The 115,343-nt window shown below is 43.0% G+C and carries 95 protein-coding genes and 4 tRNA genes (1 of these 99 running past the window's edge); 61 read left to right on the top strand and 38 right to left on the bottom strand.

Features of this window, described 5'->3' with window-relative positions:
* The 11 genes from pseB to J5X94_RS08090 all read left to right on the top strand — a co-directional run.
* A protein-coding gene (gene pseB / locus J5X94_RS08140) for a UDP-N-acetylglucosamine 4,6-dehydratase (inverting) (RefSeq protein ID WP_210540905.1) crosses the window boundary here: on the top strand, nucleotides 1–788 show its 3' portion. The gene continues 211 nt to the left of window position 1, outside the view; only the last 788 of its 999 coding nucleotides appear in the window; its start codon lies off the left edge, out of view; the stop codon is at nucleotides 786–788.
* On the top strand, nucleotides 788–1,960 hold the full coding sequence (gene pseC, locus J5X94_RS08135; RefSeq protein ID WP_210540904.1) for a UDP-4-amino-4,6-dideoxy-N-acetyl-beta-L-altrosamine transaminase: 1,173 nt from the start codon (nucleotides 788–790) through the stop codon (nucleotides 1,958–1,960). The genes pseB and pseC overlap by 1 nt, the downstream gene beginning before the upstream one ends.
* The gene (gene pseF, locus J5X94_RS08130) at nucleotides 1,953–2,642 is read left to right on the top strand and encodes a pseudaminic acid cytidylyltransferase (protein ID WP_210540903.1); all 690 of its coding nucleotides are present in this window, start codon (nucleotides 1,953–1,955) and stop codon (nucleotides 2,640–2,642) included. Before pseC ends, pseF begins: the two co-directional genes overlap by 8 nt.
* The gene (gene pseG / locus J5X94_RS08125; RefSeq protein ID WP_210540902.1) at nucleotides 2,639–3,757 is read left to right on the top strand and encodes a UDP-2,4-diacetamido-2,4,6-trideoxy-beta-L-altropyranose hydrolase; all 1,119 of its coding nucleotides are present in this window, start codon (nucleotides 2,639–2,641) and stop codon (nucleotides 3,755–3,757) included. Before pseF ends, pseG begins: the two co-directional genes overlap by 4 nt.
* 58 nt (nucleotides 3,758–3,815) lie before the next feature.
* Entirely contained in the window at nucleotides 3,816–4,724 is a 909-nt protein-coding gene (gene pseH, locus J5X94_RS08120; protein ID WP_210540901.1) for a UDP-4-amino-4,6-dideoxy-N-acetyl-beta-L-altrosamine N-acetyltransferase, read from the top strand.
* A 1-nt stretch (nucleotide 4,725) separates the two neighbouring features.
* Complete coding sequence (gene pseI, locus J5X94_RS08115) at nucleotides 4,726–5,766, top strand: pseudaminic acid synthase (protein ID WP_210540900.1); 1,041 nt, start codon at nucleotides 4,726–4,728, stop codon at nucleotides 5,764–5,766.
* Between the two features lie 20 nt (nucleotides 5,767–5,786).
* Nucleotides 5,787–9,275, top strand: a complete 3,489-nt coding sequence (locus J5X94_RS08110) for a hypothetical protein (protein WP_210540899.1) — start codon at nucleotides 5,787–5,789, stop codon at nucleotides 9,273–9,275.
* Nucleotides 9,268–11,481 (top strand): polysaccharide pyruvyl transferase family protein, encoded by a 2,214-nt coding sequence (locus tag J5X94_RS08105; protein WP_210540898.1) that lies wholly within the window; start codon nucleotides 9,268–9,270, stop codon nucleotides 11,479–11,481. Before J5X94_RS08110 ends, J5X94_RS08105 begins: the two co-directional genes overlap by 8 nt.
* A gap of 378 nt (nucleotides 11,482–11,859) precedes the next feature.
* Entirely contained in the window at nucleotides 11,860–12,732 is an 873-nt protein-coding gene (locus tag J5X94_RS08100; protein WP_210540897.1) for a UTP--glucose-1-phosphate uridylyltransferase, read from the top strand.
* Between the two features lie 3 nt (nucleotides 12,733–12,735).
* Nucleotides 12,736–14,421 (top strand): glucose-6-phosphate isomerase, encoded by a 1,686-nt coding sequence (gene pgi, locus J5X94_RS08095; protein WP_210540896.1) that lies wholly within the window; start codon nucleotides 12,736–12,738, stop codon nucleotides 14,419–14,421.
* Between the two features lie 48 nt (nucleotides 14,422–14,469).
* The gene (locus tag J5X94_RS08090) at nucleotides 14,470–15,816 is read left to right on the top strand and encodes a UDP-glucose/GDP-mannose dehydrogenase family protein (protein WP_210540895.1); all 1,347 of its coding nucleotides are present in this window, start codon (nucleotides 14,470–14,472) and stop codon (nucleotides 15,814–15,816) included.
* 94 nt (nucleotides 15,817–15,910) lie between these two features.
* On the opposite strand, the gene J5X94_RS08085 is transcribed toward J5X94_RS08090, so the two are convergent.
* The gene (locus J5X94_RS08085; RefSeq protein ID WP_228293205.1) at nucleotides 15,911–17,398 is read right to left on the bottom strand and encodes a phosphomannomutase CpsG; all 1,488 of its coding nucleotides are present in this window, start codon (nucleotides 17,396–17,398) and stop codon (nucleotides 15,911–15,913) included.
* 297 nt (nucleotides 17,399–17,695) lie between these two features.
* On the opposite strand from J5X94_RS08085, the gene mazG reads away from it, so the two are divergent.
* The 8 genes from mazG to yjgA all read left to right on the top strand — a co-directional run bounded on the left by mazG (nucleotide 17,696) and on the right by yjgA (nucleotide 25,515).
* Nucleotides 17,696–18,562, top strand: coding sequence for a nucleoside triphosphate pyrophosphohydrolase (mazG, locus tag J5X94_RS08080; protein ID WP_210540894.1), 867 nt, complete (start codon nucleotides 17,696–17,698; stop codon nucleotides 18,560–18,562).
* On the top strand, nucleotides 18,559–18,933 hold the full coding sequence (locus tag J5X94_RS08075; protein WP_210540893.1) for a ComEA family DNA-binding protein: 375 nt from the start codon (nucleotides 18,559–18,561) through the stop codon (nucleotides 18,931–18,933). Before mazG ends, J5X94_RS08075 begins: the two co-directional genes overlap by 4 nt.
* 166 nt (nucleotides 18,934–19,099) lie before the next feature.
* Nucleotides 19,100–21,400, top strand: coding sequence for a polynucleotide adenylyltransferase PcnB (gene pcnB, locus J5X94_RS08070; RefSeq protein WP_210540892.1), 2,301 nt, complete (start codon nucleotides 19,100–19,102; stop codon nucleotides 21,398–21,400).
* Entirely contained in the window at nucleotides 21,393–21,923 is a 531-nt protein-coding gene (gene folK, locus J5X94_RS08065; protein WP_210540891.1) for a 2-amino-4-hydroxy-6-hydroxymethyldihydropteridine diphosphokinase, read from the top strand. The genes pcnB and folK overlap by 8 nt, the downstream gene beginning before the upstream one ends.
* A 73-nt stretch (nucleotides 21,924–21,996) precedes the next feature.
* The gene (panB, locus tag J5X94_RS08060; RefSeq protein WP_210540890.1) at nucleotides 21,997–22,797 is read left to right on the top strand and encodes a 3-methyl-2-oxobutanoate hydroxymethyltransferase; all 801 of its coding nucleotides are present in this window, start codon (nucleotides 21,997–21,999) and stop codon (nucleotides 22,795–22,797) included.
* 64 nt (nucleotides 22,798–22,861) lie between these two features.
* Complete coding sequence (panC, locus tag J5X94_RS08055; protein ID WP_210540889.1) at nucleotides 22,862–23,782, top strand: pantoate--beta-alanine ligase; 921 nt, start codon at nucleotides 22,862–22,864, stop codon at nucleotides 23,780–23,782.
* Nucleotides 23,783–23,832: 50 nt separating this feature from the next.
* On the top strand, nucleotides 23,833–24,792 hold the full coding sequence (rapZ, locus tag J5X94_RS08050; RefSeq protein WP_210540888.1) for an RNase adapter RapZ: 960 nt from the start codon (nucleotides 23,833–23,835) through the stop codon (nucleotides 24,790–24,792).
* A 210-nt stretch (nucleotides 24,793–25,002) separates the two neighbouring features.
* On the top strand, nucleotides 25,003–25,515 hold the full coding sequence (gene yjgA, locus J5X94_RS08045; protein WP_010200860.1) for a ribosome biogenesis factor YjgA: 513 nt from the start codon (nucleotides 25,003–25,005) through the stop codon (nucleotides 25,513–25,515).
* A 177-nt stretch (nucleotides 25,516–25,692) separates the two neighbouring features.
* Here the strand turns inward: yjgA and J5X94_RS08040 are convergent, their stop codons facing one another.
* Nucleotides 25,693–26,313, bottom strand: a complete 621-nt coding sequence (locus J5X94_RS08040) for a thiol:disulfide interchange protein DsbA/DsbL (protein WP_210540887.1) — start codon at nucleotides 26,311–26,313, stop codon at nucleotides 25,693–25,695.
* A 425-nt stretch (nucleotides 26,314–26,738) separates the two neighbouring features.
* On the opposite strand from J5X94_RS08040, the gene ubiG reads away from it, so the two are divergent.
* From ubiG to J5X94_RS08020, 4 genes are all read left to right on the top strand, one after another.
* Nucleotides 26,739–27,620, top strand: coding sequence for a bifunctional 2-polyprenyl-6-hydroxyphenol methylase/3-demethylubiquinol 3-O-methyltransferase UbiG (gene ubiG / locus J5X94_RS08035; protein ID WP_228293204.1), 882 nt, complete (start codon nucleotides 26,739–26,741; stop codon nucleotides 27,618–27,620).
* A 71-nt stretch (nucleotides 27,621–27,691) separates the two neighbouring features.
* The gene (locus tag J5X94_RS08030; RefSeq protein WP_189583430.1) at nucleotides 27,692–28,402 is read left to right on the top strand and encodes an HAD family hydrolase; all 711 of its coding nucleotides are present in this window, start codon (nucleotides 27,692–27,694) and stop codon (nucleotides 28,400–28,402) included.
* A gap of 225 nt (nucleotides 28,403–28,627) precedes the next feature.
* The gene (locus tag J5X94_RS08025) at nucleotides 28,628–29,401 is read left to right on the top strand and encodes a YciK family oxidoreductase (protein ID WP_210541045.1); all 774 of its coding nucleotides are present in this window, start codon (nucleotides 28,628–28,630) and stop codon (nucleotides 29,399–29,401) included.
* Between the two features lie 151 nt (nucleotides 29,402–29,552).
* Nucleotides 29,553–29,819: a DksA/TraR family C4-type zinc finger protein gene (locus J5X94_RS08020; RefSeq protein WP_010200867.1), complete on the top strand. Its 267-nt coding sequence runs from the start codon at nucleotides 29,553–29,555 to the stop codon at nucleotides 29,817–29,819.
* Between the two features lie 108 nt (nucleotides 29,820–29,927).
* On the opposite strand, the gene J5X94_RS08015 is transcribed toward J5X94_RS08020, so the two are convergent.
* On the bottom strand, nucleotides 29,928–31,148 hold the full coding sequence (locus tag J5X94_RS08015; RefSeq protein WP_210540886.1) for a CobW family GTP-binding protein: 1,221 nt from the start codon (nucleotides 31,146–31,148) through the stop codon (nucleotides 29,928–29,930).
* 55 nt (nucleotides 31,149–31,203) lie between these two features.
* Nucleotides 31,204–31,962, bottom strand: coding sequence for a two-component system response regulator OmpR (gene ompR / locus J5X94_RS08010; RefSeq protein WP_025651114.1), 759 nt, complete (start codon nucleotides 31,960–31,962; stop codon nucleotides 31,204–31,206).
* Nucleotides 31,963–32,321: 359 nt separating this feature from the next.
* Here ompR and J5X94_RS08005 point away from each other — a divergent pair, with 359 nt between their 5' ends.
* Complete coding sequence (locus J5X94_RS08005; protein ID WP_210540885.1) at nucleotides 32,322–34,859, top strand: Tex family protein; 2,538 nt, start codon at nucleotides 32,322–32,324, stop codon at nucleotides 34,857–34,859.
* Nucleotides 34,860–35,005: 146 nt separating this feature from the next.
* On the opposite strand, the gene J5X94_RS08000 is transcribed toward J5X94_RS08005, so the two are convergent.
* From J5X94_RS08000 to J5X94_RS07990, 3 genes are all read right to left on the bottom strand, one after another.
* Nucleotides 35,006–35,515 (bottom strand): hypothetical protein, encoded by a 510-nt coding sequence (locus J5X94_RS08000; RefSeq protein ID WP_210540884.1) that lies wholly within the window; start codon nucleotides 35,513–35,515, stop codon nucleotides 35,006–35,008.
* 435 nt (nucleotides 35,516–35,950) lie between these two features.
* Nucleotides 35,951–36,787, bottom strand: a complete 837-nt coding sequence (locus J5X94_RS07995; RefSeq protein WP_210540883.1) for a hypothetical protein — start codon at nucleotides 36,785–36,787, stop codon at nucleotides 35,951–35,953.
* A gap of 440 nt (nucleotides 36,788–37,227) precedes the next feature.
* Entirely contained in the window at nucleotides 37,228–38,532 is a 1,305-nt protein-coding gene (locus J5X94_RS07990) for a saccharopine dehydrogenase family protein (RefSeq protein ID WP_210540882.1), read from the bottom strand.
* 471 nt (nucleotides 38,533–39,003) lie between these two features.
* On the opposite strand from J5X94_RS07990, the gene J5X94_RS07985 reads away from it, so the two are divergent.
* A complete protein-coding gene (locus J5X94_RS07985; RefSeq protein ID WP_010200882.1) occupies nucleotides 39,004–39,159 on the top strand; it encodes a DUF1328 domain-containing protein in 156 nt (51 codons plus the stop codon).
* Between the two features lie 141 nt (nucleotides 39,160–39,300).
* Here the strand turns inward: J5X94_RS07985 and J5X94_RS07980 are convergent, their stop codons facing one another.
* The 4 genes from J5X94_RS07980 to J5X94_RS07965 all read right to left on the bottom strand — a co-directional run bounded on the left by J5X94_RS07980 (nucleotide 39,301) and on the right by J5X94_RS07965 (nucleotide 43,496).
* Nucleotides 39,301–39,594 (bottom strand): 4a-hydroxytetrahydrobiopterin dehydratase, encoded by a 294-nt coding sequence (locus tag J5X94_RS07980; protein ID WP_210540881.1) that lies wholly within the window; start codon nucleotides 39,592–39,594, stop codon nucleotides 39,301–39,303.
* Nucleotides 39,595–39,842: 248 nt separating this feature from the next.
* Nucleotides 39,843–40,136: a GNAT family N-acetyltransferase gene (locus J5X94_RS07975; protein ID WP_210540880.1), complete on the bottom strand. Its 294-nt coding sequence runs from the start codon at nucleotides 40,134–40,136 to the stop codon at nucleotides 39,843–39,845.
* Nucleotides 40,137–40,331: 195 nt separating this feature from the next.
* Nucleotides 40,332–41,666, bottom strand: a complete 1,335-nt coding sequence (locus J5X94_RS07970) for a fatty acid desaturase family protein (protein ID WP_210540879.1) — start codon at nucleotides 41,664–41,666, stop codon at nucleotides 40,332–40,334.
* Between the two features lie 525 nt (nucleotides 41,667–42,191).
* Nucleotides 42,192–43,496 (bottom strand): flavin reductase family protein, encoded by a 1,305-nt coding sequence (locus J5X94_RS07965; protein ID WP_210540878.1) that lies wholly within the window; start codon nucleotides 43,494–43,496, stop codon nucleotides 42,192–42,194.
* 515 nt (nucleotides 43,497–44,011) lie between these two features.
* On the opposite strand from J5X94_RS07965, the gene ettA reads away from it, so the two are divergent.
* The gene (ettA, locus tag J5X94_RS07960) at nucleotides 44,012–45,673 is read left to right on the top strand and encodes an energy-dependent translational throttle protein EttA (RefSeq protein ID WP_010200887.1); all 1,662 of its coding nucleotides are present in this window, start codon (nucleotides 44,012–44,014) and stop codon (nucleotides 45,671–45,673) included.
* A 113-nt stretch (nucleotides 45,674–45,786) separates the two neighbouring features.
* Here the strand turns inward: ettA and plsB are convergent, their stop codons facing one another.
* Nucleotides 45,787–48,564, bottom strand: a complete 2,778-nt coding sequence (gene plsB, locus J5X94_RS07955) for a glycerol-3-phosphate 1-O-acyltransferase PlsB (protein WP_210540877.1) — start codon at nucleotides 48,562–48,564, stop codon at nucleotides 45,787–45,789.
* A 293-nt stretch (nucleotides 48,565–48,857) separates the two neighbouring features.
* On the opposite strand from plsB, the gene ybaK reads away from it, so the two are divergent.
* Both ybaK and J5X94_RS07945 read left to right on the top strand, forming a co-directional pair.
* Nucleotides 48,858–49,346, top strand: a complete 489-nt coding sequence (ybaK, locus tag J5X94_RS07950; protein WP_210540876.1) for a Cys-tRNA(Pro) deacylase — start codon at nucleotides 48,858–48,860, stop codon at nucleotides 49,344–49,346.
* A 70-nt stretch (nucleotides 49,347–49,416) separates the two neighbouring features.
* The gene (locus J5X94_RS07945; protein ID WP_210540875.1) at nucleotides 49,417–49,791 is read left to right on the top strand and encodes a 5-carboxymethyl-2-hydroxymuconate Delta-isomerase; all 375 of its coding nucleotides are present in this window, start codon (nucleotides 49,417–49,419) and stop codon (nucleotides 49,789–49,791) included.
* A 226-nt stretch (nucleotides 49,792–50,017) separates the two neighbouring features.
* On the opposite strand, the gene J5X94_RS07940 is transcribed toward J5X94_RS07945, so the two are convergent.
* Both J5X94_RS07940 and J5X94_RS07935 read right to left on the bottom strand, forming a co-directional pair.
* Nucleotides 50,018–50,494 carry a hypothetical protein gene (locus J5X94_RS07940; RefSeq protein WP_210540874.1) on the bottom strand — a complete coding sequence of 159 codons (477 nt, stop codon included), beginning with the start codon at nucleotides 50,492–50,494 and terminating at the stop codon, nucleotides 50,018–50,020.
* Nucleotides 50,495–50,636: 142 nt separating this feature from the next.
* Complete coding sequence (locus tag J5X94_RS07935; RefSeq protein ID WP_189583358.1) at nucleotides 50,637–52,457, bottom strand: acyl-CoA dehydrogenase C-terminal domain-containing protein; 1,821 nt, start codon at nucleotides 52,455–52,457, stop codon at nucleotides 50,637–50,639.
* A gap of 405 nt (nucleotides 52,458–52,862) precedes the next feature.
* Between J5X94_RS07935 and J5X94_RS07930 the strand changes: the two genes are divergently transcribed.
* Nucleotides 52,863–54,002, top strand: a complete 1,140-nt coding sequence (locus J5X94_RS07930) for an FUSC family protein (protein ID WP_201589564.1) — start codon at nucleotides 52,863–52,865, stop codon at nucleotides 54,000–54,002.
* Between the two features lie 81 nt (nucleotides 54,003–54,083).
* Here the strand turns inward: J5X94_RS07930 and aroE are convergent, their stop codons facing one another.
* Entirely contained in the window at nucleotides 54,084–54,944 is an 861-nt protein-coding gene (gene aroE, locus J5X94_RS07925) for a shikimate dehydrogenase (RefSeq protein WP_210541044.1), read from the bottom strand.
* 376 nt (nucleotides 54,945–55,320) lie between these two features.
* Between aroE and J5X94_RS07920 the strand changes: the two genes are divergently transcribed.
* Nucleotides 55,321–55,995 carry a hypothetical protein gene (locus tag J5X94_RS07920; protein ID WP_210540873.1) on the top strand — a complete coding sequence of 225 codons (675 nt, stop codon included), beginning with the start codon at nucleotides 55,321–55,323 and terminating at the stop codon, nucleotides 55,993–55,995.
* Between the two features lie 15 nt (nucleotides 55,996–56,010).
* Entirely contained in the window at nucleotides 56,011–57,024 is a 1,014-nt protein-coding gene (locus J5X94_RS07915) for an aminotransferase class IV (RefSeq protein ID WP_210540872.1), read from the top strand.
* Nucleotides 57,025–57,180: 156 nt separating this feature from the next.
* Here J5X94_RS07915 and J5X94_RS07905 read toward each other — a convergent pair whose 3' ends face one another.
* Complete coding sequence (locus J5X94_RS07905; protein WP_210540871.1) at nucleotides 57,181–57,945, bottom strand: DpnI domain-containing protein; 765 nt, start codon at nucleotides 57,943–57,945, stop codon at nucleotides 57,181–57,183.
* 169 nt (nucleotides 57,946–58,114) lie between these two features.
* Between J5X94_RS07905 and mltG the strand changes: the two genes are divergently transcribed.
* Both mltG and tmk read left to right on the top strand, forming a co-directional pair.
* Nucleotides 58,115–59,410: an endolytic transglycosylase MltG gene (mltG, locus tag J5X94_RS07900; protein WP_210540870.1), complete on the top strand. Its 1,296-nt coding sequence runs from the start codon at nucleotides 58,115–58,117 to the stop codon at nucleotides 59,408–59,410.
* Nucleotides 59,411–59,497: 87 nt separating this feature from the next.
* Complete coding sequence (gene tmk, locus J5X94_RS07895) at nucleotides 59,498–60,208, top strand: dTMP kinase (protein ID WP_228293203.1); 711 nt, start codon at nucleotides 59,498–59,500, stop codon at nucleotides 60,206–60,208.
* A 301-nt stretch (nucleotides 60,209–60,509) separates the two neighbouring features.
* On the opposite strand, the gene J5X94_RS07890 is transcribed toward tmk, so the two are convergent.
* Nucleotides 60,510–62,741 carry a cation:proton antiporter gene (locus J5X94_RS07890; protein ID WP_210540869.1) on the bottom strand — a complete coding sequence of 744 codons (2,232 nt, stop codon included), beginning with the start codon at nucleotides 62,739–62,741 and terminating at the stop codon, nucleotides 60,510–60,512.
* A 659-nt stretch (nucleotides 62,742–63,400) separates the two neighbouring features.
* Here J5X94_RS07890 and J5X94_RS07885 point away from each other — a divergent pair.
* The 8 genes from J5X94_RS07885 (at nucleotide 63,401) to J5X94_RS07850 (ending at nucleotide 71,413) form a co-directional block, all read left to right on the top strand.
* A complete protein-coding gene (locus J5X94_RS07885; protein WP_210540868.1) occupies nucleotides 63,401–64,855 on the top strand; it encodes a Do family serine endopeptidase in 1,455 nt (484 codons plus the stop codon).
* 245 nt (nucleotides 64,856–65,100) lie between these two features.
* Entirely contained in the window at nucleotides 65,101–66,309 is a 1,209-nt protein-coding gene (locus tag J5X94_RS07880) for a hypothetical protein (protein WP_210540867.1), read from the top strand.
* 433 nt (nucleotides 66,310–66,742) lie between these two features.
* On the top strand, nucleotides 66,743–67,648 hold the full coding sequence (dapA, locus tag J5X94_RS07875; RefSeq protein ID WP_210540866.1) for a 4-hydroxy-tetrahydrodipicolinate synthase: 906 nt from the start codon (nucleotides 66,743–66,745) through the stop codon (nucleotides 67,646–67,648).
* A gap of 147 nt (nucleotides 67,649–67,795) precedes the next feature.
* Nucleotides 67,796–68,116: a hypothetical protein gene (locus tag J5X94_RS07870; RefSeq protein ID WP_227669975.1), complete on the top strand. Its 321-nt coding sequence runs from the start codon at nucleotides 67,796–67,798 to the stop codon at nucleotides 68,114–68,116.
* Between the two features lie 140 nt (nucleotides 68,117–68,256).
* Nucleotides 68,257–68,970, top strand: coding sequence for a phosphoribosylaminoimidazolesuccinocarboxamide synthase (purC, locus tag J5X94_RS07865; protein ID WP_210540865.1), 714 nt, complete (start codon nucleotides 68,257–68,259; stop codon nucleotides 68,968–68,970).
* Between the two features lie 567 nt (nucleotides 68,971–69,537).
* Nucleotides 69,538–69,750: a hypothetical protein gene (locus tag J5X94_RS07860; RefSeq protein WP_210540864.1), complete on the top strand. Its 213-nt coding sequence runs from the start codon at nucleotides 69,538–69,540 to the stop codon at nucleotides 69,748–69,750.
* Nucleotides 69,751–70,384: 634 nt separating this feature from the next.
* Complete coding sequence (locus J5X94_RS07855) at nucleotides 70,385–71,032, top strand: DNA-3-methyladenine glycosylase (protein ID WP_228293202.1); 648 nt, start codon at nucleotides 70,385–70,387, stop codon at nucleotides 71,030–71,032.
* Between the two features lie 69 nt (nucleotides 71,033–71,101).
* Nucleotides 71,102–71,413, top strand: a complete 312-nt coding sequence (locus tag J5X94_RS07850) for an NGG1p interacting factor NIF3 (RefSeq protein WP_210540863.1) — start codon at nucleotides 71,102–71,104, stop codon at nucleotides 71,411–71,413.
* 178 nt (nucleotides 71,414–71,591) lie between these two features.
* Here the strand turns inward: J5X94_RS07850 and J5X94_RS07845 are convergent, their stop codons facing one another.
* The 4 genes from J5X94_RS07845 to J5X94_RS07830 all read right to left on the bottom strand — a co-directional run bounded on the left by J5X94_RS07845 (nucleotide 71,592) and on the right by J5X94_RS07830 (nucleotide 75,681).
* On the bottom strand, nucleotides 71,592–71,954 hold the full coding sequence (locus tag J5X94_RS07845) for a hypothetical protein (protein WP_194620662.1): 363 nt from the start codon (nucleotides 71,952–71,954) through the stop codon (nucleotides 71,592–71,594).
* Between the two features lie 225 nt (nucleotides 71,955–72,179).
* The gene (locus J5X94_RS07840) at nucleotides 72,180–72,659 is read right to left on the bottom strand and encodes a hypothetical protein (RefSeq protein ID WP_210540862.1); all 480 of its coding nucleotides are present in this window, start codon (nucleotides 72,657–72,659) and stop codon (nucleotides 72,180–72,182) included.
* Between the two features lie 1,138 nt (nucleotides 72,660–73,797).
* Nucleotides 73,798–74,001: a CsbD family protein gene (locus J5X94_RS07835; RefSeq protein WP_010196100.1), complete on the bottom strand. Its 204-nt coding sequence runs from the start codon at nucleotides 73,999–74,001 to the stop codon at nucleotides 73,798–73,800.
* A gap of 450 nt (nucleotides 74,002–74,451) precedes the next feature.
* Nucleotides 74,452–75,681, bottom strand: coding sequence for an NADH:flavin oxidoreductase/NADH oxidase family protein (locus J5X94_RS07830; protein ID WP_210540861.1), 1,230 nt, complete (start codon nucleotides 75,679–75,681; stop codon nucleotides 74,452–74,454).
* Between the two features lie 178 nt (nucleotides 75,682–75,859).
* Between J5X94_RS07830 and J5X94_RS07825 the strand changes: the two genes are divergently transcribed.
* Nucleotides 75,860–76,546, top strand: a complete 687-nt coding sequence (locus tag J5X94_RS07825) for a TetR/AcrR family transcriptional regulator (RefSeq protein ID WP_201589645.1) — start codon at nucleotides 75,860–75,862, stop codon at nucleotides 76,544–76,546.
* A gap of 213 nt (nucleotides 76,547–76,759) precedes the next feature.
* The gene (locus J5X94_RS07820; RefSeq protein ID WP_210540860.1) at nucleotides 76,760–78,922 is read left to right on the top strand and encodes a molybdopterin oxidoreductase family protein; all 2,163 of its coding nucleotides are present in this window, start codon (nucleotides 76,760–76,762) and stop codon (nucleotides 78,920–78,922) included.
* 131 nt (nucleotides 78,923–79,053) lie between these two features.
* Here the strand turns inward: J5X94_RS07820 and J5X94_RS07815 are convergent, their stop codons facing one another.
* Together J5X94_RS07815 and J5X94_RS07810 are read right to left on the bottom strand one after the other, a co-directional pair.
* Entirely contained in the window at nucleotides 79,054–80,379 is a 1,326-nt protein-coding gene (locus J5X94_RS07815) for a D-amino acid dehydrogenase (protein WP_210540859.1), read from the bottom strand.
* A 92-nt stretch (nucleotides 80,380–80,471) separates the two neighbouring features.
* Nucleotides 80,472–81,224, bottom strand: a complete 753-nt coding sequence (locus J5X94_RS07810; protein ID WP_210540858.1) for a YgfZ/GcvT domain-containing protein — start codon at nucleotides 81,222–81,224, stop codon at nucleotides 80,472–80,474.
* Between the two features lie 299 nt (nucleotides 81,225–81,523).
* Here J5X94_RS07810 and J5X94_RS07805 point away from each other — a divergent pair, with 299 nt between their 5' ends.
* Both J5X94_RS07805 and hemL read left to right on the top strand, forming a co-directional pair.
* Nucleotides 81,524–81,877, top strand: a complete 354-nt coding sequence (locus J5X94_RS07805; RefSeq protein WP_057758016.1) for a zinc ribbon domain-containing protein YjdM — start codon at nucleotides 81,524–81,526, stop codon at nucleotides 81,875–81,877.
* Between the two features lie 103 nt (nucleotides 81,878–81,980).
* Entirely contained in the window at nucleotides 81,981–83,282 is a 1,302-nt protein-coding gene (gene hemL / locus J5X94_RS07800) for a glutamate-1-semialdehyde 2,1-aminomutase (protein WP_210540857.1), read from the top strand.
* Between the two features lie 96 nt (nucleotides 83,283–83,378).
* Here the strand turns inward: hemL and J5X94_RS07795 are convergent, their stop codons facing one another.
* Nucleotides 83,379–83,768 carry a lysozyme inhibitor LprI family protein gene (locus J5X94_RS07795; protein WP_210540856.1) on the bottom strand — a complete coding sequence of 130 codons (390 nt, stop codon included), beginning with the start codon at nucleotides 83,766–83,768 and terminating at the stop codon, nucleotides 83,379–83,381.
* A 396-nt stretch (nucleotides 83,769–84,164) separates the two neighbouring features.
* Between J5X94_RS07795 and J5X94_RS07790 the strand changes: the two genes are divergently transcribed.
* Complete coding sequence (locus tag J5X94_RS07790; protein WP_210540855.1) at nucleotides 84,165–85,928, top strand: AMP-binding protein; 1,764 nt, start codon at nucleotides 84,165–84,167, stop codon at nucleotides 85,926–85,928.
* 126 nt (nucleotides 85,929–86,054) lie between these two features.
* Here the strand turns inward: J5X94_RS07790 and J5X94_RS07785 are convergent, their stop codons facing one another.
* A complete protein-coding gene (locus J5X94_RS07785) occupies nucleotides 86,055–86,486 on the bottom strand; it encodes a DUF962 domain-containing protein (RefSeq protein ID WP_228293201.1) in 432 nt (143 codons plus the stop codon).
* Nucleotides 86,487–86,876: 390 nt separating this feature from the next.
* Between J5X94_RS07785 and ppx the strand changes: the two genes are divergently transcribed.
* From ppx to tilS, 3 genes are all read left to right on the top strand, one after another.
* Nucleotides 86,877–88,403, top strand: coding sequence for an exopolyphosphatase (gene ppx, locus J5X94_RS07780; protein ID WP_210540854.1), 1,527 nt, complete (start codon nucleotides 86,877–86,879; stop codon nucleotides 88,401–88,403).
* A 198-nt stretch (nucleotides 88,404–88,601) separates the two neighbouring features.
* A complete protein-coding gene (locus J5X94_RS07775; protein WP_189583275.1) occupies nucleotides 88,602–89,405 on the top strand; it encodes an acetyl-CoA carboxylase carboxyltransferase subunit alpha in 804 nt (267 codons plus the stop codon).
* A 363-nt stretch (nucleotides 89,406–89,768) separates the two neighbouring features.
* Entirely contained in the window at nucleotides 89,769–91,343 is a 1,575-nt protein-coding gene (gene tilS, locus J5X94_RS07770) for a tRNA lysidine(34) synthetase TilS (protein ID WP_210540853.1), read from the top strand.
* 30 nt (nucleotides 91,344–91,373) lie between these two features.
* Here tilS and J5X94_RS07765 read toward each other — a convergent pair whose 3' ends face one another.
* The gene (locus J5X94_RS07765; protein WP_210540852.1) at nucleotides 91,374–91,871 is read right to left on the bottom strand and encodes a GNAT family N-acetyltransferase; all 498 of its coding nucleotides are present in this window, start codon (nucleotides 91,869–91,871) and stop codon (nucleotides 91,374–91,376) included.
* Between the two features lie 228 nt (nucleotides 91,872–92,099).
* Here J5X94_RS07765 and proC point away from each other — a divergent pair, with 228 nt between their 5' ends.
* Entirely contained in the window at nucleotides 92,100–92,930 is an 831-nt protein-coding gene (gene proC, locus J5X94_RS07760) for a pyrroline-5-carboxylate reductase (RefSeq protein WP_210540851.1), read from the top strand.
* Nucleotides 92,931–93,062: 132 nt separating this feature from the next.
* Nucleotides 93,063–93,632 (top strand): YggT family protein, encoded by a 570-nt coding sequence (locus J5X94_RS07755; RefSeq protein WP_010196074.1) that lies wholly within the window; start codon nucleotides 93,063–93,065, stop codon nucleotides 93,630–93,632.
* A gap of 81 nt (nucleotides 93,633–93,713) precedes the next feature.
* Here J5X94_RS07755 and J5X94_RS07750 read toward each other — a convergent pair whose 3' ends face one another.
* Nucleotides 93,714–94,520 (bottom strand): hydroxymethylpyrimidine/phosphomethylpyrimidine kinase, encoded by an 807-nt coding sequence (locus J5X94_RS07750; protein WP_210540850.1) that lies wholly within the window; start codon nucleotides 94,518–94,520, stop codon nucleotides 93,714–93,716.
* A gap of 453 nt (nucleotides 94,521–94,973) precedes the next feature.
* Between J5X94_RS07750 and J5X94_RS07745 the strand changes: the two genes are divergently transcribed.
* The 3 genes from J5X94_RS07745 (at nucleotide 94,974) to J5X94_RS07735 (ending at nucleotide 96,232) form a co-directional block, all read left to right on the top strand.
* A tRNA-Ser gene (locus J5X94_RS07745) sits at nucleotides 94,974–95,063 on the top strand.
* 176 nt (nucleotides 95,064–95,239) lie between these two features.
* Nucleotides 95,240–95,316: transfer RNA gene (locus J5X94_RS07740), tRNA-Arg, on the top strand.
* Between the two features lie 262 nt (nucleotides 95,317–95,578).
* On the top strand, nucleotides 95,579–96,232 hold the full coding sequence (locus tag J5X94_RS07735) for an RDD family protein (protein WP_194620678.1): 654 nt from the start codon (nucleotides 95,579–95,581) through the stop codon (nucleotides 96,230–96,232).
* Nucleotides 96,233–96,274: 42 nt separating this feature from the next.
* Here J5X94_RS07735 and J5X94_RS07730 read toward each other — a convergent pair whose 3' ends face one another.
* The 7 genes from J5X94_RS07730 to J5X94_RS07700 all read right to left on the bottom strand — a co-directional run bounded on the left by J5X94_RS07730 (nucleotide 96,275) and on the right by J5X94_RS07700 (nucleotide 101,303).
* On the bottom strand, nucleotides 96,275–97,255 hold the full coding sequence (locus J5X94_RS07730; RefSeq protein ID WP_010196070.1) for a calcium/sodium antiporter: 981 nt from the start codon (nucleotides 97,253–97,255) through the stop codon (nucleotides 96,275–96,277).
* A gap of 210 nt (nucleotides 97,256–97,465) precedes the next feature.
* Nucleotides 97,466–97,846: an aspartate 1-decarboxylase gene (gene panD, locus J5X94_RS07725; RefSeq protein ID WP_010196068.1), complete on the bottom strand. Its 381-nt coding sequence runs from the start codon at nucleotides 97,844–97,846 to the stop codon at nucleotides 97,466–97,468.
* 100 nt (nucleotides 97,847–97,946) lie between these two features.
* The gene (gene pth, locus J5X94_RS07720) at nucleotides 97,947–98,528 is read right to left on the bottom strand and encodes an aminoacyl-tRNA hydrolase (protein WP_201593610.1); all 582 of its coding nucleotides are present in this window, start codon (nucleotides 98,526–98,528) and stop codon (nucleotides 97,947–97,949) included.
* A 205-nt stretch (nucleotides 98,529–98,733) separates the two neighbouring features.
* Nucleotides 98,734–99,423 (bottom strand): 50S ribosomal protein L25/general stress protein Ctc, encoded by a 690-nt coding sequence (locus J5X94_RS07715; protein WP_194620680.1) that lies wholly within the window; start codon nucleotides 99,421–99,423, stop codon nucleotides 98,734–98,736.
* A 428-nt stretch (nucleotides 99,424–99,851) separates the two neighbouring features.
* Complete coding sequence (locus tag J5X94_RS07710; RefSeq protein ID WP_010196062.1) at nucleotides 99,852–100,799, bottom strand: ribose-phosphate pyrophosphokinase; 948 nt, start codon at nucleotides 100,797–100,799, stop codon at nucleotides 99,852–99,854.
* 110 nt (nucleotides 100,800–100,909) lie between these two features.
* Nucleotides 100,910–100,985: transfer RNA gene (locus J5X94_RS07705), tRNA-Gln, on the bottom strand.
* A gap of 242 nt (nucleotides 100,986–101,227) precedes the next feature.
* Nucleotides 101,228–101,303 (bottom strand) — tRNA-Gln (locus J5X94_RS07700).
* Nucleotides 101,304–101,477: 174 nt separating this feature from the next.
* On the opposite strand from J5X94_RS07700, the gene J5X94_RS07695 reads away from it, so the two are divergent.
* Nucleotides 101,478–101,795, top strand: a complete 318-nt coding sequence (locus J5X94_RS07695; RefSeq protein ID WP_210540849.1) for a barstar family protein — start codon at nucleotides 101,478–101,480, stop codon at nucleotides 101,793–101,795.
* Between the two features lie 145 nt (nucleotides 101,796–101,940).
* Here the strand turns inward: J5X94_RS07695 and ispE are convergent, their stop codons facing one another.
* The 3 genes from ispE to J5X94_RS07680 all read right to left on the bottom strand — a co-directional run bounded on the left by ispE (nucleotide 101,941) and on the right by J5X94_RS07680 (nucleotide 105,597).
* Complete coding sequence (gene ispE / locus J5X94_RS07690) at nucleotides 101,941–102,885, bottom strand: 4-(cytidine 5'-diphospho)-2-C-methyl-D-erythritol kinase (protein ID WP_228293200.1); 945 nt, start codon at nucleotides 102,883–102,885, stop codon at nucleotides 101,941–101,943.
* 66 nt (nucleotides 102,886–102,951) lie between these two features.
* Entirely contained in the window at nucleotides 102,952–103,596 is a 645-nt protein-coding gene (gene lolB / locus J5X94_RS07685) for a lipoprotein insertase outer membrane protein LolB (protein ID WP_210540847.1), read from the bottom strand.
* A 180-nt stretch (nucleotides 103,597–103,776) separates the two neighbouring features.
* Nucleotides 103,777–105,597, bottom strand: a complete 1,821-nt coding sequence (locus J5X94_RS07680) for a tetratricopeptide repeat protein (RefSeq protein ID WP_228293199.1) — start codon at nucleotides 105,595–105,597, stop codon at nucleotides 103,777–103,779.
* 537 nt (nucleotides 105,598–106,134) lie between these two features.
* On the opposite strand from J5X94_RS07680, the gene hemA reads away from it, so the two are divergent.
* From hemA to J5X94_RS07660, 4 genes are all read left to right on the top strand, one after another.
* Nucleotides 106,135–107,526, top strand: a complete 1,392-nt coding sequence (gene hemA, locus J5X94_RS07675; RefSeq protein ID WP_210540845.1) for a glutamyl-tRNA reductase — start codon at nucleotides 106,135–106,137, stop codon at nucleotides 107,524–107,526.
* Between the two features lie 413 nt (nucleotides 107,527–107,939).
* Entirely contained in the window at nucleotides 107,940–109,076 is a 1,137-nt protein-coding gene (locus J5X94_RS07670; protein ID WP_210540844.1) for an aminotransferase class V-fold PLP-dependent enzyme, read from the top strand.
* Between the two features lie 320 nt (nucleotides 109,077–109,396).
* Nucleotides 109,397–109,834, top strand: coding sequence for a YeeE/YedE family protein (locus tag J5X94_RS07665; RefSeq protein ID WP_210540843.1), 438 nt, complete (start codon nucleotides 109,397–109,399; stop codon nucleotides 109,832–109,834).
* 72 nt (nucleotides 109,835–109,906) lie between these two features.
* On the top strand, nucleotides 109,907–110,326 hold the full coding sequence (locus tag J5X94_RS07660) for a DUF6691 family protein (RefSeq protein WP_210540842.1): 420 nt from the start codon (nucleotides 109,907–109,909) through the stop codon (nucleotides 110,324–110,326).
* A gap of 146 nt (nucleotides 110,327–110,472) precedes the next feature.
* Here the strand turns inward: J5X94_RS07660 and J5X94_RS07655 are convergent, their stop codons facing one another.
* The gene (locus J5X94_RS07655) at nucleotides 110,473–112,137 is read right to left on the bottom strand and encodes an AMP-binding protein (protein WP_210540841.1); all 1,665 of its coding nucleotides are present in this window, start codon (nucleotides 112,135–112,137) and stop codon (nucleotides 110,473–110,475) included.
* Between the two features lie 290 nt (nucleotides 112,138–112,427).
* Between J5X94_RS07655 and J5X94_RS07650 the strand changes: the two genes are divergently transcribed.
* Nucleotides 112,428–114,563, top strand: a complete 2,136-nt coding sequence (locus J5X94_RS07650; protein WP_210540840.1) for an NADPH-dependent 2,4-dienoyl-CoA reductase — start codon at nucleotides 112,428–112,430, stop codon at nucleotides 114,561–114,563.
* 249 nt (nucleotides 114,564–114,812) lie between these two features.
* On the top strand, nucleotides 114,813–115,145 hold the full coding sequence (locus J5X94_RS07645) for a hypothetical protein (RefSeq protein WP_210540839.1): 333 nt from the start codon (nucleotides 114,813–114,815) through the stop codon (nucleotides 115,143–115,145).
* The last annotated feature ends 198 nt before the right edge of the window (nucleotides 115,146–115,343 follow it).

Here is a 115,343-nt window from a genome sequence, read left to right as displayed (position 1 = left end):
GAGCATTGGATGGTGTTGATTATGTTGTTCATGCAGCAGCAACCAAAATTGTACCTACAGCAGAATATAATCCTTTCGAATGTGTAAAAACAAATGTGCATGGTGCAATGAACTTAATTGATGCTTGTATCGATAAAGGTGTCAAAGGCGTAGTTGCATTATCAACTGACAAAGCAAGTAGTCCTATAAATCTATATGGCGCTACCAAACTAACTTCTGATAAGCTCTTCGTAGCAGGAAACGCTTATAGTGGTCAGCATGTGACCAAATTTTCTGTTGTAAGGTATGGTAACGTAATGGGCTCTAGAGGATCTGTTATTCCCTTCTTCTTGTCAATTAAAGAAAGAGGCGAGCTACCTATTACTGATGATCGTATGACACGCTTCATGATTACTTTAGAAGAAGGTGTTGAATTGGTTTGGCACGCTTTTGAAGATATGGAAGGTGGTGAGATTTATGTCAAAAAAATTCCATCAATGAATATTATGGACGTAGCAAAAGCTGTAGCACCAGAAGCTACAACTAAGGTAGTTGGTATTAGACCAGGTGAAAAACTACATGAGCAAATGATTGGCGCTGAAGACTCTTATTATACCTATGAGTATCCTGAACACTTCAAAATCTTACCAACCATTAACAATTGGGGGCATTCTCCTGAAAGGGTAAAAGACGGTAAATTAGTTCCAGAAGGTTTTGTTTATTCAAGCGATAACAACACAGAATGGATGCCAAGAGAAGAACTTGAGTCTTGGATAAAAGAAAATAAAGATAATATTGGTAAAATATAATGGAATTTATCCCATACGGTCGCCAAAATATTACAGAGCAGGACATTGATGCAGTCGTCAATGTTCTTAAATCTGACTATTTAACGCAAGGTCCTAAAGTACCAGAATTCGAAAATGCAATTAAAGAGCATTGCAATGTCGAATATGCTTTGGCAATGAATAGTGCTACTTCAGCCCTTCATGTTGCATGTTTGGCTTTAGATGTTGGCAAAGATGACATTGTTTGGACGACACCCATTACATTTGTAGCATCTGCAAATTGTGCTTTATATTGTGGTGCTACTGTAGATTTTGTAGATATTGACCCGAAGACTTATAATTTGTCCATTCAAGCGTTGAGAGAGAAGTTACAGGCTGCTAAAATAGAAAGTAAGCTACCAAAAGTGGTTATCCCTGTACACTTATGCGGCCAGCCTTGTGATATGGAGAGTATATATGCGCTTTCTAAGGAGTATGGGTTTTCTATTATTGAAGATGCCTCTCACGCAATAGGTGGCAATTATAAAAATGAACCTATTGGTAGTTGTCAATATTCAGACATCACGATATTTAGTTTTCATCCAGTGAAAATTATCACGACTGCTGAAGGTGGTGTAGCTACCACTAACGGTAAATATCTAGCACAAAAAATGGACTTATTACGTAGCCATGGTATTACTCGCGACTCTGAGTTGATGACACATGAACCTGATGGCCCTTGGTATTATCAACAAGTTGACTTGGGTTATAACTATCGCATGACAGAAATGCAGGCAGCACTTGGGGCCTCGCAAATAAAAAGATTACCAAGTATCACAAAAAGTCGTCATGAAATTGCAAATAGATATGATGTGAAATTAGCCAGTCTTTCCGTGACTGTGCCTTTTCAAATTGAAAAGTCTTATTCTGGACTTCATCTTTATGTAATTAGATTAAAGCTTGGTGATATTAAAGCGACACACTTAGAAGTATTTAATGCTTTACGTGCAGCTAATATTGGGGTCAACCTTCATTACATTCCTGTCCATCTTCAGCCTTATTATCAAAAGCATTTTAATTTCCAAATGGGTGACTTCCCACAAGCGGAACAGTACTATAAAGAAGCTATTAGTTTACCTTTATACCCAGATTTAACTGAAGAGCAACAGGATTATATTGTTGAAACTTTAGAAGGCGTATTAAAAAATGACTAACATAGCAGTAATACCTGCCAGAGGAGGAAGCAAACGGATACCACGGAAAAATATTAAAACGTTCCATGGCAAGCCATTGATCTCTTACTCAATAGAAGCGGCAATGAAAAGTGAGTGCTTCGATAGAATCATTGTTTCTACTGATGACGAAGAAATAGCAGAAATATCTATAAAATTTGGCGCTGAGGTACCGTTTTTTCGTAGCAACGATCTGTCTAATGATTTTGCAGGAACTACTCCAGTGATTCAAGACACTATCTTGCAACTTGATGATAATAATATTGAATATATATGCTGTATCTATGCGACAGCACCTATGTTGTCGTACGAAGATATACGTTCAGGATTGAATTCCATTACATCGGAAAAAGACTGTAACTATGCTTTTAGTATTACTACTTATGATTTCCCGGTTCAACGTTCCTTATTATTGAATCAGCAAAACAAGGTGGCAATGCACAATCCAAACCTATTTAATAGTCGTTCCCAAGATTTAGAAGAATGTTGGCATGATGCAGGGCAATTCTATTGGGGTACTAAAGATGCTTGGGAAAAAGGGTTACCCATCTTTAGCTCAAATGCTATAGGTCTAAAGCTTCCTCGACATCGCGTACAAGATATTGATACTTTAGAAGATTGGCATATGGCGGAAATGCTGTATCAAATTTGGAGCAAGGATTGAGAACGATAGGTTTTAGAGTTGACGTAGCTGAGCATATAGGAACAGGTCACTTACAACGTTGTCTTACATTAGCTCGTGAATTTAGGAAGATTTCCATCTCGAGCATTTTCTTTGTCAGAGAATACGATAAAGAATTGTTGAGTTTAATCACTATTAGTGGTTTTATTTATCATGTCATTGGGTATTCTTCATTGGAAAGTATTTCTGAAGATCATTCATATTGGTTAGGAGTTTCTCAGGAACAAGATGCTCAAGAGTTCATTTATGCTGTTTCTGAGCAACCCATAGATATGATGATCATTGATCATTACTCACTTGATAGCGTTTGGGAAGACATGGTAAAAGATACAGTATCTTTACCTGTAGCAGTAATTGATGACCTGGAAAACCGCAAGCATACTTGCGATTTACTGATTGATCAAAATTACTGGCCCAATCCCAACTCTAGATATGATGGTTTGGTATCTAGCCATTGTTTACGGTTATTGGGCCCAAAGTATGCTCTGCTTAGAGATGAATTCATTTCTTTACGAGAGCCAAAAATGCAAAAATCTTCAAATAAACTTGAGACTGTATTAGTAAACTTTGGAGGCGTTGGTAATCTGCGAGTCTGGAAATCCTTTTTACCTGCTCTAGTTAAATGCCATAAATTTAATTTTCATGTTATCACTGGCAAATTATCTTCAGAAGATTTTCATTACTGTGAAAATATAGTCAAACAGTCCAAGCATATATTTTTAGAAGAGAAAACTGATCAGATGTCATATTTAATGAAAAGTAGTGATTTTGCTTTGGGTGCTTGTGGTTCTACAGTATGGGAACGGTTCTGCTTAGGGCTAAATTCAGCCTTGATCGATGTGGCAGACAATCAAAAAGATTTGGTAAGCTATTTACATGAAAGAAATTTAATAGATTACCTAGGCAGCTTGGATAATATAACGGTAAATTCTATATCCAAATATCTTACTGATCTATCGATGAATAGTTTGAAATATCAAAAGCGTAGAAAAGAGATTATGCAGCTAGTAGATGGTATGGGCGCAGATAGAGTAGCAAAAAATATCATGCTTATTCACTCCAATAAGTATAATGAAAAAGTTTTAGGTACAATTTAGATAGATATAGGTCGGCCATACTGTATATAAATAACTAGAATAGTTAAGGGATCTAAATATGTTTAAAGGTAATTTTCGCAAATTAGTTGATGAAGACATTAATAGACTATATGAGTGGAGAAACAGAGATGAAATCCGATTGAATATGTACAATCACGATATTATAGACTATGAAACTCATGTATCTTGGTTTAATAAAGTGGGGCAGGATAGTACTAATCAATATTTTATTTACGAGCAAGATGGCAATCCTCTAGGATTAGTTTCTTTTACTAATATTGATAGTTCTAATAAAACTGCTTCATGGGCTTTTTATTCCGCAAACGTTTCGATAAGAGGAATCGGTTCTGAAATGGAAAGGTTAGCGCTTGATTATGCCTTTAAACACTTAGAGTTAAATAAGCTTTATTGCGAAGTTCTTGATTTTAACTTCCCTGTAGTTAAGTTTCATCGTAAGCATGGCTTCAAAATTGAAGGTATCAAGAAACAGCATTATTGTAGAGATGGTAAATATTATGATGTATATCAGTTGTCACTATTCAAAAAAGATTATGATAAAATCTCTAAAGACGATTTTAAACCGAGTATCAACAAATACTATAAATGGAATTTTTCGGTAGAATCTTCTAAAATTGACATTTTTGCTGATTTTTCAGGGGATAATAATCCAATTCATATTCAAGATGAGTCTGCAATAGAATTGGGGTTTGAGGGTAGAATTGCTCATGGAGCAATTTTAGTTGCTGAAATTTCACGAGTAGCTGCTTCAGATTATCCTGGACCCAACACTATCTATGTGGGCCAAGATCTAAAATATTATTCACCTGTTTATCCAGATATGGAAATAATTGGTCAAGCAAGTTTACTCACTCAAATAGGTAGATATTGTCTTATTGAATACAAGATGTTTGATAAAGATAACAAGCTATTGATGACAAGCCTTTCTGAATTCTTAATAGGTAAATAATATGAAAATTAATGATAGAAACATTGGTAGAAACTTTTCTCCTTATATTATTGCTGAAATGTCAGCAAATCATAATGGTGATATCGAGAACGCATTTCGAATAATCGAAATGGCTAAGCGTTGTGGAGCTGACGCAGTGAAAATGCAAAGTTATACGGCTGATACTATTACTTTGAACTCTAATAGAGATGAGTTCAAAATTAAAGGCGGTTTGTGGGAAGGCCAAACATTGTATGAGCTGTATCAATCTGCTTATACTCCATGGGAATGGCATAAACCTTTGTTTGATCGAGCCAGATCGATTGGTATTACTATGTTTAGCTCGCCGTTTGATACTACTGCAGTTGATATGCTAGAGGACTTGAATACGCCAGCATACAAAATCGCAAGCTTTGAAGCGATTGACTTACCACTTATTAGGTATGTTGCTCAAACAGGCAAACCTATGATTATATCGACTGGTATGGCAAATAATGAGGAGATAGCGGAAGCCATTGAAGCTGCGCGAAGTGGTGGTTGTGAGCAGCTGGCAATCTTACATTGTGTCAGTGGTTATCCAGCACCATCTAGTGATTATAATCTAAGAACCATAGTAGATATGCAGCAGCGCTTTGGATTATCGACAGGGCTGTCCGATCATACATTGGATAACACTACAGCGATAGCTAGTGTGGCTCTTGGTGCCAATATCATAGAAAAGCATGTAACCTTAGACAGAAGTGGTGGGGGTCCTGATGATAGCTTTTCTTTAGAAGAGTCTGAATTGCAGCACTTATGTGATGCTAGTCGTATATGTTGGGAAGCATTAGGTGAAGTAGATTATGGTCATAAATCGAGTGAGAAAGCCAACGTACAGTTTAGAAGATCATTATACTTTGTAAAACCATTAAAAGCAGGAGATATCATTACTCCTGACTCTATCAGAAGTGTAAGACCAGGTTTTGGGCTACCTCCCAAGATGTTGGAAAATATTATTGGCAAAACAGTATCAGTCGATGTTGATTATGCTACGCCTGTGACATCCGAAGCTATTGCAAAGTAATATAGTAGAGTATATCAAGTATGATAGATAAACAGTCCAAAGCCCATCAGAAATCCGAGTTAGCCGAGTATTTTTCAAAACGTACTCAAAATCATTGGAAAAAAAAAGTACCAACTGGTAAAGACTATCAATTCGTAGTTCATGACCCTTATGAAATATTTGGAGAAGATAGTGGTTTTGAAAAGCTATATTTGGTAGGAAAAAACTGGGTAGAAGGTACAGATAAGCCTATAGCAGTTGCTATAGGTTGTAATGACTGGAAGTTTGGATTCATTGCAGATTATTTAGATGAATTTAGAGTAGCATTTGCACCGCGTAAATTAACAAACTATAAAATGATAGGCGTAATGCAGCGTTTATCTATCAAACCTGAAGTAATAGTAATATGGGGCTACAATGAAAGCACATTTTTAAACAGGTATATAAGCTATAAAAACATAGATATATGGCGTGTAGAAGATGGCTTTATACGTTCAGCCAACCTTGGTGCTAGTGGGGCTACTCCATACTCGCTCGTTTTTGATAAGTCCGGCTTATACTATAATTCTAATAATCCTTCTGACGTTGAAAAAATTCTAAATAGCCATGATTTTAATATTAATAGCAATCTAACAGAAGAAGCGTCCAAGCTTTTACAACTCATTATAGATCTAAAAATATCTAAATATAATCCTCCAGCTATATTTCATGATACTAGTCTTAAATTAAAGAAAAGAGTGCTAGTCATTGGACAAGTAGATAATGATGCATCAATTCGATACGGTAATCCTGAGAAATGGACTATGGAGGATATGGTTCGGCTAGCTAAATATGAGCACCCAGACGCAGAAATACTTTATCGACCTCATCCAGAAATATTCAAAGGGTTTCAAGAATCTAATTTTAAGAACACCAATGTAGAGCTTTTTGCTGAAATATTATCGCCTGATGAGCATATTATTGAACTATTAGAGAGAGTAGATCATGTTTATACTATTACCTCACTGACAGGGTTAGAAGCCTTATTAAGAGGTAAGACAGTAACTGTCTTAGGAAAGCCCTTCTATGCAGGATGGGGTCTGACAGACGATAGATGTATATTCGAATCAGATAGACGTACAAGGCAGCTTACATTGTTGGAATTGTTTGTTGGTGCTTATCTAATATATCCGAGATACATAGTAGGAGTTAAAGAGCAGTCTAATGATAACATATATCCATTATTCACTACTATACACAAAATACGTAGTGAAATATTACAGTTGACCTATCAAGCTGATTACAAAGATATATTAGATGATAGCTTAGAGACTTCTATACAACTTAATGTTCAGCACGCCTTGAGAAATATTTCTACTTGTAATAGTAAATCATATCAAGAAATATTCATTTTTTTTAAGCCTTACATAATAGATGATTTTGTATTGAATTACATTTGGAGTGAATTACCACAAGAGAGCAAGCAGGGTTTTTTGCGTGCTATATTGAATATATGTGATCAAGATATCATTATTGAGTTTTTATATGATATAAAGGATCAGATAGATCACTTGCTCCTAAGTGAACTAATATCCAACTTCTTCCCCAACCATAAAAATATAAGCTTGGGCGAAGTTGAAGAGTTTTTTAAAGAATTTAATGCCTTAGTTAATGAACCTCATTCACAGCAGAAAATCCTTATAGAAGAACAAAACTTAGATGAAAGCTTGAACGAGTCGGATTTTAAAGAGCAAAACTTTATAGAGCAAAATTACAAACTAAGTAAGCTATTAACAAGCCAGCTTAATTTTTTTAGTTCAAGAAATGATTATGTTCAATCACTAGTAATTATCAAAAAGCTCATACGGTTAACAGCTAGTTCAACAGTTAAAATTAATCACCTTAATGTAGCTTCAAGAACTTTATACAATAAGTTTAGCTTCAATCAGTCCTTGGGTGTTAGCTTGTTATCAATGATGGTTGATATAGATAAGAACAATAGGAGAGCACTAAATCAGTTTATCGATAATAAGTTCATAATTGAAAATTATAATATTCCAGCACTTATAGATGAAATATTATTATCTATAAAATTAAATCCAGAGCTAATCTCTAAGTATCGTGTTTTAACTGGTAGGAATTCTGTTTGGTTTGATATTATTGGGTCTAGCGCTTATTTAAGTACTGATAAAACCATATCTAGATTAATGGGGTTAATCGAACATGGGGATTATATTGCTTCTAAAAAACTATTTTTAGAGTTATACAACTCAAAAAATACAAGACCTGATAAATTACTTAAGGTCTATACGGATTTTCTGCATTCTGAAGGACAGGATATAGAAGCTATAAATATACTAGAAAACTATTTAAAGTTCAATACGAGTGAATTTATTATAAAACAGTTAATACGTTTGAACATATTCATCGGTGCTTTTGATAAAGCAGAAGAGTATATAAACTATTGTATTAATATAGGGATGGAACTGAACTCTACATTTAGTATGCCAGTTTTACAACAAAGAGGTAGGATTGGTGAGGCATACGCGTGCTATATCAATGAAAACTTTACCAATGATATTGGTTTTTTATTAGGAAACAAGTTCAGAGAAGCTAACAATATTTCTGATATTGGCGCTAAAGATAATAGTTTGATATTAGCTGTTTACGGGCCTGGTGATGAAATCAGGTTTATGTCTATCTATAACGATTTTGAACAAGCTTATTTATCAAAAGCATTTACTATTTCATGTGATTATAGACTATATAATATTCTTTGTAGGTCTTTTAAAAATATAGATTTTTTACCTATTCGTAGAACAAGAGGCTTTAATAAAAACTACCCAGTATGTGATTATGATCGACTGCCTTCTACTACGCTTACTACTATTTTAGATAATTCTGCATTTGACAAGATAGTTGATTACGATAAAGTATATCTGGTCACAGATTTTGTAGGAAAATTTAGAGAAAGTTACTCAGACTTTACTGGTAAAAAGTATCTTTATGCTGATGTTGATCTAATTGATAAATATAAGCAACGTTTACAATCTTACAAGACATCTGGCAAAAAATTAGTGGGATTAAATTGGAGAAGTAGCTTAACGAATTTTACTCGTATGGAGCATTACCTAGATATAGAACAATTACAGCCTCTTTTTACAAATGATAATATTCAGTTTGTAAACTTGCAATATGATGATTGTACCGAAGAGTTAGTATGGTTGGAACGTAAATTCCCTGGAAAAATGATCAATTTTAGTGATATTGATCAATATGATGATCTGGACGATGTAGCAGCTTTAATGATGTGCCTAGATTTAGTTATTGCACCTGCTACAACAGTCGCAGAATTAGCAGGCGCTTTAGGCGTAAATACTTGGTTGTTTTCTAATTCTTCACAGATTTTATGGAGAAAAATAGATGATAAGGCGACCGATGTATGGCACAACTCAATGACTATTGTAGATGTCCCAGATAAAGGTGATAAAAATGTATTGGTCAGCGAGTTAACAATGAGACTTAATAATTTTGGTTTTTCTGATGAGTAGTATTATTTATCTTAATTACACAGCGATTGACCCTCATATAGGCTGTATTGGAGTATGCTATGCTCATTTAACATCTCTATTTAGTAGAAACATAGTAGTAGAAACCTATAGTAATTCTCAGATCAAGCAGTATTGGAAGGGCGATCGCCCTTCTTCTCTTGAATACATACAAAATAGTGCAATAGCTAATAGACTTTACGCATGTGATGGAATAGTGATAAATGGTGAAGGTACCTTGCATCATAATAGAGGTTTATTTTTGTTGGCTATAGCCGAGTATGCAATAAATATTGGTAAGCCAGTTTTTTTGATCAATGCTACCATACAAGAAATTGACGGTTTTGATGATGTTTTTGGGAGGTTTACTGACTTAGCTGTGAGAGAATTTGCTTCTTATGATTACCTGCGTCGTAAGGGCATTGAATGTCGACTAACGGTTGATAGTATAGTAAACGCGGATTTTAGTAATGACACTAATATGGACTTCAATTCAAAAATAGTAGTTAATGATTGGCATCCTCACGTAGAATCAGTTGTTTATCCTATTGTTAGCAAAGTCCAAGCTGATTATGATGTTTTATATTATCCATTACAAAATAACAAAGCCTATGAAAGCTGGCATCACACTGTTGCTAATTATCAAACAGCAGAGTTGATTATAGCACCTAGATATCATTCAATTTATCTTAGTGGGCTAGCAGGTAAACCTTTCGTAGCGTTACCTTCTAATTCTCATAAAGTGGAAGGTATCATAAAATCATCTGGTCTTCCCTTACCAATATGTTCTCATCCAAGAGATCTTGAAGGTTTTATAAATCAGGCTCTGAAGAGTCGAAGGTTATATGAAGAATTTAAAGAGTTTTTAGAAGAAAGTAAACATAAGGATTTTGAAGTTTTTGATAGTTACTATGGTTTACCTCTTGAAAGCTCTATCCTAAAAAGTACTAGGGTCATTAATCAGTGGCATGAAAAGATTGCTAACCATCATAGTATATCTGAGTCTAATTTCTATAAAGATTTACTAAGAAAAGATATGCTTTTAAGTAAAAATAGCTTAGCAGTTAAAAATGATGTTATAAAAAATCGTCTCTATACTATTTATTATAAAAAATATAGCACTATTTTTATAAAGGATAGTAATTTAATATTTAATTCGGCCCTTGCAGCTTACGGGGTAAGAGACTTTGTTGCTTCTGAAAAACTATTTCAGCTATTGATCGACTTAAATGCCAAACTTGCTTATAAATACTTAGAGTATCTATATATGGATCTAGATCGTTATCCTGAAATATTGGATGCTGCATCTAAAAACATGGATGATTGGAACCAAGCTAAATACATCTACTTACTTCATAGTCATAAAATGCAAGAGGCTTGGGAGCTACTACATTTTCGACCTTTCAGTAAAAATTTGATTGAAAAGGGAAGCCATTATTCCCTTCATTTAGATACTCAGAAAATCACAGTGATAATGGAAGGTGGTATTGGTGATCAAGTTAAGCAATCATTAGTATTCAAACCTCTCAGTGAAAATTTTTTTGAAATAAGTATAGTCTGCGATGCGAGACTAATAGCACCTTTTAAGAGAGTAAATCCCAATTTTAGTTATATAGATCAAAATGATTTTCTGAATGATCACGGTGTGATGGTGCCAGCTCAAGATTTGTTTCGCTATTTCAGGCACGATTTGGAAGATGTTTATTTAACTTTAAAGGTTGATAAAAACTTGAAAGAATATTGGTCCACTTTATTTGATAGTTTTGGGAAGAGTAAAATAATTGGTGTGTGCACAGGTACGGAGATAAGTACTCCCGAGAGAATAGCTAATATATTCTCAGCTAAAAATTATAATAAAATATTTGAAGTGTACAATGATTTTTTGTATGTAAACATTGGTATACCAAAATTTAATAATATCAACGTATATGAACCGAAAATAGATAAAAAAAATGACATTGAAAATGTTTTATCGATAATAGAGTGTTGTGATTTCATAATAACACCTCCGAATAGTTTGCTGGATATCTGCGGCGGTTTAGGAAAAAATGTTATCGCCATTTCTACTGGTAATAAATTTATTTGGCGATTTGATAAAGATTATCATGATATATATCATAAGAACACTAAGTGGGTTGTGACGAAAACGGTGGATAAGAAGACCATAACCATACATAAATGCATCAGTATTATTGAAACGATGTTATGATTGAAAATGTATTGCTTACTAAATTCTTGTATTATTTTGACGTCATTAATTTTCACATTATCGACTAGAAAAGCAATTGCTTAATGATGGTTACCCTCAAAGTAACATGTCATTCGGTAATTCTCCTAAGAATAAGGGAACTTGAAAGTAAAGATTAACTGCTCAGACGTCATTAGCAGGAGATTATCATCAAAAAGTCACGCTTTACTGGTAAAGCTTTGAGCTCAGTATTTATTGTCCTATCAGTGCATTGCTAATGCTCCCTATGAATTAACCGTTCTTTTGCCTTGCAGTTAATACAGCAATCCATTCGCAGTTCAAAACTATATGTATAGCTCTCTTCCATATTTGTTTTATCTTATAATGTAACCTCTTCTTATGAAAAAAATTACTCACGCTGTTATCCCTGTCGCAGGCTTTGGCACTCGTATGTTGCCACTGTCTAAATCTGTGCCAAAAGAGTTATTGCCACTTGGTAATCGTCCAGCTATTCACTATGTTGTCGAAGAGGCAATCGCTGCTGGTATTAAGCATATTGTCTTGGTTGGTCATGCACAAAAAAGTGCGATCGAGAATTACTTCGATATCAATGCTGAGCTGGACAGTCAGCTTAGAGCGAAAGGTAAAGACGCGCTGGCGGATAGCTTAAACTGGTTACCAGAAGATGTGACAGTCTCTATGATACGCCAAGGCAAGGCATTAGGTTTGGGTCATGCGGTACTGGTAGCTCGACCGATCATTGGCGAGCATGACTTTGCCGTATTATTGCCTGATGTCGTGCTCGACCCTTTTACTGGTGATATGGCTGCTGATAATTTAGCGTTTATGATTGATGCCTTTGCCAACGATGCACACTCACAGATATTGGTCGATAAAGTCGCTGATGAAGATGTGCATAAATATGGTATTGCCAAGCTGAGCGATGTCAGTAATATGGATAATCAAGCAAATACTAACGCTAGCTTTAAAGTCGCAGGGTTTGTAGAAAAGCCCAACTTAGCCGATGCACCTTCTAAATTAGCAGTGGTTGGTCGTTATGTCTTTAGCAATCATATTTTTGATTACCTAGCCAATACCAAAGCCTCAGTCGGTGGTGAGATTCAGCTGACGGATGCTATTGATGCCTTGATTAGTGAATACGGAGTAAATGTCACGACGATGCGCGGTAACAGCTATGATGCAGGTGATATGCGCTCGTATATGCAGGCGTTTATCTACTTTGCCGAGCAGCAATTAGCAGATGATGACTAGCTGATGGATGAGATAAAGGGCGATAACGCTTACAACAGTGCTCGAAACTCTACATACTGGCAGCAATTGCAAACGCTTGCTAAGCAGCCATGGTCACTGTCAGCCTTGTTTGCGCAAGATGATAGTCGTGCTGAGCGCTTTAGTATGCAAGCTGGTGCGCTATATATGGACTATAGCAAGCAATGTATCGATGAGCAGGTGCTGGTAAGTTTATTACAGCTAGCAGATAGTTGTGAATTGTCCACACGGATTGATGCACTCATGCAAGGCGCGATGGTGAATACCAGTGAAGAGCGAGCAGCCTTGCATACGGCGCTACGTTTGCCCGAGACGGCAGAGCTGAAAATTGGTGACCAAAATGTCGTTGCTGACGTCCATCATAGTCTTTCACAAGTAGCGCGCTTATCTGAACGTGTCCGCAACGGTACATGGCGTGGATTTTCGGGTCAAGCCATCACGGATGTCGTTAATATTGGCGTCGGTGGCTCTGATCTTGGACCTCTGATGGCGACTACCGCGCTGGATGAGTGGGCAGATACCGAGATTGAGGTACATTTCGTCTCCAACATGGATGGCACCCAGCTTGATAACTTGCTCAAACATCTAAATCCTGAGACAACCTTATTTATTATCTCATCCAAATCCTTTGGTACCGTTGATACTTTATCCAATGCTAAGACGGCATTATCTTGGCTACTTGCCACTGCCAAGCTGCGTGCAGGTACGGAAGACAGTGTGTTACGTCGCCACTTTATTGGCATATCGGCCAATAGTGAAAAAATGAGTGCGTGGGGTATTCATCCAGAACATCAGCTACAGCTTTGGGAATGGGTCGGCGGTCGCTTTTCTTTATGGTCAGCGATTGGTCTTGCTATTGCCATTCGTATCGGTATGGCAGGGTTTAAAGCGTTGTTGGCTGGTGCGCATAGTATGGATGAGCACTTTGCGCAAGCTGATTTTTCAGAGAACCTGCCAGTACTATTAGGGCTGCTTGCTGTTTGGAATAGTACTTTTTTACAGGTGAATGCCCATACGGTATTGCCGTATGATGGTCGTCTCAGCTATTTGCCAAGCTACTTAACTCAGCTGGAGATGGAAAGTAACGGTAAGTCGGTCACCCAACATGGCGATCATATTGACTATGATACTTGCCCGATTCTATGGGGTGAAATTGGCTCCAATGCTCAGCATGCGTTTTATCAGTTGCTACATCAAGGCACACAGCAGGTGTCTTGTGACTTTATTGCTTGTGTGCGTCGTTATAGTGGTCAGATGAAAAACGCGCCATTACAACAGCAGCATGAGCTGTCTTTGGCTAACTGTTTGGCACAAAGTCGGGTGCTGGCGTTTGGCAATGCCGCTGTGACAGATGCTTCTAGTAATAGCGAAGAGGTTTCTGAAACTGCCACCAATGCCGATAAATATAAATACTATCGTGGCAATCAGCCTTCAACCACGCTACTTATCGACGAGCTAACACCGCATAGTTTAGGCGCGCTGGTTGCGCTTTATGAACACAAGGTCTATGTGATGGCCAGTATCTGGGATATTAACCCGTTTGATCAATGGGGCGTTGAGATGGGCAAGCAGATGGCAGAATCTGTACATCAAGCCATGCAGCAAGAGGTAAGCGGTCAATTTGATACCTCTACTGATCAACTGTTAAAGCATATCAAGCGTTGGTCTTAACGTTACTCGTATGCTGATATTAATATAAACATATCGAAAGGTCGTTCTATGTCAGATGAACTGAGTCATAAATGTAAAAAACCATCCGTCTGTGTGCTCGTTGGTCATAGTATTGAGGCCATTACCAGTGCCGTGGTGCTGGCAAGCTTGGGTCAGACTGTTCATTTATATGCAGACTCAGAAATGCTAGAGCAGCAGTTGCAGCAATATAGCTTTGAGCATCACTTGCAAGCGCTGTGGCAAATGTATGAGCAGCAGCAAATTATTCTAAGTAAAGCGTTGCCAGATAGTGCTGATACATTAATAAAAGGCTATGAATCAGTAGGTCATGACGAAGCGGATACTCAGAGCATTGTGGCACTTTATTGGTTGTTTTTAGACAGTATCAAGCCAGTATGGGCAGAAGACAGCTGGATTACCGCATTCAACCACAGTCATCAACAGGCGCTACCTGTGATTATGAGTGGCATTGAGAAACTAAGCATTGTCTCAGTACTCGCTCAGAATTTGCAGCGCGCGTGGGTATATTATGTGCCGTTTGTATTCTTGCAAGACGGTGATGCTTATAGCTCGATGTTGAACCCTGCATTGTGGTTACTCGGTGAAAAAACAGCCAACAGTAGCCAGCATCTAGAGGTATTGAAGCCGTTGATGCAGCATGCGCGTGCCGCTCATCATGCTGATATCGCAACGATAGAGTTTGCCCGTAGCAGTATTATGGCTATGCTGGCGACGCGAGTGAGTTTTATGAATGAGATGTCACGCTTGGCTGACAGTCAGCAGGTTGATATCAAGCAAGTCAGTCGTATTATGGGGCTAGATGAGCGTGTCGGCAGCAGCTACCTGCAAGCAGGCTGGGGCTTTGGAGGCAATACATTACCGACCGAGCTGGCTAAATTACAGCAGTCGAGCGTGAGTCAAAGTTTAGATATGCCGCTGTTGCAGTCAGTCATGCACATCAATGAAGACCAAAAAGAGCTGATATTCCGTAAATTCTGGCAATATTTTGATGGCTTTATTGATAATAAAACGGTGATGATTTGGGGCGGTAGTTATAAATCAGGCTCTGGACGTACTGCAGGCTCAGCCATACACCCATTACTAGCATTGCTGTGGTCTTATAATATTCGTACTTTGGTGTATAGCGATAAAGCACAAGATGAACTTGCCGTGCTTTATCAGCAGCAACCATTACTGCAATTGATTAATACTCCTTATCAGCAGCTAAATGCCGCACAGGCTGTTTTTATCGTTAGTTGGTCGCCACAAGATCCACTAGATATTGCCAAGCTTAATCAACAGGCGATGCCAGTATTTGATGCGCAAAATGTACTGACACGATTGCAGATCGATAGTTTGGTAGGCGACTATTTGGGTATTGGTCGGTCTAAATAGTTCTATTCAAGTTTGTCTATTGCTAAAAAAGCTCGCTGATTATTATTAGCGAGCTTTTTTTGATTTTAAGTAGGGCGTATTAAATCGTATTAATTTACGCTGGTACAGCACCTTGCGCCGCTAGCCACTGTTGAACTTCTTGAGTTTTAATAGCCAGCAGTTCTTTATCACCACGACTTTCGATGTTTAATCTGATAAGCGGTTCGGTATTGGAGGCACGCAGATTAAAGCGCCACTCGCCAAAGTTAAGGCTCAAGCCATCAAGCATTGATTTGGTCGGATTTTCGCTGCTAAATTTTTCCTCAATAGCGCTAATAATCATTGGCGCATCATTTGTTGTGAGACGAAAATTAAGCTCGCCCGAGCTAGGATAAGCTTGAATATAGCCGCTGACCAATTCTGATAGCGTCTTACCGGTGATAGATAATAGCTCAATCGTTAATAACCAAGGAATCATACCGCTGTCGCAATAGAAAAAGTCGCGAAAGTAGTGATGGGCAGACATCTCGCCGCCATAAACAGCGCCAGAATCACGCATGACTTGCTTAATAAATGAATGTCCAGATTTACTGATGACAGCCTTACCGTCATGTTCCTTAATCACTGCTTCAGTATTGTAAATGACACGTGGATCGTAGACGATTGACTCATTTGGATATTTGTTCAAAAACGCTTGGGCAAGCATGCCTACCACATAGCTACCATCGATAAATTCACCATGTTCATCGAACAGAAAACAGCGGTCAAAATCGCCATCAAAGGCAATACCAAGGTCGGCATTGTTTTCCAAAACCGCGTGTTGGGTTGCCACTCTATTGGCTTCAATCATAGGATTGGGGATGCCATTAGGGAAGCTGCCATCCGGTGTATGGTGTAGTTTGATTATTTCAATTGGCGCGCCAGCTTGTGCAAGCTTTTCAATCAATAAATCAACCACGGGTCCCGCACTGCCATTGCCTGAGTTAATCACTAATTTAAGAGGTTTGAGCTTATCGGTATCAATAAAAGTCATGACATGATCGATATAGGCGCTTTTATCAATTAATAACTGCAACGTTCCTGATCGGTTTTTAGTAGTAAATTGCCCAGACTCTGCCAATGCTTGAATCTCTGCCAAACCATCATCAGCACTGATCGGCTTTGAGTGTTCCTTAACCAATTTTAAGCCATTATAATTAATAGGGTTATGACTGGCGGTGACTTCGATGCCACCCAACGCCTGATAATGACTGGTGGCAAAATACACTTCTTCTGTACCGCTCATGCCCAAGTCAATCACGTCGACACCAGCATCTACAATACCTTTGAGGGTCGCTTGTTTTAATTGCTCGCTTGAATGGCGAATGTCACTACCAATAACGATGGTAGGTTTTAGAGTTGCCATATCGTTGTCATGAGCCTCAACCGCCGCACTATAACGCTGAAATAAAATCTGTGCAAAGGCACGACCAATACGATAAGCGATGTCTTCATTTAGATTAACCCCCAGCTCGCCGCGAATATCGTAAGCTTTGAATGAATCAATAATTATAGGGTTGAATTCAGTCGCTGGCTGGTAGCTAGTGGTCGCAGACGTAGACATAATGATAAAATTCCTTATGCTAAAGCAGTGATAAAATAATGAGATGGACAACACAATTATAAGCTAATAAGCGTTCAATGCTACACTAACGAGAAAATCGTTATGAACTTAACTATATTCTATAGTCGATACTAAATAAAATGGGTACACGACATGATGCGTGACTGGCACAAACTTTTCTTGCTTGCTGTGTCTACGCAGACAGAGGCTACGAAAAATTTATACCAGTCATGCTGTCTCTTTTTTATATTGAACTGACTATATCTAATAACAAACGAAAGTGTAAGAGTATCCCTCATGAGCAATCAAGACAACAAAATAGCAGCGCCTGCACCAGTACAAGGAACGCCAACTGCCAGTGGTGAATTAGACGATTTATTGGCTTTGATGGCACGGCTACGTGTTGACTGTCCGTGGGACAAAAAGCAAACCAATCACAGCCTCATTCCTTATGCGATCGAAGAAGCTTACGAGCTAGGCGAAGCGGTACAAAGCGATGATGATGAGGATATCAAAGGCGAGCTTGGTGATGTGCTGCTGCAAGTTGTTTTCCATTGTCAGATGTATGCCGAGCAAGATCGCTTTGATATGAGCGATGTTATCACCACTTTACAAGAAAAGCTCATTCGTCGTCATCCGCATGTATTTGAGGCTGAAACCCTTGAAGATGACGCAGCGGTAAAGGTACGTTGGGATGAGATTAAAATGGAAGAGCAGCAAGCGCGCGAGGCACGAGGTAAACCAAAGCGACGGTTGGATAACACCAAAGCGGGTAGTGCGCTCATGCAGGCACAAGATGTACAAAAGCAAGCTTCAAAGCTAGGGTTTGACTGGGAAGGCGTTAGCGGTGCATTTGATAAGCTGGATGAAGAGATTGCCGAGCTAAAAAATGAGCTGACGGATAAATCTAAAACTGAGGTCAAAACAAATATCAGAGAGGTTGAAAAGGAGCTGGGCGATTGTATGTTTGCCTTAGTCAATGTCGCCCGTAAATTGAACCTTGATGCAGAAGCAGCAACGCTGACGTGTGTGCACAAATTTAAGTCACGTTTTGGCTATATTGAAGCGCAACTGGCAGCAGCTGGCAAGCGTTTAGAAGACAGCGACATAACAGAAATGGATGCATTGTGGGAAGCGGCGAAACAATATGAACGATCGTCATGAACGCTTATCTTAAAGTCTCGTTTACCAGTTTAGTCAAGACTGCTATTTTAGGTTATGTTTTGGCTATTCTGATGCTTAACAATGCTAATGCTGCGCCCTGTTTTGATAATTCTCAAAGTGCTTATGAATATCTCTTATCGCAAGAAAATGCCAACACTCAAGCGCGTGAGCAATATACCGTGAATATCAATCGTGCCAGCGAAGGCGAGCTGGTTTCACTAAATGGTATTGGCAGTAGCAAAGCCCAAGCGATTATTTTATATCGTGAAATGTTCGGTAGTTTTAAGACAGTGGATGAGTTGGTAAAGGTCAAAGGTATTGGTGCAAAAACGGTTGAGAAAAATCGAAGACGTTTAAGTGTGCAGGATTAATGGCCATGTTTTGCATTAATTAACCCTAATATTGACAAAATAGCACGTAAGTACATGTCATAACGCACCCAGCGCGCGCAAAATTTGTTAAACTAGTGAGTACATCCGCCTGATAAACGCTGTGTTCGTCAGGGGTGGTTAAAGAATACCGGCGAGGAGTAGATGCATGGCCGAGCGTGCCGCCAAGCAGTTAGAACTGAATAAATCTGAATTACCCAATTCCATTACTGAAGTAATTGCCACCTTGACCCGAGCTGGGTTTGACGCCTATATCGTCGGTGGCGGCGTGCGCGATACCTTATTGGGTCTGCGCCCCAAAGACTTTGATGCTGTCACTGACGCCAAGCCGCATGAGATTAAAGACGTCTTTGGCAAGCGCTGCCGTATTATCGGTCGCCGCTTTCAGTTGGCGCACGTGTATTCAGGCCGTGAGCTGATTGAGGTCGCTACCTTCCGTGGCCCGCCCACCAGCAGTGGCACCACCAATCAAGATGGTATGATCCTGCGTGATAACGTCTGGGGCGATATCCAGCAAGATTTCTCTCGTCGCGATTTTTCTATCAATGCGCTTTATTATCAGCCACTTAAAGGTGTGGTTCATGATTTTTGCGGTGCGCTTGAAGACATTGATAATAAAATCATTCGTCTCTTAGGTCATGCGCCGGTTCGTATTGAAGAAGATCCAGTACGCTTATTACGGGCTTTACGTTTTAAAGCCAAGCTCGGTTTTGAGTTTGATGACGCATTGTCTGAGCAATTTCATGATGGTAATTGGGCGCTGCTTGAGCAAATATCACCGCATCGTCTCTATGATGAAACGCAGAAAATGTTTACGGGTGGCTATCTGGTGCCATTGTTGCCGTTATTGTTTGAATCGGGTGCGATTGATAGCTTAATTATTTATCCACCATCTGAGCCCAGTCCTTTAGTAAAACAAGTGGCTATCAATACGGATAAACGTATCGCGGCAGGCAAAAGTATCAACCCAGCATTTTTCTACGCAGCCATACTATGGGAAAATTACCTGCATCAGTTAGAAAAAGCCAAAAAGCGCAATATGCCATTTGCTGAAGCGCAGATGCATGCAGCTGGCAAAGTCATCGATCGTCAACGCATCAAGACCGCTATTCCTAAATTTGCAGAGCAGTTTATCCGTGATATTTGGATATTGCAGCCAAAACTAGCGGCTCCGCGTAGTAAACAAATCGTCCAGCTCTCTGAGCACCCACGCTTCCGTGCGGGCTTTGACTTTTTACTATTGCGCGAACAGTGCGGTGATGCTGAGCATCCGCTATCCGAATCGACCAACGATATGGGCGACTGGTGGCAGACGTATCAAACCTTGCCTGAACAAGAGCAAGAGCAAGCGATTGATGATTTCGATGAAAATATTCGTCGCGGTGCCTATAAGAAAGGGCAGCGAGGGCGCGGACGTAATCGCCAAAAGCCAGAGTCAAATATAGTGGATGAATCGATGTCTAATCAAAACAACACTAAGCGTAGCAAAGCCAATGGCAGCACTGAAAATCACAGTACTGAGAAAAATGGTCATGAAAAAGCCGTGGTAAATGATTCGTCAAATATCCCCTCACGCCGTCGCCGCGCTGCCAGCCAATCTACTCCTACCAAGCAGTTTAGTGGTAGTAAAGATAAAAATCATGACTCGCAGCAGGTAAAACAAGACAGTAATGAGCTTGCTCAGCTACAGCAGTTGTCTCTTGCTAATACCAGCAGTCAAACTGCAAATAAACGCCATCACTCTAAACCTGCGCCATTGTTTGTCATCGAGCACGCAAACGTCGTGCCGCCATTACAAAAGCAGCTATCACCTGCTGATAAACCTAAGCATCGTCCAGAGCCTGTGCAGAAAAAGTCAGCTATTAAGAACGCATCAGCTGATAAAGATGGACACAATCAGAATGCAAAAGCTGATAGCAAGGCTGATCGATCAAATAAGGATAAACAGCCAGAGGTTACGTCACCTGCTGCTAATGCCTATCCTACCCGTTCGGTAGCAAGAACGCCTGCGCTCGTCACTATGAACAATGAGCCGATACCACATAAGCGCCGTCGCCGTCAGCCAAGTGTAGACAATACTAATCTTGCCGACAGCACCGAGAAGCAAGTAGCTGCTAATAACGCCGATAAAACTGAAGCGAAGTACACCAAAAAAGCACCTAAGCCAGCAGCTCAATCTACTGGTAAAGCTAAAAAAACAGTAGAACCTGCAGCAACTAAGACGGCAGGGAATAAGACAGAAGCTAATAAAGCGACTGTATCTGCAAAAGCTAAAAAACCAGCCAAAGCAGCAGAGGCTAGGTCTACTAAGAACAGTCAAAATGCTGATAGCAAATCGTTGGCCGGTCAAGTGAGCGACAATCAAATGGGCGACAATAAAATGGGCGACAATAAAGGCCCTGTACCATCGAAACGTCGCCGTCGCCAGCCCAGTACCGATAATGTCTAGTATTGTTGACGATGTGGATAATGTTAATTGGGTAACCTGCTATGTGGGCTTGGGTAGCAATCTAACCAATGAATTGGGTTCACCTACAGAGCATTTGCAGCAGGCATTGCAAGGGTTGCGAGAGCATAAGCAGATACGCGAGGTTAGAGCTTCCTCATTTTATGCGTCAGCGCCTATGGGGCCACAAGATCAGCCTGACTTCGTTAATGCAGTGGCTGGTTTTAAGACGATATTGCCCCCCTTTGAGTTGCTCGCATTTTGTCAGAAGCTAGAAGAGCAGGCTAAGCGGGCGCGCTTACGACGTTGGGGTGAGCGTAGTCTGGACGTCGATATTTTGTTATATGGTGACACGCGAATTACCGAGCCGCAGCTAACCATACCGCATGCTGGACTGCTTGAGCGTAATTTTGTCTTGTTACCGCTGCGAGAGTTAGCCTCAGCGCTCATCATTGATAGTATATCGATAGATGATTATCCATCTAGTAAAGATTGGACAGGGTTAAAATTATTATCAAGCGACTGATAAATTTTGGATCATAGGCGCGATAATAGAAGGTATTTATAACTAAAGGCATTGAAGATTAATCGAGGGTCATATGACGACGTTATCTACTTTAAATAAATTCAAAAAAGATGGCACCAAGTTTACTTGCTTAACGTGCTATGACTCGATGTTTGCACGCATGATGGACAAGGCACAGATTGATACCATTTTGATCGGTGATAGTTTGGGTATGGTGGTACAAGGCCATGATTCCACCTTGCCCGTGACCGTTGATGATATGGCTTATCATACGGCCAATATTGCCCGTAGTAATAAATACGCACTGATACTGGCTGACTTGCCGTTTATGAGTTATGTGACCTTGCCAGAAGCGGTCGCTAACAGCCGTCGATTGATGCAAGCTGGCGCGCATGTGATTAAAATCGAAGGCGGCAGTGAGCTTTGTGAACTGGTGACTACATTGGCGCAAGCAGGTACGCCCACTTGTGTCCATCTTGGCTTGACCCCGCAATCAGTCAATGTATTTGGTGGTTATAAAATCCAAGGTCGCGGTGACGCAGCAGCTGATAAGTTGCTTGCTGATGCCAAAGCAGTGGTTGCCGCAGGTGCCGCACTTTTAGTATTAGAATGCGTACCTGCTGAGCTTGCAAAAGCGGTTACGGAAGCGGTTACAGTACCAGTGATTGGCATTGGCGCTGGCGCAGATACGGATGGCCAAGTGTTGGTCATGCATGACATGCTGGGCATGGCTCATGGCCGAGTACCGCGCTTCGTTCATGACTTTTTGACCGATGAGCGCAATAGTACGCACAGTATCGAAGGCGCCTTTGCCCTTTATCAGCAGTCAGTGCGCGACGGCAGTTTTCCAACCGAGCAGCACCAATTTAGCTAATTTTTTTAGCCAGTCTTAACGAGTCTTTTGGTTTTTACGATTATCAGTAGAAGAATATTTAACGATGCCAATCATTTATCAGCAGATTTCAGAGTTGCGCGCCGCTCTACAGCCTTATCGTGGTCAAAGAAATGATAAACCAGATAACGCTCAGCGTATTGCTTTAGTACCAACGATGGGCAATTTGCATGAAGGTCATCTGGAGCTGGTAAGCATTGCTAAGCAGCATGCCGATATTGTGGTGGTGAGTATCTTTGTCAATCCTACCCAGTTTGGGGAAGGAGAGGATTTCGATAGTTATCCACGCACCTTGGATGAAGATGTCGCTAAGCTAGCAACGGTTGGTGCAGATTATGTTTTTGCACCCAATGTCGATGAGATGTATCCGGTATTGCCACCATCGACCTCAGTTCTTGCTGGTGCCATTACCAATCAACTATGTGGTCAATCACGTCTTGGTCACTTTGATGGTGTTGGTATCGTCGTCTCTAAATTATTCAATATCGTGCAGCCTGATGTGGCGGTATTTGGACAAAAAGACTATCAGCAATTAGCGATTATCAAACAATTAGTACGTGATTTGAGCTATCCCATTGAGATTGTGGGTGCACCTATTGTTCGCGCTGTCGACGGCTTGGCGCTGTCTTCACGCAATCAATACTTGAGCGCCGCTGAACGCAAAACAGCTCCCGTACTTCATATGGAGCTGCAACGCCTAGCACAGAAACTAGCACAGCAGTTAACGAGTAATAAGCAGGGCAGGCAAGGGTTTGACGCATTACTAGCAGAAACGCATCAGCGTATTAGCGATGCTGGCTTCAACATTGACTATCTAGAAATAAAAACTGACCAGCTAGGGACTATTGATACTAGTGATAGTAGTGAAGCAAACGGTAATGGTAAAAGTAGCCATTTAATGATTCTAGTCGCTGCTTGGCTAGGGCGGGCACGATTGTTAGACAACCAATTAGTGACGGTACATTAGCCGTTGTGACGTAGTAATTTGCTGGATGCAATGGACTAGGATGACGGATCATGGATGCAAACAACAGTAAGCAAACAGAACAGGAAGTGGTGGCTGTAACGAACGATGAGCGGCTGAGTATTTTAGTCGTGTCAGGGCGTTCTGGCTCAGGTAAAACGTCAGTATTGAATATACTAGAAGATTTAGGCTATTATTCTATCGATAATTTACCGTTGTCATTGGTGCCTGACGCTGCTAAGAAGCTGGTCAGCGATAGTGGTATCAAACGCATCGCGCTTGGTGTCGATATTCGTACCCCGCGCGCTGACTTGTCTAATTTTGCTGCGACCCATGACATTCTAAAACAGACTTATGGTAAGCAGGCTGTTGAAGTAGTGTATGTGACCGCGCAAGAAAGCACCTTGGTTGCACGCTTTAATGCAACGCGCCGTGTTCATCCGTTGATGTCACAAGATGTCGATAGTGATAATGCTAGGCATATCGCTTTCAATCTACCAGCCGCGATCAAAAAAGAAGTCGAGCTGTTAGAGCCCATTGCCAGCCATGCTGATATCACAATTGATACCAGTATGCTTAATATCCATCAGCTCAAAGACACGTTGCGTGCCTATGTCGGTATTGACAATCAAATTGTCATTAATTTGCTGTCTTTTGGTTTTAAGTACGGCAGCCCAATTGATGCTGATTTTATATTTGATGTTAGAATTTTGCCAAACCCACACTGGAAATCTGAGCTGCGCGCCTTGACTGGTCTTGACTCTGAGGTCGGCGAATTTTTTGCAGATTATCCAGAAGTGGTTGAAATGACCGACGATCTCGAAAGGTTTTTAAGCCGTTGGCTGCCTGACTTTTTACACAATAACCGTCATACCGTGACAGTGGCAGTTGGCTGCACTGGTGGCAAGCACCGCTCAGTATTTATCACTGATAGTTTACAACGTCGTCTTGCCGATGCGATGCCAAGCACTATAAAAGTGTTGGCGAAACATCGTGAAAAAAACCGTTGGTAGTTATTGGTAAACATTAGAATATGTCCTCAATTTAATTGATGGGCTAAAAATGGCTAAATTTTGCCAAACAGCGTCAAATAGTTGGTTAGTATCTCGATATTATCTGCGCTATTTTTCTTGTTTGACTGCAATTTTTCTTATTTTTATTGCCGTTTTTAGAATGAGGACACGCCCTAGTACTTTTATTATTCATTATTTTGGAACGCTTTTATGATTGACTGGTCAGAACATGATATGCGCGTCTCGCGCACAGAACTCAAAAAATCCCATGAGCGCTTACAACAGTTATCGATACCACTTGCCAGCTTGTCGAAAAAACAGCTGAAAAACCTGCCAGCCAGTGATTATTTTATGGCAGAGTTGATGGCTCTTGCGGATATCACTAGTGCCACTGCGCGTATTAGACAGACCAAGCGAGTCGGCAAATTGATCAGCGAAGAAAATCGCCATGAATTGGTAAAAGCCTTATTCGATGCCTTTTTCCCAAAAGAACAAGTCTCTAAAATAGAAAGCTGGTCCGAACGTCTAAATATCAATGATGAAGGCACACTAAAGCAGTTTGTCAAACAGTATAAAATTTCAGAGCGCAACAGTCTGTATCAGTTATTGCTTTGGATCGAATACGCCAAGCACACGCACGATGACGAGCTGATGATGGAGTCTAAAGAAGATTTGGCCAGCTATATTCGCGAAGTGACAATTTTATCGGATTTAAAAGGATAGTTGTCCTACAACAACTAATAGCGCTACAACGGTTATCTGCACAAATACTAATAGATAGACGAAAAAGAAAGTTTATCGAAGTCTGAACACAAAAAAGCCAATCATGAGTGATTGGCTTTTTTAGTGGCGTTAATACAGTCTAATTAAAGACAATTAACGTCATAGACATGCCCGTGTTTATTTTTTCTCAGCACGTGCTTTGTCAACTAAGTAATCGACAACCTTAACTACTTTGGCGTCTTCACCCGTTACCACGTACTTGCCTTGTACCACAACAGCTGGTACGCCCGATAGCTGATAACGCTTGGCGCCTGCTTGTGAGCGACCAATTTTTGTACCAACGGCAAATGAGTTATAAAGGCTGTTGAATTTCTTTTGATCAACACCTTGAGATGCATACCATTTGCTTAATGAAGCTTGGTCAAACAGCTTTTTGCCATCTTTATGAATGGCATCAAATAACGCATCATGGGTTTTGCTTTCATAGCCTAGGAGTTGAGCAGAATAAAAACCACGGGCACTGGCTTCCCAAACAGGGTTAAGCGCTGCTGGCGTTTTGAAGAATGCCACATCTTTGTCTTTGTTTTTTGCCCATTTTTCCATATGTGGATTAAGCGCGTTACAATGCGGGCAACCATACCAAAAGAATTCACGCACAATAATAGCATCACCGGTGATTTTTTCTGGATTGTCTAGCACGCGATAATCTTTTCCGGCGACATAATCGGCTGCTTGTGCGCCCATACTGGCGATTCCAATGGCGAAAGCCAGACCAGTCAATGTAATGACACGTTTCATACTTTTTCCTTGAGAGGTAGAGACTGAGATTTTTAGGAGTTTCTATGGGTTTGAAGGTATAAATGACAAAGTGTCGAGTATAATCAACCTACAGTAGAGTACCGACTATAATAACGTAAAATAGGTGTGGTTGTGAACCCGATTCTTAACTAACGGTTGTAAACCTGTGAGCTATTATTTAAGGTATCTTACTTATCACTATTTGAGTTTCAAAACTGAAACTTTTAATCAGGTAAAGATAGAAACTGCCATTGACGCAATAGTTGCTATAAAGTAAACAGCACACGGTGATGATGATGTTCAAGTATTTGCTAACCTTATTCACAATCCGTGACGATGTACTCACGACAAAACCGCCGCTCGCATGCTAATATTAAGTATATAATCGTGCACTGTATACGATAATAACTCTAAAGGAAAATGCTATGAGCGCAGCTTTATCTTCGCCTTCTGTAAATGATCAAGCGACCAGCCGTTTCGATGATGCTGATACTAATAATACGGTTACAGATGATACTGTGGCTGATAGTACAACGCCTGCCACGATAAATGTGGATCCTAGCGAAGTCGACAAATTCAATAAACTGGCGAGCGAATGGTGGAGTAATACTGGCGCGTTTGCAACTTTGCATGAAATCAATCCACTTCGCTTGAACTGGATAGAAGAAAATATTAAGCGCGGCTATCAAAACAGCGATGATAGTACAAACGCTAATAAGACTGCTGAGATGGGTCTGAGTGGCAAAAGAGTGCTTGATGTTGGTTGTGGCGGCGGTATATTGTCTGAGTCGATGGCACGTCGCGGTGCTGATGTGACCGGTATAGACTTAGGGACTGAAAACCTAAAAGCGGCCACGCTTCATGCCGAGCAAAGCAATTTAGAAAAGACATTGCGTTATCAGCATATCCCAGTAGAACAGCTAGCAAAAACCCATGCGGGTCAGTTCGATGTGGTGACATGCATGGAAATGCTTGAGCATGTGCCTGATCCAAGCTCGATTGTGCAGGCTTGTTTTGAGCTGTTAGCGCCTGGCGGTGTGTGTGTGTTATCGACGATCAACCGTAATCCCAAATCGTATCTGTTTGCTATCGTTGGCGCCGAGTATGTATTGCGCTTGCTTGATCGTGGCACCCATGATTATGCCAAATTTATCATGCCTGCTGAGCTGGACAAAATGGCGGTTACGGCTGGGTTTACACGCCAAGATATCATTGGCCTACATTACAACCCAATAACCAAGCGTTACTGGCTGGCACAAAACGTCGATGTCAATTATATGATAGCCGTACAAAAGCCAAAGGCTTGATAGCTTAAGTCATTGCTTATCGTCCCATCATTAACGCACCAAACACCTCACTAATTAAAAGAGTATGCCTTATGAGCCAATTCGTCAAAGCCGTTTTATTTGACCTTGATGGGACGCTAATCGATACTGCCGCTGACTTCGTACGGATTATCGGTAAAATGAGCCGCGAAAACGATTGGCAAGCCCCGCCTGAAGCGCTTATTCGAGAACAAGTTTCTGCTGGTGCGTCAGCCATGGTCAAGCTTATGCTGCATCAAAATGGGCAAGACAGCGTCAGCGAAGATGATTTACTTGGTTTTCGTCAGCAGTTTTTGGATGATTATGCCGCAGATATTTGTATTGATAGCTGTGTATTTAGCGAGTTAGAAGAAGTGCTGACCACACTTGAGAAAAAAGGCGTACCTTGGGGTATTGTCACCAATAAGCCGCGCTATCTAGCAGAGCTACTGTTACAAAAAATGCAGTTAGATGAACGCTGTGCGGCCTTAGTTTGTCCTGAGGATGTCTCACGTTCCAAGCCTGATCCAGAGCCGATGTATATGGCATTAGAGAAACTCGGTATACCGCGCGGCGCTGCTGGCTGTGTCCTCTATGTCGGCGATCACATACGTGATATTGACGCTGGCAATGCCGCTGGCATGTCGACGATTTTGGCCGCTTATGGCTATATTCCACTTGAAGATCAAAAAAGCCTAAAGAAGTGGGGCGCAGACTATATTACTGACACCCCTGAGCAGTTGAAGAAGCTATTGCTTACTTCAGGTAAATTTGAATATCTATAAACAAACCAATCATCAGTAGAGCCGTGATAGGAACATCAACTATAAGTAAATGACTCATGAATATGTCATCTGCAATAGTTGCCTTTAAGTAAGTCCTTCTAAAAATAAATGCTTTTGAAATTAAATACCTTTGATTATAAATAACAAGCAGTGAGTCATATCATGAGCGACAATGTTAAGCAGTCGGCGACCGAACAGAGCAATCAAGTAGCCACGGGAAATTCTATGCAACCTTTAACGCACGACAATATTCGTCAGTTTGTGCCACCTGTTGATTGCTTAGACGGTAAGACTATCTTGGTAACGGGTGCAGGCGATGGCATTGGACGCGTCGCTGCATTAACCTACGCCCGTTATGGTGCCACGGTTCTACTATTGGGTCGCACGAGTAGCAAGCTTGAATATGTCTATGATGAAATTGAGAGCTTGGGTGGCAAGCAGCCAGCCATGCTACCGATGAATTTAGAAGGTGCAACCTATGCAGACATGCAGAAGTTAGAAAGGCTTATCGACAAAGAAGTGGGTCAGCTTGATGGTATATTACACAACGCTGGTATGCTCGGACAATTGACGCCGCTTGAGATGTATGACATTGATACTTTTGATCAAGTAATGAAGGTCAATTTTACGGCGACTTTTATGCTCACCCAAGCGTTGTTACCGCTGCTAAAAGATGCGAATCATGGTTCCATTGTCTTTACTTCTAGCACGGTCGGTACGCATCCTCGCGCATTTTGGGGTGCTTATGCGCTCTCCAAGCAAGCTGTAGAGGGAATGAGTGATATCTTTACTCAAGAGACGCAGAATACGACGAATCTGCGTTTTAACTGTATCAATCCTGGTGGCACTCGTACCAATATGCGCGCTCACGCTTATCCGGGTGAAAACCCAATGTCTCTTAAGACACCTGACGACATTATGGCGGGCTATGTTTGTTTGATGAGTGACGCCAGTATTGGAATACGCGGACAAGTGGTAGATTTACAACCAAAAGATTAGCAGAGAAAGATGACTGTAAAAACCATAGCGTTATATATGTTTTTTACAGTCGCTGGCGGGTTGTAATTAGGATTAGAAAGCCCCATCTATCTGTTCTTAAAGACTTTTATCTTATAAGATATTAATAATAATAGACAAAAAGGATAAGATTATGGCAGGTGGCTGGTCAAAAGATGGTGCCGAGCACGAACAAATGGATGCGACGGTCAATGATGCACTTGAGCGCGCGAGGCGTGCGCAACCAACGGGTAAGAGTGCAGAATTTTGTGATGAGTGTGGCAACCCGATTCCAGAAGCGCGCCGTATCGCCGTGCCGGGTGTGCAGCACTGCGTCGGTTGTCAAACCGAGCTTGAGCAAGAGGCGAGAGCGGCTGAACTGTTTAATCGTCGCGGCAGTAAAGACAGCCAATTGCGTTAATTAGTACAAGTTAATCAAGAGAAAAAACCAACACTACTATTTTACTTAGTAGTGTTGGTCTTTTTTTTGAGCGTAGTATTTTTTAAAAGGGAGTCTTTTTATAGGTAACTAGGGCGTGTCTTCAATCACCAGTGCCATCAGCTCATTGTCGCAAGCCTGCCAATCTAGTGAAGATAATAATGGTGGTGTATTCTCTACTTCTGCTTTATTAGACACTACACCGTTATCTATAACTGACTGCAAAATCACCTCTAGTCGGCTATCAATTTGGGCGCTCGCCGTGGTGATAGTCAAACTGTCAGGCGTAAAGTTAATCTTTAACCAACCATCAGAGGTGTTAACCAAGCCTTTAATACGTTGCCAGTTAGGCAGTCTTAACAACCATTCTTGTAGACCATCAGCATTAAACACATAATGTGCAGGCAAGCACCAGCCACCTAGCAGCACATCTTGTTGTTGTTCATGATAGCGGTAGGGTAGATCGGTATCTGCCTCTATGTCTCCAAGACTTTGGTCGTTCTTTGTAGCTCGGTTGGACATCAAGCTAGTAAATGGCTGTCTAGTAAGTGGCTTTAAAGAAGTACGAATATGATTAGGCTTGGTTTTATCGGTAGCACGTTGCTGAGAGATGGTATGGCTTGGTTTGGTCAGCTGTGCTATCAGCGTTGACGAGGGGGTATTCAAAGTAGTTGTATTATTTGAGCTATTATCTTCGGTTCGAGAGAGAGACTCTGTCCAAATGACAGCCACCTCAGCATTGAGCATTGCTATCCACTCTTGTAAAGCCTTGAGTTCATCTGCATCCAGTTGCGTATAGCGATTGACCACTAAGACATCAGCATCACGGACATGCGCTTGAAAACCATCGTGCGAGCGATACTTTTGTTGTTGCCATTGCACGCCGCTTAGCACTGTAATCACTGCTTGCATATTGAGCGCTGTCTGCCAATGTGGCGCGCTCAGCTGTTGTATCAACTCGCGCGGATGTGCCAATCCAGTAGGTTCGATAATAAGACGCTGCGGATGATGGTCACTAAGCAGGCGAGTAATCGCAATTTGTAGGGGTAGTTGACTGGTACAACAAATACAGCCACCACTAACTTCACGAATGGCAATGTTACCTGCATCAGCATTGTCGTCTTGCGCACTTGCTAGCAGCGCACCATCAATGCCAATACGCCCAAACTCGTTAATCAATAGCGCCCAGCGCTCATCGGTAGGCTTGCTAGAGAGTAGCTGGTTGATGACGGTGGTTTTACCCGCGCCCAAAAACCCTGTCACCAAAGTGCAGGGTATGTTTTGAATCATAGTAGATGTGGTCAAAGCCATTGTTGTCTAAACCATCGTCGTAAGTGGTTATAAAGCAGCAATTATAAAGTAAATACTATTCACTTTTTGCCGTTTCAACTTCGGCTTCGTCAGGAACGAACACGTAGCCTACGCCCCAAACGGTTTGAATATAGCGGGCTTGCGAAGGATTGTCCTCAATGAGGCGGCGCAGACGTGAGACTTGTACATCGATAGAACGCTCCATCGCACCCCATTCACGACCACGGGCTAGATTCATCAGCTTATCGCGAGTTAACGGCTCACGGGGATGCTGAACCAAAGCTTTTAGTACTGAAAATTCACCAGTCGTTAAGGTAACGACATTGCCATCACGTTTGAGCGTACGAGTCGATAAATCAAGTGTCCAAGGTCCAAACTCAACCACTTCAAGCTGATGACTTGGCGCACCCGGCAGCTCGCGATTTTGACGACGCAGTACCGCTTTGATACGAGCAAGCAGCTCTTTTGGGTTAAAGGGCTTAGGTAGATAATCATCTGCACCCGCTTCAAGACCAGCGATACGATCAGCATCACCGCCTTTTGCAGTTAGCATGATGATTGGAATATCGCCATTGTCTTCACGCAGACGCTTACAAATACTAATGCCATCTTCACCCGGTAGCATCAAGTCCAATACCACCAAAGAAAAAAGCTCACGTTGCATCAACTTGTCCATTTGACTGCCATCATGGGCAGTACGAACGACGAAGCCATCATCTTCTAGGAAGCGTTGTAATAAAGAACGCAGACGGGCATCATCATCGACCACTAAGATACGCTGAGTCAAAGTATCGGGGCTGTTATTATCAGGCATACAGGCATCCTCTTATAAAAATTATTATTAGTAGAAATTATCAGCAAAAACACTGTCGTTATTTTATGGTTGAGCCATTTATTATAGAAATTGCATATAAATAAAAAACTTTTGTTCAATTCGTCAGTGCGTATCAATATTTGCGCTATTGGTACTTTAGTGTATAAGATTGCACCGCCAATTGCATCACCTGTAGGCATAAATGCTGTATGCGTTTGTTTAACAAGGCTACAGAACTTAGGATAGCAACCGAATTAAGCTATAAAATCACAGATAAATAAGGAAAAGATAAAAAGGATTTTTATTCATGCAGCTTTTGCTATAATGCCAAACACCATTTATCAACGATTGATACGTCTATGAGTAGCACTGATACCTTAACGCCATCTCAAACCTCGACAAATGCACAGGTTTTGGATGCAACCACACACGCGAATATTCACGACAAGCTTGCTCGCGCGCTTGGCATTAAGACTGCTCAAGTCAATGCGTTTGTCAAACTTTATGATGAAGGCGCGACCGTTCCATTTATCGCGCGTTACCGTAAAGAAAAAACGCAGAATCTTGACGATGCGCAGCTGCGAGCTTTAGAGAAGTCGCTCAATTATGAGCGCGACATGGCAACGCGTCGCCTTAAAATTACTGAGCTGCTTAGTACGCAAGGCAATTTGACCGACGAGCTACAGACGCGTATTGATAACGCGACGTCTAAACTTGAGCTTGAAGACATCTACTTGCCTTATCGTCCGCGTCGCCGTTCACCAGCGGCCAAAGCACGCGCTGCCGGTCTCGATGTGGCTGCTCAAGCAGTCTTAATACAAGAGATTACCCCAACAGAGGCACTGGCTGACTATCAAGCGCCATCTAGTATCTCTGACGATAGCGGTAATGAGATTGAGGTCGACTTTAGCGATATCGACAAGCAGTTGGCTGGCGTACAAGCCATCATCGTTGATGAATGGACGCAGGCATTAGATCTGCTGGATAACTTACGCAGTGGTTTTGCCAAAACGGCCAGCATCGTCTCGGCAGTTGCCAGTGATGATAAGCGAGAAGTCGGCGAGAAGTTTAAAGACTATTTTGAGCACAGTGAAAGCCTTGCTCGTCTACCGAATCATCGCCTATTAGCGATGCTACGTGGTCGCCAAGAAAACGTTTTGGGTCTCAAAATTGAAGGCGAAGATACTCCTTTTATCGAAAAGATTATTGCTCATTTTGATATCGATGCCAAGGCACCTGCTGCCCGTCGTGAGTTTTTAGCAGAAGCGGCGAGTAGCTTGTGGAAAGAAAAATGGCGTCCGCATATCGAGCATCGTTTATTGACTGAAAAACGTTTGACCGCTGAAGCAGATGCGATTGATGTGTTTGCCAATAATTTACAGCACCTATTGATGTCAGCACCTGCTGGTCGTAAGGTTATCTTAGGCGTTGATCCTGGTATTCGTCATGGCGTAAAAATGTCCATCGTTGATGCCCAAGGTCATGTCATGTTGGATAACGAAGACAAGCCAGTTGTCGCTACCGTGTATCCGTTTGCCCCTGATAATAAAATGGATGCAGCTAAAAAAGTCATCGATGAGCTGTTAAGCACTTACAACGTTGATTTAGTAGCTATCGGTAACGGTACGGCGAGCCGCGAAACAGATGCGATGATTAAAGAAATTTTGGCGGCCAATTCTGAGCTAAAAGCCAAAGCCGTCATCGTCAATGAATCTGGCGCCTCTGTTTATTCGGCGAGTGAGCTTGCCAGTGATGAGCTTGCCAATTTAGATGTCTCTGTACGCGGTGCGGTTTCTATCGCGCGTCGCTTGCAAGATCCATTATCAGAGCTTGTTAAAGTTGATCCAAAAGCAATTGGCGTTGGTCAATATCAGCATGACGTCAATCAAAACCAGCTTGCAGACAGTCTGGATAAAGTAACCCAAGACAGCGTGAATGCCGTGGGTGTGGATGTAAATACAGCCAGCCCAGCTATATTGGCACACATTGCTGGTTTGAATAAAAACGTCGCCCAGCAAATCGTCACTTATCGTAAAGAGCACGGTGCGTTTGATAGCCGTGAGGCGCTCAAAAACGTTCCGCGCTTAGGTGCTAAGACATTTGAGCAGGCAGCAGGCTTCTTACGCATACACGACGGTAGCAATCCACTTGATGCGACTGGTGTGCATCCAGAAAGCTATGCGCTGGTTGATAGCTTACTTGCGCAAACCGGTAAAGCATTGCCGGAAGTATTGGGGAATGATGGTGTACTAAACACGATCGACACTACTGCGCTTGCTGCAAATGATGACAATATCAGTGTAAAAGCCATCATCGAAGAGCTTGCCAAACCAGCACGTGATCCACGTCCTGAGTTCAAAACGGCTAATTTCCGTGATGATGTCAATAGCATTAAAGATCTGAGCGAAGGGATGACGTTAGAAGGCGTGGTTACCAATGTGACGGCTTTTGGTTGCTTTATTGACGTTGGTGTCCATCAAGATGGCTTGGTGCATATCTCACAGATGGCCAATGATTTCGTTGCCGATCCAATGAACCGCGTCAAGCCGGGTGATATCGTGTCAGTACGTGTTATTTCTATTGATGAAAAACGTGGCCGTATCGGGTTTAGCATGAAGCCTGAATCTGAGAAACCTGCACGCCCAGCAGCAAAACCTACTGCGAGAGATGCTGGTTCTGATGAGAAGGGTAATCGCTCGCGTAGTGACCGTCCAACTAGCAGTCGCCCAGCTGCTGATAAACGTCCGTCTAAGCCACGTGGTAAGCGTCAGGATAAAGACAACGCGAGCAACAATCGTAGCAAAGCGCCAAGGGCTGATAAAACAGAAGTGCCGAGCAAAATGGGTACGTTGGGTGCATTGCTGCAAGAAGCAGGTGTGACTAAAACTAAAAAATAAGTGGCTTTATGGGTTTCTTAAGTCGTTTCTAAATAATTAACAGCAATAATCAATAAAAAAGGCAGCCATTAGGCTGCCTTTTTTATTGGGAATATATTTTGAGACATATGTTACTAGAAGTGCTTTAGCATGGCTAATAACTCAGCTTATTGGTCGTCTTGTTCCGACTCTAATAAATCCTCTTCATCTAGCATGTCTTCTTGTGGATCTTCTTGTAGCATCTCTTGTTGTTGCATTGCTTCTTCTGGATCTTGCATCGCTTGTTGTTCAGCTTGCTGCATGGCTTGTTTTTTGGCTTGCATAGCCTGTTGTTGTGCTTGCATAGCTTGTTGCTGTGCTTGCTGCATAGCTTGTTGTTGTACTTGCATATCTTGATCTTGTTGTTGTGCTTGAAGCTTAGGAGCCATTTGCTGTTGATTAGCGTTGCTATTCACGCTTGCTCTTGAGATGCGCTGAGTTTCGCTGATCTGAATCGAATTAGATTGATTTGGTACTGATTGATTATCAGCATTTACAGCTTCAGTCTCGAGTGTGGTAGCGGTAGTAGTGTTTTGCATATTTGCTTGTGCAGTCTCAGCAGGTGCTGCCATGGCCAAGCTTGGGATAGTAAGTGCGGCACCAATAAGTAACGATAAAGGCAGGGTACGGTTTTTCATCAGTTGATTCCTCAGTTTGCATTCTTATAGTGTCAGCTTAAAGTATTTCAAACTTGACGCTTATTTACATGCTTTCGTTTATCATAAATTAATTTAGTATTTTGAATATATATATTTAGTATATCTAACATTTAATGTGTAGATAAAATAAAATCATGACAACCGTACAGCGATTATCATGACCAATTTGAACGAAAAGCTTTATAAAATCATCTAATAAAACTCTAAGCAAGAGAATACCAACTAAGCCATTATTATTTCAGTAGTACATAGATTAAAAATCTAACAGACAAGCGCTCGCAGGTGACTTTGTGCAACTATTGTATTCTTATTGTCAGGTAAGAATATGAGTGCCGCCACCTTATCTTTAGGTATGTCAGCTACTAAATAAGCGCATGACCTACTGAGAGTCAAGCCTTTATCCTGTAGAAAAAACTATTCGACGATGACATCTCTACCAGTCGTAGGGTCGATAACGCGCTGCTGTAAGTCATTATCAGGGACACGGATAACTGGGAAAGTCTGGCTAATTTCTGTACTATCAATTACCTCGGCATCTGCTGCTTCGCCAACGACGACGGTACGTCCAGCTTCTTCTACAGCAATGGCAGTACCGTTAGCCGTGTTGACACGTTTGATTTGATCCACGGGGGCGACGATTACTTCTTTTACCCGATACTTAGCGGGTCGAATAACACGAGTGGTTTCGATAATGACTGGCTCTACACTGCGCTCTTCAGTAATCGCAAGTTGTGCTTCTGGCGCTTCAGTTTCAGTGACTTCAGCCATAATCGGTGTCGGGAATTTGGTGCTAAAATGATTGTCACACTGTTGCATACTTAGACGGACAGGATTGCCGTTTTTGTCCATATAAACGTTGACTGGCATATTAGCAGCGATGGGAACGTATTTTCCGACCAAGGCACCCGATACCCCGTAGCGACCATTCGATTGTCCAACGCCTAAATCACAAGCGCCTGCTGTATAGTCGCTAGTATTCAAGTTATTGCTGTCAACGACATTCTGTGGAATCATAACATCAGATAAGCGCATCTTTTTGACAGAGGTTTCACCAGCTTGGCGTTTGGGATTTTGATACGTATAAGGGGTATAAAATTTGGCTGAGCCATCTTTGACAGCGGTGACGCACTCGTCGTAACTGTCGTAGCCTACGTTGCCGTGAGTATCGGTCGTCATCCCAGCATTTGCATTACTGCCAATCATTGCCAGACCTGAGGTGATGACAGCGGCGGTCAATATATTCAATTTCATAGTTACTTCCTTTTAATTATAAATAGATGTGTTGTAGTCAGAATGGTGGCTTGCTTGTATGGCTTATTTTTATACTGAATCATTAGTGAAAGTCATTAGTGAAGTAATTCCTTACTTAATAAAATCACTTACTTAATAAATAACGTCATAACGTCATAGTTTCTAATTCAATGTTTTTGCCTTAGTGTTTCTTTACTTTAACGTTTTTAATGCTACGTCAGTTGCTAATAGATGGCTGTGACATCAGGCTAAGAATGTGTAGCATAATGTATAAAAAAAGCGAAAACTGGCAACATTGTTCACCAAAAATGTACGTTATTATTATTTATTAACATCTGCTCAAAAGTCATGGAAAATTTCACCTATTAAAAAACCGTACCCTGTTACCAAGATACGGTCAGTAAAATTTAAGGCTTTATCGTTCTATAATCTATAAAAGTCTAACCCTCGACTATTTCGAAGCTAAGACCTGCATGCGTTTCTAGGCGCGTTAGCAGTTTGTTGCCCATTGCAGATGCTGGCGTCCAAAACCCACCACAGACATCGTCTTTGCCAATATCTTGCGCTAAACACAAGGCCGCTTGTGCCAGCATGCGTGATGTACTGCCATAGCCAGGATCTTTGTCGCCCGTTACTTTGGTATTGATGGTGTCTTTATTGGCAGTTTGGCCAAAGAGACGAATATCGTAGTAACCATTATCTTGGTCAGACTTCGACGGGCCAGAGCCAGCTTTTGGTAAGACGTGCTTGGACAGTAGCTCGCGGCTTGGCTTAATCATCATCGCGGTGGCAAATCCTAACAGCCCAGCGCTCAGTGCATAGCTCGACAGCTTACCTTTTATGCCATCTGTCATCCACATGGCTTCGTCATATTTAAAATCACGTCCATATTCATAGCCGAGTAATTGGTTACTGCGATGCACGATACGGGTATTGATGCTTGCCATCACAAAAGGAGCCAACCAGCGTTTGTGCTCACTGTCATATTCTGGCTTGCTGATATTGGCTTGGCGCACGCTAGGCACGTCTTTATCATCATTAAGCAGATAAGGGTTTGCCACTTGCTTACGACGTGATTTATCTTGTCCCACTTCTTCAAAGATGGTCGCCATCGAGGCAATCGTACCACCAGATAAACCCCCTTTTGCCGCTTTTACGCGCATGTGGATCACATCACAAGTGCTATCGAACTGAGATTCTGCCTGCTGCTGGGTAAAATAAACGCCCAAATCTGACGGGATAGAGTCGAAGCCACAGGAGTTGACGATACGAGCACCGCTTTCTTTGGCAGTTTCTTGATATTTATCCATCATGTCTTTGATAAAGATAGCTTCACCGGTGAGATCGACATAGTCTGTACCATTTTCGGCGCAAGACTTGATCAATGGCTCACCATATTTTAGGTAAGGGCCGACGGTTGAGATAATGACTTGTGTTTGTTTGGTCATCTTATCAAGACTGGCAGCGTCCTTACTGTTGGCTATAATGATGTCTACTTTGTTCTCAAGCTTGGACTGTAATTCGTTAAGCTTGTCCTCGTCACGACCCGCTATCGCCCACGTGACGCTATCACCATTTTTATTTTTGGCATCAGACAAAAAGCTTGTTAAATAATGGGCGGTGATTTGCCCAACGAAACTTGTCGCACCATATAAAACGATGGTGTAAGGACGCTGCTCGCTACCGGTCGGCTTATTATCATCCGCTGCATTGATAGTCTTTGAAGTATCCGTATTTGTAGCCATATTTATTATCCTTAATAAGTGTTTTTTATATATGATCTCATACTGAATGGTAGAAATAAAAAATCATTTTTTATATGCCATTGACTCTATTCTAAGACATGTTGGCCGTAAGTAGAAACCCGTTAGTGTGAACTGTGATGGTTTATAGCAGACTATAAGAGGGAAATGCTAGGGATTAAGGGGTGTTTTGCTATCTCTACATATAAATCTCGAAAAGCCAAGAAAAAATATCAGCATATTAAGATTTGCTACAAAGGTTACATAACCTACCGATATTATTACCAAAATGAACGTTTATCGGTGCGAAATATTGCTAATCTATGTTTGTAAGCAGTTATAGACAGTATTAAAAAAAACAACAACTTAAAATGGATATTGGATGAGGTAAGGCAAATATTAGTAACGGTCGTTTATAAGGTCTGTTATATGTGTCTTAGCATCTGATTTTTGATAATTATTGAGGAGAAATCTATGTTTCGCTGGGCTATTATTTTTGCGGTAATCGCACTTATCGCAAGTTTCCTAGGGTTTGGCGGTGTCGCTGGACTGTCTGCAAACTTCGCATACATTTTACTAGCATTGGCTGTGATCTTGTTCATCGTCGCGTTTGTTAGTCGTAAAATGTAATGATAAGTTGAATAAAATAAACGTTACTCAGTAATAAGAAAAAGTCCTCGATTGAGGACTTTTTTTATGGGAATTTTTTACTAAAGGTATTGCTTGAGGTATTAAATACGTCTCTATATATAAAAGAGGCGGGTTAAATAATTATAAATGTTTGGGCTGAATAATATGTTCCATGCGTTTGGCCAAACGAATATCAAGACTGGTAATACCACCCGTATCATGGGTCGTTAGACGCACATCTACGACGTTATAAGTATTGTGCCATTCAGGATGATGTTCGAGTGCTTCGGCATGAAATGCAGCTTGGTTCATAAAGCTTATGGCTTCGATAAAGTCGTTAAATTTATAGCTCTTGGTAATACCGTTGCCATCGCGTTGCCAGCCAGCCAAGTCTTCTAGCTGTAGATCAATTTGTTTGTCAGATAAACTACTCATAGCGGTCTCCTTTATTATTATGTTGGATTTACTGGTCGAGTATTCGCTAGCTTTTGGTTATTGGTAGACTTCTCCATTTTAGTAAATGCTATATGGGTTTTATGATTAAAATAGGGCAAAAAACCCACCTACGTTTGATATCTTGTCACATATTTAACGATAAATATATGATTGTAGATAGCAAACAAATAGGAGGGTAGTGTGGCATCAATTGTTGGATTTTAATAGAGCTAAAGGATGGTATTCGACTATACCAAATCTTGATACCCAGGGTGTTTGCTGATGTAAGAGGCGACAAACGAGCACTGTGGCACGACTTTTTTATCCTGTTCGCGCGCATAGTCTAGCGCATGTTTGACTAGACCTGAACCGACACCGCGCCCACCCAATTCTTGCGGTACGATAGTATGGTCATAGACGAGTTTTCCGTCGCGTTCTTGATAGCTGATATAGCCAGTGTGACCATTGATTGAGGTCTCAAAACGTTTGGCTTGTTCATCATGGACAATATCTAAGTGTTTTTTGTCAATATTATCGTTCATATAGCACTCCATTTTTTATAGGTTTTCGCATTATTAATGTTTGTATGAAATGACTTGTTTTTATAATTAGTTATTTCTTTATGTGAGTCATTGCCAATCTTTATTATGAGTCATTGCTCATAGATATAATATATACTTACGAATGCTTATGGTAAATACAGATAGGCGAAATGTTACCGCTCATTCTTATAACATTTACTTGGCATAAAATAAGGCGTTTTGCACCACAGGCGGTAGATATTTACTTAAGCCGCGCATGAGCGGTTCATCTTTTGGTTCGACAACATTATTTGTATGTGCTGGTAGATTGGATTGCGCTTGCAAGTGTGCCTGCCATTCTTCTACACTTGGTTTGCTAAAATGCTTGATACGACCTATTACTTGTTTGAATTGGCGACCAAACCGACCAGTGTTATAAGACAAGCCATACTTTTGGCAGATTGCCTGTACTTGTGGCGCGATACGCGCGTAATGGCGAGCGGGCATATCAGGGAAGATATGGTGCTCGATCTGATGTGACAAATTACCCGTTAAAAGATGAAACCATTTGCTACCTTGAATATTACTAGAGCCAAGGATTTGACGGACATACCAGTCCCCTTTGCTTTCGTTAGCATCGAGATGGGTGTAGATATGCGCCTGTTCGGTAAAATGACCACAGAATATCACTGCCCACGTCCAGATATTGCGAGCAATATTGGCAGTGAGATTGCCGCTTAATGTACTTATGCCGCTACGGCGCCCCAACGTTACTGCTGCTAAGGCTGGCAGGGCGATATAGTCTTTGCCCACTTGCCGACCGATTTTAGCAAATAAAGCACGAGATTTTTGCTGCATGATGTTATGCAGATCAGGAGAGTCCGCATACTCATCGGTACTGATTTGAATATCATGAAAAGCAACTGCCCACTCAAATCCAAGTGCCAGTCCTGCGGTACTAAGCAAGTTGTAGCGATCTTCTGGCACCCAAGGCTGCTCATCAGTCACTCGAATCAAATGGTAACCCACATCATGATCGCGACCAACGATATTGGTATAAGTATGGTGCAAATAATTGTGTGAATGCTGCCAGAGCGGCGCTGGACAAACGATGTCCCAATCAAACTGCTTGCTATTCAGATGTGGATGCTGCATCCAGTCATATTGACCATGCATGACATTATGACCAAGCTCCATATTGTTTAAGATTTTGCTAAAACTTAATAGGGAAGTACCCAATAACCAAGTCGCCACTATACGTCGTCGTGATGACAGTCGACCTGCTACAGCCAGCAGACCACGCGCCAGCACTTCACTATAGACGACGGTAGTATAAACGCGCTGAATGTAGCGAGCATCCTCAGCACCAAGTGAGTCCATCACGCTCTGATACAACGTGTTTAGCTCAGCAGCCAAGGCTTCTGTACGCGCTTTTGACAATTGCGAGCCGCTCAAGGTTGGATATAAACCTTGCTTTGGCGGTACAGTCGTTAATCCAGAAAATGTAGGCACGGCAGACTGTGCGGTGAACATAGAGGGTAATAAGCGCATAGATAGTCCTTAACCGAGACTGCTTAGGGTGTCAGACGACAGCGTCGGTCCAATGATTCTAGTGAGTTTTAGCATATAATATGCTAAAGAGTTAATCTATCGAAATCTGGTACAAGTTGCGGTATTTTAGTTAGTTTACCTAGGGCATGTCATCAATTAGCACATTGATACATTTAGTGGTCTTAAAATGGCTAATAGTGGTCTTAAAATGGCTAAATTTTGCCAAACATCGTCAGCAATCTTGTCAATATGTTCATATTTACGGCAATTTCTTCCTTGTTTGGCTGCAATTTTTCTCATTTTAAGCCTCACAATCTAAATGATGACACGCCCTAGGGCAGGTCTTAATCAAACAGTAATAATGATAAGAATAATTAATGAGTGAGCGGGGCTTTATTTTTGGTTCACAAAATATTTCAAACGCTTTAAAACCGTTAATAAGGCGGTATAAACACTTCGAGTCTATCTATAAAAAATATCTATGAGTCTCTATTAAAAATAGCCGCTTAATAGAAGCAACAGGCTTTATACATCTAAAATAACTTCTGTCATTGGTATATTGATACAGGTCTGAATAGATTCATAACCATTGCTGCTCACTTTGCCCGTTTGGATATTTTTGACGACCCCGCTTATTTTTTGGCAGCGACACAGCTGGCATATTCCTTGTCTACAACCATAGCTCAGCCGTATGCCTGCTTGCTCAGCCCCTAAAAGCAACGTGGTGCGACTACTAAACTGCTGCTGTCGCCCGCGTAAATATACCGTTTGCGCTGCTATATCTGCCGTTTTGCTCGACTCATCTGTGCCAACGTTCATATCAGCATCGGTCAATGCCGTACCAAAATGTTCGATAATCACGTTGTCTCGTAGAGAGTGCTTGTTAATTAAGCTCTCCTCATCTGTTGGCGGGCTTAGTGTGTCAAGGGCGCGGTAAAGTCCTGATAATAATGAGGATGAGCCGCAAGCGAATATCGTCGACTCTGCTAATGATAATGGTAGCAGTGATAAAGTTGCTGCGTCTAAGTGTCGCGTGCCTGCTAGCTGGCTACTGTGGTTACTTGGATCAGTGGTATTAACCATATAATAAGCAAAGTTGGGATAGGTGGTAGCTAGTCGTTGCCAGTACGCTTGAAAAGGCGCTCTTGCCAATGTCGAACGATAATAATATAGCAAAGTAACGTGACGTCGTTGTGTCAATGCTTGAGTAATCAACCCTAACATTGGGGTAATACCGCTACCACCAGCGATAAATAAGAGGGGCGACTGCTCAGAGTGTGGCAGTCCACTTTTTTGTTTGGCTAATTTTTCTGATGTATCCGCTAAGGTAAAGTCACCGCTCGGAACGCTACTATTAAAGATCGAACCAAGTGGCGCTTGTCTGGTCAGATAGTCCGAAACCAGCCCTTGCGATTTGATAGCAATAGTGACGGTAGCATGTAGAGTGTTGCTAGCGCGATCCTCAGTATTATTGTCAGCGTTATTAGCAACGCTATTGTCTACAAGGTTCTTAGTGAAAATAGCATCATGTAAATTTTTTGGCTGAGGAAACAGCCCAACCAGCGAGTAACTGCGCTGGTGATTGATGCCATCGATAGGTACGGTCAAATGAATATATTGACCACCTTGCCAGCTATCATTGACCGAAAATGCCTGTCGTTTGAACGCCTGATTGACTTCAAATTGCAGCGCAATCAATTCTTCGTTGAGCACCTGCCGTGCCACAAGGCGAAGTTTGGGTGTGGTCAATGACCAAAACGGATGCAGGCGTGACCCAATAAAATCAACGAACGCGCGTTGGATAATCTCAGGGCGGTAGCCGGTCGTCATAGAATACCTTTTATCATATGCTTTTCAATCATTGTAAAGTCGTGCATTTGACTGCTCGCTTAACTGCTTTTGCCGTCGCTTTTATCAGCATTTATACATATTAGAACAGACAAAAGAACTCTACAATTATTGAAATATTTTATTAAGAATATCTAATATCTTAACGGCTATTCATTAATTTTGCGAAAAATTTGCTGCAACTTTTTGTGGGGTTTATAAAACAGAAGCGTATCAGGGTGATATGATTACTGTTCAAACTAGGGCTTATACTGACTATTATAGGCTGCATTTAAGCAAATAATCTTGTGCTGATAGGTGCAAAAACTCGCGCTTATAGGTGCAAAAATACGAAATCAATGCCAAAGAGTGCTAAAGCCATCTACTAGCTTGCAGGGTATGCGCCACAATGCGATAATGGCCTATAATTTGTAACCCTGATTTTGAGGTGCAGCACGCTTGGCATCATTGCTAAGTATGATTTGCTTGCCTCTTCTATGCAGTCTATCGGAGTGTTAATGGCTCAATATATTTACACGATGAACAACGTGTCAAAACTTGTTCCACCTAAGCGTGAAATCCTAAAAAATATCAACCTATCGTTTTTTCCGGGTGCCAAAATCGGTGTACTCGGTATCAACGGCTCAGGTAAATCAACCCTGCTACGCATCATGGCAGGCGTGGATACAGAGTTTAGTGGCGAAGCACGCGCGCAAACGGGCACCAAAATCGGCTATTTGCCGCAGGAACCACAGCTTGATGACAGCAAAGACGTACGTGGTAACGTCGAAGACGGCATGCGCGAAGCGTTAGATGCGCTCGCTCGTTTAGATGCTATCTATGCTGAATACGCTGAACCTGATGCAGATTTCGATAAACTTGCTGAAGAGCAAGGCAAAATGGAAGACATCATCCAAACATGGGATGCCCATAACTTAAGCACTCAGTTAGAAAAAGCCGCTGATGCCTTACGTCTGCCGCCATGGGATGCAGATGTTAGTAAACTGTCAGGTGGTGAAAAACGCCGTGTGGCGCTATGTCGTTTGCTATTATCACGCCCTGATATGCTATTACTTGACGAACCGACCAACCATTTGGACGCCGAATCTGTCGCATGGCTTGAGCAGTTCTTGCAGAACTACAGCGGTACTATCGTTGCTATTACCCATGATCGCTATTTCTTGGATAATGTCGCGCAGTGGATTTTGGAGCTTGACCGTGGCCATGGCTATCCGTATGAAGGCAACTATACTGAGTGGCTAGAGCAAAAGAATACGCGTCTAGAGCAGCAGAATAAGCAAGAAGAATCTTTTGCTAAAGCACTGAAAAAAGAGCTTGAGTGGATTCGTAAAAATCAAAAAGGCCAACAAGCCAAGTCTAAATCTCGTGTACAGCGTTTTGAAGAGTTGAACTCAACAGAGTTCCAACAGCGTAATGAGACGGCTGAGATTTATATTCCACCTGGTCCACGTTTGGGTAACAAGGTTATTGAGATTAATGACATCTCTAAATCATTTGGCGATCGTTTGCTCTATGAAAACCTAAGTTTTAACGTCCCAGCAGGTGCTATCGTCGGTATCATTGGTCCAAATGGTGCGGGTAAAACCACGCTATTTAACATGATTACTGAACGTGATACGCCAGATACTGGAACCGTTGATTTGGGTGAAAGTGTCAAAGTCGCTTATGTTGGTCAGGTACGTGACAACTTAGACGATAGCAAAACCGTTTGGGAAGAAGTGTCTGACGGCCTCGACATCATCACTGTTGGTGAATATACCACGCCAAGTCGTGCTTATATCGGTCGCTTTAACTTTAAAGGTTCAGACCAGCAGAAGCATGTCGGGCAGTTATCTGGTGGTGAGCGTAACCGCTTGCAACTGGCGAAGACGCTAAAGCAGGGTGCGAACGTCTTGCTCCTCGATGAACCATCAAACGATTTGGATATCGAAACCTTGCGTGCGCTAGAGGATGCGATTCAAGTATTCCCAGGTACCGTCATGGTCGTGTCGCATGATCGCTGGTTCCTTGACCGTATCGCCACCCATATCTTGGCGTTCGAAGAAGAAGGCCCTGTTTGGTTCGATGGTAACTACTCTGAGTTTGAGACCTACCGTAAAAAGACCATGGGTGATGCTGCCACTCCTAAGCGTATGAAGTATAAGAAGATTACGAACTAATACGGCTGTTTAGTATATTGCAATCCAATAAAAAAGACCTCTAATCGTTAGAGGTCTTTTTTTGTGCTTCATTTACTTAAGATAACTGGTTATAAATCAATTCCAGCTAGAGATTAGCGCTTGCGCCCAAATTTACGCTGCTTTTTATTACTAATCTCAGTAATCGCATGGGTAATTTCCTCTTCGTCTAAGCTGGCGACTTGCTGCAAGATTTGCATCATGTCAGGCGTTAGCACGTATTTGGCATGATGCGCAATGTCATGAATACGGTGATCAAAGGTCAGTATGCCCGTTTCATCATCTTTTTGTAGATAGTCAAGGCGAGTCAAGGCGCTAATAAAGCTAGTAAATAAGGCGCGGTCAAAGAAGTCAGGAATGTCATCCGCATACAGCACAGACAAGCGCTGACCGAGCAAGTGGCACAGATCAACGACTTCGTTTTCAGTCAAGTTGCCAGAACCTTGTTGAGCAAGGAGGGCAAGCGTCATAAAGTAACGTTCAAGGCTTTGCTCGACTGGCGTCGCAAGTACTTGTAGCTGCTGATAGCATTTGCTATTGGACTCGGGGACGCTAAGTACGCCATCACCCAACTCGACGATCAGTCCATGACTGAGCAGATTATCTACTTTTTTGTTGAGCGTTTCGGCTAAGCCATGTGCTGGATAATATAAAAACAGCTCACTTTGTAAAAATGGATATAACTGCTCGGCAATATTATCCAAACGACTGCGTTCGATACGTCCATTGCGCGCGACTAAAGCGGCTAGGAATGATAGCAGAATAAAGACATGTAAAATGTTATTACGGAAGTAGCTAAGCAGTGCTGCTTGCTTGTCTGCGACCTGAATGATGTCGCCTAAAATATGCGGAATACGTTCGATCAGTTTGAGCTTGACCCCGTAATCGATAATCTGCTGCGGGCTCATATCAGTGATGACCGTATCCTCTGAATAAGCCAGCTGCTGAGCAAGACCTTGATAGAGCGCGATTTGCTCACGGCAAATATCTTCATCTAGTGCTGCTTTGGGAGCAGACAGAAGCACTAATGATAGTAACGATACGGGATTGACCACCGCAGCTTTATTGATATGCTGCATGATTTTTACACCGATGTTGTCGACCATGGCGCTGGTTTTGACATCGAGTGGGGTATCAGTGCGATCAGTCGGTAAGCTATTGGCTGCCACATCGAACTTTGTCATAAAGTCGCTAAGGTGAAGCGGTTTGCCAAAACTTAGATGGACATTGCCAAAGATGCGCTCAATTTTACGACCAACTTTGAGTAAGCCGATTAAAGATTCAGACTCTTTTGGCTTGCCTTTTAGTTCGCCCACATAAGTACCGCCTTCCATAATCCGCTCATAGCCGATGTAAGTTGGAATGAATACCACTGGCTTATTGGTTTGGCGTAACTGGCTGTGTACAGTCATCGCCAGCATGCCCATCTTTGGTGGTAGCAGACGACCTGAGCGTGAGCGACCGCCCTCGATGAAGTATTCGATTGGCGTATTACGAGTAATAAGCGTATGCATATATTCGCGCAACACAGCGGTATAAAGCGCATTACCACGGAAGCTACGACGAATATAAAACGCCACCGCTCCGCGTAATAGTGGACCTAAGACGGGCACATCTAAGTTATCACCTGCTGCAACGTAAGGGATGCTCAGACCACGCTTGTAGATAACGTAAGACAGTAGCAGATAGTCGACATGACTACGATGACAAGGCACGTAGATGATTTCGTGATCTGTTGCCAGCTCGCGCACTCGCTCAAAATGATGGACTTCTACACCGTCATAAAGCTGTGTCCATAACCACGTCAAAAATCGATCAAAGACACGAATAATCGGGTAGGAGTAGTCATTCACCATTTCATTGGCATAGCCCTTCGCGAGGCTACGGGCGTCACGAACATTGATCCCCGATGCTTCGGCCTCAGCTTCTATCGCATGCTTAATCGCTGGTGAATAGACCAGCTTATCGACCAAGTTGCGTCGATCTGATAAATCAGGACCGAGCATACTGGCGCGCTGCTTGTCTAGGTAGATTTTGAGCTGTTGTTGCAGCATGCGCACCATCTCACGATTGCCATCGGCAGCCGCGACCAACGCATAACTTGGTACGGTATCCGCCTCATTGGTGCCATCAGTAGTAGAATTGACTGAATCAGTGGCAACAGAATCAAAGACAGCTGGACCTTCTACGTGTCCTTTAAGATTGTCATTAATAAGGGCACGCAAGTCTTGCGGTGGATGGAACTGGACAAAGGTATCGCGTCCCATCACCCCAATATTAAATAACTGCTTGGTAATGCTGGGATCTTCCCAGTTATCAGCCGTTAAAAGCTTAAAGAGGGAATCTTCTTTCTCAGGTGCGCGTCCCCACAGTATAGATACAGGCACCAGACGCACTTTTAGCTCTGGATACTGTAAAACAGCAGACACCAAACGAGAAAGGCGCGGCGATAGCTGACTGTCTTTGGCATGGGGATGATGCAAAAATATGATGGCCGCATTTTCTTTAACATTATGGGCGACGTCATTTACCCCAACCAATGCTGGTGGCAGATTGTGCTCTTGCGTCTGCAAATCGATCAAAATACTGTTGGAGCGCGAATAATCTTGCAGCACATAAAACCTTAGCGTCTGATCGTCAGTATCAAACTCTGGCAACTCACCCAACAGCTTCGGCTTAACAGCGATATCGAGCAGTTGACCTGATACCTTGCGATATAGCTGATTGATGGGCGCATTCGAGTAAGGCTTAGTCGCAATTGCAGCGTCATCGGTTACTGCATCGCTGCCTGTCGCTGACTGGCTATCGGTCGCGACTGGCGCTTTAAAAATCCGTTTTTTTAGGAACTTATTCTTTAAGAAACTGGGTATCATAATGGATATCAAAATTAGTAAATTGTATTGCCCTCATGATGCCATAAAAGCCATCAAAGCGATATATTGTGTCTGTATATACTGCTAATATTAATACGATTTGGTGACCATTTCGAGAGTTAAATACTGGGTGAGATGCTTAGTTATTTGAAGTATAAAGGCTTTAGCGCAATGATATAGTGGCGTAAACTACTACTAAATATCAAACTTTAGATCGCTATCGGTTGAATTGAGGACACGCCCTAATCTTTACTCTCACTTATTTCAATTAAATAACCATAAGTTAAATACCTATGACTCCTGCTATCAAACTTGCCAAACAGCGCGGCCTTGATTATCAGCTGCACGAATATACTCACGACAGTAATGCCGCTTCTTATGGATTGGAGGCTGCCGAAAAACTGGGCATTCCAGTAGCTCAAGTGTTTAAGACTTTGGTGGTGTCCACTGACAATGGCTCACTGGCAGTGGCTATTTTGCCAGTGGACAAAATGCTGAGCTTTAAAAAAATGGCCAAAGCCTTATCGGCTCATAAATTGATGACCTGCAAAAAAGTACAAATGGCAGACCCTAAGCAAGTCGAACGTAGTACAGGTTATGTACTGGGCGGGGTCAGCCCCCTTGGACAAAAGAAGCGCTTGACGACCGTCATCGATATGTCAGCTGAACAGCAGCCAACCATTTATGTGAGCGGCGGTCGCCGTGGGTTAGAGATTGAATTACCACCGACACAATTGTCTACCACTCTTGAGGCCTGTTTTGCTGATATTACCGATGACTAATGGTTAAAGTCAGGCTTGATATGGACACTAAATTTTCACTCATTATTCACACTTCTTTAAGGATAGACTCATGCCGCATTTAACCATTCAAGTGACGCCTAACGTCAGTATTGCTCATGAAGAATCATTGCTCAAGTCTCTCAATAAAGTGCTATGGGACAGTGGTCAGTTCAAACAACAAACTGATATCAAAGCACGCATCCTACCCATCCAAACATTTCTGGTGGGTGTGGAAGATGATGAGCAGGCCAATGGATTTATTTACGCGCATCTAAAAATGATGACAGGACGCGATATTGCCGTTCGCAATCAGTTGGCAGAGCTATTGGTCGCAACGATAGAAGATCAGTTGAGCGCCGCGCAATCGGGACGTTCAGCATTGCAGATATGCGTGGAAATTGAAGAGATTAGTGTGGTCTATCATAAAAAAATGCTTGGTGACTAGGGCGTGTCATCAATTAGCACATGAATACATTTAGTGGTCTTAAAATGGCTAAATTTAGCCAAACATCGTCAGAAATCTTGTCAATATGTTCATATTTACTGCAATTTCTTCCTTGTTTGGCTGCAATTTTCCTTATTTTAAGTCTCACAATCTAAATGATGACACGCCCTAGTATTAGTAATCAATGTTTGCCGTGCGCCTTACCGTTACTCGTATTTTAATAAATCTACAAATACTCGCACAGTGACTCGCTGGCATACTTAGGTAAGACAATCACTTCAACGCTATAACCTGCCGTTCGACCTTGGGTGGCCATTAGATTACGAGCAATGCGCAATCGATAAGTCCCCGTGACAGGCAAGCAGCCTTGATAAATGATACCGCCTTTGGTGCCATTTTGTGTGCCATTGGGCATATGCAGCACACCGACATTGGCAGTCTCAGACGTACCAGCAAGTGGTGCAATATTAATGATGGCATATTGCCAACTGTTGGCGTGAAAACGATACCAGTGCTCGTCTTCATTGGGCTTTAGCTGACCAGTTACCGTGCTACTAATAGCACCTTTAGCAAACTGAATAGGGGTGTCGCTACTTTTAGCCAACGCACTATTCGCGCTAACACCTATTAATGTGGCACTCAACAACAGCATTTTTATCACTCGTGCGGTTAATAAAGTGCTCTTGTTATGAATGGAAAACATCATTATCTCCTCACTGAGTCTGTCATCTATCTATTATTTCCAGATCTAGTATTCTCTGACTTTTAGTTAAGCATAAAAAAACGCCTAAATAATAGGCGCTTTTTTTATCAATGATTGATTAATTTGTTTTTAAACTTAAATCTTAATCTAAGAAAGCAAAGTTTTCGATTTTCATGGCAGTCATGCTGCTGCTTGGCGCAACCATACCTTCGGCGTGACCTGAGGTACGTGGCAACAGTTTATCGAAGTAGAACTCAGCAGTTTGGATTTTGGCTTTGTAGAACTCTGGTGATTCTGTGCCGCCATTTTCAAGCTTGTCATAAGCGACAGCCGCCATACGTGCCCAGTGATAACCCATCATGACATAGCCTGAGTACATCAAGAAATCGTCTGATGCTGCTGAGATGATTTCACGGTCTTTACGAGCCATTAGCATCAAGCGAACCGTTAAGGTATTCCACTCAGCACAAAGCTTGGTCAATGCCCAAACGAATTTACGCATGTCTTTATCAAGTGCATACTCGCCACACCATTTCATGATGCTTGAGGTGTAATCACGGATGATTTTACCTTTAGACTGCAAGATAACCTTACGACCGAGCAAATCAAGTGCCTGAATACCAGTCGTACCTTCGTACATAGTAGCGATACGAGCATCACGAGCGATTAGCTCCATGCCCCACTCTTTGATATAACCGTGACCGCCATATACTTGCTGACCGTGTTTGGCCGCTTCAATACCTAGCTCAGTTAAGAAGCCTTTGAGGATAGGCGTATAGAAGCCAAGTTTATCATCCCATTTTTCAAATTCTTCATCATCGCCATTGATGATGCCTTGTGCCATTTTATCGGCATAGCGGGCTGAATGATAAATCATTGAACGACCGCCTTCAGCAAAGGCTTTTTGGGTCAATAGCATACGACGGACATCGGCATGATGAATGATAGCATCAGCAACTTTTTCAGGATCTTTCGTCCCTGATAACGTACGCATTGAGCGACGATCTTTGGCATATGGTAGGGCGTTTTGGAAAGACAGCTCGGTGTGCGCCAAACCTTGGATGCCAGTACCGATACGAGCGGTGTTCATAAAGGTAAACATGGCTTTTAAGCCTTTGTTTGGCTCACCAATGAGGTAACCGACCGCATTATCAAAGTTTAGGACGCAAGTCGCTGATGAGTTGATGCCCATTTTGTGTTCAATAGAACCACAAGAAACGCCATTGCGCTCGCCACTTTCGCCTTCAGCATTCGGCAGAAATTTCGGTACGATAAACAATGAAATACCACGTGTGCCTTCTGGTGCGTCCGGTAGACGTGCTAGCACAATGTGAATGATGTTATCTGTTAAGTCATGCTCACCACTTGAGATAAAGATTTTGGTGCCGCCCAGCTTGTAGCTACCGTCATCTTGTGGAATGGCTTTTGACTTTACTTGACCCAAGTCAGTACCACATTGTGGTTCAGTCAGACACATGGTGCCTGCCCAAGAGCCTTCGACTAATTTATGTAGATAAGTCTCTTTTTGCTCATCTGTACCATACTGTAAGATGGTGTTGATACAGCCTGTAGATAGACCAGGATACATTGCCCATGGCCAGTTCGCCGTACCGATCATTTCAGCTTTGATTAGGTTCAATGAAGTCGGTAAGTTCATACCACCGTATTGTTCAGGATAAGAAATACCTTGCCAACCGCCTTCTACAAACTGGTCATAAGCGTCTTTGAAACCTTTAGGGGTTGTGACTACGCCATTTTCAAAATGACAGCCTTCTGCATCAGCTGGCTGATATAAAGGTGCCAAGACGTTTTCGGCAAAATCTGCCATACCTTGAAGAATCATATCAACGGTTTCAGGGTCAGCGTTTTCGCCATTGTCTAAGCTTTTATAATGCGTTTGATAGTCGAACACATCATTTATTAAAAACTTGATATCACGTAAAGGTGCTTTGTAAGTTAACATAGTCGGTCTCTTTGGTTAATTCGCTGTCGTAGACTTAGGATTGAAAACCAGAGTTTATTCGAGCGGATGTTTGCTTATTTTGATACAAATGAATGATATTGTAGATGGTGAGTTAAACTTATTAAAATATCGTCTGTGATGACTGTCGCTAAGTGTTACTTAATAAAAGTTAACTATTATGATAGTTATCCAAGTATAAGACTTCTATAACGACAAATATATAACTTATAACTAATATTCATAATTCGTATTATTATATATTAAATTAAGTTATGTGTTGGTAAAATATTCACGCTTAAATAATAGCATTACGAGTCATTTTCATTCAAACATCATGCAAACTAAAGTAAGAAAGACAGTGTTCCATCAATCGGCGCAATGTCGAGGCAAGAGGAAAATCGATTTATGAGCGCATCAAAGCGTAAGGCAAGTTGGATAACTTGGCTGGCAGAACGGTTTGCCTATATTAAGTCGTTAGTGTTGGGTGAGCTGCCGCATTTGTTAACCGTTAATCGCAGCAAAAGACCATGGCATATGCCGATTATCGCTGCCATTGCCATTAGCTTCCCCGTGTTCGTCGGTGCTTATTTTGATGCTTTGTCTTCAGGTATTAAGGCTTCGCTGGGGGCGATGATTATCCTCAACTTGCCGTTGTCAGGCACACTACCGTATCGTTTGGTGACGGTCATGGCGTGGGGATTTGCCATGGTGTTGAGCTTTGCACTCGGACTGATCGCTCAGCAAATACCTGTGCTCAGATTGCCTGTATTTGCATTGCTCGCTTTTGCCATCGTCATGTTGGGTCGTTACTATCGACAGCCGCCACCGGCAGGATTGTTTGTGATGATGGCAGGGGCGATCGCGTTATTTATTCCTGTGCCGTTGGCGCAAGTGCTATCAGCAACAGGGCTAGTGATGTTAGGTGGTGGCATGTCGATGTTACTAGCGCTGTTATATAGTCTGTTTTTATTAGCGACGCGTCCTACTGTGCCTGCGCCCGTTTATCTTTATGAATCGGACATGATTAGCGACAGTCTCATTGTGGCCAGCTTTGTGAGCTTGGCATTGGCCATCGCGATATTGCTAAAGATGCCTTATCCCTACTGGGCGGCTGTGAGCTGTTTTATCATTATTCAAGGCATGCAGCTACGCACGATGTGGATCAAACAAATGCATCGTTTACTCGGTACATTAGTGGGAATGGCGGTGGCGAGTTGGATGCTGTCGTGGGGTCTATCGATATGGGGCGTTGCGATCGCTATTTTTATAATGATGCTCTGTATCGAGTCATTAGTCGATCGTCATTACGGCTTGGCAGTGGTATTTATCACGCCGTTGACGATATTTATCGCTGAATATGGCAGCATGTCGCTGGTGCCGCCCGTCGCCGAGGAGATCATTCGTGTGCGTATGCTTGATACTACGATTGGTTGCGTGGTGGGGCTTAGCGGTGGTCTGGCCATACACTCAAGCCGTTTGCGTGTGCCGCTACGACAAATAGAAGCTTGGCTGCTCGCGCGTTTTGGTCAAACAACGAAAGAATAAATGAAAGGCGCATGACAAACTTGTCTGATTCGGCTTCATACGCCTTTGTGGTTCAAAGCAGCATATAAATGACGGTCTGATTTATTTGTCGTTGAGAGCTTTAGTGGCTTGTACGACATCAATACTGTGACTCGTCCAGCGCTCAAAGCTTAGCGCCGCTTGTCCGATAAGCATGCCGTAGCCGTCTGAGGTCTGCGTCCCACGTGCCGAAAAATGCTCTAAAAATGGTAGAGTGCGACCATACATCATGTCGTAAGCATATCGTGTGTTTAGCGTGTCGTTCAGTGGCAAGGTCTCGCCCGATAGACCAATCGATGTCGCGTTAATAATAATATCAAACTGTCCACTCAACTCGCCAGTCGTACAAGTGGTAATCTGCTGCTGACTAATAGACGTACTGGCAGCGCTAAGCTCGCTGACCAAGTCGGTGGCTTTGCCCACTGTGCGATTGGCAATTGTGAGTGTTGCGATACCTGCTTGAATCAAAGGTAATATTGCCCCGCGCGCGGCACCACCAGCGCCAATGATGGCAACGCGAGCACCATCCAGCGGCCAGCCTAAGCTAGTGATATGATTGATTAACCCTTGCCCATCGGTATTATCGCCGTACAGCGCCTCTGCTATTGGCGTGCCACTGTTTAATAGTGCTTTATTGAGCAGGAGTGTATTGACCGCACCAGCGACTTTGGCGTGCTCTGATAAGCCACCACGCGCCTGACAGCACACATAAGCGACTTGTTTAAAGGGAACCGTCACATTGGCACCCACACCGCCACCATGAAAAAATGCCTCGACGACCGCGGCAAAGCTGGCTGCATCATCGGGACAATACTGGCGTTGATAGCGAATATCAATGCCTGCTTGCGCCGCAAATAGCGTATGTATTTCAGGAGATTTGCTGTGGGCAATCGGATTGCCAATAACGATAAAGTGCTGGGTCATAAATAAATAGTCCGCTGGCAGTAAGGGCATGAAGGAGTCAGATTGATAACCGTTCAAACCCATTCATCATAAGGGATAACGCTATGTTTGACAAATAGGGCGATCAAGCGACAAATACACGATTGAACATAGGGGTTTAAAACGTGAGGTCTTTAACAAATCTGTACTGTCTGGGAGCGGTATCCGTAACGTAAAGGGTAGTCAAGCGTTCAGCAGTTGGGTAAACTAGTGAGCATAAAAATCGATATCAATATGCGCTAGTAACTGCTAGGTTATCACCAAGCTTTTTAATAAAACATTCTTCATTATCAGTGGCGTATCTGCCAGCTCGTTAATACTATTTTGAGATCAATCTAAAAGTGTGAGTACATTGTCCATGTTGAATAATAACCTACAAACCCTGATGGTCAGTATGATAATGGCAGTTGGCGTGACGTTGAGTGGCTGTGATAGCACCAAAGAAGACGCCCAAGATCCAGAGGCTGGCGCGGCAACCACTAGCGAGCAGACCGCCACAGATACTTCTACGCAAACCGCTCCGACTGACACGGCTGATTTAGATGGCGCGACTGCTCAGCAAGGCACACCAGTAAAATATGATGTGCTGGCATGGGGCGCTGACCAAGTAGAGCCGCTCACGGTTGATGAGCTAGATGGTATCAAAGCGACCTTTGGTAAAGTGGTGAGTACCGACGAAAACAGCCTAGACTATGCCAGTAATCCAGCTTCTAAGTATCGTTTTATGAATACCGATGCGCCTTATTTAGATATTATCGATTCCGAAAAATATCTGGAACTTGGCTGGTATTATGCCAATCCAACCGACTCTGATAAAGAAAAAGAGCTGAGTCAAAATCATGCCAAAAAATCCTATATGCTAGCGCGTCAGCTGATGGGTGATGACGGTGGCAAAGTGCTCGCTGATATGCTGAACGGTCAAATTATCAAAGATAAAACCATCGGTGGGCAAAAAATAGAGCTGGCGAAATGTGAGTTTTATAGTTGTATGCTGGTGCTTAATAAAGCGGCTGCTCAAACAGACAATAGCTAAATGGTGGGAGCTATCATGCCGCCGTCTAACAGCTGGATACGTCTGCACCCTCTAAGCGAGGCTAGCGATGACGCAGCAGTAGCAGCGTTAACAATGCCATTAGACAATCGCGGACTGGCATACGGTGATGGCTTTTTTACTACTATGGGCGTCATCGATGGGCTGATACTGTGGTCGGATTATCATCAGCAGCGCCTTGACTCTCATGCTGATGCTCTACAGCTCGATATCGATAGCCAAGCGCTATTGGCCACTTTGCAGACACAGGCCAAGCAATTGCAGCAAGGCATGCTTAAGCTTATCGTCACCCGCGCGGCGCAAGATGTCCGTGGTTATGGTTATGCGCCAAGTACGTCCGGTAGTGCTTGCGAAGTTTGGCTCAAGTCTTCCGCCATGCCTATCGCCACTGCTGAGCAGCTACGGCTATCGAATGGACGCTTAGTTCCTCTGCAATTAATGACTTCTGCCACTTGCTTGTCTTCACAGCTCGCCTGTCTACCGCCACCGCTTGCCGGACTTAAAAGTCTCAATCGCCTCGATAATGTGCTGGCAAGCGCTGAGCTACAACGCGTTAAAGCCCAAACATTAAAATCCAATCCCTTCTTATTAGCCAATCATTTATCAGCCAGTGTCGAATCCAATATCGGTGAGGGGCTGCTGCGTGATATGAGCGGGCACTGGGTTGAAGGGACGATGAGTAATGTGTTCTATCAATTATCAGAACTGCCATTTGTAAAGTCTTCCAATCCTCCACGTCTTCAAAACAACAGCAATTATCTGAGCACTGGTCAATGGTATACGCCCTCTATGGCGCAATCGGGCGTCGCTGGCGTGATGCGGCAAGTGCTTATCGCTGGCTTATCCAGAACAGAACAGCCAGTCATCATTAGGTCGCTATCAGATGAGGATTTACCCCATTTAAGCCAACTGTTCTTTTGCAATGCGCTACGCGGTATTATGCCGATGAGCAGTTTGAAGTTATTGTCGGGTGAAGTGGTGGGTTTTAAAAGTCAAAAAAATATCGACTAAATAAAGCCGTTTATTCTCGCGCAAAAATATTAAATTTAGTATCAATGAAATCATCGGGATATAACACAACCTCTTCATTACGATACATATCTTGCGCTTTTAATAGTGCTTCTTGCTCGTTTTTTTTGCACCAAATGCTACGATGTTCTCCAGCAATTAGTACAACTTTCTATACTGACCACGACCCATAAATTCGATAATGCCTTTATCGCGTAATACTTGTAGTTGCTGACGAATTTTATCTTTAATGTGATTGTTTTCGAGATGTTTGAGCTTTAACTCATCAGCAAAAGCATAAACTTGATTGAGAGAAAAATTAGCATCTAGCCTATCGATACACTGCCAAACATCTAATGTCCAGCCACGTGATGTGATAGATTGCTCGCGTAAAAACAAGGTTTTCTGAAATTGCTCGGTGACATTATCGCGTGGTATGACTTGCTGGTCTTTGACCAAAAACACTTTCCCCGACTCAGGCACTTTGCGCAAATCAATATTGCAACCAACCCAACCATCGCGTTTGGCAGTGACGGATAATGGTTTGCGCTTAATAATCATGTGCGGCTGAAAGAATTGTTTGGGGATGATTAAAAAATTATTCACCCTATATTCTTGAGAGTAGGTCAAAAAGAAAAAACTGGGATTATTATCGCTATTGATACGTTCAATCATAGTGTCATAAGCGCCATCATTAATAATGTTGCTTAATTTTGCCTTTTTACTTTTTAGCTCATACTCCTCATGACAGTTTGAGCAATAAAAATCAGCGACAGGTTTGCCGTTCGTAAATTCAACCAATGGCTCGGCACTACAATTAGGGCAATAGCTTTGGTTCGCAACCCAATCTTCACTGAGCACACGAATCCTTTGGGGTTCAGACTGATAGTTTGCAGCGAGAGGTTGATTGAAATGTAGATTCATAATAAGTTTTCTTTGTAGTAGACAAAACAAAAATATCAATAAAAGCGTAGGAGTATTCAGCCATATAAATGCGCATCCACACTAAGTTAATTCACAAGCTAAGCAAATACCATTGAAAAGCGCACGGTTCAGTGCTAAATTCTAGCAAACCTCTGCCTTGCGAGTTGCCATGAGCAATCCAACACCTGAAACGCCTCCTGAACGTCCTAATGATACTCCATCCAATGAGCAAGAGGGCACTGTTGACGAGCGCATCGCTAGCACCCCATCGGATGCCAAGCCAGTCGTGGATGAGGCCGCAGGCGAAGAGGTGCCGGCAACGGATATCTCGCTCATCAGTGGCAAGACTAAGCCGCGTAAATATAAAGTGGACAATCAATCGTTCTTTATGCAGCGTGGCTATCAAGTATTGCTTGTGCTGGGGCTGATTGCAGCGTTTCTCTTAGTCATAGTCTATCAGACGCTGTTTGGACGGATTGAGCAGCCGCAGCAGATGGTCACGATCGAGCAAGGTCAGACTTACTACGGCTTGCTGCCGCAGTGGCAACAGCAGACACCACTGTTTTCTGCTAGTGTCGCCAAGCTTTATATTAAGTCGCAAGTCGATGCACCATTACATGCAGGCATTTATCAATTACCAGAGAACCCAACCATCGCTGAGGCACTACAAGTGCTCGCGCAGGGCGCCAAAGCAGCAATGGTAAAAGTGCAAATTATCGAAGGTAAAACGTCCAAAGACTTATATCAATCGCTACGTGATAACGACAATATCAAAAAAGAAGTGCTAATAGCGGGCAGCGGTGATGCTAGTAACGCCAGTATTGCTCAAGGACTGGACTTGGTCGGTATATTGCCAAAGAGCGTGACCAATAATAATGACCCTATCGTCAATCATAATCTTGAAGGGTGGTTTGCGCCTGACACCTATTATTATGGCGAGGGCACCAGTGACAAGCAGGTATTGACGGATTTGTATAAGCGTCAGCAGCAAGCGTTGACCAAAGCGTGGGAAAATCGTGCGCCTGACCTGCCTTATAAGAGTCCTTATGAAGCGCTGGTAATGGCCTCTATCATCGAAAAAGAAACCAGCGTGGCAGAAGAGCGTCCCTTAGTATCAGCGGTGTTTAAAAATCGCTTGGATAAAGGCATGCGCATGCAGACCGATCCGACGATTATCTATGGTATGGGCAGCCGCTACGATGGCAACATTCGCCGTAAAGACATCGACGAAAAAACATCCTACAACACCTATCAAATCGATGGTCTGCCGCCCACACCGATTGCGCTACCGTCTGCGGCCTCTATCGAAGCCACCTTACATCCAGCGGATAGTGAGGCGCTGTATTTTGTGGCGACAGGGAATGGTGGGCACAAATTCACCAATAGCTTGGCTGAACACAATCAGGCAGTAAAAGAATACCTGAGCGTCATGCGTGAGAAAAAATCTCAAACGCCGCCGCAGTAAACCATCGCTTTACTTTTCATAAAACCTATCATTTACTGAGCGCTATAAAAATTCATATAGTGCTCATCAATGACATAAGGTCATATCATGTCAGCATCTATACCAGCCAACTTGTTGCAAACCAATTTAACTCAAGCCACGACTGATATTACGGATACAACGCCCAGGCAAGGGCGCTTTATCAGTTTTGAAGGCACTGAAGGCGTGGGTAAAACCACTGCTATCGAGCAGTTATGTGCGCGCTTGCAAGATAGCGGTATCGACTATTTGCGTACTCGTGAGCCAGGTGGTAGCCCGTTTGCAGAGCGTCTTCGCGAGATATTATTGGATCCGGTGACGGAGATCAATGACGACACAGAGCTGTTGTTATTGTTTGCAGCGCGCTGCGACCATATGCAGCAGGTAATCTTGCCAGCACTACAGCAGGGAACATGGGTGATATGTGATCGATTTACCGACTCTACCATTGCCTATCAAGGCTTTGGGCGTGCGCATGGTGACGCTACTGTACGAGCCAAAATTGAGTCTCTTATCACTCAGTTCGTTACCCAGTTGCCCGAGCTGACTTTATGGTTGGATTTGCCCGTATTAGAAGGCATGGAGCGGGCGGGTAAACGTAGTGCTGCCGATCGTTTTGAGCAGCAGGCGACTGAGTTTTTTACATGGGTGCATACAGGTTTTAGTACGCTCGCAGCCGAGCACCCTGAGCGTATCCAGCGTATCGATGCCTCAGGTAGCGCTGAGGAGGTCAGCGTACGAGTATGGCAAGCGGTTGCGACAAGATTTAATCTTAGCTAGGGCGTGTCTCCAATTCACTCGATATAGTCAAAATACCCCAAAAACGCTACGATGCTGTTGATATTAATTTTCACTGACTATGTCATCTAAATGGGCTAAATCTTGCCAAACATCGTCAAATAGCGCCCTATAAAAAAGCCCTCATAATTATTATGAGGGCTTTTAATTTGCTTATTAGCTTTTCAGACAATATAGTCATTCCACTATAAAAGTATTACAGTGTTAACCTCGCTTGAAGTATCACATATACATCTACACTCGGTTGCCTTGTACTACTTTTAAATTGAATCGACTATAGCGTTTATGGTTTATCCGCATCTTTTTTTACCGAATCCTTCACCTTCACATTGTTGGTGGTATTGTCATGATCTGAGTCGGGTAGGCGGTTAGGGTCGAGCGCACCACTTTTTATCTTGGGCGCACTACCATTACCGTTTGTACTACTATTAGTCGATTTACTGGTTTTTGACGTTGCCGTTGAGTTATCTGCCATCACCCCTTTGTTGACTGTGTTAGTAGAGACGTCTTTAGCTTCCGCTCCCTGACGTTTATCTATTTCAGCCTTGACGGTTTTTTTCGCTACGTCACTCTCTTTATCAACCGCTATGGATGGCTCTTGCTCTGGCGTATCAGCGATATCTTCCACCATCTCTTTTTCTTTGCGTTTTTCAGGCGCTTTGGAGTTGGCTTCAAAACTGGCATCTGCGGCAGCACGGGCTTGCTCTTGTTTTAGTGTGACGTCCACTGGCTTTGGCTGGACTTCATCATCAACGACCAGAGAAATCAGCTTACGATCACGTGGTACTGATCCTTCGAACTTATCAGTGATGACTTGCAGCTTGCCTTCTTTGTCTAGGGTATAGAGCGGCACGAACTGCTTATTGTCGGCTTTATACTGCTCAAACGTATAGCTGTCCGTAATATTGGTGATTTTAATACGGGCTTTTTTGGACAGCATGCTGGCAAGTTTGGTATAGGTTACGTCTTTGCCAAACAACCACTGCGAGTGAAAGTTTGACTGCTTATCATCGCGCTCACTTTTCACTTTTTCATCGCTGAACTTGAGGCGATAGAGCTTGCGCTCGCCGAACTCATGGCGGTAATGAATCTCAGACAAGGTATTCATCTCTTTATCCATACTCATCGCGAATAGGTGACCAATACCGATAAGGTCAAGATGATGGTCGGCGTGATCAGAGATGGGGTTACCAAAATAGGTGCGTAGACCACTCATACGCGCGCGGGCGATATTGGTATAGTTATTATGAGCGACGATGACATCGAAGCCTTGGTCTTTTAAGGAGGTTGCGATTAGCAATGCAACTGGATTGGAGCCAACGATAAGAATACCATTGGTCTCAGGCTCACGCACACCAAGTAAATTGCCCACTACTTTTGCACCCAAGCCCTGAATCATGACCGTACCGATGATGACCATAAATACTAAGGGGACGAGCAGCTCAACGCCCTGAATATCATACTCTTGCAAACGAATCGCAAACAGCGATGAGATAGCAGCGGCGACGATACCACGTGGTCCAATCCAGCTGATCATTAGCTTTTCATTGGTTTTTAGGTTTGAGCCAATAGAAGATGCCCAGACCGATAAGGGACGCGCCACAAACATCACGATAGCGAGTAGCACCAAGCCTGCAAAGCCCACACTCATTAAGCTTGCCAGCTCCACACGAGCTGCCAGAATGATAAATAATACCGAAATAAGTAAAACGGTTAAAGATTCATTGAATTCTAAAATAGTCTCACGTGGGAACTTGGGCCAGTTCGCCAGTGCGACGCCCAAGACGGTGACGGTTAGCAGACCAGACTCATGCTCTAAATGGTTGGAGACAGAGAATAAAACCAAGACAAAAGCTAAGGTAAAGACATTGCGTAAAAACTCAGGCACCATGTGGCGGCGCATTAAGAACGCCAATGCCCACGCGCCAGCCATACCAAGCGCCGTTGCAAGCACGACAATTTTGGCAAATAGCAATATGCTGCTGGCTTCACCACCAGAAATAATATACTCATACACCAATACCACGGCGATAGCGCCAATGGGATCGATGATAATGCCTTCCCATTTGAGGATATTGGAGATGGTCTTGTTGGGGCGCACACTACGTAACAATGGCATAATCACCGTTGGACCAGTGACACATACCAGCGCACCGAACAGCAACGCAATCAATGGATCGACATCGAACAATAGATAAGTCGATAGCGCGACGATAGCAATGGTGATGAGCACCCCGACCGACACCAGCATCTGTACGACCGTGCCGTGTTGCTTGATTTCATCAAACTCAAGGGTCAGTGAGCCTTCGAACAAAATAATCGCCACGCCCAAAGAGATGAACGGGAACATCAGCTCGCCCAAGACTAAATCAGGGTCGAAAACGCCGAGTACGGGTCCAACAACAATGCCAATGAGTAACAAAAATAAAATGGACGGTTGCTTTAAATACCAAGCCAACCATTGGGCGGCAATGCCGATCCCAACCACGCCGGATAATAATAGGGCGGTATCCATAAATTAATCCTTTTATAATCTTGTGATGCTGTCTAGCTATTAAAGTGGGTTGTCGTTAGCGGCCAAAACCTTTTATAACGGCAAATTAATAATAACCATAGCCATCATGAATCATGGATGATATATATACTATATAGTAGTAAAGACAAACGCGTCTCTAGATAAATAAAAAAATGCTAGAAGCGCAAAAGATGGAAAATAAGGGCGTTAAAAGCCAATTCGATTAGTGTATAGTTCATAGCTGCCTGATATGGCTAACTATTGTTTGCTAAAAAATTTATTAGGCTTGTTATCATATCATGATTTTATTTTATATATGTCAAGGGTCTGTCTGACGCGATAGCCGCGCGCCATCGTTCTGCGCGGACCCAAGATTAGGTGAACGCGCTATAAAAGATTACGAAATCGAGGGGATAAGACGACGGGGTATCAAAATGGCTTATATTCACGTCATTATCCTTACCCATCGCTACGACACAAACTGGTAGGCAAGTAATAGTAATAAGCAGACCAGCGTTCAAGATGGTTGCTTATAAATTGTTCCTTATAAATTATTGCTATAGATTATGCCTATAAATTTATACAAGCTTGCTATCTATTATGGCGATAATAGCGATAATATTGTTGCTAACAATAATAACCACTCATATGGAGACAATATGCCTATCAATATGTTTCAAGCGCAACCCAATATTCGTATGCAGCGTTGGTTGCAACGTAGCAGTTTGGCACTGGCTATCGGCACGGTAATGGCGATAGGCATTAATGCAGCCACTATGCCTCAGGCACAAGCAGCGGTCACCACTGCTGACTTCTCTGACTTGGTACAGCAAGTGACGCCAGCGGTGGCACGGGTCAATGTCACCAAAACGGTCAGTGAAGATGAGCTTGCCAAAGCACAAACCGCCGAGCTGTTACGTCAGTTCTTCGGGGATCGCTTGCGTATCCCAGATCAAGCAGCTAAGCCCGCGATTGAACACGCTTATGGCACTGCTTTTTTTGTCACCACTGATGGTTATATGTTGACCAATCATCATGTGGTTGCTGGAGCAGATAAAATCACTGTGACTCTTAATGACAGAACCGAGCTGGATGTGACCTTGGTGGGTAGCGATGAGCGCTCAGATGTGGCCGTGCTCAAAGTCGTTGGTAATCAGTTCCCAGCTTTGCCCATTGGCGATTCAAACAGTCTAAAAGTAGGTGAGCCGGTGTTGGCGATTGGCTCGCCATTTGGCTTTGATTATTCGGCATCCGCAGGTATCGTGAGTGCCAAGTCACGCAGTTTTTCACGTGAGACCAGTGTGCCTTTTATTCAAACCGACGTGGCATTAAATCCGGGTAACTCAGGTGGACCTTTATTCAATCAGCGCGGTGAAGTTATCGGTATCAACTCACGTATCTTTAGCGGGACGGGCGGTTATATGGGCTTGTCGTTTTCTATCCCCATTGACGCGGCGATGGATATCTACGAGCAGCTAAAAACCAATGGTGAAGTCGCGCGTGCCTACATGGGTATTTATCCTCAAGACATCGATCGCAATCTGGCCGAAGCGTATAACTTGGCTCGTCCACAGGGCGCTCTGCTTACACGTGTCTCACCAGACTCACCAGCACAAAAATCAGGTCTGCAATCAGGCGATATTATTTTGCAATATAATGATGTGCAGATTATGCGCGCCGCAGATTTATTGAATCTGCTCAATCGGGCACGACCCAATGATCCGTTCAGTGCTCAGATTCAGCGTGATGGCAAGCAAATGACGGTAAAAGGCACGCTAACGTATGCGCCAAATGATGTCCGAGCGCAAAGCGGCTCACAGCAAGACGATGAGATACAACTGGGCTTACGTCTGCGCAATTTGACTCCAGATGAGCAGGCAGAGCTAGCTGTTGACAACAAAACAGGCATATTGGTCACGACCGTCGACCCGACTGGCTTAGCCGCGCGTTCAGGTATTTTCGCTGGCGATATCGTTACCAACTTTCACCAAAAGCCGATTGCGAAGGTCACTGATTTCTCCAGCGCTATCTCCTCACTTCCCAAAAAAGGGGTAGTAACGATTGAAGTCATGCGCCAAGGCATCCCTGGTATTATCGGCCTGCGCATTGAATAGCCACTATATAGTCAATCTACTATGCTTAAATGAAGTATCTCACTAAGCGTTGATAATTATACTTGTCTATCATAGAGCGCGACCTCTATAATGGCTGATTTTTTTATCGATTGATTTTGATGATATGCTATTGCTCGATTTAACTTTGATTAAGCGACATTGAGTTGGGCGTTGATTTGATTGAACAACATTAATTGACCACTGCACAAACGACTATTCATACCTCTATATACAGCTAGGTAATTATGACTGACCACGCTTTTTATACGCTCAGCATCACGACAGCGGCAGCATTGCTAGCGTATATCATCTTGTGGTCAGGATTACAGACGTTCAATGCCAATCCCACAAAACGCTTTTTGCGTATTTGGTCAAAATTGACGCTATATTATGCTGCTTATACCATGCCAGTTTGGGCGTTACTGTTGGTTATTGGGCGAGCACAAGAGGTGACGCCTCTACTGGCACAATTGTCACCAAGCGTTGTATTGATGGCTACCATCGCGATGGGTCTGTACTTTTATACTGTCGTTGTGCAGCCCAACTGTTTGCGCGTACAGCATCATGCGGTTGATTTAGACTTGTCAGCCCCGCTCACAGTAGCGGTATTAGCAGATTTGCGTATTGGCTTATATAGTGGCAAGCCGCGTCATATTCGCAAGCTTGTCGCTACCATCAATGCGCTGTCAGCAGATGCAGTGCTGATTACAGGTGACTGGCTCTATTACCCGAGCGCAGATTTGGTGGGGCAGTTGATGCTGTTTAAGGGAGTAAACAAACCCGTTTATACGGTGATGAGTACCTCGGATTTGCGTTATCAGTCGATTAATACCACCAAGCAAGGTCAGCCACTATTGAAAGATACCTTGGCCAGTGCCTTTGATGTGCTTGATATCAATTATATCGGGCAGCAATGTACGTCGTTGCCGCTTAAATGTGCCCAAACTGGCAACGGTCGATTAAGAGCAAATCAAACAAGCTCCATTAAAGGTCACCCGAATACCCGTACACAAACACACCCAAAGGATAATCCAGTCGTGGCGGTGCTTTGCGGTTGGCAAGATGTTCCGAAACAATCGAGCGATGCCAAAACTTTGCAGGTACCTAGTAAAGTGGCGCTTAGTGCCGAAATCGCGCAGGCGACTAAACCTGTCATTATCCTTGCGTCACGATTTGATAGTATTAGCGACTTACCAAAATCACTACAGCCGCGACCACTATTGATAACGGGGGCTGCTAAAGCGATACAGAAAAACATACTAAAGGCACAAAAAAAGCAAGATATTCGCCGTATAGGCAATCAGTCGTCGTTATTGGATAGCAGCCGGATGGGTAAGCAGCGCGGTTTATATCAGCATGGTAGCGCGCAGATATTTGTCAGTAGCGGAGTGGGCACTCGAGGATTGCCTTTTCGCTTGTATCGTCCGACTATCGATGTGTTGACGATTCGTTAAAACGACTCAAAAGCATTTATTCCAGTTCCATAATTACGCTAAACTAACTATTAAATAATAAAGTCTATAGTCAGTGACTCTAGCGCATTACCATCGCGTTAAACAGGGCTTAAAATGGCACACGATATACCTAGGCTGAGCATTAATTGACTGATAGCGGTCAAATCAAAATATGCTACACTAGTAAGCGTTTTTATGGCTATCAATAAACAACATCGGCAATTGACAAAAATAATGTTAGTGCGGGTAGACCTGCACATGATTTTATAGTGCAAATGTCATTATTGTAGGTATATAAACACCCAGTATGAACATCAAGCAATACCTGTCATTGGCTTGTCTATTGACTTAAAAATGGATATGGGTAGTTGCAAATGATCGATCATGTGACAGCTTTAATAAAGCTAGGATAATACAACAGTAAGGCACGGTTATGAGCACAGCATACGACGAGATTAAAACCCGACTACAAGGTTCAATGGTAGCCTTGGTAACGCCCATGCATCCTGACGGCACGGTCGATTATAAACGTCTGGCCGATCTCATAGACTGGCAGATTGAGCAGGGCACCCACTGTCTCGTTGCCGTCGGTACCACTGGCGAATCAGCGACTTTATCGATGCAAGAACATAGCGATGTGATTCGTTACTTTGTGAAGCATGTCAAAGGCCGCGTGCCAGTGATAGCAGGTACAGGCGCCAATAATACGACTGAAGCCATCAAACTGACGCAAGATGCGGCGGATGCTGGTGCAGACTGTGCATTATTGGTTGCTCCTTACTACAATAAGCCGCCACAAGAAGGCTTGTATCAACATTATAAAGCCATTGCCCAAGCCGTAAACATCCCGCAGATGCTCTATAATGTACCGGGGCGTACCGTGGTCGATATCGCTCAAAATACGGTTGAACGTTTGGCTGATATCGATAATATCGTTGCGATTAAAGATGCGACGGGCTCAGTCGCTCGTGGTGAGCAATTGATTAAAGCGGTTGGCGACCGTATTGTCGTGCTATCTGGCGATGATGGCACGGCGCTTGATTTGATGCAAATGGGTGCCAAAGGCAATATTTCAGTCACGGCTAACGTCGCACCGAACGCCATGAGTGAGACCTTTTCGTCCGCGCTACGTGGTGATTTTGATGCCGCGCACAAAGTACATGACGTGATTAAGCACTTGCATCGTGATTTATTTATTGAATCGAGTCCCATTCCAGCAAAATATGCGTTACATAAAATGGGTATGATAGATACGGGAATCCGCTTGCCATTGGTTTGGCTAGCAGAACAACATCATGCCACTATTGATGAAGCGTTGGTTCGCGCAAATTTACTATAGATGCGTGCGAATTTATTATAGAAGTGAAGCATTGTAAATGCTGAGCCAGTCGCTGATGACATTGGCTTGGCAAGAACTTATAAGGTTCTATCAAAACGACGAGCCAATCGTCTAAATGAGCAAAAATTGCTAACTCAGAGAGATAATATGATGAAAGTATCATCAACCCCTACAAGAACGTTTCCTGCTATGATGGTTTTGGTATTGGGTAGCACACTAGTATTAAGTGGCTGTCAAATGACCAAAGGCTTTCTTGGTAAGCGCGATAATGGCAGCTTAGAGTATCAAGAGAGTAAGAAGCTTGCACCACTAGAGCTACCAGTGACTCAGCAACCAGCAGCATTTGTGCCGTTATACACAACCCCAAATGCAGGCGTAAACACGCTCACCTTACAGAACGAAGCAGGTAAGCAGTATCAACTGCCTAAGCCTCAACGCGCTGTCGCTGTGAGCGATACTTCAAACTAAACACCGTATTTTCCTACTTACACCGCTGATTTTTTACTGTGATTGTTCAGGACATGATGTTCTCATGAATGACGTCATATAGTATTCAGCGGTCGCTGCGCGTTTTTACCACATAAGCTTGAACGAACAGGAATTCCATAATGCAAAAGCAACAACTGCTGTATAAAGGTAAAGCCAAATCAGTCTATGAAACAGAAGACAACGACCTTCTGATTTTACACTTTCGTGATGATACCTCGGCGCTTGATGGTAAGCGTATCGAACAGTTGGCACGTAAGGGCGTGGTTAATAACCGCTTTAATGCTTTTATTATGCAAAAACTGGCTGCCGCTGGTATCGAAACTCATTTCGAAAGACAATTATCTGATGACGAAGTGCTGGTCAAGCGTTTGGATATGATTCCAGTTGAGTGCGTCGTACGTAACTTCGCTGCGGGCAGTTTGGTTCGTCGTTTAGGCTTAGAAGAAGGCCAAGCATTGACGCCGCCTACTTATGAGCTATTCTACAAAGATGACGCGCTTGGTGATCCGATGGTCAATGAGTCACTTTCTGTGTCTCTTGGTTGGGCTACCGAAGCACAATTAGTAAAAATGGAAGAGCTGACTCATCAAGTGAATGATGTATTAATGGCACTGTTTGATGCAGGCGATTTAATACTGGTCGATTTCAAGTTAGAATTTGGCGTATTCCATGACCGTATTGTTTTGGGTGATGAGTTCTCACCAGATGGCTGCCGTATTTGGGACAAAAATACCAAGAAGAAATTGGATAAAGACCGTTTCCGTCAATCATTAGGCGATGTTATCGAAGCTTACGAAGAAGTGGCCAACCGTATTGGTGTGCCACTTAGCTAAGTCGTAAATGTCTAGCGCAAAACAAAAAAAACTGAGCCATGTGCTCAGTTTTTTTATGGGATTATATGAATGATGGTTCCCTAGTGAGGACTTGAATCTTTGGCTGTAGGCTAGTGGTATCAGCGATTTTGCTCACTGAAATAGTCTCAGTGTACTTTACGGTTTACTTATCATACATACTCTATCTGTGATCGATGCGCTATATAGGTATCGAACTGCTTGTGTTGGATATGAATTTAATAACTATGAAATCGATAGCATGGCTTAAGGCTATGGTTTTCCAAAAAAATTGGTATTGATAGATCTTTATACCCCCTAGTGAGCGTTACCAGTGCTAGCAAAAATACAAGAACATCATACTTCTCAAGAAGATTAGAGCAGTTAGTAACAGTAGTAACCTTTCTTTAAGTTTCATAAAGCTACGCAACCTCCTAATCGTTTATTATTTCCTTTGTCAATAAAGCAAGGCTTCATCAAACCATTTTGTTTGATTGTAAGCATTACATCTTAATTAATAACTCATGCTTGATAAGCATTTGGAAGGAAATGATAATGAAAAAGATAATGATGAGTTCTATTCTAGCTGCTACTGCTTGTTTTGCGATGATTGGTCAAGCAAGTGCCGCACCTGCACCGCATTTTGTAAAACATAAAGTCTCCCATGAACAGCAACACAAAGCCCCTCAGAAAGTGGTCGTTAAGAAAGTTGCACATAAGAAATTTGTGGCTCAAAACCATAAGCATGCATCTAAAGTGGTATATGTTCAAAACCGCCGTTAGTTGATGTAATTTTAATCGTATTATCTGATAAAAAACAGCTCCTAATTAGGAGCTATTTTTTGTGTCGCAGGTTATGGTAATAGGAAAGTTATCATTAAATCTCTAGGTTCGGTACTTGCGGTTGTCTTATGTCTTGATCTACTCGTTTCTATTATTTGTACAGAAAAAACCTTAAAAAATAAGACTGCTATTATCAAAAAAATAAGCTCAGAATACCTGCTTTGCATCTAGTACGGATAGTCCAATGCCTAAACTTCTTAAAAAATATGTATCATTCTCGGTATAGTAATCATTATTGGTGGCACACTTACTTCTGTAATAACATGGAAAAGTATACCCCACCGGAACCAACTAATTAGTGTCATCAATCAATTAATAGACCACTTAAAACAGACGACTAAGCTTTGTGTGGGCACTTTCCGCTCCCATAATCCCATAATAATTTATCGCCTAGCCATACTTATTTATGACTGCCCTTAAGTTTGAACATTATCCTTGCCAATACTCGTTTTCTCACTTAACTTTCTTATATAACTATCAAACACACCGTAAACATTGTCCTAAATACCGTATCTCATTTTTATGCTAACTTATCATCTGTTAATAATATAAAAATAATAAAAGGTTGTCACCAATGTTAACGCCTGAATTGCCTATGACTCAGCCCAATATTCTGGAGCCTGCGTGGTTTACTCGACCAACCTGCGTAGTCGCCGCTGATTTGATTGGCAAAGTATTGTGTAGAAAGTTAACGGATACCGATGGCACAGTGAAAATCTTGCGCATGCGTATCTCAGAAACCGAAGCTTATATCGGTAAGGACGACCCTGCTTGTCATTCGCATGCGGGTAGCCGAACTGTGCGTACTGAAATCATGTATGCGCAAGGCGGCGTATTTTACGTCTATTTGACTTACGGTGTGCATCATATGCTCAATCTGGTCAGCGGTGGAGAAGAGTCTCCTGAGTCGGTATTAATACGGGCTGGGTTTTTGACCGACGATAGTGATCGTTTGATGGAAGAACAGCTTCTGAGCACGAATAAGCAACTTACTCATCCAACCCAGATGGCAGGTCCTGGCAAATTAACGAAGCGCTTACAAATTGATCGCGCGTTAAATGGCAAATCTATCAGTGTAGAGTCAGCAGTATGGCTCGAAGATGATGACTGCCAGCCACCAGTATCGCTGCGTCCTCGTATCGGTATTGATTATGCTGGCGATGCCAAAGACTGGCTATTGCGCTATATCTGGAGCGACCATCCTTCATTATCAAAAAAATAAAACGATGGCCGCACTCTGATGGTAATAGAGCTGCTCTCTCATGCTAATAGATAAAAAAAAGGTGACACTATGTATAAATTGACGGTTTTTGTTCCCGAAGCAGCATTAGAGCCAGTTAAGTCTGCTTTATTTGCAGCAGGCGCGGGCACGATTGGCAATTACGAGCGCTGCTGCTGGCAAGTACAAGGGGTGGGCCAGTTTATGCCGCTGGCAGGCAGTGATCCGCATATTGGCGCGCAAGATAAGCTCGAAAAAGTTGATGAGTGGCGAGTCGAGATGGTGGTTGCCACTGCTAATATTGGGCAAGTTATTGAGGCACTAAAGCAGGCACACCCTTATGAGACGTCTGCCTATGATGTCATCGAAGTGCTAGATTTTTGAGCTTTAGAGGTATAGTTGATACTAAATAAAATGGGTACATGACATGATGATGCGTGACTGGCACAAACTTTTCTTGCTTGCTGTGCCTACGCAGACAGAGGCTACGAAAAATTTATACCAGTCACGCTGTCTCTTTTTTATATTGACCTGACTATAGGTTATTAGCAGCGATTTAGGCTTATTTGATCTTAATTACTTGATAGCCTGGATAGCCAAGTTCGATTTTATAATCTTTACTACCACGTGTGGCCTTTACCTTTATTTTGCTATCGCCTCTTTTATATTTGACGTCTTTGACACGGTAGCCCATATTACTGACTTTATTGGCGGCTCGTTGTTCGATAGCTGGTTGATAAAGCTCTTTATCAACGTTTTTGATAGCTTTTTTATGCTTTTTATAGACTTTACTGTCTTTATAAGCATCCTCGTAAAGGTCGCCGTACGCATTGTAGCCGGGAGCGGTGACGCAACCTGTCGTTATCATTAACGCTGTGACCATAGCGGTGGCAACGGTTGGCTTTAGTAGGGTTGTGATATTCATAATATCCTCTTATCAAGTTCAACTTTTTTGATAGTGTTATAAAAAATGGCCAAACAAACCAAGGGCTGGCTTATTTGACCTTAGACATCAATAAGTTAACGATGTCAAAATTTTACCTTAAGGCAATATGAGACTTAGCATTACCTTGTCGTAAGTTTCGAGATATCATGTGAAACTTACGACTGAAAACTATTTAAATATAGCACTTCACTGGCTTTCTCAGGATTACCAGTTCTTTTTATATTTGTGGTTCTTTTTGTACTTACCTTTTCCTTTTTTCTTGTATTTACCGTGCTTATCATAATCATGCTTATCGTAGTCACGGTCGTTATCATACTTGTCATCGTAGCGCTTCTTAGACCAATCTTGTCTGTTTGAGCTGATAAGCTTTAGGCTAGGATAAGTATACTTGAGCTCATAGGTTTGATTACTCTTTTTGGCATAGGCGGTGATCGCTCGATTGCCTCGATAATTATCGGATTTGATATCTATGACCTGATAGCCTTTACGACGCAAATCCTGACGCAGCTTCTGGCTCACACGGTTGTAGCTAGCGTTATTGTCATAACCCTTGTCACCGCGATAGACAGAGTTATTGTCATAGCCTGGTCCTACGACAGTACAACCAACCATCGTACCTAACAATGTGAGTGAAAGGCCAGCAGACCTCGCTGTTTTCAATGAGAATAGCTGTAAAATCTTCATGATCAAATCTCCTACGATATTTTTTTGATTGATAATTACGTGATTGATAGTTATGTGATTGCTTTTCACCTCTAACAGCGTAATGCAGTTGATATATATTTGACTTAATAGCATCGATAAATTAGTCGCACTGATAAAGAAGGACTTGGTACTTTTTTATATGAGCAGTCTTATTTGTTTGCTCTAATAACTGGAGAATATTGTGTTTTGAAATATTTTCTTACATTATCTATAATAAGGCACAAAACTTGATGTTAAGTGTCATTTGCGTTATTAAGTTGTAATTCCACGTTTAAGGATATGTCGCTTAAACCATCATTTATAAACAATCACTTAAACAACAATATGGCACATACCTGAGTATTAGCAATAAAAAATATAGAGGCTATTTAAGCTTATGTTGTTTCCATAATTTGTAGGTATAACGGTGCTTGTATGTAAGCTACTGACCAATATTTTTGACCACTATGTCAAAGACAGCCCTGTTAAATATGAGTTTATTTATCCCTCTATCTCATGTGGGGCAGGTAGTGTTTTCTCCGCGTTGGCGTTCGTTTTATTGCCAAAGAGCAGGGAAGTGTTTTGGGAGAAATGCTAATTTGAGAGTATCAATAACATTAGAGTCAATTGGCTTTGTAAGCATATGCTTACAAGCAATGACGTTTACGCGACTTAACATCAGGGTGAGAATTAGGCATTATACATACACGGCATCAGGGAATGTAACTCAAGGATTGAGTTGACCGCATTAAGGATAATGATTCGTTTACTGGCATCAGGATGATAACGGTAAATGAAGAAAGGATACATAACCTTTGCTGATAGCAGTTAATGCTAGTAACCGTAGTAAATAGGGTAGGATGCCCGGTATCGCAACATGCTGAACGTTATGCAAGGATGCATAGATTACAGTCGTGATAGGTAACATGGATGGTTAACAATAAAACCGCATAACAATTAATTGCTATGCGGTTTTATCGTGTCTATAGGTTGAGAAATTTCTATTCAACCTGTTTTAAATACGTTATTGAGTACTGTATAAAGCGTTAAATAGCTGCTAATAAAAAACCGCATAAGAATCATGCGGTTTTTTGACTTATCAAATCATCAATAATGTCATTGTGACTTAGCTGATAGCTTAGTATTTGTTTTCGCGACGCCAGTCGTCTACTTCACGCTCAGCATCATCCTTACTATGGCCATAACGCTCTTGGACTTTACCAACCAACTTATCACGGCTGCCTTCAACATGTAATAAATCGTCATCAGTAAGATCAGCCCATTTCTGCTTAGCTGAGCCTTTCACTTGGTTCCATTCACCTTTCAGGGTATGTTCGTTCATTATTATATTCCTTTTTTTGATTATTAATTAATCCAGATATTTATCTCGTTTGGTTTTACTTAATGCTAAGTTCAGTAGCTGCTTTTATTTAGTTACCGTATATTTGATATCTATAAAAATAAGCTAACTGATGCCCCTAATATAGACTTTGAAAATTACGCTGTCTGTATAGGCAATGTTTAGAGTGTTACTTCATGATAGCAATCTGCATGAGTATGTTATGGAGACCATATTTGTGTAATAAATAGGGGGTGTTGTCAGTGAAATACGTAAATAATCTAAGAGGTTTTCTACCAACCTATCAATACCATCATGCTCCATCAACGGCTCAGATTTTGTATTCGTCTGTATTCAGCTCGGAATAAAATGAGGACACGCCCTAGAACAATTTTAGCAATAAGCAATGCACCTTTATAAAGGTGCAAACACAGACTACTTAGCCAACACAAACTACTTAGCCAAATAATCTTGATAACGCTTGGTCAGTTTCTTTACTCGGAGACGATCACGAATCAATGAAAATAGGGGTGAAGCATTGGATTTTGGTGGCTTTCCTGCACCCATGCGTTGCAGTTGGCGCTTAATGACAGCCATAGTCGCAATCGCACTCAAGGTTTTGTCTTTCCACTGAACCACTGGATCGTGGGCACTGAGCTGATCGTTTTCTTTCCAGTCATTAGGCAAAGCGGGATTCATCGCTAAGGCTGTGCCCATCCCGACAATATCAATGCCTTGGGCTAGGACGTTTTCTGCTACCGCCAAACGCCTGACACCGCCTGTGGTCATAATGGGCATGGTGGCCACTTGCGCAATCTCTTTTGCAAAGTCTAAAAAGTAAGCTTCTCGCTGCAAGGTTCGGCCGTCTGCCGTTGTGCCTTGCATAGCTGGGCTTTCGTAACTGCCACCAGATAACTCCACCAAATCAACAGCAAGGCCATTCATTGCTAAAATAACGGTCTTTGCGTCATCAGCATCAAAACCTCCACGCTGAAAATCGGCTGAATTCATTTTTACAGCGACGGCAAAGCGAGGCGAAACTTGTGCACGAACAGCTTTAATAACAGTGATTAATAAGCGCATACGATTTTCAATCGAACCGCCAAATTCATCATCACGTTTATTGGTTAATGGCGACAAAAACTGAGAGATAAGGTAACCGTGAGCGGCATGAATTTGCACGCCGTCAAAACCAGCTTGTTCTGCTTTTAAAGCAGTATCGACAAAACGTTGAATCAGCTGCTCGATATCTTGATGGGTCATGGCGCGGGGTTTGCCAAACAGATGAGAGTGCTTTCCTAAATCAAGGGAAACGTCAGAAGGTGACAACACATCACCTCCCATAGCCGCATACACTTGGCGACCAGGATGGTTAATCTGCATCCAAACTTGGGTGTCATTCTTTTTGGCCACTTTAGCCCACGCTTCAAAAGGAGCTATATCACTGTCTTTTTCTAATACAATACCGCCCGGACCGGTCATCGCGCGACCATCGACCATCACATTACCGGTAATTAATAAGCCAGTACCACCCTCAGCCCAGCGTTGATATAAGCGCAAAATAGTAGAGCCAGGGACTTGTCCTTCATCTGCCATATTCTCTTCCATAGCAGCTTTGGCAAGGCGATTTGAGAGACTGGTGCCACAAGGTAATAAAAAAGGAGAAAAAACTGCTGATGTCATGATGGCAACCTAAAAGTATTGTTTCGTGAAAAATAAGTTTGACGATGAATTTGACTATAGACTTATAGTTTAAATGACTATAATCTTATAGTCGATATAGTAATTATTCCCATAAGTCATTTTAAAACATCAATCGAGGTCGATATTGAAGGTAAATGCTAGAACAGACTTCATTCGCATGGCTGCCAGTCCAGCAACCGAATCAAAGCGTGAGCTGGCAAAAGCTAAAACGCGTCGCGCGCTATTAAAGAGTGCCCTACAGCTGTATAGCGTAGAGGGCGCTTGTGGCATGAGCATGAATAAAGTTGCCAAGGGTGCAGGCATTGCTCAACCTAGCTTTTACAATCATTTTGATAGCCTCGATGCCTTGCAACATGAATTAAGCGAACAGCTCAAAGACAACTATCTATCCCCCATGCGTATGGCTTGGGTAACGATGATAAAAGATTATGATTTCTTGAATAAAGAGCAATTTAACCAGCGTTGCCAGTCCTGTTTGACCATGATTTTTGATGCGGCATTTCAGAATATTGCCTTGTTTCAACACCTCATCGAAGACCGTCCGCGCTTTGGCTCAAAGACAATAAATGCCATGAATAAGGGTTCGGAGCATAAACAACTGGGCAATCTTATTACAGAAATACAAGAAGAGTGGACGGAGATATTCATTCAGGGACTACAGTTATCTGGTCGTTCTATTGAACGCACTCACGTGAATCTCTGTGTCGATATTGCTAGCGCACAAGTCCATGAATTAATTTTAGGCTGTCATCAAGAGCGTTATTCAAGACAACAAGCGATTACCATTTTGAGTGCAAATTTTGCTGCATTGTTTGGCAATTTTTTTGCACGGACGCAACAATAAAGAAAGTAACTTGTAGTTGGTTAAAAATAAAAGGGGTACGTTAAAAATAGTGTCCTGCTGGTATAAATACTCCTTGACTGCTGCGTGCTTTGCACTCCAGAGACTTCAAAAAATTTATCCCAACAGCACTGTATTCTTTTTAGATTGAATCGACTGTATAAAACGAAAGTAGAACGGAAACTAGAGTCAACAAAAAACACAGGGAGCACGACTATGGCTAAAGAAATGGTAGCTGATGAACAAACACATTTTAGAACCTGCACATTGTGCGAGGCAATGTGCGGCGTTGAAATAAAACATGATGGCGAAAAAGTATTATCGATTAAAGGCGATAAAAACGATCCCTTTTCGCAAGGCTACATTTGCCCAAAAGCCACGGCCTTACAAGATTTGCATGAAGATCCTGACCGTTTGCGTCAACCCGTTGAAAGAACCGCTGACGGTTGGAAGGAAATCAGCTGGACGGACGCCCTAGACAAAGTAGCGGCAGGCATCCAATCAGTACAGCAAAAATACGGTCAAAACGCCTTTGGGGTATATCTGGGAAACCCGAATGTGCACAACATGGGTGGCATGCTAACGGTCAAGCAACTATTGACCAGCCTAAAAACACGCAGTCGCTTTTCTGCCACTTCGATTGATCAGCTGCCGCATCATATCGTCAGCATGCATCTATTTGGTCACATGCTTCGTATACCTGTGCCCGATGTGAATCGCACACAATATATGTTGATTATTGGTGGTAATCCGCTGGCCTCTAACGGCAGTATCATGACTGCGCCGAACATGCGTCAAAAGTTAAAAGATATAAAAGCTCGCGCGGGTAAAGTGGTTGTGATTGACCCAAGACGCACAGAAACCGCAGAGATCGCCAGCGAGCATCATTTTATTCGTCCCGCAACTGATGTTCTGTTATTACTGGCTATGCTGAATGAGATCTATGCGCAAGGCTATGCCAAGGTAGACAGTAGAGCGGCGGCTTTGGCCCCAGAGATTGATCGTATCGCCTCGTTTGCTAAAGACTATACGGCTGAGTCGGTAGCCAGCATTACTGGTATTACCGCACTTGAAATTAAACGTTTAGTGAAAGAGTTTTGCGAGGCTGAAAGCTCAGTCTGCTATGGTCGCATGGGTATATCGGTGCAAGAGTTCGGCTTGTTAAGCCAGTATCTGTCGATGGTCATTAATATCGTGACCGGTCGCTTAGATGAAGTGGGCGGATTGATGTTCCCTAATCCTGCGGTCGATGTTGTCAATAGCTCGGGCCCAGGATATTTGGGCAAACGCCACAGCCGTGTAAGCAATCTGCCTGATTTTAACGGCGAGTATCCAGTGGTTGCGATGGCGGATGAGATGTTGGTCGCAGGCGAAGGTCAGTTAAAAGGATTTATGAGTGTCGCCGGTAACCCTGTCCTCAGCACACCAAATGGCGAAAAATTAGACGAAGCCTTGTCAGGGTTGGAGTTTATGGTGTCGCTCGATTATTTTGTGACCGAAACCAGCCGTCATGCCAATATTATTTTACCGCCAGTATCGCCACTAGAACGTGACCATTATGACGTGACCTTTAATGGTTTTGCCGTGCACAATGTCGCCAAATACTCGCCTGCCTTGTTTGATCGAAAAGACAATGAAAAGCATGATTGGGAGATTTATTTAGAATTGGCTGATCGTTTGGATAAAGATGCCCCAGAAGCAATACAAAAAGAACGTGCAGCGACAAAAGCATTTGGGCCAAAGTTTTTACTCAAGCAAGGGTTAAAGTATGGGCCTTATAAAGAGGTTACCTTGGATACGCTGATAGACAATCCGCACGGTGTCGATTTAGGGCCACTGCACAGGATGTTGCCAGAGGCCATCAAGCATGCAGACAAGCAGATTCATCTCAATGTTGATTTTTATCAAGCAGATTTAGACCGTGTAAAAGAGATGATGCAGCAATATGATGACAGTCACATTTTGCTCATTGGCCGCCGTCATGTGCGTAGCAACAACTCTTGGCTGCATAATAGCCATCGATTGGTAAAAGGAAAATCACGTTGTACCTTAATGTTGCATCCTGAAACTGCTGAGCAGCAGGGTATTGAAGATGGTCAAAACGTCAGAGTGACGTCTCGGGTGGGCAGCGTTATCATTGCCGCAGAAGTGACCGATGAGCTGATGCCAGGCGTTGTCAGTATTCCACATGGCTTCGGTCATGGTCGCAAAGGCGTTAAGCAAAAGATTGCCCAAGCGCATGCAGGCGTCAGTGTGAATGATTTAACGGACGATACTTTGATTGATCAATTGAGTGGCAACGCAGCAGTAAATGGTGTGCCAGTACAATTAGAAGCGCTTGAATCAGCAACAGATGACGCATTGGCTACGGCATCATAAATCTTGATGGGCAGCACAGTAATATAAGTCTTTCCCTAAATTTAAATTAAAAATAAATTAAAAAGAAGGCGCTTACTATAGGTAAGCGCCTTCTTTCTTTTGCATAATATTTTAATACGTCGTTTATCCGATTAAGCGCTCATACCGACAAAGTCAAAATCAACGTTAGGGGTTTCACCTTGGATTAACAGACTAATGGCTTTTGCAGAGCCGCAAGCATGCGTCCAGCCTAGTGTGCCATGACCCGTGTTGAGCCATAAATTATCAAAGGTGGCCCCATCGTTGCGGCTACCGTGTTTTACTTGACCGCAATGTGCCCGTCCAATGAGTGGGACATTTGAGGGTGTCATAGGCCGCAGTCCCGTCCAGTATTGAACGGAATTTGCAATAATTCCTTTTGGGAACAACTGCTGCACGCGACGAGTAATGGCTTCGCAGCGCGTGGCATTTAAGTCTAAATTATAGCCATTAAACTCCGCTGTTCCAGCGACCCGTAGCTTATCACCTAGTCGTGAGGTAACCAGTTTAAATTCATCATCAATGAGGCTAACAAAAGGGGCTAAATGCGGTGCACGAGGATTGATTTGATAAGTGGCTGAATATCCTTTGGCGGGAAAAATAGGTGCATGAATGTTCAGCGGTTTTAATAGGGAGACACTATAGCTGCCAAGCGCCAATACATGACTATCAGCACTAAAGGTCTGCGCGTTCTCGCCTTTTGGGCGAATGGTAATACTATGCACATGCGGACGGGTAGAGTCAGCATCAGTATTGAGCGCTAAAATCTCGGTATCATATAAAAACTGTACGCCAGCGTCTATGCAGCGCTGTGCCAAACGCTGGGTAAATAGATGCGCATTGCCAGACTCATCACGGCTGGTATAGGTTGCGCCAGTGAGTTTATGCGCTATTGGGTAAAGCGCTGGCTCTAAACTAACAGCATTATTAATATCAATCACATGGCGCTCACAACCGAGTGCTTGCATACGTTCAGTAGGTTCGATAGCCGCATCAAACTCTGCCTGATTGGTATAAAAATGCATGATACCGCGGGTTTGCTGTTCGTAATCAATACCGATATCAGCACGCAGCTGTTGCAAAGTATCTCTCGAATACAGACCCAAGCGCACCATTTGCACGAGATTGGCATCGGCTCTATCGGCGCGGCACTCTTGCAAAAATTGCATGGCCCATTTGAGCTGGGCTTTATCTGCACGCAAGCGATAGAGTAGTGGTGCATCTTCTTTAAACAACCACTTAAGCGCTTTCATCGGAGTCGCAGGATTTGCCCAAGGCGTAGCATGCGATACTGATATTTGACCGCCATTAGCAAATGATGTCTGCATACCTGCCGCTGATTCGCGCTCAATCACGGTCACATCATAGCCTGCCTGACGTAGATACCATGCGGTGGTCACACCCACCACGCCTGCTCCGAGTACCGCAATATGTGTCATAGGATTCTCTATGCTCATGTTAATCATGACGGTAGCGCTGTATTAAACTGCCATCACCTTCGCTGCGTTGCTTGCTTGATCCGACTTACTTCTTATTTTGGACGTGCAACATCTACCTGTAGAGCAGCTGGCAAGTCCAATATGCTCAGACCACTTTCTGCTAGCTGTTCAGGACGAGCCACGACCAGAGCGGTAAAGCCATCATCATTTTTCATCGCATTGACCACTTGGATTTTATCAAGCTTGTCACCTGCGCTTGGTGCTTCACCGGTGCCTTGTACATAGTGTAAAAATGCTTTGGGGGCAGATTTAAAATAAATACGGGCGATGACTTCTTGACCCAAGTAGCAGCCTTTATCGTAATCCATGCCGCCGCGCTGATGTAGACGCAGCTCTTGTGGTTGGAACTGGCCCTGAGTCGCAGCCACGATCCAATAATTACCAGTGGCTATGCTACATGCCATCCAATCCTGTGTGTCGGCGACGGTATTGTGATCGTCTTTATGGCTAAAAGTTGGCTCATTGGCTAATACACAAGGATAAATCGCGGCTGGGGCACTGGTTTCAAACTTTGAAAACGCCCCATATTTATTGAGATGTGCTTGTAAAGACTCAGCACAATCAGCACTGATAACCACATCATAATGCTTTTCTGCTTGTTTTTTGATCCAAATACCAAATTCAATACGACCTTTTAAGTTGCCGATGGCGGCTGCCTGATAGCTAAGCCCGAGTTTGGTGACGTCACAAGTCAATTGCCCTTGTAAGAACTTTTCGGCGTCCTCACCTTGAATGGTTAATTGCGAAAACTGCGGTACGGCTGATGGATTTGAAGACTGAGTCATTGTTATTATCCTTCTGATGAGAGCTTATTTATTAATAATATAGAGGGTAAATCGAAGTGACAAAAAATTATACGGGCGCTTTTATCATTGACAGTATATGTGCACATAAATCTAAATGAGGCTAAGAAGAGTACCACAAAAACCCCTGTCATAAGAAACGTCATCACTAAGCGATGGGTTAAGCGTTAAATTGGGCATAGCGTCCCATTTTCAACCGTACAAATTGGTTAAATATGGAGAGTTACGGTACAATATTGGCTCTACAATTAACCTAATGTACGATGGCTGCCGAGGATAGAATGAGCTTACCCAATTGCCCAAAATGTGATGCTGAATATACGTATGAAGACGGTGCGTTACTGGTATGTCCTATGTGCGCTCATGAATGGACGGCAGCTGAAACTGATGCAGCGCAAGCTGAAGACCAAGATGCCGTCATTCGCGATGCTGTCGGTAATGAGCTACAAGATGGCGATGCTGTGACCGTCATCAAAGACTTAAAGGTCAAAGGTTCTTCAATTGTGATCAAAGTAGGGACTAAAGCGAAAAGTATTCGTCTGTTGCCAGATGCTACTGACGGTCATGATATCGACTGTAAATTGGATGGCTATGGCCCCATGAAGCTGAAATCATCTGTTGTCAAAAAAGCTTAAGCGGCTACGTTTAATTCAAAGAATAATACTAAAATTTGATAAAAGTTAATCAGAAAGTTTACTTTTAATAAAATAATACAGAACCAATAAATAGAGAATAACTATGAGTACTAAAAACGAACAGCTCTTTGCGCAAGCACGCAAACATATCCCAGGTGGTGTCAACTCACCAGTCCGCGCCTTTGCAGGGGTCGGTGGTACACCTATCTTTATGCACCGTGCCAATGGCAGCAAAATTTATGACACCGAAGACAACGCTTATATCGATTACGTCGGCTCTTGGGGCCCAATGATTTTGGGTCATGCGCATCCAAAAGTCATCGATGCCGTTAAAAAGGCCGCCGATGATGGTTTGAGCTTTGGTACGCCAACGCCGTTCGAAACCACGGTGGCGGATAAGATTTGCGAAATAGTCCCAAGCGTTGAGATGATTCGTATGACCAGTTCTGGTACCGAAGCAACCATGAGTGCGATTCGCTTGGCGCGTGGTTATACTCAGCGTGACAAAATCGTTAAATTTGAAGGTTGCTACCATGGGCATTCAGACAGCCTATTGGTAAAAGCAGGTTCGGGCATGCTTGATATCGGTGAGCCAACATCTAAAGGTGTGCCAGCGGATTTCGCCAAGCACACGATTACGATTCCTTATAATGATCCGCAAGCGATTAAAGATTGTTTTGAGAAATGGGGCGAAGAGATAGCCTGCGTTATCTTAGAGCCGATCGCTGGTAACATGAACATGATCATTCCGACTCAAGAATTCCATGATACGTTGCGTGCAGAGTGTACTGCCAATGGTGCAGTATTAATCTTTGACGAAGTCATGACTGGGTTTCGCGTCGGACTTGGCGGCGCGCAAGCACACTTTGGTATTGATCCTGATTTGACTTGCTTTGGTAAAATCATCGGTGCTGGCTTGCCAGTTGGTGCGTTCGGCGGTAAGAAAGACATCATGTCTTGCATTGCACCACTTGGCGGTGTCTATCAAGCTGGTACATTATCAGGCAACCCACTCGCGATGCGTGCTGGTATTGCAATGTTTGAAGATTTAACAGCAGACGGTTTTTATGATGAGTTAGCAGTGAAAGTTGATCGTCTAGTAGACGGTTTTCAAGCAGCGGCTGACAAGCACGGTATCAACCTGCGTACCAATAAATTGGGTGGCATGTTTGGTATGTTCTTTGTCAAAGATACTGACACCACAACGCCGAAGAATTTTGATGATGTGACAGAGTGCGACATGACTGTGTTTAATACTTTTTTCCACGGTATGCTAGATCGTGGTATCTACCTTGCACCATCGGCTTATGAAGCAGGTTTTATGTCTATCAAGCATAGCGATGCAGACATCGATGCGTCAATCAAAGCTGCTGACGAGATATTTGCTGAAATGGCAAAAGCGTAATTTAGCTAGAGCTATTTTTTAGCTTATTAAAAAACCAGTACCGTCATCTTATGATTGGTGCTGGTTTTTTTATCGCCATCTATTTTTTATAGTTATCTATTTACTTTTGATGTTTTTAATATCGGCGTCTAATTGTACGCGTCGTTGTTGTGTATAAGTGGTCAAACAACCATTGAGCACCATTGAATAAGCACTACCACCACGAACCGAACTGGCAGAAAACTGGCAAGCTTTGTCTCTAAAATCAATCCATGCCAATTGCACCGTTTTTAACTGCTTTTTCTCAGAGCTATTAAGTAAGCGCTGAAAATCACGGTAAGACTGGTTCAGTTTTTTGTCTTCTACGGCCAGCTCAGCTGCAATACACTTGTTAATATCAGTCTGAGTATAAGCCTTGTCGCAGGTGTTTGCTGCGGATGCTTGAACACTGAAAAATAGTCCTGTTGACAATAAAGCAAGACAGCCGACGTTTTTAATATGGCTCATGATAAACATATAATCTCGTTACTGGTATGAAATGGCATTTAGCATAACATGGCTATATTTCGGACATATTTCAAATTTATGAGAGGTTTGGTAAATGTTCGTACGGAATTGAACCTATAGTCGATTCAATTCAAAAGTAGTACAAGGCAACCGAGTGTAGATGTATATCAAATACTTCAAGCGAGGTTAACGCAGTAACACTTTTTTAGTGGAATGACTATATAGTTTTAAGCTGATAGAGCCAAGTCTTTGTTCTATATACTGGTCATAAAAGGCGATCCATATAGACCAAAAATACTGTCAATGACAGACCTAATAGAGTGACTCAACCGCTTAAAAAATCATGATTAGAGTGTGCTATGCTGAGAAAAACTTACTCAGCAAGGACGCTAACTCATGACTACCAGCACTAATAATATGCCTAGCACTAATACGCCACCGTTATGGCAAGTTTCGTATGAGAAGTATGGGCTAAGAAATAATTTAAATGTGTTAGAAGGTAAGCACAATCTGCTGGATTTACTACAACCAAAGATAGATCAGCATAGTGATTCTGTGGCTTTTAGCATGGGACCCGCCACACTTACCTTTGCTCAATTAGATATCGCTAGTCGTCGCTTTGCTGCATTTTTACAAGCAAAAAACATCGAAAAAGGGGCCCGAATTGCCGTACAGCTGCCAAATATATTGCAGTACGCGGTGGCATTGCTCGGTTGTCTGCGCGCAGGCGCAGTATTGGTCAATGTCAATCCGATGTATACCCATTATGAATTGGCACATCAGCTGACTGATTCTGAGTCCTGCGTACTCATTGTCCTTGATGGGATGGCATCCGCTTATGAGCAGCTCGATGAAGAAGTAAAAGCGCAATTGTTATTAGTCATACATTGCTCCATTGATCCCACTGTCGCACCTGCCGATAACGATATCGCCTTGCTTACTCATATCGATCAGACAGCAAGTGCTACAAGCCAAGCAAATAACGCTCACGAAACCACAGACGATGTCGCCGCAAACGATGTCGCTACAAACGATACCTCAGCACGCAGCGTCAGCTTTGCCCATATTATGAATACCTACCATGCTGAGCAATGTCAGCCCGTCACTATCGAGCGTGAAGATTTGGCTTTATTGCAGTATACGGGCGGCACGACTGGCAAGCCAAAAGGCGCGATGCTCACACACTATAATGTCATGGCCAATGTCTGTCAGTGTTATGCGATGTTTGGCAAAGCGATTGAAACAGGTCGCAGCGAGCAGATCAAAATACTCAATCCTTTGCCGCTTTATCATATCTTTTCATTTACAGTCTGCGGGCTGCTTGGTCTTTACGGCGGCTGGGAAGATATATTGGTTACCAATCCACGTGACATCGATGGGCTAGTCAATACTATTGAGCAACATCGTCCACATGTCATTCCTTCGGTCAATACTTTGTTTATTGGGATGCTCAACCATCCAAAATTTGCGGGCCTTGATTTTAGTCGATTGGCCTTATCTATCGGTGGTGGCACCGCAATCATCAAGGCGGTCTCTGAGCAGTGGCAACAAGTTACTGGCATGATTATCAATGAGGGTTATGGCATGTCCGAAACTGCGCCAGTTATCTCTTTTAATCCGCCCGGTATAGATGGTTTCAACGGTAGTGTGGGTCTGCCACTCGCCATGATGGACATCAAAATCATGGACGACAATGGCTCAGCGTGTGCTATCGGAACACCAGGGGAGGTGGGTATTAAAGGGCCACAAGTGATGCAGGGTTATTGGCGACAAGACAATAGCGATACATTTAGTGCCGATGGTTATTTCAAATCAGGAGACATTGGTGTGCTAGATGAACAAGGGTTTTTGACGCTTGTTGATCGCAAAAAAGACATGATATTGGTGTCAGGATTTAATGTGTATCCGAACGAATTAGAAGCGGCGTTGACTGAACATCCAAAAGTGCTTGAGGTAGCGGTCATTGGGATTGAAGATGCACATAGTGGGGAAGTGCCAAAAGCTTTTGTGGTCAAAAGAGATCCAAGCTTGACGGCTGAGGAGCTGGCTGCTTTTGCCAGTGAGCGTCTGACGGGCTACAAACGTCCACAGTCTTATGCGTTTATCGATGAGTTGCCAAAGACGGCAGTCGGTAAAATATTACGTAAGTCTTTACGCTAAATGAATGCGTCATTTCACTGATGAAAATGACCTGACATCAATGAAGCTTTTAAAACGAATAAAAAACTGGGCTGCTATTTTTAGGAGTCCAGTTTTTTAATGCGTGCTGTATATAACGATTGAGTTTTATCGTGATTTATCAAACTTGCGATCTCTCAAGCTTAAGTTGCCGCGTACCACATCGCTATACATTCGGAAGTCGCTGGCGAAGCTCTTTAACGGAAATTTAAAAGAGGCTGGTTTGTTTTTTTCAAAGAAAAAATGACCCACCCACGCACAAGCATATCCTGCGGCAATACCTTTGAGTAACGGTTTGGGCGAACGGGTTTTGACCGACTTTGCCAAGCCCAATAAGCCAAAACTGCTGCCTGCGAAATGCAGTCGTCGGCACGCCATATTTTGATGTTCTTCTAAATAGAAATCGTAAAACTTCTGCTCAGTGGGCGTGGCAGCTTTTATTATGTCATGGTTCACTTGGCTGTTTGTCTGAGCATTTGCTGTTTTATTGCTATGCGGTGTGTGATTGCCATGCAGTGTGTGATTGGTGGTTTGATTCATTGTCGTCGCTTCCTTGCGGGTTATTTATTGATCATCCGTCCGTGGCACTTTTTGTTACCAAAGCCGAACGGTTTTACTATGCGATGAGCACGGATTGGTTTAATAGAAAATTAGAATGGATAAGTAAGTGCTTGTTCTTTATTATAATATTTATGGTTTTTAATGTAGCAAATCACCCTGATTAACACAAGCGCCAAATGTGCTCTACTTGTCTGTGCTGGTGTGGGGCTTTAGCCAAGTGTGCGTCTTACTTGCCAGTGTTTGGCATAAATGCTTTAATGGCGAAACTCGCTGTGATTCGTTCAGTGATATAAGCTATTCATAGAGCAATTTTCTTATATTTCAGCAAATATCCTATCCTTTTTATCTAACACGGTAACGATATCTCCTATGCCTAATGACTATTTAGCAAACCCACCAATCGCCGAAGATGAAATGATGGCAGCCATTGATATTGGTTCGAACAGCTTTCATTTGGCCATTGCGCGTCTCGATCATGGTGAGGTACGAAAAGTGGTTTCCATGTCTGAAAAGGTGCAGTTGGCGGCAGGATTGGATAAAAATAATATCTTGGAGGCGGCAGCTGAGCAACGCGGACTTGAGTGCTTAAGTCGGTTTGTGGCTCGCCTCGATTCGGTGCCTGCCGAGCGCATCCGTGTGGTGGCGACCAATGCTCTGCGACAAGCTAAGAATGCGAATGACTTTATTACCCGTGCCAATAAAATCTTACCCAAGCCGATCGAAATCATCGCTGGACGAGAAGAGGCACGTTTGATTTATTTGGGCGTGTCACACACCAATGCCAGTAGTGATAAGCGTTTGGTCGTCGATATCGGCGGTGGTTCGACCGAGTTCATCATTGGTCAAGAGTTTGACCCGCTATTGACCGAAAGCTTACAAATGGGCTGCGTTGCCTTTACCAAAAGATATTTTGATGACGGGCAGATTACCAAAGAAGCGTTTAACAATGCCATATCAGGCGCACGCAAAGAAGTATTGGCGATTAACGGGCGCTATCAAAAGACGGGCTGGAGCAGCGTGGTTGGCTCTAGTGGCACAATTAAAGCGGTGCGTAACGTGCTTGTCTCTAAAGGTTGGGCGGATGAGCAAGAACGCATTACTTATAAAGGCGTCAAAAAACTAGAAAAATTATTGATTAAGATTGGCAATGTCAATGATATTGAGCTTGAAGGGGTTAAGGAGCATCGCAAGGCCGTCTTCCCTGCAGGCGTGGCAGTGCTACGTGCAGTCATGAAAGTGCTGGGTATTGAGACCATGACCTATTCGGATGGCGCGTTACGCGAAGGCGTCATGTATGACATGCTCGGGCGCTTTGCTAGTGAAGACGTGCGTGACCGTAGTGTGCTCGCGCTGATTAAACGCTATTCAGGGGATAAAAAACAAGCCAAGCAGGTGGTAAAAACCAGTCGTAATCTGTTTGAGCAAGTGAAGGCGAAGCTGTCACTCAGTAGCGACGATGGCGATTTGCTCAGGCGAGCGGCGTTTTTACATGAGATAGGATTGGCGATTAGCCATAGCAGCTACCACAAACACAGCGCTTACTTGCTTGAACACTCTGATATTCCCGGGTTTTCACAAGTAGATCAAAAGCGTATGGCGCAGCTGATGCTCAATCATCGTCGCAAGCTCAAGTCGGATATGTTAGAGCAGACTTGTACTATTGGCGGTGATTCGCTGGTTTATCTATGCTTATTGTTACGGTTAGCAGTACTCGCGCATCACAGCCGTAGCGATAACGAACTACCAACGTTGCAGCTTCAAGTCATTGATACCAACTGCTGGCAAATCACAGTGACCGATAACAATGAGCATTATGCGTTCTTATTATCAGATTTGCATAATGAGGTCGAGCAGTTTGCTAAGTGGGGCGTGACGTTAAGCGTGGTCGAGGCATAAGTGCTGAGCGCTAGCATTGAGTCTTTACTATTGTAATGAGTAAGCTACAGATTAACGTAACAAAAGCGGCTTGGTCAGTAATGTCATGCCATTTAAGATGTGCTACTATAGCTTCTATTGAGTTTACAACTGTACTTTTATTATCTACAAACCGATAACGATGCTATTGCTAAATATAATTATTAAAGGGAAAGGTCTATGAGCACTGTCTGGGATAGTGTGCAGCTTGCACGGCACGCCAAGCGTCCATTATTTATGGACTATGTTAATCAGCTGTTTACCGAATTTGATGAGCTGCACGGCGACCGTGCGTTTGCTGATGATAAAGCCATCTTGGGCGGGCTTGCGCGCTTTGACGGTATGCCAGTAATGGTGATTGGTCAACATCGCGGTCGCAGTACTCGCGAGCGTATCGCCCATAACTTTGGTATGGCCAATCCTGAAGGCTATCGCAAAGTCATTCGCTTGGTTAAAATGGCGGAGCGCTTTAATATTCCCGTGATGACCTTTGTTGATACTCAAGGCGCCTATCCAGGTATCGGCGCGGAAGAGCGTGGACAAGCGCAAGCCATTGCTGAGAGTATTGCGGTTTTTTCTAGCTTAAAAGTGCCTATTATCGTGACCATTATCGGTGAAGGTGGTTCAGGTGGTGCATTGGCAATTGGTGTGGGTGATAAGGTAAATATGCTGCAAAATAGCATTTACTCAGTTATCTCTCCGGAAGGCTGTGCCTCTATCTTGTGGAAAACGGCCGAAAAAGCACAAGATGCCAGTGAAGCCTTAAAATTAAATGCCATTAATTTATATCAAATGGGTTTAATTGATGCCGTCATCGAAGAGGGCGAAGGCGCTCATATTCAGCCACAGCCAGTCATGACTGCATTGAAAGCACTCATTGCTGAGCAGTTAGATGAGCTTAAGGATTTAGATGCGCATGAGCGTTGCGAACTACGTTATGAAAAGCTAAAGTCTTTCAACTCAGAGGTGATGTTGCCTGCTTAATAGGCTGGCATTGTGCTTTTTTAGATTGGACTTGTTTAGAGTAAGGTCAATTTATTATTAAGCACCTATTAAGTGTTTAACGCTCAGCTTTTGATATTAGATAGTTATCCTTAATGTTAAAACAAAAAGTGCTAAAATAAAAACGCGTCATTCTATGGCGCGTTTTTTTGTGCCAACTAACTTCTGCATTAATAATGTATATATATTCAGTGAAAAGTAATATCGAACCATCACGCACTGCTGATACCAATTTTTCTTGCTTGCTGTGCCTGCGCAGACAGAGGCGACAAAAAATTGATATCAGCAATACCGTCGCGTTTCTAGGATATTTTGACTATAGCAACTTAATAAATAAGATGAATTATGACTAGCAGTGCAATCCTTCCCTATACCATTGAGCCAATAGCTGAGCTGCCAATTGATACTCATTTGGCTGAGGCGTTATTGACCAGTTTGGCTGAGTACGGTGAGCAGCTGCATGGTCGACGACTTTGGCTGGCTTGTAGTGGCGGGCGCGATTCATTGGCACTGGCGGCATTGTGTATACAACTTTATCACCAAGGTAAATTGCCATTTTTACCGCAATTACTGCATGTGAATCATGGTTTGCAAGCGGATAGTGATGCTTGGGCGAAACATGTGGCTGATTGGGCAGAGGTGCAAAAAATACCGTGTCAGATTTTACATGCGCAAGTGAACGGTCATGATGAGCAGGCGGCACGGCAAGCACGCTACGGTGTCATGCGAGCGCAACTCAATCAAGATGATGTGTTGCTATTAGCGCATCATGCTGATGATCAAGCAGAAACGATATTAATACGGCTGATTCAGGGAGCGGGGGTGAATGGGCTCTCAGGCATACAGCCGTGGCGCATCCAAACGCAGGGCACACATCGTATGATATTATGGCGGCCTTGGCTGACCGCCCAGCGTGCCAGTATTAGTGCCTATGCTGAGCGTTTAAAACTGCCCTATATCGACGACCCGACCAATGACGCTGGCGACAATGTACGGAGTGGACTGCGCCGTGATGTCATGCCAGCACTGACAAAATATAATCCCAACGTCATTGATAACATTGCTCGTAGTGCGCAGCTACTAAGCGATGCACAAGCGACTGTCAGCGCTCAAGCGAAACAAGATATGTATCGCACAGCTATTCACTCTTTACAGTTACCACCTGCGCAGCGTGTGCTGAATATTGATGAGCTACATAAACTACCACTCTATCGGAAGCGCCAATTATTGCACCATTGGCTAGGTCAAGATGAGCCATTACCGCCCGCTAAGCAGCTAGTCGATGATGTCCTAAGATTAGCTGAGCGTAATGATAATAATCACCAAGCGGAACTTTTTTGGCAAGGTCGTAAGCATGCGTATACTATTCGACGGTATCGTCAGCAGCTTTATCGTCTAAGCAATGATTGGTTGACATGGCTTAACATGCCGCTCAATGAACAAACCCAAACGTTAGCCCTTACCAATTTGTCCAGTAGTCTTAGCAATGCCTTATCTGAGAATAATTTGGCACCGATTCATTTACGAACGAGCACCGACTTTACTTGGCAGTTGCAGATATTACCTCAGGCATTGGCACAGTTATTAGACAATACGGAAGATGAGCATGCGTTACAAACAGTAGTGAAGATAACAGCATTAGATCGCAAGCAGCGCTTACAGACTGCATTGGCATCGCGCCCACAATTAGGAAAAAAACTGTATCAAACGTTGGGCATTCCATCATGGCTACGTGAGAGTTTAATAGTGGTTAGTGTAATGTGTATTCATACAGATGAAGAATTGCCATTATTGCTAGTATCACCATTTGAAAGTTGGGTGCTAGGGACTGATAAGTCATCAACAGCCATTAGAAATGATAGTAGTATTTTGGACAGTGCTATCGGAAATGTTCTAAGTGTAAATAATTTTTTGCGGTAAATTTTACTCATTCTGAGTTAAGAAGTTAGATTATTTTTTTCTTACCATTTTGATATCTGTAATTTGAGTACCTTCGTAGCATTCTTCACTATTGTCCCCAGTATAGACAAAACCGAATTTTTTATAGAAATCGATAGCAGTTACATTAGATTCTAATACCCATAAACAAAACTGGGCATTGATATGAGAATCTAATATGTCTTGTAACGACGTTTTCATTAACCTAGTTCCTATACCTAGCCACTGATATTTTGGTAAAACATACAAGGTCGTAATTTCGTAATTATCGTTATTTTTGAAATAGCCAATAAACCCTAAGTTTTTGTGATTAGTATCATAGGCCACCCAAACGAGGACATCGGGATGAACCATTAATTCCTGCCACATTTCTGTTTTTTCGAATAGGTTGTTTTTATTGCTAATATAAGACTCTGGTAGCAAACCTAAGTAGGTGGCACCCCAACTCTCAAAGTGAATGTTGGCAATATCTGTAAAGTCTTCTAGACTGCCTCTACGCACGAAATACATCATTTACTCCAAAAAAACTTAAGAATAGTTTGAAAATTACGTTTCTCAATTTACTAATTAAGCTATGAAAGAGTCTGTGATAATTTAGTAGTTGAATAGTGTTCTGGGCTAATAATGAGCTCGGGAATTTATCAAACGGTCGTAGTAGCAGTATGGTAAACTGAGTGTCATTTTAAATGCCATTATGTTACTTTGATTACCTTTGAATTTTTTGAGTAGGAGACATGTATGTCAGTATTAGATAATAAGAAAATCAGCTTCATCGGCGGCGGAAATATGGCGCAGGCTTTGATTAGCGGGCTTGTGAGCTGCGGTATCAAACCGAGTTTAATTACTGTTGCTGATCCTAGTAGCGAGGCTCGCGAGCAACTGGCTGCTAAAGGGTTGAATACGGTTGACCCCACTGTGGATGCAACTGCTGCTATTATCGATGCTGACATTGTGGTACTGGCAGTAAAACCGCAAGTGATGAAACCGGTTGTGAGCGCTTTTGCCGATGTGTTAGACAAGCAATTGGTGATTTCGGTCGCGGCAGGTTTGTCGACGGATATTCTGTCAGGTATGTTGGGCGGCTATGGCAATATCGTGCGCGCGATGCCAAATACACCTGCCATGATTCAGATGGGTGCGACCGGTCTATATGGTACGGATGATATCTCTGCGGAACAAAAGCAATTAGCAACCGCGGTGATGGAAGCGTCAGGTCTGGTCATGTGGGTTGATGAGGAAGAGCATATGCATGCAGTCACAGCCGTGTCAGGGTCAGCGCCAGCATATATGTTTTATATCATCGAATCGATGGTCGATGGGGCAGTTGCTTTAGGTTTAGATAAAGAACAAGCCTCAGCATTGGCCATGCAAACCATGCTAGGCGCGGCAAAAATGGCAATGGACAGTGATGATGCACCTGCTGAGCTACGCCGCAAAGTCACGTCACCGAACGGTACGACTCAAGCTGCGGTAGAATCAATGCAAGCCAATGAGATTGGTCGTCAAATCGGTGAAGCCATGCAAGCTTGTTATGACCGTAGCCAAGCGCTTAGCGAAGAGATGAAATAATACCAATAGCCACCAGATACAACCAGCCACTTTGAGAGTGGCTGTCATCATAAATGGTTAATACTGGTCTCGATTATTCGTCTTTTATTAACTTTATTGTTATTAGCGTACAAGCCCATTGAGTAGCAATTCATGAACAACCTGTTGTTTCAAATTTTTGATTTGGTCACCACCTTCGCTATGATGTTGGTCTTCATCCGTTTTATGCTGCAGTTTGCAGGGATGGATGCCAGCAATCCGATGATTGCTCCGGCTTACAAAGCGACCCATATCGTCGATGTGTTTGGGCGTATTTTCCCAACTGTCGGGCAAGGTCGTATCAGTATTGCAGCCATCGTGCTGATGTTTTTGATACGCCTGATTGATATCTCTGGTAAAGCCGCGTTGACCCATAAAGGCATCGCACCTGTCCCGCTATTTTTTACGGGTACCATCAGCTTGATATTAGACTTTTTACGCATGTGTCGCTATTTGGTCATCGGCTCTATCATTGTGAGCTGGATTGTCGTGTTTACTAAATCTGAGCATCCTATTATTGGCATCATCATTAATTTGGCTGAGCCAATCTTAGCGCCCTTTCGCCGTATCACACCAAACTTAGGCATGCTTGACTTGTCACCCATGGTCGCCTTTTTTGCTTTTATTCTGCTCGAAATGCTCATTGGTGGTTTGGCAGCGAGCTTTATGCCGATGTTGGGCTAGTAAAGTAAAGACAGAAAGCTAGGAAAAGATTCGCTAAAAAAGACGCTCTATTAATATAGAGCGTCTTTTTTTATTTATCGTTTATAGATTATTCTGAAAGTCTATAAAACGATTGGGTATCAATTGGGCTTGGTCATCATCAGGATGCGGAGCATCAGCCGCACGCAGGGTTTGTGTAATCCAGCTATCGGCTGCCTTGACCGCATCGATAAGCACGTCTCCCATCGCCAACCGCCCAGCGATAAAGCTAGCCAGCGAGCAGCCAGAGCCATGAAATTCACCTGTTAGGCGTGGTAAAGTGCTTTTATGCACCATGTCACCTTGTACATATAGATATTGCTCGATATCACCGCTATCAAAATCATGTGAGGTTTTGACCAATACGGCATAAGACCCTTGTGCGCACAGTTTTTTCGCAGCTGTATGCAAGTCTTGCTCACCACTCAAGGCTCGCAGTTCATGAGTGTTTGGGGTAATTAGAGTGGCATAGGGCAGCAGCTTCTTGAAAGCGGCGACCAACGTCTGCTCGTCACCTAAGCTGCCACCACTATTGGCAACCAATACTGGGTCCAGTACAAAAGAGGTGTGTTTCTTGATAACTTTATTAGCGAATAATCTAGTCATCATTTTTATATTATCCGTAGTGCCGAGCATGCCCGATTTGATCACCTTTACTGGCAAATCATCGAGCACTGCCATAGCTTGATTTCTGACTAATTCAGCGCTACAAGCTTCAAAACTAAAAACTTGCTGCGAGCTTTGTATGGTAATGGCCGTACAAGCAATGGCAGCATGACCACCTGCTTGACCAATGGCTTCGATGTCTGCTTGTAATCCAGCACCGCCTGAGGGATCCAATCCTGAAAAACACAGTACTACTGGTCGCATAATACTTCCTTTGACATAATCTAAAATGAGTAACAAATACTATAGACACCCACTACTAAAAAAGCCATAGCAGGTTAGAGATTGTGTATAGACGGTCAATCCACCAATCGATAACAACGCATACCGAACCCAAAAAGTACGATTAGCGGTGTCAAACTCGTTTAGTCTACAATGCGTAGCACTTACAATCGTTTTCCTTGCTACTCTAATTTTTGTGAATGGTATCAGATTAGGCTGACTGCTCTAAACCTCAATTTTACTGATTATTCTGGTACTTTGGTCGTTCAAAAGGATATAAGGCGATGTAAACAAATAAATATGATAAAAATCGCATTAAATCTGTAGACAACGCTTGCAATTCGTTTCGGCTTTGCTATAATACTCGCCCACGGGATAAGACGTATTATCAGCAATAATACTATTTTTTAGAACTTAAAAAGTCTTACATCGTTTGGTGAAGTGGGTGAGTGGCTGAAACCAGTTCCCTGCTAAGGAACCATACGTTTGCGCGTATCGAGGGTTCGAATCCCTCCTTCACCTCCATTTATAGTGTTGTTTTTAGAGTAGTATCGCAAAAAGTAGTGGTTGATTTTTTATCATTTAAAAAGTAATTTGATTTTAATAAATAAAGATGTTGACACAAGCGATATTATCTATATAATGACCAACCTAATTTACTACAAAGTTATTTACTGCGTAGTGAATGATGTGCAAAGTACGCGCTTGTAGCTCAGTTGGATAGAGCACTTGGCTACGAACTAAGGGGTCGGGAGTTCGAATCTCTCCAAGCGCACCATTTGCATTATCACTTCTTTAACCCAGTTAAAGAGACATTAAAATAATCGCCTGTCTTATGACAATTTGGCGGTTTTTTTATGTCTACAGTTTTTATAAAACTACTATTTATATTATAAAGCCATGTCCTACTTGTTATCCTCCCTCTAAATTTGAATAAACAGTCTTTTGCATCTGACGTCTTCTCTCATCATAATATACGATAAGTGCCTGAATTACGGTACAATGAACGCTCTATTTTTCGCTTGCTATGGGCTTGTATCATGTCAAAATCGTCGTCAAAAGCGGCTAATAAAGCCAAATTGCCACCAAAAACCTCCATGCCTCGCGCCTCTGAAATTGAAGAACCAACGATTGCCAAACCTAGCACTCGTATGGCAGCGATCCTTTATGATGGGATGTTGATTTTAGCGTTGTTATTTTTGGTAGGGACTTTGCTGACGGTGATTGGCACACTTATGACTATGGAGACGGGTAGCGAGTCCTCACAAGCGCAGTCGCTGCCGACATGGTATCAAAACTTTATTATGACGCCGTCTTTTATACTGACGCTGGTGGGGTTCTACGGGATATTTTGGCGTCGCGGTGGGCAGACATTAGGTATGCAGACGTGGCGCTTAAAAACGGTCAATAATAGCGGTCATTTACTGACGTGGGGTCAGTCCTTTAAGCGCATTTTGGCCGCCTTTATCATGCCACTCATATTTGGCATCATTGGTAGCGTCATCGATGGCTCGCGGGCTATCTTATTAACCAGTGCTTTTTTGGGCTTCATCTTTAATTATGCTTTTTGCTTCTTCAACCCGCGTGGTCTCGCGGTACAAGATATGCTATCCAATACCATCACGTTAAAAATGCCAAAAACAGAGAATGAAGGACTATGGCGGGTCATTAGAAACCGCAAGCAAGGAAAATAAACCGCATTATCATCGCCATAGTCTGTCAACACACTTTAAGCGTTACATGTTGGCTGTCTGCATCAGCCATAAAGTATAGCCGACGAAAAACATGACTAAGGTCGCGCCAGATATACGACCAAATGGACGCTTGGTCATAAAGGCAAAAACACACAATACCACGAGTAATAGAGTGATCAACCCCATCGCTAAAATATCACGCGATAAGATAATCGGATTGGCAGTGATGGGGGCGATGAGGGCGGCCAGACCAACGACGCCTAAGGTATTAAAGATATTAGAGCCAATGATATTGCCCAACGCCATGTCGTGCTCGCCTTTACGCGCTGCTGATAAGCTGGCGACCAATTCAGGCAGCGATGTACCAACCGCAACGATGGTTAAGCCGATAATTAGCTCGCTTAAGCCCCAAAACGTTGCCAACTCTACCGCACCCCAGACAATGGCTTGCGAGCTTGCCACCAGCATTGACAAGCCAATCAGTAAACTGCCTAACCCACGCATCAAGCTAGGATGATTGTGCTCTGTGTCGCTCAAACTTTCTGTAATAGCATCTGCGTCATTTGATTTGCCTTCGCGTAAGCTCAGCACGATTTGAATCCCTAAGACGAGCACTAGCATTCCTAATAATACTAACCCGTCAGTTAAGCTCAGCAGCCCGTCACGCAGTTGCCATGCTGCCAATGCGGTAATCACTACCAGTATCGGTAGATCGCGCTTTATGACACCTTTATGAATGATAATAGGGCTAATCAATACGGTTGCACCCAATACCAAAGCAATATTGATGATATTAGAGCCATAAGCATTACCTAATGCCAGCTCAGGGCTGCCTTCTAGTGCGGCCAACACGGAGACGACCATCTCAGGTGCGGATGTGCCTACCCCCAATATAATCACGCCAATCAAAAAACTTGGCATGCGTAACTTAATGGCTAAAGCGGTAGCTCCATCAATAAAAACATCAGCGCTCCAAACCAAAATTGCTAGACCAATCAAAATTGCAATGACTGCCAACCACATGTAGATAACTCCTTCGTTAGGGATAAAAAATAGATATTAGATGTTGAATAAGCTTACATCATATAAAAATGGCATAAAAAAAAGCTGAATCACAATCTGGATTCAGCTTCGATATAAGTGCAAGTATTTTAATGGGATTTTGACAACAACAGCAACTGTATGATGACGTATTTACCCATACTTTATGTAACAAAATTTGAAGTAATTTTCTTAAGCCACTTGTACTGGAATGATATTTGCCGTGTCTTTTACGGTGTTGTCTTCATTACAATAGACCAGTTTTGGCTGATACGTTGAGGCTTCAACTTCATCAAAATGCGCATAAGCACAAATGATGACGATATCACCCAAATCTGCCATATGCGCCGCAGCACCATTTAGCGAGATAATACCAGAGCCTGCTTCAGCACGAATAGCGTAGGTGCGAAAGCGCTTGCCATTGGTCACATTATAGATATCGATAGATTCATTTTCACGTAGACCAGCAAGATCTAACAGATCACCGTCGATACCGCATGAGCCTTCATAATGAAGCTCGGCATGGGTAACGCGAGCACGGTGTAATTTGCATTTAAGCATATTAAGTAGCATAGGTTGCTTCCTTAGCGTAACTGATATTAAATAACTAAATCAAAAGGTTAATGGGGACAGAACTGCCAAAATAAAAGGCCATTATAATAGCACCACTATATTATTCGGGTAATTTAAAGCCATTAATTTGTGAACGTGCTTTTTCGACATCACCACCTAGCAGTAATGGCAAGGCCTCAAAGGCAGCAGTCAATGCGCTATCAATGGCAATTTGCTCATCGGGAGACGCTTTAGAAAGGACATGCCCACTGACTTTAGATTTGTGACCAGGGTGGCCGATACCCACACGTAGGCGATGAAAATCATTGCCAATGTGAGGCGTGATATCACGCAGACCGTTATGACCACCATGACCACCATCGGTTTTGAGCTTGATACTACCAGCGGGGATATCTAGCTCATCATGGGCGATCAACAATTCATCATTATGGATGCCATAAAAATTGATCATGGGTACCACGGATTCGCCAGATTTATTCATAAAAGTCAGCGGCATCAAAAGACGAACATCGTGCCCATGAATTTGCCCGCGTCCTGTTACCCCATGAAATTTTTTGTCAGGGGCGAGCGTGATATTAAACTGCTGCGCTAAATGATGGACGAACCAAAATCCTGCATTATGACGCGTAAACATATACTGCTGACCGGGATTACCAAGACCGACAATAAGTTTTATGGCCATAAAAACACCCTGCTTAAATTTAATAAATGAGTGATAAGGTTTGAAAAGTAAGACGACTCTATAATATTTAGCCTATATAAAAGTTGTCCTAATTTTCAAACCTTACGGACAAAAACAGCAGGAGATATTCATCACCTGCTGTTTTTCTAACCAAACAAACCTTTTCTACGTAGCCTACGATAAGTCGCTACATAGTGGTGGTTTATTATTCGCCGTCTTTCTTGTCTTCAGTTTCGCCGTCAGCATCTTGCTCAGTGGCTGGTACGTCAGCTGCATCAACGTCTTCAGCATCTTCGTCAACTTCTTCAACCGTTGGTGGCTGCATGTTAACGATAGTACGGTCATGGCCGTCTTCTAGCTCAAGCTCATGAATGACAACGCCTTCAGGAAGTTTGATGTCTGATAGACGGAACAAGTCACCGATTTCCATACCAGATACGTCTACTTCTAGATATTCAGGAAGTAGTGATGGTAGGCAGATGATTTCGATGTCAGATACTAGTGTAGACAATACACCAGCAGCCGCAGTACCAGGCGCATCTTCACGACCAGTGAAATGCACAGGAACATTCATGTGGATTTTTTGACCTTTCACAATGCGCTGGAAGTCAGCATGCATTGGGAAGCCTTTAGCTGGGTGACGTTGCAAATCTTTGATAACAGCTTGATGCTCTACGCCGTCAACATTGATGGTCAAAATGTGTGAGAAGAACGCTTCAAATTCAAGCGATTTTACCAATTCGTTGATCTTGATAGAGATAGACGTTGGCTCTTCGTTGCCACCATAAATAATAGCAGGAACTAGATTCTGCTTACGTAGGCGGCGGCTCGCACCTTTACCTTGTTGTTCAGCAGAACGATCAACTGCGTTTAGCTCAAAATGGTTAATGCTCATGGATATAATCCTATAAAAAGAATGAAAAAGTGTCTGGTCATAAAAAGTGGATTTGCGACCGATCCACTAAGACGTGATGATAGCTAAGATGGCCAATGATTAATAATAACTAACAACCAGCCTCTTAAGCCATTCGCTCATAGCAAGGATTTTTATCACTATAATGATCATAAAAGTCATTATGGTGAGCATAAAAGCCATTACTTATCAGCGTGATCAGCACTTTTGGTAATATCGACCACTCTAGATAAGACAAATGGTCGGCACAGGCGCGCATTATACGTGGTTTTGTTGTGATAATAAAGACCTAGAAAAAAGGCTTACCTAAAAAAAGCGCCAAGTAATGATACTTGACGCTCTATTTTTTGCTATTAAGGCTTCGTGGTCACAGTGCTTACTATCAAAATCACTGCGATAATGGTTTAAAATTAGGCATCAAACATTGCGCTAATAGATTCTTCGTTGTTAATACGACGTAAGCTTTCAGCAAGCATCGGTGCAATACTGACCTGACGAATTTTGCTACATGCTTTAGCTTCAGCCGATAACGGAATTGTATCGGTAACGACGACTTCGTCTAGCGCAGATTCGCTGATGTTTTTCAGCGCATTACCCGATAGAACAGGGTGAGTAATATAAGCTAAGACGCGACGCGCACCGTTTGCTTTTAATGCTTCAGCCGCTTTGCATAATGTGCCTGCAGTATCGACCATATCATCAACGATCACGCAATCACGGTCACGAACATCACCGATGATATGCATCACTTGTGATTCATTGGCACGGGCACGGCGTTTATCAATAATCGCCATGTCAGTATCACCCAATTGCTTGGCCATCGCACGCGCACGTACCACACCGCCAACGTCAGGTGAAACCACCATGATATTGTCATAGTCTTGTTTTTTGAGGTCGTTGAGTAGTACAGGCGTACCGTAGATGTTATCAACTGGAATATCAAAGAAACCTTGAATCTGATCTGAATGCAAATCAACGGTCATGACGCGATCGATACTAACGATGTTTAGCATGTCAGCGACGACTTTGGCCGAAATAGGTACACGAGCTGAACGAGGACGACGGTCTTGGCGGGCATAGCCGAAATAAGGCATAACAGCCGTGATACGGCCAGCACTAGAGCGACGCAAAGCGTCAGCCATCATCATGATTTCCATCAAGTTGTCGTTGGTCGGTGCACAAGTAGGCTGCATGATAAACACATCTTTACCACGTACGTGTTCTTTGATTTCCACGGCAATTTCGCCATCAGAAAAACGCGTGATGTCAGCTTTACCAAGAGGTATATGAAGGTGATCGGCTACGGTTTTTGCTAATTCTGGGTGGGCATTGCCCGTAAAAATCGCCAAATAAGGCATGACAGAAGTCCTATTGATTGACTCAAGCAGCGACCGCTAAGCAGTGTCAAACTGCTCAAATTCAGAAAAGAGTGGTGAAAATGATTGGAGACTACTATTACAGTAAAAAATGGTAGGGGTAGCTGGACTCGAACCAACGGATGTCAGGATCAAAACCTGATGCCTTACCAACTTGGCTATACCCCTGTAATGTCTAGGCTATGAACATCTGATATCTAATAGTAACTACTAGTTATTCTTAGAATGATGTCATCACCTGTTAGTTATCTGATAAACGATTAAACCGTCTAAAAAACAACTTTTTCCCTAGCGGTGTCCATTGCGAACTATACCGAAACTGGGATAACGTTGTCAATGACAATCAAAATAAGTGAGTATTTATAATACCAATTATAATCAGTGTCTATCGAACGCTTCGTACTAAAAAATGGTAGGGGTAGCTGGACTCGAACCAACGGATGTCAGGATCAAAACCTGATGCCTTACCAACTTGGCTATACCCCTATTGAGGCGACCTATTATAATTAAATTTTCAGATTTTGCAAGTCATTTGCGGCTTTTTATGCCTTTTATTGACAATGAGTTGATGTTGAGGTGGTTTTGATAGGGTCTATTGGCCTATTCTTGAGATGATTATTGGTAGCAATAGTAATTATTATTTTATAAAGGCGACAGAATATGGAACTTTCTATAGATTTTGTAGGTATTAATACAGTGGGCGAGATGCATGAACAATTAAAGCAAGCTTTTGGTTTCCCAGATTTTTATGGGGCAAATTTTAATGCATTAATTGACTGTCTTGGCGATATTCGTTATCCAGAATATGGGATGTCTGAGCTTACTATAGGTGAAAATGAAGTGCTGAACTTAACGATTAAAAATTTTCCTTATAACAACGAGTTGATTACAAATAACTTTTTTTATGCTATTCAATGTGTAAATGATAAAGCAATTCGTAATGAGGTCAGTCCATCGATTCATTTAATATTGATTTAGATTAGAATTTTTGCATAAGTTACGCTTTGCATACTATTTTTCATCTGAAAATCGGTGCGCTGGGCGCACCCTACGCGGGCTGGAATATGTTGGTATGTGCTGGTTGTATTATCGAAACCAAGCTCAGAGTTGTAAAAATAACTAGCTACAAACTACCCGCCACATAGCCTGCACAGGGTGCATCTTTAATCCATTTTGCCACAAGCGCTTTATCATTAGCCACGCTTGCATCCAATGGCAAAAACACCGCACTACCAGAGCCAGTCATTCGTGATGTTCCTAGTGCTTGCTCTTCTAAACGTTGCAAATACTGAAGCGCTTCATCGACAGCAGGGGCAAGGCTGGTCACCACTGGTGTAAAAACATTTTGGTAAGGCGCATTTAACTGTTTGTCATAGTCATTAGACTGACTCTTAATCGTCTCAATTGATAGTGGCGTAATATCGCGCTGTAATTTAGGATGGGCGAACAGTTTGGCGGTATTCACATGCGCGTTTGGCGTTAGGACTAAGTATTGCTGCTCAGGCAAGTCAATCGCTGTCAGCTCCTCGCCAATGCCCATCGCAATCGCATCTTGCCCAAAGATAAATATGGGCACATCCGCGCCCACCTTAGCACCGATTCTTATCAGCTCATTTTGATTAAAGTTAAGATTCCAGATTTCATTGAGCACAAGCATAGTTGTAGCGGCATTGGACGAACCACCACCCAAGCCTGCACCCATCGGTAGATGCTTGTCTAAAGTAATTTGCACTGACGCTAGTTGCTTAGGTAATCTGGATGATTGTATGGCAAACGTTAGCAATGCGCGTGCGGCTTTAAAAATCAAATTGTCATCTATACTGGCAGTTATTGCGTCTGCACCAGTTAAGGTTAGCAGCTGATGACAGAGCTTATTAGCATCTAATTCACTATCAGCTGCATATATCACGGCATCATCTGTAACCGAAAAATGCAAATAATCGCCCCAATCGAGCAGGCGAAAAACGGTTTGCAAGTCATGATAGCCATCAGCACGCTTACCAGTAATGTGCAAAAACAAATTGATTTTTGCTGGGGATAAGCGAGTGATGGTCGTTTTAGCGCTCATATTATTTTGCATCGTCATTTGATTTATGAATGTTTCAACGTTTAAATGTCTCAATATTTCAATGCTTTAACGATTCTGATGGTCAATTGTCATGACGACTTTATTGCCTTGTGATTGTGCAGCGCTGATTTTACTAGGCAGCTTATCGTTGCCTTTATAGGTAAAGCTAGCATTCCACTCACCATTAACTGAGCTAATCAAACGATTTTGATTGTCAAGGGTAGGGGCGGTGTCGGAAGGCGCTGGGCGACCAGATACCCAATACGGCATTTGCGAGATCGGTGCTTGCCAGCCAGTGGCTTTTTTGAGCAAGGTCTCAGGGTCATCAGCGGTCAATGTACCGGTTTTTTCGCTGACTAGCGTTGCCGTTTGACCATTATATTCAATGTTGGTTTTGCCAATACCGAGCGCACCAATCAACTCAATCGCAAAGCGGTCGTTTTGTTGTCCCCATGCGTAAAAGGCACTGCCGCCTTGAGCACCGTTAGTGTCATTAGCAGGTGTCGTAACGCCAATTTTGCCAGTGATATTGAAGCTCTCAAGCTTCTGTGGCTGCTGACCACTTTGTCCCTGTACGGTGCTACTAGGTTGGTTTGTGCCGTTGGTGGTCTTTAATGATTGACAACCAGTCGTCACCAAAATGGCTGCTGTCAAAGCCGTCATTAGACTTAGTTTTTTGGCTGGAAAAGGGATTGTTTGTGATACTGACATGATGCTTCCTCAAAATTAACAAAGATAATAGCTTAAGCTGAATTTGTTACCCATTTATACGTCGCTGTTAGCTTCTTATAAGAGCCTTGTAGCTTTGATAACTTGGGTTTTGATAGCTTGCGCAATGGTTATGGCTTATTTGTTATACAAAATATTGCTTAAAAATGACTCTAACTGTCATTAATATAGTTGTATGCGGTCATTAACATTGTGTTGCCCAAATGAGAAGCGCTGCTGTAGATCGGCGAGCAAGGCGTCGACTTTATCATTATCCCCTAGACCTTGATAAGCACGCAGCAATAGTGTCCCTGAGCGTAGAGTGGGTAAGACATCGTAAGGGGTTTGCAGGTAATTGATCACTTGGCGGTAGTCTTCATTGGCCAAGGCGTTGCCTGCCAAGATATTCAATGCTTGCAGATGTAGCTCGTTATCGTAACGTGGGTCATCATAGCGAATTTGGATAATCGCTGTCGCTAGCGCCAACCCTTGCTCAGAGCTGCGCTCGTTGGAGAGCAGTAATTGGGCGTAACTGAGCTGATAGGATAGATTGTTAGGATCTAGCGCTTGCAAGTGATTGAGCAAGGTGCGTTTGACCACGTAGTCGGCTTTATCATCTAACAACTGAGCACGGGCAAACAGTAACATCTCACTATTAGGATACTTGCGCGCTGCCCGCGTCAACAACCGCAGCGCTTCCTCTGGCTCATTCTGCTGCCATAAAATATCGGCTTGTAGCACATAAGTGTCAGGCGCAAAGACGTTAAATTCTTTGCGTAATTTTTCTAAAGTAGCGATGGCTGCATCTACGTCATCATTAATCAATTCAAAAGCGACGACTTTTTTGCGTGCTTCTAGCACCAAGTCTTCTTGCATGACACCATTAAGATAGTATTTCGCTTGATCAAAGCGTTGCTGGCGCTCGGCACTGATACCGAGGTAATAATAGGCTTGGTCAAGGTAAGCAGGACTTTTTGCCAGCATATTGAGTAGGCGATCAGCACTAGGGTATTCTTCGATGTCCAAGCTGACCAGTGCGGCCAATAAGGTGATCTCAGCATCATCAGCAAAGCGATTGTGCGCTTCTAGTAATAGCTGCCACGCTTGCTCGCTTTGTTTCAAATCCAGTAAGTAACGAATCTCATATAGGTACAAGCTTTTGCTATCAGGATTACGCAGACGTGATTGGCTAACATAATTAATCACCATTTCAGGCTTTTCTATGTTGCGCAATATATCTGCTTTTAAGGTGATAAAAGGCACATAGTCAGGCTGACGCTCTAGCGCGCGATTGATATGGACGATGGCAATTTCAGGTTCGTTAAATTGGTATAGCAAGCCTGCCTTTAACACCGATAGCGAGGCATTTTGTTCACTATCAAGGGGTTGTAGGGCGGCGAGTAATTCTCGTTTGTCATTATCGGTATTGGGATAAATGCCGATGAGGATTTCGCTTAAGTCTGCCCGAGGGTCATAACGTAAGATACGATTTAAGGTCTCACCTGCCAACAGATAGTCGTGCGCGCGCAAGGCCAAATGTGCCACATAAAACCATGCGGGGACATGATCGGGATTTTGATCTTGCCACGTTTTGGCAAATTGTAATGAATCTTCAACACTCTCATTACGCAAAGATAAGCTAAGCGCTCTCTCAAACACTGCCGTCGCATCTTCTTTAAAAGATTGCTGCTTATAAATCATCACCGCCCGGCGTGTGTCATTGCGATCAGCAGAAAATTCTGCATCCAAAAGCGCATACAAGCTTGGCTCGGTCAGCGTCGGTTGTGCGGCAATCGTCGGTGGTAAGCTATTTACATTTGCCACACTTGTTATTGTCGTTGTTGACTCGTTCTGTGTTGGTTTATTGGAAAATGTATTACGATTAGTCGCATCTGTATTCATCATTGCGACTGAAGGCTGGCTTAATGAGGATTGATTATTAGTGGCATTATGAATGTCTGATGGGTCGAGCGGATTGGCCTGAGCGGGTGAGGCTAGGCACAAACAAATGGCCAACGATAGTGTTAGCTTATAACGTTGGCATAGACGTTCAATAATGACGTGTAATAAAGCGCGAAGGCTAGATTGATCGTTATGCACAAGTTGTGATCGAAATGATGACTCAAAAAAAATCATAAATAGCAGTGTACACCTATTGTTTACCCATTAATAAGGCAATTTTATCCTGATGATTTTAAAATAGACATCGGTAGTCAGTACCCATGATCGACATTATAAAAGGAGATTGAGGTGATAAACAATAGCGCCCGTGTTACTCAATTATTCGTCCAAAAAATATATCAGGTAGTTGATTTGTTACTCATGCGCCCAGATACAAGCAAATAGTCACCACAGGTGGTCGAGTGTTAAATAAAGCCAGCAATAATGATATAATAAGCGGTTTTAGGTTTTCCTTTAAGCGCTGTTTGCTAAACACTGCTTTTCTAATTTATAAAAACTGCTTTTTTATAAAAACAGCCTTTGGCAAACGGCGAGCACGCTTGGCTGGCAAGTGAGCGTTATATTTATGGTCTATCAATAATGAGATTAGTGGTCATTGGGGTCAATCACAAAACCGCACCAGTCGCTCTACGAGAGCGCTTGGCGCTTGTGGGTGAGGATGTGGCTATCGCCCTTGAGCAGTTAGAGGCCTTTACCGATGGTAGTGTGATTGTCTCTACGTGCAACCGTACTGAGATTTATGCCCTCGTTCCGCAGACTTTGTCTCAGCAAGCAGTAGCGTCGCCCACGGTCAATGACGTTACCTCGCCGTCTTTTAGCAGCAATACTAGCAATGCTGCGCTCAGCACCAATATCTCATCAGCGGCCATCAGCGCCCATATCGTGAAGATTAAAACTTGGCTGGCTGATTTTAAGCAACTGTCGCTCACCGAGATTGACCCATATCTATATGTGCACCGTGATACTCACGCCTTGACTCATTGGTTGAGGGTTGCTGCTGGGCTGGACTCTATGATATTGGGTGAGCCGCAGATATTGGGTCAAATCAAGCGCTCTGTACATATGGCGCAAGAACAAAAAGTATTAAGCAATCAGCTAGGTTGGATCGTCGATCAGGTATTCGCTGCTGCCAAACGGGTACGTAATGAAACCAAGGTTGGCGCTCAAGCCGTATCGCTCAGCTTTGCTGCGGCCAAATTGGTCACGCAAATTTTTGATGATTTGCCCAATCGTACTTTGTTGGTGGTTGCCGCTGGTGAGATGAATCGTTTGGTTGCAACGCATATTGCGGGGCTTGGAGTTGGGCGGGTGATTATTTGTAACCGCAACCCTGAGCGTGCTGAGGCTCTAGCGGCTGAGCTGCGCAAACCCGGACGACAAGTGGAAGTCAGAACTTTACAAGCGTTGCCGCAAGTGTTGGCGGAAGCCGATATTGTCAGTAGCTGTAGCGGTAGTATGGATTTATTAATAGATAAAACCATGACCTTGCAGGCGCTAAAACGTCGTCGTTATCAGCCAATGCTGATGATAGATTTGGCGGTGCCACGTGATATCGATTCGACCGTGAGCCGCATAGATGACGTGTATTTATATTCTGTCGACGACTTGCAACATGTGATAGCGGGTAATATTGAACAGCGTCGTCAAGCAGCAGTAGACGCTGAGCTACTCGTTAGCCAATTGGTCGTCGAAATGGATCGACGCTTTCAAGTGCGCCAAGTCGGCAAAGACATTCAGCAGTATCGTGAGCGTACTCATGACCAAGTAGATAAGCTGCTTAATGAGTCTATTGCTAAGCTTAACGCTGAGGGTGCGAGCCCTGAAGATATCATAGCCGAGCTGTCGAGACGTTTAACCCAAACCTTGACCCATGCGCCATCCAAGTTGATGCGTAAAGCGGCACGCGAAGGAGACAGCGAATTGTTAGACTTTGTCGTCTCAGGACTAAAAGATGCCAATCGTGGACATTGATGCTGATTAGCACAGCATTTACCAATAAGCCGTATTTACCAATAAACAGTCAACAGTGCAAGTCATATCATTGCCTAGGCGTATCGTTGTCAACCCTCGGTATCGGTGCTAATATCAAGCTCTCATTAAATAAATGGTTTGGATTAAGATACCGTACTGGTGTTCGCTAAGCGTGTGGCTATGAATATATTGGCTTAGGGTTTATAGGCTTTATCAATATTCATTTTTAGCCCATTTAGTCGCTTCCGTTCAGATTGAGGACACGCTCTAGGCTAAAGTACAATATTGTCAGCCTTACGTCGTTTTCTGGTTTCTTATCCGATATTAGTACCTAGGCTGTATCCATATTTGGATATGGCTGTACTGAGACTTAAGCGCCATCAAATTATCTAACCATAAACTAGGAGCGTTCCATGACTGCATTACGTCAAGATATTGATCCAAATGGCCTATTAGAATATTCAGTGGTTTACACTGATCGCGCTCTCAACCATATGTCTAAAGTCTTTCAGCAAGTAATGAACGACTTATCTAGCGAGCTAAAGTCAGTCTATAACGCTGATGCCGTTGCTATTGTGCCGGGTTCTGGCACTTATGGGATGGAAGCTGTCGCGCGTCAATTGGCAAAGGATGAAGATTGTCTGATTATCCGAAACGGTTGGTTTAGCTACCGCTGGACGCAAATCCTAGAAAAAGGCAATATTGCTAAGTCATCGACGGTATTGACCGCTGATCGTACAGAAAATACTGATGCGCCAAAGCCGTTTGCACCAGTCGATATCGATGTCGCTGTGGCAAAAATCAAAGAACAAAAACCAGCCATTGTCTTTGCCCCGCATGTCGAAACTTCAGCCGGTATTATTTTGCCAGACGACTATATCAAAGCATTAGGCGAAGCCGTCCATAGCGTAGGTGGCTTATTGGTCATCGATTGCATCGCCTCAGGTTGCGTTTGGTTGGATATGAAAGAGCTGGGCATTGACGTGCTTATCAGCGCGCCACAAAAAGGCTGGAGCAGTACGCCTTGTGCTGGTTTGGTGATGCTAAGTGATGCAGCCGTCAAAAAAGTCGATGATACAGAATCTGATAGCTTTAGCCTCGATCTTAAGCAATGGTTAAACATCATGCGCGCCTACGAAAATGGTGGTCATGCTTATCATGCGACCATGCCAACCGATGGCCTGCGTCAGTTCCGCGATACTATTAATGAGGCCAAAGAAGTGGGCTTTGCTAAACTGTCTGACGCGCAGTGGGAGCTTGGCAACCGTGTCCGTAAGGTCATGGAAAACAAAGGCGTCGAAAGTGTTGCCGCTGAAGGCTTTAAAGCGCCAGGTGTGGTCGTGGCTTATACTGAGCGTGATGACATGCATAAAGGTAGCGCTTTTGCTGAAGCGGGCTTGCAAATCGCCGCTGGCGTACCATTAAAAGTTGGTGAGCCAGAAAACTTTAAAACCTTCCGTTTGGGTTTGTTTGGTCTAGATAAATTGACGGATATTGATGGCGCGGTAACGCGTTTTGAAACCGCGCTTGATAAAGTATTGGCGAAATAGCAGCTGTCGCAGAAGCATGATTGGCTGTGCCAAATTTGCTTTATCTATTTGAAGTAGCACTGATGCTCGCTTTCCTTGCTACTCAAAATGAAATCTGTTTAACTTAAAAATACTGAGCCTTTATAACAATAGGTTCAGTATTTTTTTACCTTTTTATTATATTTTATAATATAATGTTTTTTAATAAATCGAAAGCTGTCATATGAGTTGTTCTCTTATCGATGAATTAAGCAACTAAGCAACTAAGCAACTAAGCAACTAAGCAACTAAGCAACTAAGCAACTAAGCAACTAAGAAAACAAGCAAGCTAGGTAAATATTATGAATATACAAATAGACTGGCAAGCATTTACGCCTATCTCCTTAGTGGGTGGTCTGATACTGGGTGTAGCGACGGTTATTCTGCTATTAGGTATTGGGCGTATCGCTGGTGTTAGTGGTATTTTCTCAAATCTGCTTAAACCCAAGCAGGTAGAGATGTGGCAGGTATTGTTCATAGTTGGCATGGTTGTCTCGCCAATACTATATGGTCTGGGAAGACCATTACCTGATATAGAGATGAGTACTTCTTTGCCATTATTAATTGGGGCGGGATTGCTGGTCGGTTTTGGTACGCGCTTGGGTTCTGGTTGCACGAGCGGTCATGGTATCTGCGGTAATGCGCGTCTGTCACCACGCTCTATGGCAGCGACAGTGACTTTTATGTTGTTTGGCGTTGTGACCGTCTATATTGGTCGGCATGGCTTGGGCTTGATCTAACAGTGGCATAGACAGCACGTTGCGAAGGCAGTGCTTGATACTATAAATAGAAGAGAATAGCGAGACACAACCATGCTAAAAAATATAATTGGATTACTGGCTGGATTATTATTTGGCCTTGGGTTATTGATATCTGGTATGACCGAGCCTGTTAAAGTGCAGGGATTTTTGGACGTCTTTGGTGCGTGGGATATTTCACTCGCACTGGTGATGGGCGGCGGTCTTGCAGTAGCGATAGTCGGTGTGCAGCTGGCTAAGCGCCAACAGACCAGCTGGATTGGCACATTAATTGAGATGCCAAATAAAACCGTCATCAATAAAAAACTGCTTATCGGCGCAATGCTGTTTGGTATCGGTTGGGGTCTAGTCGGTATTTGTCCAGGACCCGGTATCGTGCTGCTTGGGACGGGACAATGGCAAGCGTATGTCTTTATCCCAGCGATGATAGTAGGCATGCTAATTTATCAATGGCTTGAGCCGAAGCTTAATTAACATGAGCTTGGTTGATAGCTCTCAGAAATATTATGAGAAATAATTGCTTTACTCATGACAGTATGAAAAAAAGGGTCAGTCTAATAAATTTAGACTGACCCTTTTTATTTAATGGCTATTTAATAATCATTAAATGTTGAAAAACCCTACTTGGCGCTTGCTGTGACTTTAGGCGTCTCATGCGCCAGTGATTTGGCGGCTTGACGCAGTTCAAATTTCTGTACTTTACCCGTACTGGTCTTTGGAATTTCGGCAAACACAATATACTTGGGTACTTTAAAGCCCGCTAAATGCTGCTTGCAATGTTCCATGACGGTATCGCGCTGCAAGGTGCTACCTTCATGGATTTCGATAAAGGCGATGGGTACTTCACCCCATTTATCATGTGGCGCGGCGACGACAGCACAGCTTTGGATTTCAGGCATTTTATATAAGACATTCTCGACTTCGATGCTAGAGATGTTTTCGCCGCCTGAGATGATGATGTCTTTAAGCCTATCCATGATTTTGATATAGCCATCAGGATATTTGACGCCTAAATCACCCGTACGGAACCAACCATCAGCAAAGGCTTCTTCGGTCGCTTTACGGCTCTTTAGGTAGCCTTTCATCACCATGTTACCGCGCAGTGCCAGCTCGCCCATTTCCTCACCATCAGCGGTAACGGGTTCAGTTGTGCCTTGTTTGAACACGTCAAATCCCGTCATCAAATGTGACGTCACCCCTTGACGTGATTTTTTCTGCGCGCGGCCAGCGACATCAAGCGTATCCCATTCTTCTTGTTCTGCGCAGACGGTGACGGGCCCATAAACTTCAGTGAGACCATAAACGTGAGAGATGTGAAAACCCATCGCTTCCATGGCTGCGAGCATGGTCTCAGATGGCGGCGCACCAGCGACCCAGCCTTTGACCGTATGAGTGATGGCTTCTTTATACTCAGGTTTGCCGCCCGCAATCATATTGTGCACCACAGGCGCTGAACAATAATGGCTGACTTGATGCTTGGCAATCAACTGCAATATCAAATCAGCATCAATGTTTCGCAAGCAGACATTGACCCCAGCGCGCTCAGCGATCGTCCACGGAAAGCACCAGCCATTGCAATGAAATAATGGCAGTGTCCACAGATACATTGTGTGCTTTGGCATGTCCCAATCTAAAATGTTAGAGATTGCATTGAGGGTAGCACCGCGATGATGATAGACCACGCCTTTGGGCTTGCCCGTGGTACCAGACGTATAGTTCAGCGCAATTGCATCCCATTCATCTGCTGGCTTTTCCCAGTTATCTAAGCTGTCTGAGCTGGCAATCAATGCTTCATAGCTCATTTTTCCAAAGCGCTCGACATCGATAGCGTTGTCTGTCGCATGAATGACGATTAGGTTAGGAAAAGTCTCATCGATAATCTCAGCATAATCAGCAAACTCACTGTCTAAAATCAACACTTTGGCTTCTGAGTGCTGCAAGCAAAAGGTAAGCGCATTGATATCGAGACGGGTGTTTAAGGTACAAAGTACACCGCCTGACATGGGCACGCCAAAGGCACATTCGACCATCGCTGGGGTGTTGGGCATCATGACCGCGACGGTATCATTTTTATCAATACCCAGTTTACGTAAGCCATCTGACAACTGCCTGCAACGATCGTAGGTCTGTTGCCAAGTCTGCGTGAGGTCATTGTGCTCTAGGTCATCGTAGATAATCGCAGTTTTGTCAGGATAAACTTGTGCACTGCGAATGATAAAATCGATGGGAGTCAGCGGTTGATAATTGGCAGGGGTTTTGCCGAGACCTGTGTGAAAGTCAGTCATGGAGATAGTCCTTTATCGTACTTTGAGTTTGGCTATTTTTATAGCTCAGGGTTTTTCTATTGATAATTAGCCTTTATTATAGCCAAAGGCGTGGCAAAGTTAGGCTGATTTTGTGGTTTTTACTTAACCAAATACCATAAAATTGCGCGATTAAAGAGGGCTGTCGATATAGTGCTCACTCATCAGTCGCTCGTCTGCGTAGCTGATAATAATAGCGGTGTGTTACGATACCAGTCATGTAAAACTGTAAACTGTGTTTAGATCAACAAACCATTCATAAGGAAAATGATATGACCGCCAGCCGCACTGCCAATTCTATTGAGACCGCTAGCACCAATGAACACTATCCACATTTATTTGAGCCGTTAGACTTGGGCTTTACCACGCTAAAAAATCGCTTAGTGATGGGGTCGATGCATACAGGTCTCGAAGACCGTTTTTATAATTACGGTAAACTGGCAGCATATTTCGCAGAGCGTGCCAAAGGCGGCGTGGCGATGATGATCACCGGTGGTATTGCGCCGAATCGTGAAGGTTGGTTGTCGCCTGTTGGTGGCACGATGAACACCAAAGCTGATGTGATTAATCATCAGCGTGTCACTCGTGCAGCACATAAGTATGACAGCAAAATCATCATGCAAATTTTGCACAGTGGACGCTACGGTTATCAACCGTTTGTGGTGTCATCAAGTCCGATAAAATCACCAATCTCGCCATTTAAACCGCGTAAGATGAGCATTAAAAATATCGAGCAAACGGTAAAAGATTATGCCCGTTGCGCAAAGCTTGCTAAGCAGGCGGGTTATGATGGTGTCGAAATCATGGGCTCAGAAGGGTATTTGCTGAATCAGTTTTTATCGCGCCATGTCAATAAACGGACGGACGAGTATGGCGGCGACATTCAAAATCGTATGAAGTTTGCAGTTGACGTGGTTAAAGCGGTGCGAGAAGCTGCTGGTGAAGACTTTATTATTCTATTCCGCTTATCAGTGATTGACTTGGTCAAAGACGGTAACGTCATGGACGAAGTCATCACTGTTGCCAAAGCGTTAGAAGAGGCGGGCGTGACCATCATGAATACGGGCATCGGCTGGCATGAAGCTCGCATTCCGACGATTGTCACTAGTGTACCGCGTGCGGCGTTTGTTGATTTTACCGCTGAAATTAAAAAACACATTAATATCCCAATGATGGCGGCTAACCGTATCAATATGCCAGAAACCGCTGAAGATATTGTCGCCAGTGGTCAGGCGGATATGATTCAAATGGCGCGTCCATTCTTAGCCGATGCCCATTGGGTTAATAAAGCCAAAAATGGTCAAGCCGATCGCATCAATACCTGTATCGCCTGTAACCAAGCTTGCCTCGATCATACTTTTGCCAATAAACGCTCAACTTGTCTGGTCAATCCCCAAGCCTGCTACGAGACTGAATTGGTTTATAAGAAAACCAAAAAACCTAAAAAGGTCGCAGTCATTGGTGGCGGTGTCGCTGGCATGTCAGCCGCTCACGTCGCCGCGCTACGTGGTCATAAGGTCACGCTATTTGAAGCAAAAGATATCTTGGGCGGGCAGTTCAATTATGCCAAAGTCATCCCGGGTAAAGAAGAATTCTTTGAGACCATTCGCTACTATATCAATGAGCTTGAACACTTAGGCGTTGAGATTAAACTCAATACCAAAGTCGATAAAGCCATGCTAGAAAAAGCCAAATTCCATCATGTCATCGTTGCTACTGGTGTGGTGCCTAGAAGTCTCGCAGGTAAGCTCGAAGGTGCGGATTTGCCACAAGTGATGAGCTATGCTGAATTGCTCTCTGGTGAAAAATCAGTTGGTGATACCGTCGCCGTCATCGGTGCTGGCGGTATTGGTTTCGATGTTAGTGAGTATTTGACCGCCAAGCATGGTCAGCCGCTTGATGAGCTAGGCCCTGAGCTGTTAAAAGACCCAAGCTATCGTCCAAAAGCACAGTCAGTTAGCGAGTGGCGTGAAGAGTGGGGCGTAACTTCTGATACCGATTACCAAACTGAGGGTGGTCTGATTAAGCCTGAAGCCATCAAGCCTATTCGCCAAGTCTATCTGATGCAGCGTACCAAAGGTCGCTTGGGTAGTGGTCTGAATAAAACCTCGGGCTGGGTACATCGTGCTCATATCAAATCGCATGGTGTCATTCAAGTATCGGGGGCGCAGTATGACAAAATCACCAATGAAGGTGTTTGGATTACCAATAACCAAGGTCAAACTCAGTTGCTCCGTGTCGATAGCGTCGTGGTCTGTGCCGGTCAAGAGTCTGTCGTTGAGTTAATGCCAAATGTCGGTGATGCACCGGACGCGCAATACCATCTTATCGGTGGTGCCAAGCTTGCCGCTGAATTGGATGCCAAACGCGCCATTCGTGATGGTGCTGAGGTTGCGGCAGCGATTTAAGGTTTGATTTAAAATCGCAGTGTAAATTTAATAGACGGCAGGGAAGAAATTTCCTGCCGTTTTTTTGTAGGGTAGATTTTATTCTGAAATCATTTTTATGCCATTAAAAAGGAATCTTTATGGTGAGCAAATCTATAATATTAATATCTAATGGATTGGTGACCTTTTATCTTCAATCTCTTTGATCGTTTGAAAAAATAACCCACTTTACGCTTGCCAACATATAGACGAGGAAGGAATATAATACTTATGGATAAACTTAGAGAAATGATTGATTCATTTAACAAGTCAATTAAAGTTTTAAACCAGTCTGGTTATGAGAAACAAAGCTTACTTTTGTTTTTGACGTATTTAGATCAATTGGGATGGTTAATATCACCAAAAAATGAATTCTCAGACGGTTCTGACTTTAAAAAGTGGGTTGACACTTACTGTGATTTGACTAAAGTAGGATGCACATCTACTGATCTATGGAATACAAGATGCTCATTTTTGCATATGGGAACTGCTGAACATAAAAACTTCAATAGTGAAAAACATTTCAGATTAGCATTTTATCAAAATATAAGTCTTTCAGACTAAGAGATTTCAAGTGAAGAAAAAAATTATCCAAAGCCAACTAAGCTAGTTAATATATTTGCTTTATATAATTGTGTTAACAATGGGATAGATAGCTTTCTTCAGGCTATAGAGCTTAATGCTGTAGTCAGTTCTTTATAAATAAGATACAATCGTTTTAAAACAAGCGAAATGGCAGAAGAACACATGACCTATTCAGCA

It is taken from the genome of Psychrobacter sp. K31L, assembly GCF_017942195.1.
GTDB classification, from domain to species: domain Bacteria; phylum Pseudomonadota; class Gammaproteobacteria; order Pseudomonadales; family Moraxellaceae; genus Psychrobacter; species Psychrobacter glaciei.
Note: the sequence above shows the minus strand (reverse complement) of the source record. Positions and strands in the feature narration are given on the sequence as shown.

Bases quoted from the DNA above. Each gene is read 5' to 3' on its own strand.
- dapA (WP_210540866.1), top strand. From the start codon at position 66,743: ATGAGCACAGCATACGACGAGATTAAAACCCGACTACAAGGTTCAATG.
- J5X94_RS07965 (WP_210540878.1), bottom strand. From the start codon at position 43,496: ATGACGACCGGCTACCGCCCTGAGATTATCCAACGCGCGTTCGTTGAT.
- J5X94_RS07845 (WP_194620662.1), bottom strand. From the start codon at position 71,954: ATGAATATCACAACCCTACTAAAGCCAACCGTTGCCACCGCTATGGTC.
- J5X94_RS07810 (WP_210540858.1), bottom strand. From the start codon at position 81,224: ATGACTCAGTCTTCAAATCCATCAGCCGTACCGCAGTTTTCGCAATTA.
- ompR (WP_025651114.1), bottom strand. From the start codon at position 31,962: ATGCCTGATAATAACAGCCCCGATACTTTGACTCAGCGTATCTTAGTG.
- purC (WP_210540865.1), top strand. From the start codon at position 68,257: ATGCAAAAGCAACAACTGCTGTATAAAGGTAAAGCCAAATCAGTCTAT.
- panC (WP_210540889.1), top strand. From the start codon at position 22,862: ATGCCAATCATTTATCAGCAGATTTCAGAGTTGCGCGCCGCTCTACAG.
- ppx (WP_210540854.1), top strand. From the start codon at position 86,877: ATGCCTAATGACTATTTAGCAAACCCACCAATCGCCGAAGATGAAATG.
- pseC (WP_210540904.1), top strand. From the start codon at position 788: ATGGAATTTATCCCATACGGTCGCCAAAATATTACAGAGCAGGACATT.
- J5X94_RS07975 (WP_210540880.1), bottom strand. From the start codon at position 40,136: ATGAACGATAATATTGACAAAAAACACTTAGATATTGTCCATGATGAA.
- plsB (WP_210540877.1), bottom strand. From the start codon at position 48,564: ATGATACCCAGTTTCTTAAAGAATAAGTTCCTAAAAAAACGGATTTTT.
- J5X94_RS08000 (WP_210540884.1), bottom strand. From the start codon at position 35,515: ATGAAAAACCGTACCCTGCCTTTATCGTTACTTATTGGTGCCGCACTT.
- mltG (WP_210540870.1), top strand. From the start codon at position 58,115: ATGAGCAATCCAACACCTGAAACGCCTCCTGAACGTCCTAATGATACT.
- J5X94_RS08100 (WP_210540897.1), top strand. From the start codon at position 11,860: ATGAAAAAAATTACTCACGCTGTTATCCCTGTCGCAGGCTTTGGCACT.
- J5X94_RS07870 (WP_227669975.1), top strand. From the start codon at position 67,796: ATGATGAAAGTATCATCAACCCCTACAAGAACGTTTCCTGCTATGATG.
- J5X94_RS07765 (WP_210540852.1), bottom strand. From the start codon at position 91,871: ATGTATTTCGTGCGTAGAGGCAGTCTAGAAGACTTTACAGATATTGCC.
- J5X94_RS07850 (WP_210540863.1), top strand. From the start codon at position 71,102: ATGTATAAATTGACGGTTTTTGTTCCCGAAGCAGCATTAGAGCCAGTT.
- J5X94_RS08020 (WP_010200867.1), top strand. From the start codon at position 29,553: ATGGCAGGTGGCTGGTCAAAAGATGGTGCCGAGCACGAACAAATGGAT.
- J5X94_RS07905 (WP_210540871.1), bottom strand. From the start codon at position 57,945: ATGAATCTACATTTCAATCAACCTCTCGCTGCAAACTATCAGTCTGAA.
- mazG (WP_210540894.1), top strand. From the start codon at position 17,696: ATGAGCAATCAAGACAACAAAATAGCAGCGCCTGCACCAGTACAAGGA.
- pth (WP_201593610.1), bottom strand. From the start codon at position 98,528: ATGGCCATAAAACTTATTGTCGGTCTTGGTAATCCCGGTCAGCAGTAT.
- J5X94_RS07840 (WP_210540862.1), bottom strand. From the start codon at position 72,659: ATGAAGATTTTACAGCTATTCTCATTGAAAACAGCGAGGTCTGCTGGC.
- ubiG (WP_228293204.1), top strand. From the start codon at position 26,739: ATGAGCGCAGCTTTATCTTCGCCTTCTGTAAATGATCAAGCGACCAGC.
- hemA (WP_210540845.1), top strand. From the start codon at position 106,135: ATGAGATTAGTGGTCATTGGGGTCAATCACAAAACCGCACCAGTCGCT.
- J5X94_RS07650 (WP_210540840.1), top strand. From the start codon at position 112,428: ATGACCGCCAGCCGCACTGCCAATTCTATTGAGACCGCTAGCACCAAT.
- J5X94_RS07655 (WP_210540841.1), bottom strand. From the start codon at position 112,137: ATGACTGACTTTCACACAGGTCTCGGCAAAACCCCTGCCAATTATCAA.
- J5X94_RS07790 (WP_210540855.1), top strand. From the start codon at position 84,165: ATGACTACCAGCACTAATAATATGCCTAGCACTAATACGCCACCGTTA.
- J5X94_RS08015 (WP_210540886.1), bottom strand. From the start codon at position 31,148: ATGGCTTTGACCACATCTACTATGATTCAAAACATACCCTGCACTTTG.
- J5X94_RS07815 (WP_210540859.1), bottom strand. From the start codon at position 80,379: ATGACACATATTGCGGTACTCGGAGCAGGCGTGGTGGGTGTGACCACC.
- pgi (WP_210540896.1), top strand. From the start codon at position 12,736: ATGGATGAGATAAAGGGCGATAACGCTTACAACAGTGCTCGAAACTCT.
- hemL (WP_210540857.1), top strand. From the start codon at position 81,981: ATGAGTACTAAAAACGAACAGCTCTTTGCGCAAGCACGCAAACATATC.
- J5X94_RS08025 (WP_210541045.1), top strand. From the start codon at position 28,628: ATGCAACCTTTAACGCACGACAATATTCGTCAGTTTGTGCCACCTGTT.
- J5X94_RS07665 (WP_210540843.1), top strand. From the start codon at position 109,397: ATGAATATACAAATAGACTGGCAAGCATTTACGCCTATCTCCTTAGTG.
- J5X94_RS07805 (WP_057758016.1), top strand. From the start codon at position 81,524: ATGAGCTTACCCAATTGCCCAAAATGTGATGCTGAATATACGTATGAA.
- pseH (WP_210540901.1), top strand. From the start codon at position 3,816: ATGTTTAAAGGTAATTTTCGCAAATTAGTTGATGAAGACATTAATAGA.
- J5X94_RS07970 (WP_210540879.1), bottom strand. From the start codon at position 41,666: ATGCGCTTATTACCCTCTATGTTCACCGCACAGTCTGCCGTGCCTACA.
- J5X94_RS07890 (WP_210540869.1), bottom strand. From the start codon at position 62,741: ATGGATACCGCCCTATTATTATCCGGCGTGGTTGGGATCGGCATTGCC.
- J5X94_RS07750 (WP_210540850.1), bottom strand. From the start codon at position 94,520: ATGCGACCAGTAGTACTGTGTTTTTCAGGATTGGATCCCTCAGGCGGT.
- J5X94_RS07930 (WP_201589564.1), top strand. From the start codon at position 52,863: ATGAGCGCATCAAAGCGTAAGGCAAGTTGGATAACTTGGCTGGCAGAA.
- J5X94_RS08005 (WP_210540885.1), top strand. From the start codon at position 32,322: ATGAGTAGCACTGATACCTTAACGCCATCTCAAACCTCGACAAATGCA.
- J5X94_RS07830 (WP_210540861.1), bottom strand. From the start codon at position 75,681: ATGACATCAGCAGTTTTTTCTCCTTTTTTATTACCTTGTGGCACCAGT.
- J5X94_RS07885 (WP_210540868.1), top strand. From the start codon at position 63,401: ATGCCTATCAATATGTTTCAAGCGCAACCCAATATTCGTATGCAGCGT.
- J5X94_RS07995 (WP_210540883.1), bottom strand. From the start codon at position 36,787: ATGAAATTGAATATATTGACCGCCGCTGTCATCACCTCAGGTCTGGCA.
- J5X94_RS07710 (WP_010196062.1), bottom strand. From the start codon at position 100,799: ATGCCTTATTTGGCGATTTTTACGGGCAATGCCCACCCAGAATTAGCA.
- J5X94_RS07670 (WP_210540844.1), top strand. From the start codon at position 107,940: ATGACTGCATTACGTCAAGATATTGATCCAAATGGCCTATTAGAATAT.
- J5X94_RS07915 (WP_210540872.1), top strand. From the start codon at position 56,011: ATGCCGCCGTCTAACAGCTGGATACGTCTGCACCCTCTAAGCGAGGCT.
- J5X94_RS07855 (WP_228293202.1), top strand. From the start codon at position 70,385: ATGTTAACGCCTGAATTGCCTATGACTCAGCCCAATATTCTGGAGCCT.
- J5X94_RS07920 (WP_210540873.1), top strand. From the start codon at position 55,321: ATGTTGAATAATAACCTACAAACCCTGATGGTCAGTATGATAATGGCA.
- J5X94_RS07775 (WP_189583275.1), top strand. From the start codon at position 88,602: ATGAGCACTGTCTGGGATAGTGTGCAGCTTGCACGGCACGCCAAGCGT.
- J5X94_RS08110 (WP_210540899.1), top strand. From the start codon at position 5,787: ATGATAGATAAACAGTCCAAAGCCCATCAGAAATCCGAGTTAGCCGAG.
- J5X94_RS08075 (WP_210540893.1), top strand. From the start codon at position 18,559: ATGAACGCTTATCTTAAAGTCTCGTTTACCAGTTTAGTCAAGACTGCT.
- yjgA (WP_010200860.1), top strand. From the start codon at position 25,003: ATGATTGACTGGTCAGAACATGATATGCGCGTCTCGCGCACAGAACTC.
- J5X94_RS07935 (WP_189583358.1), bottom strand. From the start codon at position 52,457: ATGTTAACTTACAAAGCACCTTTACGTGATATCAAGTTTTTAATAAAT.
- J5X94_RS07990 (WP_210540882.1), bottom strand. From the start codon at position 38,532: ATGGCTACAAATACGGATACTTCAAAGACTATCAATGCAGCGGATGAT.
- ettA (WP_010200887.1), top strand. From the start codon at position 44,012: ATGGCTCAATATATTTACACGATGAACAACGTGTCAAAACTTGTTCCA.
- J5X94_RS07735 (WP_194620678.1), top strand. From the start codon at position 95,579: ATGTCAAAATCGTCGTCAAAAGCGGCTAATAAAGCCAAATTGCCACCA.
- J5X94_RS08040 (WP_210540887.1), bottom strand. From the start codon at position 26,313: ATGAAACGTGTCATTACATTGACTGGTCTGGCTTTCGCCATTGGAATC.
- J5X94_RS07940 (WP_210540874.1), bottom strand. From the start codon at position 50,494: ATGTTTTCCATTCATAACAAGAGCACTTTATTAACCGCACGAGTGATA.
- tmk (WP_228293203.1), top strand. From the start codon at position 59,498: ATGTCAGCATCTATACCAGCCAACTTGTTGCAAACCAATTTAACTCAA.
- pseF (WP_210540903.1), top strand. From the start codon at position 1,953: ATGACTAACATAGCAGTAATACCTGCCAGAGGAGGAAGCAAACGGATA.
- tilS (WP_210540853.1), top strand. From the start codon at position 89,769: ATGACTAGCAGTGCAATCCTTCCCTATACCATTGAGCCAATAGCTGAG.
- folK (WP_210540891.1), top strand. From the start codon at position 21,393: ATGTCTAGTATTGTTGACGATGTGGATAATGTTAATTGGGTAACCTGC.
- J5X94_RS07660 (WP_210540842.1), top strand. From the start codon at position 109,907: ATGCTAAAAAATATAATTGGATTACTGGCTGGATTATTATTTGGCCTT.
- J5X94_RS07645 (WP_210540839.1), top strand. From the start codon at position 114,813: ATGGATAAACTTAGAGAAATGATTGATTCATTTAACAAGTCAATTAAA.
- lolB (WP_210540847.1), bottom strand. From the start codon at position 103,596: ATGTCAGTATCACAAACAATCCCTTTTCCAGCCAAAAAACTAAGTCTA.
- pseI (WP_210540900.1), top strand. From the start codon at position 4,726: ATGAAAATTAATGATAGAAACATTGGTAGAAACTTTTCTCCTTATATT.
- panB (WP_210540890.1), top strand. From the start codon at position 21,997: ATGACGACGTTATCTACTTTAAATAAATTCAAAAAAGATGGCACCAAG.
- J5X94_RS07715 (WP_194620680.1), bottom strand. From the start codon at position 99,423: ATGAGCATTAACCATTTTGAGCTAAACGCAGTTGATCGTTCTGCTGAA.
- J5X94_RS07730 (WP_010196070.1), bottom strand. From the start codon at position 97,255: ATGTGGTTGGCAGTCATTGCAATTTTGATTGGTCTAGCAATTTTGGTT.
- pcnB (WP_210540892.1), top strand. From the start codon at position 19,100: ATGGCCGAGCGTGCCGCCAAGCAGTTAGAACTGAATAAATCTGAATTA.
- J5X94_RS07980 (WP_210540881.1), bottom strand. From the start codon at position 39,594: ATGAGTAGTTTATCTGACAAACAAATTGATCTACAGCTAGAAGACTTG.
- J5X94_RS08085 (WP_228293205.1), bottom strand. From the start codon at position 17,398: ATGTCTACGTCTGCGACCACTAGCTACCAGCCAGCGACTGAATTCAAC.
- J5X94_RS07945 (WP_210540875.1), top strand. From the start codon at position 49,417: ATGCCGCATTTAACCATTCAAGTGACGCCTAACGTCAGTATTGCTCAT.
- J5X94_RS08030 (WP_189583430.1), top strand. From the start codon at position 27,692: ATGAGCCAATTCGTCAAAGCCGTTTTATTTGACCTTGATGGGACGCTA.
- J5X94_RS07785 (WP_228293201.1), bottom strand. From the start codon at position 86,486: ATGAATCAAACCACCAATCACACACTGCATGGCAATCACACACCGCAT.
- ybaK (WP_210540876.1), top strand. From the start codon at position 48,858: ATGACTCCTGCTATCAAACTTGCCAAACAGCGCGGCCTTGATTATCAG.
- ispE (WP_228293200.1), bottom strand. From the start codon at position 102,885: ATGAGCGCTAAAACGACCATCACTCGCTTATCCCCAGCAAAAATCAAT.
- J5X94_RS07835 (WP_010196100.1), bottom strand. From the start codon at position 74,001: ATGAACGAACATACCCTGAAAGGTGAATGGAACCAAGTGAAAGGCTCA.
- J5X94_RS07985 (WP_010200882.1), top strand. From the start codon at position 39,004: ATGTTTCGCTGGGCTATTATTTTTGCGGTAATCGCACTTATCGCAAGT.
- J5X94_RS07880 (WP_210540867.1), top strand. From the start codon at position 65,101: ATGACTGACCACGCTTTTTATACGCTCAGCATCACGACAGCGGCAGCA.
- rapZ (WP_210540888.1), top strand. From the start codon at position 23,833: ATGGATGCAAACAACAGTAAGCAAACAGAACAGGAAGTGGTGGCTGTA.
- J5X94_RS07755 (WP_010196074.1), top strand. From the start codon at position 93,063: ATGAACAACCTGTTGTTTCAAATTTTTGATTTGGTCACCACCTTCGCT.
- J5X94_RS07825 (WP_201589645.1), top strand. From the start codon at position 75,860: ATGGCTGCCAGTCCAGCAACCGAATCAAAGCGTGAGCTGGCAAAAGCT.
- proC (WP_210540851.1), top strand. From the start codon at position 92,100: ATGTCAGTATTAGATAATAAGAAAATCAGCTTCATCGGCGGCGGAAAT.
- J5X94_RS07695 (WP_210540849.1), top strand. From the start codon at position 101,478: ATGGAACTTTCTATAGATTTTGTAGGTATTAATACAGTGGGCGAGATG.
- panD (WP_010196068.1), bottom strand. From the start codon at position 97,846: ATGCTACTTAATATGCTTAAATGCAAATTACACCGTGCTCGCGTTACC.
- J5X94_RS07820 (WP_210540860.1), top strand. From the start codon at position 76,760: ATGGCTAAAGAAATGGTAGCTGATGAACAAACACATTTTAGAACCTGC.
- aroE (WP_210541044.1), bottom strand. From the start codon at position 54,944: ATGACCCAGCACTTTATCGTTATTGGCAATCCGATTGCCCACAGCAAA.
- J5X94_RS08105 (WP_210540898.1), top strand. From the start codon at position 9,268: ATGAGTAGTATTATTTATCTTAATTACACAGCGATTGACCCTCATATA.
- J5X94_RS08090 (WP_210540895.1), top strand. From the start codon at position 14,470: ATGTCAGATGAACTGAGTCATAAATGTAAAAAACCATCCGTCTGTGTG.
- J5X94_RS07795 (WP_210540856.1), bottom strand. From the start codon at position 83,768: ATGAGCCATATTAAAAACGTCGGCTGTCTTGCTTTATTGTCAACAGGA.
- J5X94_RS07860 (WP_210540864.1), top strand. From the start codon at position 69,538: ATGAGTTCTATTCTAGCTGCTACTGCTTGTTTTGCGATGATTGGTCAA.